This window comes from Sphingopyxis panaciterrulae, from assembly GCF_014199295.1.
GTDB lineage: Bacteria > Pseudomonadota > Alphaproteobacteria > Sphingomonadales > Sphingomonadaceae > Sphingopyxis > Sphingopyxis panaciterrulae.
This window is the reverse complement of record NZ_JACIJH010000005.1, coordinates 54,494-168,599: the sequence shown is the minus strand read 5'-3', so window position 1 is coordinate 168,599 and position 114,106 is coordinate 54,494. Positions and strand designations below refer to the sequence as shown.

Annotated in this window: 101 protein-coding genes, 1 tRNA gene and 1 riboswitch (2 of these 103 cut by a window edge); of the genes, 44 read left to right on the top strand and 58 right to left on the bottom strand. The window is 67.6% G+C overall.

What is annotated here, in order from left to right; translation table 11 throughout:
- Nucleotides 1–660: the 3' portion of an aldehyde dehydrogenase family protein gene (locus FHR21_RS10285; protein ID WP_184097892.1), read on the top strand. The gene continues 819 nt to the left of window position 1, outside the view; the window shows 660 of its 1,479 coding nt (coding positions 820–1,479); its start codon lies off the left edge, out of view; it ends in the stop codon at nt 658–660.
- Between the two features lie 2 nt (nt 661–662).
- Entirely contained in the window at nt 663–1,451 is a 789-nt protein-coding gene (locus tag FHR21_RS10280) for an SDR family oxidoreductase (protein WP_184097890.1), read from the top strand.
- Here the strand turns inward: FHR21_RS10280 and FHR21_RS10275 are convergent.
- The 5 genes from FHR21_RS10275 to FHR21_RS10255 all read right to left on the bottom strand — a co-directional run bounded on the left by FHR21_RS10275 (nt 1,448) and on the right by FHR21_RS10255 (nt 6,065).
- Nucleotides 1,448–2,959, bottom strand: a complete 1,512-nt coding sequence (locus tag FHR21_RS10275) for an AMP-binding protein (RefSeq protein WP_184097888.1) — start codon at nt 2,957–2,959, stop codon at nt 1,448–1,450. The two genes, FHR21_RS10280 and FHR21_RS10275, sit on opposite strands and share 4 nt — an antisense overlap.
- Nucleotides 2,956–3,726: a FadR/GntR family transcriptional regulator gene (locus FHR21_RS10270; RefSeq protein ID WP_184097886.1), complete on the bottom strand. Its 771-nt coding sequence runs from the start codon at nt 3,724–3,726 to the stop codon at nt 2,956–2,958. Before FHR21_RS10270 ends, FHR21_RS10275 begins: the two co-directional genes overlap by 4 nt.
- A gap of 104 nt (nt 3,727–3,830) precedes the next feature.
- On the bottom strand, nt 3,831–4,691 hold the full coding sequence (locus FHR21_RS10265; RefSeq protein ID WP_184097884.1) for an SDR family NAD(P)-dependent oxidoreductase: 861 nt from the start codon (nt 4,689–4,691) through the stop codon (nt 3,831–3,833).
- Nucleotides 4,684–5,187: an SDR family oxidoreductase gene (locus tag FHR21_RS10260; RefSeq protein WP_184097882.1), complete on the bottom strand. Its 504-nt coding sequence runs from the start codon at nt 5,185–5,187 to the stop codon at nt 4,684–4,686. The genes FHR21_RS10265 and FHR21_RS10260 overlap by 8 nt, the downstream gene beginning before the upstream one ends.
- Nucleotides 5,184–6,065, bottom strand: a complete 882-nt coding sequence (locus FHR21_RS10255; RefSeq protein WP_184097880.1) for an SDR family oxidoreductase — start codon at nt 6,063–6,065, stop codon at nt 5,184–5,186. The genes FHR21_RS10260 and FHR21_RS10255 overlap by 4 nt, the downstream gene beginning before the upstream one ends.
- A gap of 84 nt (nt 6,066–6,149) precedes the next feature.
- Here FHR21_RS10255 and FHR21_RS10250 point away from each other — a divergent pair, with 84 nt between their 5' ends.
- The 7 genes from FHR21_RS10250 to FHR21_RS10220 are packed head-to-tail and all read left to right on the top strand — an operon-like array spanning nt 6,150 to nt 12,053.
- Nucleotides 6,150–7,010 carry an SMP-30/gluconolactonase/LRE family protein gene (locus FHR21_RS10250; RefSeq protein WP_184097879.1) on the top strand — a complete coding sequence of 287 codons (861 nt, stop codon included), beginning with the start codon at nt 6,150–6,152 and terminating at the stop codon, nt 7,008–7,010.
- The gene (locus FHR21_RS10245; protein WP_184097877.1) at nt 7,003–7,437 is read left to right on the top strand and encodes a nuclear transport factor 2 family protein; all 435 of its coding nucleotides are present in this window, start codon (nt 7,003–7,005) and stop codon (nt 7,435–7,437) included. Before FHR21_RS10250 ends, FHR21_RS10245 begins: the two co-directional genes overlap by 8 nt.
- A 41-nt stretch (nt 7,438–7,478) precedes the next feature.
- Nucleotides 7,479–7,937 carry a MarR family winged helix-turn-helix transcriptional regulator gene (locus FHR21_RS10240; protein WP_184097875.1) on the top strand — a complete coding sequence of 153 codons (459 nt, stop codon included), beginning with the start codon at nt 7,479–7,481 and terminating at the stop codon, nt 7,935–7,937.
- A complete protein-coding gene (locus FHR21_RS10235) occupies nt 7,934–9,001 on the top strand; it encodes a phosphotransferase family protein (protein WP_184097873.1) in 1,068 nt (355 codons plus the stop codon). Before FHR21_RS10240 ends, FHR21_RS10235 begins: the two co-directional genes overlap by 4 nt.
- A gap of 51 nt (nt 9,002–9,052) precedes the next feature.
- Nucleotides 9,053–10,333 (top strand): acyl-CoA dehydrogenase family protein, encoded by a 1,281-nt coding sequence (locus tag FHR21_RS10230; protein ID WP_184097871.1) that lies wholly within the window; start codon nt 9,053–9,055, stop codon nt 10,331–10,333.
- Nucleotides 10,330–11,076, top strand: coding sequence for an SDR family NAD(P)-dependent oxidoreductase (locus tag FHR21_RS10225; RefSeq protein WP_184097869.1), 747 nt, complete (start codon nt 10,330–10,332; stop codon nt 11,074–11,076). Before FHR21_RS10230 ends, FHR21_RS10225 begins: the two co-directional genes overlap by 4 nt.
- On the top strand, nt 11,076–12,053 hold the full coding sequence (locus tag FHR21_RS10220; protein ID WP_184097867.1) for an NADPH:quinone oxidoreductase family protein: 978 nt from the start codon (nt 11,076–11,078) through the stop codon (nt 12,051–12,053). The genes FHR21_RS10225 and FHR21_RS10220 overlap by 1 nt, the downstream gene beginning before the upstream one ends.
- Here FHR21_RS10220 and FHR21_RS10215 read toward each other — a convergent pair.
- The 5 genes from FHR21_RS10215 to FHR21_RS10195 are packed head-to-tail and all read right to left on the bottom strand — an operon-like array spanning nt 12,050 to nt 17,622.
- Complete coding sequence (locus FHR21_RS10215; RefSeq protein WP_184097865.1) at nt 12,050–12,940, bottom strand: NAD(P)H-dependent flavin oxidoreductase; 891 nt, start codon at nt 12,938–12,940, stop codon at nt 12,050–12,052. The two genes, FHR21_RS10220 and FHR21_RS10215, sit on opposite strands and share 4 nt — an antisense overlap.
- Before the next feature lie 44 nt (nt 12,941–12,984).
- A complete protein-coding gene (locus FHR21_RS10210; protein ID WP_184097863.1) occupies nt 12,985–14,043 on the bottom strand; it encodes a DUF7065 domain-containing protein in 1,059 nt (352 codons plus the stop codon).
- Nucleotides 14,040–15,410, bottom strand: coding sequence for a wax ester/triacylglycerol synthase domain-containing protein (locus FHR21_RS10205; RefSeq protein WP_184097861.1), 1,371 nt, complete (start codon nt 15,408–15,410; stop codon nt 14,040–14,042). The genes FHR21_RS10210 and FHR21_RS10205 overlap by 4 nt, the downstream gene beginning before the upstream one ends.
- Before the next feature lie 3 nt (nt 15,411–15,413).
- A complete protein-coding gene (locus FHR21_RS10200) occupies nt 15,414–16,406 on the bottom strand; it encodes an acyl-CoA dehydrogenase family protein (RefSeq protein WP_184097859.1) in 993 nt (330 codons plus the stop codon).
- Between the two features lie 4 nt (nt 16,407–16,410).
- A complete protein-coding gene (locus FHR21_RS10195) occupies nt 16,411–17,622 on the bottom strand; it encodes an acyl-CoA dehydrogenase family protein (RefSeq protein WP_184097857.1) in 1,212 nt (403 codons plus the stop codon).
- Between the two features lie 96 nt (nt 17,623–17,718).
- On the opposite strand from FHR21_RS10195, the gene FHR21_RS10190 reads away from it, so the two are divergent.
- Nucleotides 17,719–18,510: an acyl-CoA thioesterase domain-containing protein gene (locus FHR21_RS10190; RefSeq protein WP_184097855.1), complete on the top strand. Its 792-nt coding sequence runs from the start codon at nt 17,719–17,721 to the stop codon at nt 18,508–18,510.
- A 6-nt stretch (nt 18,511–18,516) separates the two neighbouring features.
- On the opposite strand, the gene FHR21_RS10185 is transcribed toward FHR21_RS10190, so the two are convergent.
- The 3 genes from FHR21_RS10185 to FHR21_RS10175 are packed head-to-tail and all read right to left on the bottom strand — an operon-like array spanning nt 18,517 to nt 21,435.
- On the bottom strand, nt 18,517–19,314 hold the full coding sequence (locus FHR21_RS10185; protein WP_184097853.1) for an enoyl-CoA hydratase-related protein: 798 nt from the start codon (nt 19,312–19,314) through the stop codon (nt 18,517–18,519).
- Nucleotides 19,307–20,104, bottom strand: coding sequence for an enoyl-CoA hydratase-related protein (locus tag FHR21_RS20845; protein WP_184097851.1), 798 nt, complete (start codon nt 20,102–20,104; stop codon nt 19,307–19,309). The genes FHR21_RS10185 and FHR21_RS20845 overlap by 8 nt, the downstream gene beginning before the upstream one ends.
- A 44-nt stretch (nt 20,105–20,148) precedes the next feature.
- A complete protein-coding gene (locus tag FHR21_RS10175) occupies nt 20,149–21,435 on the bottom strand; it encodes an FAS1-like dehydratase domain-containing protein (protein WP_184097849.1) in 1,287 nt (428 codons plus the stop codon).
- Nucleotides 21,436–21,510: 75 nt separating this feature from the next.
- Between FHR21_RS10175 and FHR21_RS10170 the strand changes: the two genes are divergently transcribed.
- On the top strand, nt 21,511–22,995 hold the full coding sequence (locus FHR21_RS10170; RefSeq protein ID WP_184097847.1) for a class I adenylate-forming enzyme family protein: 1,485 nt from the start codon (nt 21,511–21,513) through the stop codon (nt 22,993–22,995).
- Nucleotides 22,996–23,047: 52 nt separating this feature from the next.
- Here the strand turns inward: FHR21_RS10170 and FHR21_RS10165 are convergent, their stop codons facing one another.
- A complete protein-coding gene (locus tag FHR21_RS10165; protein ID WP_184097845.1) occupies nt 23,048–24,271 on the bottom strand; it encodes an acyl-CoA dehydrogenase family protein in 1,224 nt (407 codons plus the stop codon).
- A 1-nt stretch (nt 24,272) separates the two neighbouring features.
- Nucleotides 24,273–25,364 (bottom strand): acyl-CoA dehydrogenase family protein, encoded by a 1,092-nt coding sequence (locus FHR21_RS10160; protein WP_184097843.1) that lies wholly within the window; start codon nt 25,362–25,364, stop codon nt 24,273–24,275.
- A gap of 91 nt (nt 25,365–25,455) precedes the next feature.
- On the opposite strand from FHR21_RS10160, the gene FHR21_RS10155 reads away from it, so the two are divergent.
- From FHR21_RS10155 to FHR21_RS10140, 4 genes are read left to right on the top strand one after another with little or no spacing between them, the layout of a single operon-like run.
- A complete protein-coding gene (locus FHR21_RS10155) occupies nt 25,456–26,256 on the top strand; it encodes an enoyl-CoA hydratase/isomerase family protein (protein ID WP_184097841.1) in 801 nt (266 codons plus the stop codon).
- Between the two features lie 13 nt (nt 26,257–26,269).
- A complete protein-coding gene (locus FHR21_RS10150; RefSeq protein WP_184097839.1) occupies nt 26,270–27,358 on the top strand; it encodes an acyl-CoA dehydrogenase family protein in 1,089 nt (362 codons plus the stop codon).
- Nucleotides 27,355–28,560 carry an acyl-CoA dehydrogenase family protein gene (locus FHR21_RS10145; protein WP_184097837.1) on the top strand — a complete coding sequence of 402 codons (1,206 nt, stop codon included), beginning with the start codon at nt 27,355–27,357 and terminating at the stop codon, nt 28,558–28,560. Before FHR21_RS10150 ends, FHR21_RS10145 begins: the two co-directional genes overlap by 4 nt.
- A 17-nt stretch (nt 28,561–28,577) precedes the next feature.
- Nucleotides 28,578–29,828 carry an acetyl-CoA C-acetyltransferase gene (locus FHR21_RS10140; RefSeq protein ID WP_184097835.1) on the top strand — a complete coding sequence of 417 codons (1,251 nt, stop codon included), beginning with the start codon at nt 28,578–28,580 and terminating at the stop codon, nt 29,826–29,828.
- On the opposite strand, the gene FHR21_RS10135 is transcribed toward FHR21_RS10140, so the two are convergent.
- Genes FHR21_RS10135 through FHR21_RS10125 form a run of 3 tightly spaced genes read right to left on the bottom strand, consistent with a single transcriptional unit; the run spans nt 29,762 to nt 32,299 of the window.
- Complete coding sequence (locus FHR21_RS10135; protein WP_184097833.1) at nt 29,762–30,061, bottom strand: hypothetical protein; 300 nt, start codon at nt 30,059–30,061, stop codon at nt 29,762–29,764. The genes FHR21_RS10140 and FHR21_RS10135 overlap by 67 nt on opposite strands.
- A 25-nt stretch (nt 30,062–30,086) precedes the next feature.
- Nucleotides 30,087–30,761, bottom strand: coding sequence for an alpha/beta fold hydrolase (locus FHR21_RS10130; protein ID WP_184097831.1), 675 nt, complete (start codon nt 30,759–30,761; stop codon nt 30,087–30,089).
- A gap of 32 nt (nt 30,762–30,793) precedes the next feature.
- Nucleotides 30,794–32,299 carry a 4-hydroxyphenylacetate 3-hydroxylase family protein gene (locus FHR21_RS10125; protein ID WP_184097829.1) on the bottom strand — a complete coding sequence of 502 codons (1,506 nt, stop codon included), beginning with the start codon at nt 32,297–32,299 and terminating at the stop codon, nt 30,794–30,796.
- Nucleotides 32,300–32,399: 100 nt separating this feature from the next.
- On the opposite strand from FHR21_RS10125, the gene FHR21_RS10120 reads away from it, so the two are divergent.
- Entirely contained in the window at nt 32,400–33,398 is a 999-nt protein-coding gene (locus tag FHR21_RS10120) for an AraC family transcriptional regulator (protein ID WP_184097827.1), read from the top strand.
- Here FHR21_RS10120 and FHR21_RS10115 read toward each other — a convergent pair.
- From FHR21_RS10115 to FHR21_RS10100, 4 genes are read right to left on the bottom strand one after another with little or no spacing between them, the layout of a single operon-like run.
- Complete coding sequence (locus FHR21_RS10115) at nt 33,388–34,185, bottom strand: phosphosulfolactate synthase (protein ID WP_184097825.1); 798 nt, start codon at nt 34,183–34,185, stop codon at nt 33,388–33,390. The genes FHR21_RS10120 and FHR21_RS10115 overlap by 11 nt on opposite strands.
- 32 nt (nt 34,186–34,217) lie before the next feature.
- The gene (locus FHR21_RS10110; protein WP_184097823.1) at nt 34,218–35,624 is read right to left on the bottom strand and encodes an MFS transporter; all 1,407 of its coding nucleotides are present in this window, start codon (nt 35,622–35,624) and stop codon (nt 34,218–34,220) included.
- Nucleotides 35,624–37,258, bottom strand: a complete 1,635-nt coding sequence (locus FHR21_RS10105) for a carboxylesterase/lipase family protein (protein ID WP_184097821.1) — start codon at nt 37,256–37,258, stop codon at nt 35,624–35,626. The genes FHR21_RS10110 and FHR21_RS10105 overlap by 1 nt, the downstream gene beginning before the upstream one ends.
- A 46-nt stretch (nt 37,259–37,304) precedes the next feature.
- Entirely contained in the window at nt 37,305–39,836 is a 2,532-nt protein-coding gene (locus tag FHR21_RS10100; RefSeq protein WP_184097819.1) for a TonB-dependent receptor, read from the bottom strand.
- 173 nt (nt 39,837–40,009) lie between these two features.
- Between FHR21_RS10100 and FHR21_RS10095 the strand changes: the two genes are divergently transcribed.
- Both FHR21_RS10095 and FHR21_RS10090 read left to right on the top strand, forming a co-directional pair.
- Nucleotides 40,010–40,603 carry a TetR family transcriptional regulator gene (locus FHR21_RS10095; RefSeq protein ID WP_184097818.1) on the top strand — a complete coding sequence of 198 codons (594 nt, stop codon included), beginning with the start codon at nt 40,010–40,012 and terminating at the stop codon, nt 40,601–40,603.
- Between the two features lie 158 nt (nt 40,604–40,761).
- Entirely contained in the window at nt 40,762–41,889 is a 1,128-nt protein-coding gene (locus FHR21_RS10090) for a GGDEF domain-containing protein (protein WP_184097815.1), read from the top strand.
- Nucleotides 41,890–41,990: 101 nt separating this feature from the next.
- Here FHR21_RS10090 and FHR21_RS10085 read toward each other — a convergent pair whose 3' ends face one another.
- Genes FHR21_RS10085 through FHR21_RS10075 form a run of 3 tightly spaced genes read right to left on the bottom strand, consistent with a single transcriptional unit; the run spans nt 41,991 to nt 47,778 of the window.
- A complete protein-coding gene (locus FHR21_RS10085; RefSeq protein WP_184097813.1) occupies nt 41,991–43,400 on the bottom strand; it encodes an efflux transporter outer membrane subunit in 1,410 nt (469 codons plus the stop codon).
- Nucleotides 43,400–46,600, bottom strand: a complete 3,201-nt coding sequence (locus FHR21_RS10080) for a multidrug efflux RND transporter permease subunit (protein WP_184097811.1) — start codon at nt 46,598–46,600, stop codon at nt 43,400–43,402. The genes FHR21_RS10085 and FHR21_RS10080 overlap by 1 nt, the downstream gene beginning before the upstream one ends.
- Entirely contained in the window at nt 46,597–47,778 is a 1,182-nt protein-coding gene (locus tag FHR21_RS10075) for an efflux RND transporter periplasmic adaptor subunit (RefSeq protein ID WP_184097809.1), read from the bottom strand. The genes FHR21_RS10080 and FHR21_RS10075 overlap by 4 nt, the downstream gene beginning before the upstream one ends.
- A 149-nt stretch (nt 47,779–47,927) precedes the next feature.
- Between FHR21_RS10075 and FHR21_RS10070 the strand changes: the two genes are divergently transcribed.
- Together FHR21_RS10070 and FHR21_RS10065 are read left to right on the top strand one after the other, a co-directional pair.
- A complete protein-coding gene (locus FHR21_RS10070) occupies nt 47,928–48,512 on the top strand; it encodes a TetR/AcrR family transcriptional regulator (protein ID WP_184097807.1) in 585 nt (194 codons plus the stop codon).
- 46 nt (nt 48,513–48,558) lie between these two features.
- On the top strand, nt 48,559–49,797 hold the full coding sequence (locus FHR21_RS10065; RefSeq protein ID WP_184097805.1) for an MFS transporter: 1,239 nt from the start codon (nt 48,559–48,561) through the stop codon (nt 49,795–49,797).
- A 15-nt stretch (nt 49,798–49,812) separates the two neighbouring features.
- Here the strand turns inward: FHR21_RS10065 and FHR21_RS10060 are convergent, their stop codons facing one another.
- Nucleotides 49,813–50,472, bottom strand: coding sequence for a helix-turn-helix domain-containing protein (locus tag FHR21_RS10060; protein WP_184097803.1), 660 nt, complete (start codon nt 50,470–50,472; stop codon nt 49,813–49,815).
- Between the two features lie 139 nt (nt 50,473–50,611).
- Here FHR21_RS10060 and FHR21_RS10055 point away from each other — a divergent pair, with 139 nt between their 5' ends.
- Nucleotides 50,612–51,463, top strand: a complete 852-nt coding sequence (locus FHR21_RS10055) for an FAS1-like dehydratase domain-containing protein (protein WP_184097801.1) — start codon at nt 50,612–50,614, stop codon at nt 51,461–51,463.
- A gap of 17 nt (nt 51,464–51,480) precedes the next feature.
- Complete coding sequence (gene fdhD, locus FHR21_RS10050; RefSeq protein ID WP_184097800.1) at nt 51,481–52,263, top strand: formate dehydrogenase accessory sulfurtransferase FdhD; 783 nt, start codon at nt 51,481–51,483, stop codon at nt 52,261–52,263.
- On the opposite strand, the gene FHR21_RS10045 is transcribed toward fdhD, so the two are convergent.
- Nucleotides 52,260–54,530: an FdhF/YdeP family oxidoreductase gene (locus tag FHR21_RS10045; RefSeq protein WP_184097798.1), complete on the bottom strand. Its 2,271-nt coding sequence runs from the start codon at nt 54,528–54,530 to the stop codon at nt 52,260–52,262. The two genes, fdhD and FHR21_RS10045, sit on opposite strands and share 4 nt — an antisense overlap.
- A gap of 44 nt (nt 54,531–54,574) precedes the next feature.
- Complete coding sequence (locus FHR21_RS10040) at nt 54,575–55,900, bottom strand: MFS transporter (RefSeq protein WP_184097796.1); 1,326 nt, start codon at nt 55,898–55,900, stop codon at nt 54,575–54,577.
- Between the two features lie 162 nt (nt 55,901–56,062).
- Between FHR21_RS10040 and cyoA the strand changes: the two genes are divergently transcribed.
- The 8 genes from cyoA to galE all read left to right on the top strand — a co-directional run bounded on the left by cyoA (nt 56,063) and on the right by galE (nt 63,944).
- The gene (gene cyoA, locus FHR21_RS10035) at nt 56,063–57,250 is read left to right on the top strand and encodes a ubiquinol oxidase subunit II (RefSeq protein WP_420825275.1); all 1,188 of its coding nucleotides are present in this window, start codon (nt 56,063–56,065) and stop codon (nt 57,248–57,250) included.
- A gap of 34 nt (nt 57,251–57,284) precedes the next feature.
- Entirely contained in the window at nt 57,285–59,294 is a 2,010-nt protein-coding gene (cyoB, locus tag FHR21_RS10030; RefSeq protein ID WP_184097795.1) for a cytochrome o ubiquinol oxidase subunit I, read from the top strand.
- 1 nt (nt 59,295) lies between these two features.
- A complete protein-coding gene (cyoC, locus tag FHR21_RS10025; RefSeq protein ID WP_184097793.1) occupies nt 59,296–59,925 on the top strand; it encodes a cytochrome o ubiquinol oxidase subunit III in 630 nt (209 codons plus the stop codon).
- The gene (gene cyoD, locus FHR21_RS10020; protein WP_184097791.1) at nt 59,922–60,299 is read left to right on the top strand and encodes a cytochrome o ubiquinol oxidase subunit IV; all 378 of its coding nucleotides are present in this window, start codon (nt 59,922–59,924) and stop codon (nt 60,297–60,299) included. Before cyoC ends, cyoD begins: the two co-directional genes overlap by 4 nt.
- Entirely contained in the window at nt 60,296–61,009 is a 714-nt protein-coding gene (locus FHR21_RS10015) for an SURF1 family cytochrome oxidase biogenesis protein (protein ID WP_184097789.1), read from the top strand. Before cyoD ends, FHR21_RS10015 begins: the two co-directional genes overlap by 4 nt.
- Nucleotides 61,009–62,310, top strand: a complete 1,302-nt coding sequence (locus tag FHR21_RS10010) for an ATP-binding protein (RefSeq protein ID WP_184097787.1) — start codon at nt 61,009–61,011, stop codon at nt 62,308–62,310. The genes FHR21_RS10015 and FHR21_RS10010 overlap by 1 nt, the downstream gene beginning before the upstream one ends.
- Nucleotides 62,310–62,843 carry a response regulator transcription factor gene (locus tag FHR21_RS10005; RefSeq protein WP_184097785.1) on the top strand — a complete coding sequence of 178 codons (534 nt, stop codon included), beginning with the start codon at nt 62,310–62,312 and terminating at the stop codon, nt 62,841–62,843. Before FHR21_RS10010 ends, FHR21_RS10005 begins: the two co-directional genes overlap by 1 nt.
- 69 nt (nt 62,844–62,912) lie before the next feature.
- Entirely contained in the window at nt 62,913–63,944 is a 1,032-nt protein-coding gene (gene galE / locus FHR21_RS10000) for a UDP-glucose 4-epimerase GalE (RefSeq protein WP_184097783.1), read from the top strand.
- 1 nt (nt 63,945) lies between these two features.
- Here galE and FHR21_RS09995 read toward each other — a convergent pair whose 3' ends face one another.
- From FHR21_RS09995 to FHR21_RS09970, 6 genes are all read right to left on the bottom strand, one after another.
- Nucleotides 63,946–64,518: a TMEM165/GDT1 family protein gene (locus tag FHR21_RS09995; protein ID WP_184097781.1), complete on the bottom strand. Its 573-nt coding sequence runs from the start codon at nt 64,516–64,518 to the stop codon at nt 63,946–63,948.
- A 501-nt stretch (nt 64,519–65,019) separates the two neighbouring features.
- Nucleotides 65,020–65,214 (bottom strand): hypothetical protein, encoded by a 195-nt coding sequence (locus tag FHR21_RS09990; protein WP_184097779.1) that lies wholly within the window; start codon nt 65,212–65,214, stop codon nt 65,020–65,022.
- The gene (locus FHR21_RS09985) at nt 65,214–69,446 is read right to left on the bottom strand and encodes a translocation/assembly module TamB domain-containing protein (RefSeq protein ID WP_184097777.1); all 4,233 of its coding nucleotides are present in this window, start codon (nt 69,444–69,446) and stop codon (nt 65,214–65,216) included. Before FHR21_RS09985 ends, FHR21_RS09990 begins: the two co-directional genes overlap by 1 nt.
- Entirely contained in the window at nt 69,446–71,788 is a 2,343-nt protein-coding gene (locus tag FHR21_RS09980) for an autotransporter assembly complex protein TamA (RefSeq protein ID WP_338113125.1), read from the bottom strand. Before FHR21_RS09980 ends, FHR21_RS09985 begins: the two co-directional genes overlap by 1 nt.
- 420 nt (nt 71,789–72,208) lie before the next feature.
- Nucleotides 72,209–73,414, bottom strand: coding sequence for a nucleotide sugar dehydrogenase (locus FHR21_RS09975; RefSeq protein ID WP_184097773.1), 1,206 nt, complete (start codon nt 73,412–73,414; stop codon nt 72,209–72,211).
- Between the two features lie 72 nt (nt 73,415–73,486).
- The gene (locus FHR21_RS09970; protein WP_184097771.1) at nt 73,487–74,950 is read right to left on the bottom strand and encodes a protein adenylyltransferase SelO; all 1,464 of its coding nucleotides are present in this window, start codon (nt 74,948–74,950) and stop codon (nt 73,487–73,489) included.
- A gap of 84 nt (nt 74,951–75,034) precedes the next feature.
- On the opposite strand from FHR21_RS09970, the gene FHR21_RS09965 reads away from it, so the two are divergent.
- From FHR21_RS09965 to FHR21_RS09945, 5 genes are all read left to right on the top strand, one after another.
- Complete coding sequence (locus FHR21_RS09965; RefSeq protein WP_184097977.1) at nt 75,035–75,787, top strand: 3'(2'),5'-bisphosphate nucleotidase CysQ; 753 nt, start codon at nt 75,035–75,037, stop codon at nt 75,785–75,787.
- 43 nt (nt 75,788–75,830) lie between these two features.
- Nucleotides 75,831–76,018, top strand: a riboswitch (cobalamin riboswitch).
- 76 nt (nt 76,019–76,094) lie between these two features.
- Nucleotides 76,095–78,059, top strand: a complete 1,965-nt coding sequence (locus tag FHR21_RS09960; RefSeq protein WP_184097769.1) for a TonB-dependent receptor plug domain-containing protein — start codon at nt 76,095–76,097, stop codon at nt 78,057–78,059.
- A complete protein-coding gene (locus FHR21_RS09955; protein ID WP_184097767.1) occupies nt 78,059–78,874 on the top strand; it encodes an ABC transporter substrate-binding protein in 816 nt (271 codons plus the stop codon). The genes FHR21_RS09960 and FHR21_RS09955 overlap by 1 nt, the downstream gene beginning before the upstream one ends.
- Nucleotides 78,871–79,857 (top strand): FecCD family ABC transporter permease, encoded by a 987-nt coding sequence (locus FHR21_RS09950; protein WP_184097765.1) that lies wholly within the window; start codon nt 78,871–78,873, stop codon nt 79,855–79,857. Before FHR21_RS09955 ends, FHR21_RS09950 begins: the two co-directional genes overlap by 4 nt.
- The gene (locus tag FHR21_RS09945; RefSeq protein ID WP_184097763.1) at nt 79,850–80,647 is read left to right on the top strand and encodes an ABC transporter ATP-binding protein; all 798 of its coding nucleotides are present in this window, start codon (nt 79,850–79,852) and stop codon (nt 80,645–80,647) included. The genes FHR21_RS09950 and FHR21_RS09945 overlap by 8 nt, the downstream gene beginning before the upstream one ends.
- Nucleotides 80,648–81,282: 635 nt before the next feature.
- On the opposite strand, the gene FHR21_RS09940 is transcribed toward FHR21_RS09945, so the two are convergent.
- From FHR21_RS09940 to FHR21_RS09920, 5 genes are all read right to left on the bottom strand, one after another.
- On the bottom strand, nt 81,283–81,924 hold the full coding sequence (locus FHR21_RS09940) for a heme-binding beta-barrel domain-containing protein (protein WP_246427157.1): 642 nt from the start codon (nt 81,922–81,924) through the stop codon (nt 81,283–81,285).
- A gap of 151 nt (nt 81,925–82,075) precedes the next feature.
- Nucleotides 82,076–82,152, bottom strand: a tRNA-Arg gene (locus FHR21_RS09935).
- Nucleotides 82,153–82,199: 47 nt separating this feature from the next.
- Entirely contained in the window at nt 82,200–82,676 is a 477-nt protein-coding gene (locus tag FHR21_RS09930; protein WP_184097761.1) for a DUF1178 family protein, read from the bottom strand.
- A 1-nt stretch (nt 82,677) separates the two neighbouring features.
- Entirely contained in the window at nt 82,678–82,938 is a 261-nt protein-coding gene (gene grxC / locus FHR21_RS09925) for a glutaredoxin 3 (protein ID WP_184097759.1), read from the bottom strand.
- A gap of 4 nt (nt 82,939–82,942) precedes the next feature.
- Nucleotides 82,943–83,785, bottom strand: coding sequence for a ComF family protein (locus FHR21_RS09920; protein ID WP_184097757.1), 843 nt, complete (start codon nt 83,783–83,785; stop codon nt 82,943–82,945).
- Between the two features lie 85 nt (nt 83,786–83,870).
- Here FHR21_RS09920 and FHR21_RS09915 point away from each other — a divergent pair, with 85 nt between their 5' ends.
- Nucleotides 83,871–84,722 carry a methyltransferase domain-containing protein gene (locus FHR21_RS09915; protein WP_246427156.1) on the top strand — a complete coding sequence of 284 codons (852 nt, stop codon included), beginning with the start codon at nt 83,871–83,873 and terminating at the stop codon, nt 84,720–84,722.
- A gap of 158 nt (nt 84,723–84,880) precedes the next feature.
- Here FHR21_RS09915 and FHR21_RS09910 read toward each other — a convergent pair whose 3' ends face one another.
- Entirely contained in the window at nt 84,881–85,309 is a 429-nt protein-coding gene (locus FHR21_RS09910) for a (deoxy)nucleoside triphosphate pyrophosphohydrolase (protein WP_184097755.1), read from the bottom strand.
- An 86-nt stretch (nt 85,310–85,395) separates the two neighbouring features.
- Here FHR21_RS09910 and FHR21_RS09905 point away from each other — a divergent pair, with 86 nt between their 5' ends.
- Complete coding sequence (locus FHR21_RS09905; protein ID WP_338113124.1) at nt 85,396–85,545, top strand: Flp family type IVb pilin; 150 nt, start codon at nt 85,396–85,398, stop codon at nt 85,543–85,545.
- Between the two features lie 145 nt (nt 85,546–85,690).
- Complete coding sequence (locus tag FHR21_RS09900) at nt 85,691–85,855, top strand: Flp family type IVb pilin (RefSeq protein ID WP_184097751.1); 165 nt, start codon at nt 85,691–85,693, stop codon at nt 85,853–85,855.
- A 78-nt stretch (nt 85,856–85,933) separates the two neighbouring features.
- Here the strand turns inward: FHR21_RS09900 and FHR21_RS09895 are convergent, their stop codons facing one another.
- From FHR21_RS09895 to FHR21_RS09880, 4 genes are all read right to left on the bottom strand, one after another.
- A complete protein-coding gene (locus FHR21_RS09895; protein WP_246427155.1) occupies nt 85,934–87,436 on the bottom strand; it encodes a M48 family metalloprotease in 1,503 nt (500 codons plus the stop codon).
- Nucleotides 87,437–87,538: 102 nt separating this feature from the next.
- Nucleotides 87,539–88,486, bottom strand: a complete 948-nt coding sequence (locus tag FHR21_RS09890) for an acetyl-CoA carboxylase carboxyltransferase subunit alpha (protein ID WP_184097747.1) — start codon at nt 88,484–88,486, stop codon at nt 87,539–87,541.
- A gap of 9 nt (nt 88,487–88,495) precedes the next feature.
- Entirely contained in the window at nt 88,496–89,419 is a 924-nt protein-coding gene (locus tag FHR21_RS09885; protein ID WP_184097745.1) for a tyrosine recombinase, read from the bottom strand.
- Nucleotides 89,420–89,608: 189 nt separating this feature from the next.
- Nucleotides 89,609–91,420: a hypothetical protein gene (locus FHR21_RS09880; protein WP_184097743.1), complete on the bottom strand. Its 1,812-nt coding sequence runs from the start codon at nt 91,418–91,420 to the stop codon at nt 89,609–89,611.
- A 246-nt stretch (nt 91,421–91,666) separates the two neighbouring features.
- Between FHR21_RS09880 and FHR21_RS09875 the strand changes: the two genes are divergently transcribed.
- Both FHR21_RS09875 and aroB read left to right on the top strand, forming a co-directional pair.
- Complete coding sequence (locus FHR21_RS09875) at nt 91,667–92,230, top strand: shikimate kinase (protein ID WP_184097741.1); 564 nt, start codon at nt 91,667–91,669, stop codon at nt 92,228–92,230.
- Entirely contained in the window at nt 92,218–93,315 is a 1,098-nt protein-coding gene (gene aroB / locus FHR21_RS09870; protein ID WP_184097739.1) for a 3-dehydroquinate synthase, read from the top strand. The genes FHR21_RS09875 and aroB overlap by 13 nt, the downstream gene beginning before the upstream one ends.
- Nucleotides 93,316–93,560: 245 nt before the next feature.
- On the opposite strand, the gene FHR21_RS09865 is transcribed toward aroB, so the two are convergent.
- The 4 genes from FHR21_RS09865 to radA form a co-directional block, all read right to left on the bottom strand.
- Nucleotides 93,561–95,456: a cation:proton antiporter domain-containing protein gene (locus FHR21_RS09865; protein WP_184097974.1), complete on the bottom strand. Its 1,896-nt coding sequence runs from the start codon at nt 95,454–95,456 to the stop codon at nt 93,561–93,563.
- Nucleotides 95,456–95,881 carry an iron-sulfur cluster assembly scaffold protein gene (locus FHR21_RS09860; RefSeq protein WP_184097737.1) on the bottom strand — a complete coding sequence of 142 codons (426 nt, stop codon included), beginning with the start codon at nt 95,879–95,881 and terminating at the stop codon, nt 95,456–95,458. Before FHR21_RS09860 ends, FHR21_RS09865 begins: the two co-directional genes overlap by 1 nt.
- Nucleotides 95,878–96,426: a CvpA family protein gene (locus FHR21_RS09855; protein WP_184097735.1), complete on the bottom strand. Its 549-nt coding sequence runs from the start codon at nt 96,424–96,426 to the stop codon at nt 95,878–95,880. Before FHR21_RS09855 ends, FHR21_RS09860 begins: the two co-directional genes overlap by 4 nt.
- Before the next feature lie 161 nt (nt 96,427–96,587).
- A complete protein-coding gene (gene radA, locus FHR21_RS09850) occupies nt 96,588–97,961 on the bottom strand; it encodes a DNA repair protein RadA (protein ID WP_184097733.1) in 1,374 nt (457 codons plus the stop codon).
- Nucleotides 97,962–98,175: 214 nt separating this feature from the next.
- Here radA and fsa point away from each other — a divergent pair, with 214 nt between their 5' ends.
- The 3 genes from fsa (at nt 98,176) to FHR21_RS09835 (ending at nt 101,272) form a co-directional block, all read left to right on the top strand.
- Nucleotides 98,176–98,826, top strand: a complete 651-nt coding sequence (fsa, locus tag FHR21_RS09845) for a fructose-6-phosphate aldolase (protein WP_184097731.1) — start codon at nt 98,176–98,178, stop codon at nt 98,824–98,826.
- Nucleotides 98,827–98,967: 141 nt separating this feature from the next.
- Nucleotides 98,968–99,762 carry a crotonase/enoyl-CoA hydratase family protein gene (locus FHR21_RS09840; protein WP_184097729.1) on the top strand — a complete coding sequence of 265 codons (795 nt, stop codon included), beginning with the start codon at nt 98,968–98,970 and terminating at the stop codon, nt 99,760–99,762.
- A gap of 1 nt (nt 99,763) precedes the next feature.
- On the top strand, nt 99,764–101,272 hold the full coding sequence (locus tag FHR21_RS09835; protein ID WP_184097727.1) for an acetyl-CoA acetyltransferase: 1,509 nt from the start codon (nt 99,764–99,766) through the stop codon (nt 101,270–101,272).
- A gap of 244 nt (nt 101,273–101,516) precedes the next feature.
- Here the strand turns inward: FHR21_RS09835 and FHR21_RS09830 are convergent, their stop codons facing one another.
- Both FHR21_RS09830 and FHR21_RS09825 read right to left on the bottom strand, forming a co-directional pair.
- Nucleotides 101,517–103,181, bottom strand: a complete 1,665-nt coding sequence (locus FHR21_RS09830; protein ID WP_184097725.1) for an MFS transporter — start codon at nt 103,179–103,181, stop codon at nt 101,517–101,519.
- Nucleotides 103,182–103,283: 102 nt separating this feature from the next.
- On the bottom strand, nt 103,284–104,663 hold the full coding sequence (locus FHR21_RS09825; protein ID WP_184097723.1) for a DEAD/DEAH box helicase: 1,380 nt from the start codon (nt 104,661–104,663) through the stop codon (nt 103,284–103,286).
- A gap of 351 nt (nt 104,664–105,014) precedes the next feature.
- Here FHR21_RS09825 and FHR21_RS09820 point away from each other — a divergent pair, with 351 nt between their 5' ends.
- Nucleotides 105,015–106,487 carry a glycerol kinase gene (locus FHR21_RS09820; RefSeq protein WP_184097721.1) on the top strand — a complete coding sequence of 491 codons (1,473 nt, stop codon included), beginning with the start codon at nt 105,015–105,017 and terminating at the stop codon, nt 106,485–106,487.
- 81 nt (nt 106,488–106,568) lie between these two features.
- Here the strand turns inward: FHR21_RS09820 and rpmE are convergent, their stop codons facing one another.
- The 8 genes from rpmE to uppS all read right to left on the bottom strand — a co-directional run.
- Nucleotides 106,569–106,796: a 50S ribosomal protein L31 gene (gene rpmE / locus FHR21_RS09815; RefSeq protein ID WP_184097719.1), complete on the bottom strand. Its 228-nt coding sequence runs from the start codon at nt 106,794–106,796 to the stop codon at nt 106,569–106,571.
- Between the two features lie 231 nt (nt 106,797–107,027).
- Nucleotides 107,028–107,507, bottom strand: coding sequence for a 3-hydroxyacyl-ACP dehydratase FabZ (fabZ, locus tag FHR21_RS09810; RefSeq protein ID WP_184097717.1), 480 nt, complete (start codon nt 107,505–107,507; stop codon nt 107,028–107,030).
- 4 nt (nt 107,508–107,511) lie between these two features.
- The gene (locus FHR21_RS09805) at nt 107,512–108,195 is read right to left on the bottom strand and encodes an OmpH family outer membrane protein (RefSeq protein ID WP_184097715.1); all 684 of its coding nucleotides are present in this window, start codon (nt 108,193–108,195) and stop codon (nt 107,512–107,514) included.
- Nucleotides 108,195–110,882: an outer membrane protein assembly factor BamA gene (gene bamA, locus FHR21_RS09800; protein WP_184097713.1), complete on the bottom strand. Its 2,688-nt coding sequence runs from the start codon at nt 110,880–110,882 to the stop codon at nt 108,195–108,197. Before bamA ends, FHR21_RS09805 begins: the two co-directional genes overlap by 1 nt.
- A gap of 69 nt (nt 110,883–110,951) precedes the next feature.
- Nucleotides 110,952–112,085: an RIP metalloprotease RseP gene (gene rseP / locus FHR21_RS09795; protein ID WP_184097711.1), complete on the bottom strand. Its 1,134-nt coding sequence runs from the start codon at nt 112,083–112,085 to the stop codon at nt 110,952–110,954.
- Nucleotides 112,078–113,238: a 1-deoxy-D-xylulose-5-phosphate reductoisomerase gene (locus FHR21_RS09790; protein WP_184097709.1), complete on the bottom strand. Its 1,161-nt coding sequence runs from the start codon at nt 113,236–113,238 to the stop codon at nt 112,078–112,080. Before FHR21_RS09790 ends, rseP begins: the two co-directional genes overlap by 8 nt.
- A 1-nt stretch (nt 113,239) precedes the next feature.
- Nucleotides 113,240–113,917 (bottom strand): phosphatidate cytidylyltransferase, encoded by a 678-nt coding sequence (locus FHR21_RS09785; RefSeq protein WP_184097707.1) that lies wholly within the window; start codon nt 113,915–113,917, stop codon nt 113,240–113,242.
- Nucleotides 113,918–113,919: 2 nt separating this feature from the next.
- Nucleotides 113,920–114,106 carry the 3' end of a polyprenyl diphosphate synthase gene (uppS, locus tag FHR21_RS09780; protein WP_221235123.1) on the bottom strand. 461 nt of this gene lie beyond the right edge of the window, so the window shows 187 of its 648 coding nt (coding positions 462–648); its start codon lies off the right edge, out of view — the gene reads right to left on this strand; the stop codon is at nt 113,920–113,922.

Sequence of the window (114,106 nt, the reverse complement as noted above, 5' to 3'; positions counted from 1 at the left end):
GTCTTCTGGACCGTCGGCTGCCTGTCCGGCCAGGGCTGCGCGCTGCCCACCCGCCAGCTCGTCCACGCCGACGTCTATGACGATTTCGTCGCGAGGCTCAGAGCGATCATCGGCCGGTTCAAGGTCGGCGACCCGATGGACCCGACGGTTGCGGTCGGCCCCGTCATCAACAAGGCCGCGGTCGACCGCATCCTGGGCATGTTCGAGCGCGCCAAGGCCGATGGCGCGGCGAAGTTCGAGCTGGGCGGCGGCCGCTGCGGCGGCGAGCTTGCCGACGGCAATTTCATCGAGCCGACGCTGATCGTCGACGCCGACCCCGATCACGAGATCAGCCAGGTCGAGATTTTCGGCCCCGCGGTCGTGGTGATGAAATTCCACAGCGAGGACGAGGCGGTCGCGATCGCCAACAATAGCGAATACGGCCTTGCCGCCTATATCCAGTCGAACGACCTGCAGCGCGTCCACCGCCTGTCGGAACGGCTGAACGCGGGCGGCGTCTATAATAATGGCGGATTCCAGATCAATCCGCACACGCCGTTCGGCGGCATCGGCATCTCCGGCTTCGGCAAGGAGGGCGGCCGCGCCGGGATCGACGAGTTCCTGCACTACAAGACCGTCACCATCGGCGTCGGCGCGCCCATCTTTCCGAAGGGGGCATGAGGATGGCCGATTTCACCAACGAGCAGTTCCGCCTCGACGGCAAGGTCGCGGTCGTCACCGGCGCGGGCGGACGCGGGAACAGCATCGGACGCGCCTATGCGATCGGGCTCGCCAACGCGGGCGCGAGCGTCGTCGTCGCGGATCTGAACAAGGAGGGCGCCGAGCGCGTCGCGGGCGAGATCGAGGAAGCGGGCGGCAAGGCGATCGCGGTACAGGTCGATATCGCCGACGAGGCACCGGTTTCGGCGATGATGGAGACCGCCGAGGCGGCGTTCGGCGGACTCGATATCCTGGTCAACAATGCCGCACTGATGGTCGAGGCGGTCGGCACCCCCGCGATCCAGACAAGCATCGCCGACTTCGACCGGCTGATGCGCATCAACCTGACCGGCGCGCTGATCTGTTCGAAGGCGGCGGTCCCGCTGTTCGAGGCGCGCGGCGGCGGCAAGATCGTCAACCAGCTTTCGGCCGGCGGCTTTCCGGCGCAGACGCCCTATGGGATCAGCAAGGTCGCGCTGCTCGGCCTGACGACGACGCTCGCGACCGAGCTCGGGCGAATGAACGTCAACGTGAACGCGATCGCGCCGGGAATGACGATGTCCGACGCGGGCAAGGCGCTGACGCCCGAGGAAAGCCCCTTCGTGCAGGCGGCGATGGCGCGGGTCGTCAAGCAGCCGCGGGGACAGCCGCAGGATCTGGTCGGCGCGCTGCTGCTGCTCTGTTCGCCCGCAGGCGACTGGATCACCGGTCAGGCGCTGAACGTCGACGGCGGGTTCATCATGCGAAACTAGGGGTTTCGCCGCAGTTCGTGCTTCAGCACCTTGCCCGACGCATTGCGCGGCAATTCGTTGAGGATGCTGAGCCGTTCGGGGGTTTTCTGCCTGGCAATTCCCGCTGCGGCGAAATGGTCGCGCAGTTCGTCGAGCGTCAGCGACGCGCCCGGCACCAGCACAATGCAGGCGCGCACGACCTCGCCCATCCGCTCGTCGGGAGCTGCGACCGCCGCGGCGTCGACAATCTTCGGATGCGCAAGCAGCAGCGCCTCGACTTCCTTCGACGAGATATTCTCGCCGCCGCGAATGATGATATCCTTCTTGCGGTCGGTGATGAGCAGATAGCCCTCGGCATCGAGCCGGCCGATGTCGCCGGTGCGGTACCAGCCGCCCGGCAGGAAGGCGCCCGCATTGAGCGCGGGGTCGAGATAACCGAGAAAAAGCTCCGGCCCGCGCGTGCAGATCTCGCCGTCGGCACCGGACGGCACGTCATGGCCGTCGTCGTCGACGAAGCGCATTTCGGACCCGGCGATCGCGCGTCCCTCGGTATGGAGCTGCTTGTCGAGCGGATCGTCGACGACGCCCGACGTCACGGTCGGATGTTCGCTCGACCCGTAGCAATGATAGACGGCGAGACCCTGGGCCTGGCAGCGCTCGATCAGCGATGCCGGAACGGGCGCCGCGCCGACCAGATACTGACGGAGCGACGAGAGGTCGTGGCCGTTCGCATCGGCCGCGGCGATCATGCCGGACAGATGAAAGGGCGTCCCCGATGAGGATGTGATGCGATGCCTGTCGATCAGTTCGGCGGCGCGCGCCGGGTCCCACTGATCCATCAGCACCAACGGCACGCCCTGCGTCAGGAAGCGATACATCGACAGCGCGCCCGCGACATGCCCCGGCGGCCACGGCGAGATGACCGCATCGTCGTCGCTGCCGCTGCGCAGCATATGCATCGTCTCCATATCGGCGAGAAAGCCGCGCGCCGAATGCATGACGCCCTTCGGGTCGGCGGTGGTACCCGACGTATAGACGAGGAGCGAAAGGTCGGCCGCCGACCGGAACGCGGGTTCGGCGATCGGCCCATCCGCCTCGAGCGCGTCGAATGCGGGGCCGGTCGCTATATGGCGTTCAAGGGCGGAAAGGGCCCCGCAGTCCGCGACGACCCGCACATAATCGACATTGCGGAAGCGATCGGGGGTGAACAGCCATTTCGCACCCGACTGGCGCAGGATGAAACCCAGTTCCTTCGCGCCATAGATGGTGACGACCGGCAGCATCACGGCGCCAGCCTGCGCCGCCGCAACCGCGACGACGAGCCATTCGCGCCAATTGGGGAGCATGCAGGCGACGATATCGCCCGGCTCGATCCCCGAGGCCGTCATCCGCGTCCCCATCCGCCGTCCCGCCGAAACCACCGCACCCAGTGTCGTCTCGCCGGGGCGGACGTCGGATGCGACGGTCAGCGAAGCCGCTGGCGCGCGCGCGACGGCCGCGATCATCGCCTCGATGAAATTGGAACTCATACGTGCAGGGAGTCGACGGTCCGTTCACCCTCACCGCGCGTCGCCCAGGTCTCGTTGGCGTTGCGCAGATGCAGGCGCCAGTGCGCAACCGCGCCCTCGACATCACCGTCCTCGATCATCGTCACCAGCTTCTCGAAGGATTTGAAGCCGGCCCGCAGGCTCTTCGACTTGTCCTCGCTCGTGCGCGGATGACGCCGCTGATAATCATTCTGGTGATGACGCCCGAGGTTGAGCAGCATGCGGTTCATGAAGCTCAGCGTCTTGTTGCCGGTCGCCTCCACCAGCGTCTGGTGAAAGTGCGAGACATTGTCGACGAAGGTCGCATATTCGCCGGTCTTCAGCATCTTGTCGAGATCGGCCAGCGTCTGCTTGAGGCGCGCGAAACCCGGCGTCTGCCCTTTCTCCATCGCCAGCCACCGCACCACGGTCGGTTCGATCGCAAGGCGCGCGGTGTAAAGGTCGGCAATCGTGGTTCCCTGCGATTCGAGCACATAGCCCGCATAGCGCGAGACGAGCTCTGTCGAGGGTTGATGGACGCGCGCGCCGCTGCGCGATCCGCGCACGACGCTGATCAGATTTTCGGCCTCGAGAATGCGGAAGGCTTCGCGCAGGGTCGGCCGCGAAATGCCGAGCGTCGTCATCAGAGCCCCCTCGGGCGGCAGCGAATCCCCCTCGGTCAACTCCCCGCGAACGATCTGGGCTCTGATCTGGTCGGCGACCAGTTCCGACGTCTTCGGTACCCGGATGCGCGAAGCCCCATTGTCCATCTGCAAATTCCTGCCCCTGCCCGGCTATGCTTCAAACCCGTTTCGCTCTTGCTGCCATTAGGGCTTTCGACGCAACCCCGCAACATCGGGGCAATTTCCTCTCTTCACGCACCGAAATTCAGCCCCTCGTTGAGCGTCCATTTGCCGTTCCGCCCGCGCACCCAGCCCGACGAGGCCCAGGTGCCGCCATCGACGGGCAGCAGGACGCCGGTGATGTAGCTCGCCATGGCGCTCGACAGGAAGACCGCGGCATCGCCGCATTCCCTATCGACACCCTCGCGCCCCAGCGGAATCAGCCGGTTCATCGCGTCGATCTCCTCCGCGCTGCGCCGCTTCCAGGTTCCCGGATCGACCGGGCCCGCACGATTGCCCTGATTGCCGGGCGTCACCGTATGGTCGGGGGCGATGCCATTGACGCGAATGCCATGTTCGGACAGTTCGACCGCCATCGACTTCGTGAAGCTGAGCATCCCCGCCTTGCACGCGGCATAGACGGCGAAATTGGGCGCGGCGCGGTTCGCCTCGATACTCGCGACATTGACGATGGCGCCGCCGCGTGCGCCGGCGACCATATGCCTTGCCGCCGCCTGCGTCGCGACCAGCATCGACATCAGGTTGATGTCGACATGCTTGCGCATGCTGCGCTCGCTCTGTTCGAGGAAGGGGCGCGCGGAAACCCCGCCGGCGTTATTGACCAGGATGTCGAGCCGCCCGAAGGCGTCCGCCGTCCGGTCGATCGCGGCCCGCAGCGCGTCCGAATCCATCACGTCGCCGGGAAGCGCCAGCGCGCGAACACCCCGTTCGGCAACGCGCGCCGCCGCCTCTTCGGCGCGTTCCGCAAAGATGTCGAAGATCGCGACGTCGGCGCCCGCTTCGGCAAGGCGCAGCGCGATCGCGCGGCCGATCCCGCCTCCGCCGCCGGTGACGAACGCCGCCTGTCCGTCGAGGCGCGCGCGGTCAGTCATCGAGCGCGATGCCCATGACCGCGCCGGTGACATAGGCGGCATAGTCGCTGACCAGATAGGCGGCGAGATGGCCGAGCGTGTCGCCGGTCTCGCGCGTCAATATGCTGTTCACCCGAATGCCGTCGCGCGCCCATTCGACGCCCAGCGTCTTGGTAAGGTTGCCGAGCGCGCCCGCCGCTGCCGCCTGGTCGGCGCCCAGCGCCTGTCCCGGCGCGCCGACGAACAGAATCGCGCCGCCCTGCCCGCGCGCCCGGCAGGCATCGGCGAAATCCCTGGCGCCGAGAAAGCGGCGGTCGAGCCCCGTGTCGAGGCTCGCGCGCCATTCGGCATGAGTCAGTTCGTGCGCGGGCTTGACCGCGGTCGGCGGCGCGACATGGACCCAGATGTCGCAATCGCCCCCGGCCACCAGCGCGGCGCCCGCCGCTTGGATGGCGGCGCGGATGGCCGGGCTGTCGCCCTCGATGCGCGCGCGCTTTCCGGTCAGCCAGCCCGTCATTGCCACCCCCACGGCCCTTCGGCGCGTTCGCGGGGCGGGACGAAATCGGGCATGATGAGCGAGCGGCGCAGGCTCTCGCCGCCGTCCTGCACGATGACCTGTCCGGTCATCGCGCCGAACAGCGGCGTGCAGGTCATCGCGGAGAGCCAGCCGAATTCCCAGATGCTGCCGGTGCGGCCGGCGGGGATCATGTTCTGCAAGGGCTCCACCCCTTCCTCGCGGCGTCCCGAGACCGATGCTTCGTGCGGAAAGAAGCCCGCCGCGACCGCATTGACGCGGATGCCATGGGGCGCCCAGTCGGCCGCCAGCTTCTTCGTCATCGTTGCCTGCGCGGTCTTGGCGGCGGCGCTGTGCGCATCACCCGGAAAGCCGGTCCAGATATATTGCGCGCTGTTGACGACGATCGCCCCGCCCTCTCCGCGCGCGATGCGACGGCGCGCGAACTCGGCCGAGCAGAGGAAAGTGCCGTCGATCGCGATCCGCGTCACCGCGCCCCAGGCGTTGGCCGAGATATTCTCTGCAAGCACCGGAAAATTGGCGCCGGCATTGTTGGCGAGCAGGCCGATCGGACCAAGCGCTTCCTCCGCCTCGTCGAACGCGGCGGCGACCGCTTCGGGAAGGCGCACGTCGCAGCTCATGGCATGGACGCGCACGCCCAGCGCCGCGATCTGCGCCGCCCCCTCCTGCGCGCGGTCGAGGCTGCGGCCCATCACCGCCACCTGCGCGCCGCCCTGCGCAAAGGCCTTCGCCATCGCCAGCCCCATGCCCGAGCCGCCCCCGGTGACGAGCACCGTCTGCCCCGCGAAAATATCCGCAGGATAGGGCGGCGCGCCGAAGGGCGGCGGCGTCGCCACGATGTGATGCGATGGAACCGGCAAATAATCTCTCCCGCGTGAAAGGGTTGCGCCCAACCCCAGTGCATGTCAAGACATGACTAACTAAGTTATATAGGAGAGGCGTCAATGGAGATTGTCGCGGAGGGCCTCGCCTTTCCCGAGGGGCCGGTGGCGATGGCGGACGGGTCGGTCATCGTCGTCGAGCTCGCCGGCGGGCGCATCACCCGCTGCTGGAGCGGCCGCACGGAGGTGGTCAGCGCCATCGGCGGCGGCCCGAACGGCGCTGCGATCGGTCCCGACGGCGCGCTCTATGTCTGCAACAACGGCGGGCTCGACCTCGAAAAATTCCAGAATGCGCGCGGTGCCGGGCATGAGGGGCGGATCGAGCGCGTCGACCTGGCCACCGGGCGGGTCGAGCGGCTTTACGACGCCTGCGACGGCATCGCGCTCGAAGCGCCGAACGACATCGTCTTCGATGCCGACGGCCGGATGTGGTTCACCGACCTCGGCAAGAGCCACGACGGCATCCGCACCGCGAGCGGGCTGTTCAGCGCCCTGCCCGACGGGTCGGCGATCGCGGCGATCAACCGTCATGCGGTGTCCTATAACGGCGTCGGCCTGTCGCCCGACGGCGCGCATGTCCACGTCGCCGACACCCATCAGGCGCGGCTGTGGCGCTATGAGCGGAAGGTCGAGGCGCAAAGGCCCGAATGGGTCGCGACCGCGCCGGGCCCCGTCGGGTTCGACAGCCTTGCGGTGACCGCGGCAGGGAATATCTGCGTCGCGACGCTCTATGAAGGCGGGATCACGACGATCACCCCCGACGGCCGGACGAGCAAGCGCGACATCCCCGGCGAACGCTACGTCACCAATATCGCCTTCGGCGGCGCGGACGGGCGCGACGCCTATGTCACCCTTTCGACCACCGGGCGGCTCGCCAAGCTGCGCTGGGACGAGCCCGGCCTGAAGCTGCACTATAATGGCTGACCCCAAGGCAGATCCGGCTACCGACCGTGACGCGATCCGCGACCTGCTCGCCTGCTATACCTATAATGGCGACCGCGGCCGCGTCGCCGACCTTGCCGCCTGCTTCGCGGCGGACGGCGTGCTCGAATATCCGGGCAACCGGCCCGTCGGTCCGGCGGCGATCGCGGCATCGCTGACCTCGGGACGCCGCGACCCGCGCCTGACCTTCGTGCGCCATCACATCACCAATCCGCTGATCCGCATCGATGGCGACAGCGCGACCGCGCGCAGCTATTTCACCGTTCACAGCAATTTCGGCCCCGATCACAGCGGCACCTATGACGACAAGCTCGTCCGGACGCTCGAGGGCTGGCGCTTCGCCCATCGCCGTGTGCGGATCGACTGGCAGGCGGAGGCCTCTCTTTTCGCGAAGATGGCGACGCGCTGAAGATCATTGACACTATAGTGTCAACTTGACATCAAAGTGCCATGTCAGAGCGTTTCACCGATTTCGAACGATTCGCCGACGAGGTCGCCCGACTTCGCGGGCGGATGCGCGCGCTCTATGCCGATACGCGGAGCGCGAGCGGGCTTGCCGAGATGGAGCTGACGGTGCTGACCGCGGTGGTGAACGCCGCCGCGCCGCCGACCGTCGCGCAGATCGGCCGCAGCCTCGGCCATCCGCGCCAGGTGGTGCAGCGCGCCGCGAACCGGCTCGGCGAGCTGGGCCTCATCGCCTTTGCGGACAATCCGGAGCACAAACGCGCCTCGCTGATCGTAGCGACCGAAGCCGGCCGTGCCCTGAAGGCGGCCGACCATGCCCGCGCGCAGGCGGTGACGAAAGCGGTGCTGGGCCGGATCGACAGCAAGGCCTTTGGCGACGCCGCCGACCGGCTCAACGCGATCCGCTGCGGGATCGAAACCTATCTGAAGGAAGGCAGCGCATGAGCGACGATGCAAGAGCGCTGGCCGATCCCGGGCGGCTGAGCGCGTGGCTCGACGCGTATATTCCCGCGCTTGGCGGCGGGCCGCTCGCGGTCGAGAAGATCCACGGCGGTACATCGAACGTCATCCTGGCATTGAACCGCGGCGCCCAGACGCTAATCCTGCGGCGCCCGCCGGCCGTGCCCCCGCCAGGCAGCGAGAAGAGCGTGCTGCGCGAGGCGCGCGTACTGACGGCCCTCAACGGCACCGACGTCCCCCACCCGGTCTGCCACGGGAGCTGCGCCGACCCCGGGGTTATCGGCGCGCCCTTCTATGTCATGGATCTTGTCGAAGGCTGGCCCGCCGATCTCACCGACGGAAAGATCCACGACCGCCCGCCCTTCGACAAGCCGCCGCACGCGCGCGAGGTGCCGTTCGCGATGATCGACGGACTGATCGCCCTCGCCAACGTCGATTATCGGGCGGTGGGTCTCGAAGATTTCGGGCGGCCCGACAATTTCCTCGAACGGCAGGTCGACCGCTGGGAAGGCCAGATCAGAAGCTATAAGCAACTCTATGATTTCGCGTGGCGCGAACTGCCCGGCTATGCGCTCGCACGCGACTGGCTGCGCGCCAATATTCCGGACGATTTCCGCCCCGGCATCATCCACGGCGACGTCGGCACACCCAACGCGCTCTTCGCCTTCGACCCGCCGTGCCGGCTGACCGCGCTGATCGACTGGGAGTTGTCCACGATCGCCGATCCGCTGCTCGACCTCGCCTGGTTCTGCAACGGCATATGCGACGAACGTTTCCCCGGCCATGTTCCCGAAAAAGCGCTCTACAATGTCGGCGACTGGCCGACGCGGCAGGAATTGATGGCGCATTATGCCGCGGGGACCGGGCGCAGCATGGACAGTTTCGACTATTATCTGATCCTCGCGATGTTCAAGGGCGGCTGCATCCTCGAATATAAGGTCGCGCAGGCGGCAAAGGGCATATTGAGCGCCGAGACCGGGCGCTTCTTCGACCGGCTGGTGCGCGGCAATTTCGCGGAGGCCGAGAAGCTGATTCGATTGGTGGGATGAACCGGGCCGAGACAATCCACCACCGTAGCTTTCAATTCAGAGGACGAGGACATGATCGATTTCCGCATCGAACCCGAATTGCAGGCGAAGCTCGACTGGATGGCGACCTTCGTCCGCGCGGAATGCGAGCCGATGGACATGCTCTTCCCCGGTCATGGCGCGCCCTATGACGTCGCGAACGCGGAAGCGCGGGCGCATTTGAAACCGCTGCAGGATCGGGTGAAGGCGCAGGGGCTATGGGCATGCCACCTCGGCGCCGAGCTGGGCGGGCCCGGATACGGCCAGCTCACGCTCGCCCTGATGAACGAGATATTGGGGCGCAGCTATTGGGCGCCGACCGTCTTCGGCACCGCCGCGCCCGACACCGGCAACAGCGAGATCCTCGCGATGTTCGGGACGAAGGAACAGAAGGAACGATATCTCCAGCCGCTGATGGACGGCGAGATCGTGTCCTGCTTTTCGATGACCGAGCCGCAGGCGGGCGCCGATCCCAAGGAATTCACCTGTCGCGCGTGGCGCGAGGGCGACGAATGGGTGATCGAGGGCGAGAAATGGTTCTCTTCGAACGCCCGCTTCGCGGCTTTCCTGATCGCGATGGTGGTGACCAACCCCGAAAATCCGCCCCATGAACGCATGTCGATGCTGATCGTGCCGACTGACACGCCGGGAGTCGAGTTCGTCCGCCATTCGCAGACGATGGGCGACAGCAAGGGACAGGACGACGGCACCCACGCCTATATCCGCTATGACAAGGTGCGCGTGCCGCTCGACGCGATGCTCGGCGGCCCCGGCGAAGGCTTCAAGGTCGCGCAGGCGCGCCTCGGCGGCGGACGCGTCCATCATGCGATGCGGACCGTCGGCAAGTGTCAGCGCGCCATCGACATGATGCTCGAACGCGCGGTGTCGCGGCGGACGCAGGGCAAGCCCCTCAGCGAGCACCAATTCGTGCAGGGCGCGATCGCCGACTCGATCATCGAGCTCGAACAGTTCCGCCTGCTCGTGCTGAAGACCGCGTGGATCATCGACAATGAGGAGCATGGCGCCGCACGCACGCATATCGCGATGTGCAAGGTGCAGATGGCGAAAGTCTATCACGATATCGTCCAGCGCGCGATCCAGCTTCACGGCAGCCTCGGCATGACGCTCGAAACGCCGCTGGCCGACATGTGGATGGGGCTGCCCGCGATGGCGCTGGCCGATGGCCCGACCGAGGTCCACAAGGTGCAGGTCGCCAACGCCCATCTCAGGACCGCAAGGCCCGCGCCGGGGCTGTTCCCCAGCGAGCATATCCCGACCCGCCTTGCCGCCATCCGCGAAAGGAGCGTCGCATGACCCCCGATCCGCTGTTCGATTTCACCGGCAAGGTCGCGCTCGTCACCGGCGGATCGCGCGGGCTCGGCTATCGCATGGTCAAGGCGCTCGCCGAGCGCGGCGCCGACGTCATCGTCGCGAGCCGCAAGCTCGACAAATGCGAGGAGGTCGCGGGCGAATGCCGCGCACTGGGACGCCGCGCGCTGGCGCATGGCGTCCATTGCGGGCGCTGGGACGAGATCGACGGCCTGATCGCCGCCGCCTATGCCCAGTTCGGCCGCGTCGACATCCTTATCAACAACGCCGGCATGTCGCCGCCCTGCCCCAGCCACGAGATGCCCGAAAACCTGTTCGATTCGGTGATGAACCTGAACTTCAAGGGACCGTTCCGCCTTGCAAGCCAGGTCGCGCACCGGATGAGCCAGGGCGACGGCGGCTGCATCATCAACATCAGTTCGACCGGCGCCCTGATGGCGCTGCCGATGGTCGTGCCCTATGGCTCCGCGAAGGCGGCGCTGAACGCGATGAGCGTTTCGCTGAGCCGCGAATATGCGCCGAAGGTACGGGTGAACACGATCAGCCCCGGCCCCTTCCTGACCGACATCGCCGAGGCGTGGGAACCCAGGAAACGCGAGGCGCAGCCCGTCGCGCTCGGGCGGCCCGGACGGCCGGAGGAAATCGTCACGGCGGCTCTGATGCTCGCGAGCCCCGCCTCCTCCTACACGACCGGCGCGCTCGTCCGCGTCGACGGGGGGCAGCGCTGATGCCGCGCGCGGTGCTGACCGATAGGCTCGGTCCGCCGTCGCTCTATCGGCTCGTCGAGCATGATCCGGGCCCGCCGTCGCCGACCCAGTTGCGCATCGCGATCCGCGCGGCCGGGATCAGCTTCGTCGACGTGCTGACCGCGGCCGGCGGCTATCAGGTGAAGCCGCCGCTGCCCTATATCCCCGGCAGCGAATGCGCGGGGGTGGTCGATGCGGTCGGCGCGGAGGCGACCGGTTTCGCAGTCGGCGACCGCGTCGTCGCGAGCGGGTGGGGCGGGCTGTTCGCCGAAGCCGCCAACCTCCCCGCGCGCACGGTGCGCCCGATGCCCGCGGCGCTGTCGTTCGAGGAAGCAGCGGTTTTTCCCGTCAGCTATGCGACCGCCTGGCACGCGCTGGTCGACCGCGCCCGGTTGCAGGCGCGCGAAAGCCTGCTCGTCCTCGGCGCGGGCGGCGCGACGGGTTATGCCGCGGTGCAGATCGGCAAGCATCTCGGCGCGCGCGTTCTGGCATCGGCGTCGAGCGAGGCGAAACGCGCGCTCGCGATCGCGGGTGGCGCCGATGCCGCGATCGACGCGCGCGGCGAAGACTGGCGCGCCGCCGTGAAGGCCGCGAACGGCGACAGGGGCGTCGACGTCGTCTTCGACCCCGTCGGCGGCGAGGCCACCGAAGCCGCCTTCCGCTCGCTCGCATGGAACGGCCGCCATCTGGTCGTCGGCTTTCCCGCCGGCATCGCCGCGCTGCGGTCCAACCTGCCGCTGCTCAAGGGCGGCGCGCTGATCGGCGTCGACATCCGCCAGTTCGGCCTGTTCGAGCCGGAAAAGAGCAACGCGAACCGCGACCGGATTTTCGCGCTGGCGGCCGCGGGGACGCTGCGTCCCGCCGTCGCCAAGAGCTATCCCTTGCCGGAGTTTCGCGCCGCGATGGAAGAAGCCGCGGCAGGCAAGAGCGCCGGGCGGATCGTGCTGACGATGGACTAGCCCCAGTTCGCCGTCCGTTCGGCCAGGCACGCGCGCCAGTCGGGGATCGCCGGCAACGCCTCGAACGCGCGGGCCAGCCGCGCGACGAGATCGGCCACGGGCTCAACCGCATCGATCAGCCCGGCACTCTGCCCCGCGCTCCAGATATCGCGCCATGGCATCACGCCCTCGGGCATGTCCGAGCGTATATTGGGCAGCGTTCGGGGGTCGAGGCCGACCGCCTCGATCGATTGCCGCATCCAGTGCGCGGGCACGCCGTTCATCGCGGCCGAGGCGACGATATCGTCGGCGCTCACCGTCGGGATCATCGCGCGGTGTCCCTCGACAACGCCGCTTTCGGGCGTCGCGATGAAGCGCGTGCCCATGCAGGCGATATCGCCGCCGAGCGCGAGCGCCGCGGCGATGCCATGGGCGTCGGCGATGCCGCCGGCGACGATCAGCAGCCCGTCGAACATCCTCCGCACTGCGGGGACGAAGGCCATCGGGGTCAGGAAGCCCGTATGCCCGCCCGCGCCCGCGCAGGTCAGCATCAGTCCGTCGGCGCCCGCGGCGATCGCCTTCTCGGCATGCTTCATCGTCGTGACATCGTGAATGACATGGCCGCCCCATCCATGCACCCGCTCAACCAGCGCGGACGGATCGCCGAGGCTCGAGAGCACGAGCGGCACGCGGTAGCGCTCGAGCAGCGCGATGCGGTCGGCCGCCGCCGGGTCGCGGCCCCAGCGCGCGGGCAGGTTGACGATCGGCGGCGCGCCGTCGGTTTCGGCCAGCGCCTTCAGATACGCCTCGAACCGGTCGGACGGCGTATAGGTCCCACCCTGCCAGCCGCCGATCACCCCCGCGCGGCAGCAGGCGACGGCGAGCGGCACAGCCGAGGCGAAGCTCATCGGCGCGCACATCAAGGGCAGCGACAGCTTCGCGAGCATGGCGGTCAGGCGGTCGCCTTCAGCGCATCGAGCATCCGCACGAAGTGAGCTGCGTTCCATACGTCCTGATCCTCGCCCCAGCCGATGCCGCCGTCGATGTCCCAGCGCATCAACTGGTTCACGCCATAGCCCGCCTCGCTCATCGTCGAAACCACGAACCCTTCGCTGACCATGTCGCGGCCATGCTCGTCGACGAGCTCGACCTGCATATGGGTGCTCCAGCCGGTCTTCGGGTTGCGAAAACTCCGCATCCGCGACCGTGCCGCATCGAGGCCGCCGAATTGGCCGTCGCGACGAATCCAGCCGGCGTTCATCGGCGCCCATCCGTCGGCGCCCCCATCGGCGACGCGTACGAAGCCGAGGAATCCGGTACCGTCGCGGCGGTGGCCGAAGATATATTGGATTCGCCCACGACCCCGCTCGCGCTCGATCTCGCGCCAGCGCGCGCCGCCGGGATGCTTTACCCGATCGAGATCGCTCGCATAGCTTTTCGGACTCGCGGCATAGGGTCCGCCGCGCGGTCCCCAGGTGCGGTCGCGCACCCCGATCCCGTCGATGCGGATGCGCTCGCCGCGCAACGTCATCCAGCCCTCGACATGGCCGAGCTGGTCGTAATGCGGCGTCGCCATGAAAGGCGGCTTGCCCGGCGGGAAGCGGTGCGGCGGATGGAGGCCGGTGTGCGTGAAATCGAGCGCGAAGCCCCGCGCCGGATCGTCATAGACCAGATGATATTTCATCCCCGGCTCGATCATCTTCAAGGAATAGCCGCCGCCATGTCTGTCGCCGGGGAAGACGATGTCGGTCAGGTCGGGCGCATCGGGCATCGGCGCCTCTTCGACCTTGCGGTAATAGGCCATGCGCGCCGGATCATAGCCCTCGTCGTCCCATGCGAAGATGCGCCAGGTCACGCTCTTGCGGTTGGGATAATAGGGCGCGTGAATCCAGCAGCCGATCTTGCGCTCGGGAATGTTGAACGACCACCAGTTGGTCTCGGTCTCATAGGGATCGTCGGACAGGGGATGATAGCGATCATCCTCCGGCTTGAACGCGAGATCGTCGGTCATGAAAGCCCCTCCAGTTCGTCGAGCGCGGCCACGAACAGCGCCGCAATGCGGCCGACGTCGGCAACCTTTTCGGCATCGGCGATCACGCCCATGTCGAGATTGCCGCCGCTGCGCCGCGAGGTGATGTTGAGAAAGCGGCCCGATCCGATGATCGGCACCGGATAATTGTGAAGCTGGCGAAACCCCGCATAGCTGCGCGCATCGGCGGGGCCGGGAACGTTCGATAGCGTCAGATTGCCGGGGAGCAGCCTTTTGCCGCCCGCCATGCGCTCGGCAAAGGCGGCGCGGCGGTCGCGCGCGCCATAGGGCTTCTCGGCAGCGTCGAGCAACGCCTCGTCATGCCCGGTGCGCCGCATCTCGGCCGCCATCGACGCCTGGATCGCGCGGAGCCGTTCGATCGGATCGGCCAGATGCGTCGCGAGGTGCGGGTGCAGCGCGACGATGCGGTTGCCGAACGGCCCATGTTCGTCACGGCGGTAGGAGCGCGCCGAATTGACGACGAGCGGCGTATCGGGAAGGTCGCCGATTGCGAGGAGATGCTTACGCAGCGCGGCGCTCGCAAGGGTCAGGAAGACGTCGTTGACCGTCGCCCCCTGCGCCTTACCCACCGCTTTCACGCGCGCGAGCGGCAGGCTGATGGTCGCATAGCGGCGCTCGCCCGAGGTCGGGCCCGACATTTTGAGCTGGGGGGTAGGCGCGCGCTCGTCCTTGAACGATTCGAGCGCCGCGAGCGCTTCCTTGCGCCGCGCCGACTGTTCGGTGCGCAATCCCTCTTCGGCGGCGAAGCGCGCCTCTGCCCGCTGGCGCCACTTTTCGGGCTCGGGCAAACGTGCATCGACGAAGCGCGCGGTTGCGGGCGGGGCCGCATCGCTGAGCAGGCCGAGAATGGTCTGGAAGCCGATGCCGTCGGCGACGCTGTGGTGCATCTTGAGATAGAGGGCGCTGCCACCACCCGCGAGCCGCTCGAAGAGGTGCGCGGCGAACGGCGGACCCGACAGGTCGAGCCGACGCATGTTGAGCCGCGCCACGGCAGCGTATAGTTCAGCCTCGCTCCACGCCCCGTCATGGGACTCGACGACGACGAGCGTTTCGAGGTCAGCACGAGCGATGTCGGCCCAGACATCGCTGTCATAGCCGTCGGGTGCCTGATGCAGGCGCGCCAGGAGCGGCGTCGCGGGCAATCGGTCGGCGAACTGGCGCCGGATCGCCGCCGCGAAGTCGGCCCATCGGTCGTCCGGAACGTCGAGCAGGATAAGCGCGCCGACATGCATCGGCGAGGCGTCGGTTTCCGACAGGATCATGAAATGGTCGTCGGGACGCAGCCGCCGTACGCCCGGGGCGAGTTGCAGGCTGTCGGCCGCGTTCACCGCCTACCAGCCCGCCTGCGCCGCGGCGCGCGCGCGATGTTCGGCCGGACTGCCGAGCCAGGCGCGGTCGAAGACGGCACGACGGAACCAGTAGCCCAGCCCATATTCCCACGTATAGCCGATGCCGCCATGCGCCGCGACCGCCGCACGCGTCGCGCGGACATAGACGTCGCAAAGATGCGCCTTCGCCATCGCCGCGGCGCGCGGGGCATCGGATAGCCCGGCATCCCAGGCATAGGCCGCATACCAGACAAGCGCGCGCGCCGGCTCGACATCGAGCGCCATGTGCGCAAGCTGGTGCTTCAGCCCCTGGAAGCGGCCGATCGGCTGACCGAACTGCTCGCGTTCCTTGGCATAGGCGACGCTCATGTCGGTGACCTTCTGCGCGCCGCCGAGCGCGTCGGCAGCGACGAGGACGAGCGCCGCATCGGCCAGCCGCGCAGTCATCGGGTCGGCCGCCTCGAAAAGTCGCTCCCCCGCACCGTCGGCGATTTCGACTTTCGATACCGGCCGGCTGCGGTCGGACGCCCTGACCGCCTCGATCGTCACGCCTTCGCTCGCGGGTACGAGGCGTACCCCGGCATCGCGGTCGACGATCAGGAAAAGATCGGCGGCGCGGGCGCAGGGGACGAAGGCGCTGCCGCCATGCACCAGCGTCGCGACACGCTCGCCGCTCGCCAGCGGATCGAGAAACTCTCCGCCCTTGCCGCTCGCCGCCGCCGCGGCCACCGCGAGCCATTGCCCGATCAGGGGGCCGGCCGCGGCCGCCTCGCCCGCCACCTCGCAGGCGAGCGCGGCTTCGAGAAGGCCCATGCCGCTGTCCGGCAACAGGATGCCGCCAAGCCCCAGCGCCATCAGCGCGCGCCAGCTCTCGCCGTCGAAATCCGCATCGCCATCGGCAAAGGCATGGATGCGCTCGATCGGCCATGCGTCGGCGAGCGTGCCGCGCACCGCATCCTGAATTGCCGTCTGCTCTTCGGTCAGGTGGAAATGCATGGGTTCAGCGCTCGCCGCTCATCGCGAGGTCGCGCGGCAGGCCGAGTCCCCTTTCGCCGATGATGTTGCGCTGGATGTTCGACGCCCCGCCCGCGATCGAATTGCCGAGGCTGCCCATGATCTGATCCATCCATTTTTCGGGGCCGCGCGGCCCGCGGTTGCCGCGGCCGCCCGCACCAGCGGGTTCGACGAAACCATGCTCTCCGATCAGATCCTGCGCGAGCAGCGCCATGTCGTGCCCGATCTCCGTCAGCAGCAACTTCATCATCAGCGGCACCGCGCCCGCATCCTCGCCCGCGGCGGCGCAACTGAAGATGCGATAGCTCGAATAGCGGTGCGAGAGGACGAAACCCTCGATCTGCGTCAGCCTGTCGCGCACGATCGGATCGTCGATCCGGCCGACCTCCTTCGCAAGCTCAACGAGCTTCGCGAACTGCTTGCCCAGCCCGTCGGCGCCGCCGATGCTGGCGCGCTCGTGCTTCAGCGTCGTGCGGCTGACATACCAGCCCTGTCCGCGCTCGCCGACCTGCCAAGTCACCGGGGTCTCGGCATTGTCGAAGAAGAATTCGCAGAAGGTATGGTCGCCCGCTTCGCCCGTCATCTGCCGGATCGGACGCCGCGTGACACCGGGCTGGTCCAGGTCGATGAGCAGATAGGTGATGCCGTCATGCTTGGGCGCATCGGGCTCGGTGCGCACGAGCATGAACATATGCGTCGCCTGCATCCCCTGCGAGGTCCAGATCTTCTGCCCGTTGATGATCCACTTGCCGCCGTCCGCCGACAATTCGCCCCGCGTCCGCACGCTTGCGAGGTCCGATCCCGCGCCGGGCTCGGAATAGCCCTGGCCCCAGATATAATCGCCTTCGAGCGTCTTGCGGATGAAGAGCTCCTTCTGCGCGTCGGTGCCCTTTTCGAGCAGGGTCGGCACGGTCATGTTCACGCCATTGCCGCCCACCTCCGTCGGCGCGTGCGCGCGCGCGAACTCCTCGCGGATCACCTGGGCGCGGATGACATCGACCGGTTGTTCGGACCCGCCATAACGCTTCGGGATCGCGCGATAGAGATAACCCTGATCTATCGCGAGTGCGCGGAAAGTGCGGATGAACTGCCGAAGGTCGGTTCCACGCATATCCGATGGCGGCGGCCAGTGGAGCGACAGGAAGGCCCGCACCTCGGCGCGGAAGGCCTCGGCGGCTTCGCCATAGCTCAGATCCATCGCACGCTCTCCCTCTTCTCCGTCGATTCTATGCCTGACTTATATAACTACGTCAAACATGTTGTGCGATGTTCATCCTATCGGTAGGAGGCTCGCATGACCGAGCACGAACGCCCGATCCCGCATTATTTCGTCCGCGACGGAGAGGCTTTCGTGCCGTCGGGGCTCGCGCGCAATCCATGGTTCGCCAACGCCGTGGCGGGCGGACCGATCGCCGCGCTGATCGGTCAGCTCATCGAGGAAGCGCGATTCGACGCCGGCCTCGAAATCTGCCGTTTGACGATCGACATATTGGGCGTCGTGCCGCACGCTCCGCTGACGGCGCGTTTCGTGCCGGTGCGCGAGGGACGGCAGGCACAGTTCCACCGCATCGAGCTGCTCGCGGGAGACCGGCCGGTAACGCAAGCCCATCTGGTCCTCGCACGCGGGCTCGACACCCCGCCCTGCCCTGCACCGCAACCGCACCCGGCGCCCGAGGAGGTGGAGGAACGCAACTTCCTTGCCGGCGCAACGATGGCGGGCGCGATCCGGACGCGGCCGATCATGGGCGAAGCGCGCGCGCCGGGACGCGGCGTCGTGTGGATGCGGATGGACGGCGAAGTCGTGCTCGGCACGCCGGCGTCGCCCTTTGCCAAGGCCTGCTTGTTCGCCGATTTCGGCAATGGAGTCGGCAGCGCGACGCACGCCGAGGCATGGAGCTACGCCAACCTCGATATCTCGATCCAGTTCTTTCGCCGTCCGCGCGGCGAATGGTTTCTGCTCGACGCCTTCACCGAAGGCGCGGGCAACGGGCACGCCGTGGCGCAGAATCTGTTTGCCGATATCGACGGCGTCTATGCCAAGGGCACGCAGACCATCTTCGTCGCACCGGGACGCAGCATATTCTGACGCCCGCTATTCGCCCTTGAACAGCGGCGCGCGCTTCCCGGTCACCGCCGCCAGCCCTTCGCGATGATCCTCGCTGCCGAGCAGCAGCGCCTGATTCGACAGGTTCGCCTGCCACTCGGCCTCCATGCTGCTTTCGAGCGCGCGCTGCATCGACTGCTTGACCGTCGCATAGGCGAGCGGAGCCGAAGCGGCGAGCTCGCGCGCAAGATCCAGGCCGCGACTTTCCAGATCGTCACGCGCGACCACTTCGCCCACCAGCCCGATCGCGAGCGCTTCATCGGCGCGGACCTGCTTGCCGCGCAGGCACATCTCCATCGCGCGGCCGAGCCCGACAAGGCGCGGCAAGAGAAAGATGCCGCCGAGCGGCGGCATGATGCCAAGGCGAATCCAGCTTTCCTGGAACATCGCATTGTCGGCGGCGACGCGAAAGTCGCAGGCGAGCGCAAGTTCGCATCCCACCGTCACCGCCGCCCCCTGGACCAGCGCAAGCGTCGGCTTGGGGCAGCGATAGATGGCGCGCGCGGCGCCCTGGAAATTGGCGTAGACGGTGTCCTTGATCTCGCTCGCGCCCATGCCGGTCAGCCGCTGCAGAAAGGCGAAATCAGCGCCGACCGAGAAGTGCTTGCCCTCGGCGGCGAACAGGATCGCGCGTGCATCGCGGTCGGCCGACAGCGCGGCGAAGGCATCGCGGATCTCGCCGAGCATTTCGGGCGACGACGCATTGCCGATATCGGCGCGCGCGACCACGACCGCGGCGATGCCGCCCTCGTGGCGGTCGATACGGATATGCGCGAAATCAGTCACCGCCCCGTTCCTCCTGCTTCTTCTTCTCGCGCCAGACCATCGCGGTCGCGCTGGTCGACAATCCCATATTGAGCGCTTCGGCGTCGAGCGCCGCCTCGAACGCCCAATCCTCGGCATTGTTGAGGTTCGCCTTCATGTAGCGATAGCCCATGCGCGGTCCGTCAGCGAGGCGGCGGGCGGCCTTCATCGTTTCGTCCGCGAGCACCCCATCGTCGAAGAGGCGGGTGTAGAGCCCCTTGGCGAACGCCTCTTCGGCCGACAATTTCTCACCCAGGAAAAAGAGCTCGCGCGCCACGCCAGTGCCGACGATCCGGGTCCAGAACCAGGTCGATCCGAAATCGCCGCTGGCCCCGATGCGGTCGAAGGCGGTGAGAAAAGTCGCGCTCCTTGCGGCAAAGCGCAGGTCGCACGCGCCGGCGATGCCGATTCCTGCGCCGGCGACCGGCCCGTTGACCATCGCGATGGTCGGCTTCGGCATCTCATGGAGCAGGCGCGAGGTTTCCATGAAGCCGCGCAGGCGCGAGAAGCCCTGTTCGGTACGGCTGCCCACCTCCGGGTTCGGCGGCACGACCGCCTTGTCGGCGCCACCCTCCTTCAGGTCGCCGCCGGCGCAGAAGCCGCGCCCCGCGCCGGTCACGATCACGCAGCCGACCGACGAGTCGCGCGCCGCGTCGGCGCATGCATCGGCGAGCGGCGTCATGATCGAACCGGTCAGCGCGTTCAGCCGGTCGGGCCGGTTGAGGGTGATGGTGCGAACGCCTTCCTCGTCGTCGATCAATATTTCGGACATCGCCAAGCCTCCCCGACCCGTTTTCGAAGCGAACGGCGAACGGGTCAATCCCCGCCCAATTCGCGGTGACGCGCGAGCATCCGCACCGCCTTTTCCGCGAGTTCCTCGGGCACCGAAGGATAAAGCGGCAGCGGCCTTTCCTTGTTCGGCAGCGCGATCGTCGCGGTCGCGCGCACCGTTTCCTCGTCGCGCTGGTTGGTGAACTTCACCGCGACGTCGACCAGGCTTTGCCCGCCGTCCTGCCGTTTCGCGAGCACCTCGCCGCTCACGCGCTGGACATCGCCCATATAGTTGAACTTGCGGATCTCGTCATGGACATGGGTGATGACCGCATCGTCGCCCGCCCAGTCGCTGAGATACTGCCACAGATAATTTTCGCGCATCACACCGTAATCATAGGCCATGGGATTGCCGATCGCCTGCGCCCAGACCGGGTCCCAGTGCAGCCGCTGCGCGACGTCGGGAACGCCATATTCATTCTTGATGTAGAAGGCCGGAATGCGCTGCCGGTTCTTGTGCGCGAGACGGTTCGCAGTCGGCGCATAGGGCACGAAGCCATAGCCGCCCGCATGGAAGCAGATCACGTCGGTGACCGTCAGCGGCCCCTTGGCCTGAAGGCCAAGCGAATCGCCCTTCTCGACCTCCTCGAACCAGCGCTTCGCGGCGCCCTGCACCGTCTCCTGCGCATAGATGTCCTCGATCGCCTGCATTTCCTCGTCGGTGTAGCGCGCAGGGTCGATTGCCGAATATTTGCCCTTCTTCGCCGCCGTCTTGCGCTCGGTAAGGACGCGAAGGATGCGATAGACCGCGACGACCTCGCCGCGCTGGTTGATCTTGACGTCGCGGCGGACGCCGATGACCGAACGGCCGGCGAATTCGGACTGCTTCACCTCGCAGCTTTCGTCGCCGTTGAAACTGTAGATGGTGTCCCCAGGGTAGATGGGGCGATAGAAATCCCATTGCGACCCCGACACGAAGACGTGAACGCCCTTGAACAGGCTTTTCCTCAGCGCCTTGATCTCGTCGGGCACCGGGTCGCCGAGCATCGGCTTGTTGATGACGCCCGCCATCATCCCCGGCGCGATCACGCTGCCCCAGCGGGTCTTCTTCGCATAATGGGGGTCGGTGTAGAGCGGCTTGTCGTCGCCCATGCCGTGCGCGAAATTGCGGATATTATCCTCAGTCGCGGTCTGGATATACTCGCGCGTCCTGGCCGCCTGATCGAAGCCGAGCAGCGCCCGTTGCCGATCGATATCCGCATCCGTAATCTCATAGGCGACGGCTTTCTGCCATTCGTCACTCTGCTTGATATCGGTTTTTGCGTCCGCCATGGCTTATCTCCCTTGTCACGAGTTATATAACTAGGTAATACATCCCTATCAGTGAAGCAAGGGGATAGTGCCGCAATGGAAGTTCGCCGCATCAGCGATGCATTGAAGGTGCGCGCGTCGCATCAGGCCAATGAGATCGCGCACGACGATACCAGGCGGCAGATCAGCTTCGCCGAGTGGGACCGCGAAGCCGACGAGGTCGGCGGCGGGCTAGCGGCGGCGGGGCTCGTCCCCGGCGACCGCGTCTTCCTGCCGATCAGCAACGCGCGCGCGGTCGAAATGGCGATCGCGGTGTTCGCGGTGTTCCGCGCCGGCGGCATCGCCTGTCCGATCAACACGCGCCTCAATCCCAGAGAAATCGCCGACTATGCCGCGCTGTGCGAACCACGCTTCTGCCTGACCGACGCACCCGATCTGGTGAAGACCCTCGATCTCGCCGGCTGTTGGCACGTCGACGCGATGCCGCGCGACCTGTCCGCGCTCCCCGATCAGGCCAGCCTCGACCCCGATGCCGACGCCGAAATCCTCGGCACGTCGGGAACGACCGGCAAGATCAAGGGCGTCGTGGTATCGCATCCCGACCTGATGACAGGTGTCACCGGCTATAATCAGGACCGCTCGCGCTCGACCCTGAACGCGCTGCCGCTCACCGGATCGGGCGGCAATATCGGCATCGTCATGCTGCCTGCACGCGGCGGGGCCAAGGCGATCACTCAGCCGAAGTTCGACCCCAAGGGCTTTCTCGAGCTGACGAGAGAAATGCGCCCGAACCTCATCTATCTGGTGCCCTCGATGCTGCGGCTCGTGCTCGATCATCCCGACGTCGGCGATTACGACCTCACGGGGGTCAAATATCTGATGACGGGCACCGCGCCGCTGCCGCACGATTCGGTGATGCGCGCCGCGAAGCTGTGGCCGCACCTGCGCATCCGCAACAGCTATGGCATGTCCGAAGGCGGCGTCGGGCTCGGCACGAACAGCCAGGAACAGGTGATGAAGCCCGGATGCGTCGGCAAGCTGCCCGCGCACATGCAGATCCGCGACGAAAACGGCCATATCGTCACCGAACCCGGCGTCGTCGGCGAAATCTATGGCTGGCAGAAACATCCGCGCCGATACTGGAACGATCCCGAAGCGACGGCGCAAAGCTTCAAGGGCGGCTGGACCAAGACCGGCGACCTCGGCTTCGTCGACGAGGATGGCGATCTGATCATGGCCGGGCGGTCGAAGGAACTGATCATCCGCGGCGGCTACAACATCACGCCGCTCGAGATCGAGACCGCGCTCCATCTCCATCCGGCGGTGCAGCAGGCGGCGGTGGTCGGCGTGCCGCACGAGGTTCTGGGCGAGGATATCGCCGCTGCGGTCACGCTGCGCCCCGGGCAGCGCACCGAGCCCGACGAGATCATCGCCTTCTGCCGCGAGCATCTGGCCGACAACAAGGTGCCGCGCACGCTCCTCATCATCGATGCGATGCCCCTCAACCCCAATGGCAAGATCCTGAAGAAGGAACTGGCGGAGCCACTGGCGAAGGCGGCTGAGGCGCGCCGGGCGGCCTGAACCCCGCCCCGCTTCGTTGGCGGACGCCAACGGGCGGAGCGGACGACGGGGCTCAGCCCTTCAGCGCCTCGAACGGCACATCCTTGTCCATGCGCATTTCGCCGGGCAGGCCGAGCACGCGCTCGGCGATCTGGTTGCGCAGCACCTCGTCTGCGCCGCCCGCGATACGCATCACGGTCGAATAGATATAGTCGTACTGGACGTCGCCCGTTGCGGTGTCGTCCATGTCGGGCGCAATCCCCGAAAGGCCGCGCAGTTCGAGCGCGAGGCCGTTGGTCCTTTGATAGCGGCCGGCATAGGCCAGCTTGACCATCCCCGCGAGCGCACCCGGATTCTCGCCCCTCGACACCATCGTGCGGAGCCGCGCCTGAAAGAAACGCTCGCCCTGCTCGTCGGCGAGCGCGTCGGCGAATTGCAGGCGAACCGCGCGATCGTCGAGCATCGTCCCGCCATGCCCGTCGGAGGTCGCGGCGGCATAGTCCAGCAAGGGTTCGATCCCGCTACGATGCGCGCCCGAGCCCAGCCGCTCGCCCATCAGCACCGTCATGCAGCACGCCCAGCCCTCGCCCTCGGCACCGAGGCGGTTGGCATCGGGGATGCGGACGTCGGTCAGGAAGGTCTCGTTGAACTCGCTCGCACCCGAAATCTGGCGGATCGGGCGGGTCTCGATTCCCGGCGTCTTCATATCGACGACGAAGAAAGTCAGCCCCTTGTGCTTGGGCACGGTCGGATCGGTGCGGACGACGAGGATACCCCAGTCGGTAAGATGCGCCCAGCTCGACCAGACCTTCTGCCCGTTGACGATCCAGTCGCCGCTGCCATCGTCGGCGCGCGACGCCTTGGTGCGCAGTCCCGCAAGGTCCGAGCCGGCGGCCGGTTCGGAGAAGAGCTGGCACCAGGTGATGTCGCCCTTCAGCGTCGCCTCGATGAAGCGCGCCTTTTGCTCGGCAGTGCCATGTTTCGCGATCACGGGCAGCGCCATGCCGGTGCCGATCGAGGTGAAGGGGCCCTTCGGAAGAGGATATTTGCCTTCTTCCTCGGCAAAGATCACCGCCTCGATCCCCGACGCGCCGCGGCCGCCGAGTTCCTTCGGGAAAGTCAGGCCCGACCAGCCCCCGGCATAGAGTTCCCGCATCCAGGCGCGGCCGCGGTCGGCCTCCTCGGTGTCGGGCATCTTCGCGCCCACTGGCAGCTCGTGCGCGGGAGCGTGAGCAGCGAGCCAGGCACGGGCCTCGGCACGGAAGGCGGCTTCCTCAGCGCTGTCGTTGAAATCCATCCTACGCCGCCTTTCCTTGCGCACCGGGCTGCGCGTTCAGCAGCCGGTCGGCCCAGAAGCCGCGATTGCCGAGATGCACCGCCAGCAGCCGCTCGCGCCGGTAATAGAAATGGCAGTTCGCCTCGAACGTATAGCCGATACCGCCATGCACCTGCAGATTCTCACGCGCCGCCATCTCGAAGCATTTGATCCCCGAAAGCCGGGCCGCCGCCGCCGCCGCGGGGAGGTCGTCGGGGGAGGATTCCGCTGCCCAGCCGCCATAATAGGCGTTCGACCGCGCGAGTTCGGTCGCGACCGCGATATCGGCGAGCTTGTGCTTGATCGCCTGGAACCCGCCGAGCGGCCGCCCGAAGATCTGCCGGTCCATCGCATAGTCGCGCGCCATGTGAAGGCAGGCTTCGGCAGCGCCCACGGCTTCGAAGGCCGCCTGCACCGCCGCCTGGTCGATCAGCCGGTCGAGCTTGCCGGCCCCCGGCATCGCCTCGGCCGCGGCATCGGCGAAATCGAGTCGATAATGCGGGCGAAGCTGATCGAAACCGTCGAGCCGCGTTCGCGTCACGCCGGGCTGGTTCAGTTCGACCAGCGCGAAACCGCCGCCGGCGACGAGCACGACCGCGATATCGGCGATTCCGCCGTCGGCAACCGGCAATTTGCTGCCGCTCAATTGTCCGCCGTCCAGCGTCGCCCCGGTAGCGAAGGCCGACCCCGGTCCCTCGGCATAGGCGAAGGTCGCGATCGCGTCGCCCGATGCGAGTTTCGGCAGCCACGCCGCTTTCTGGGCCTCGCTGCCCGCCAGCCGGATCGCTTCCGCGCCCAATATGATCGACGACATGAACGGCACCGCCGCATTGGCGCCGCCGAGCGCTTCCATGATGACGCCGAGGTCGAGCGCGCCGAGCCCCAGTCCCCCATGATCCTCGGGGATCGCGGCCCCCAGGAAGCCCATCTCGGCGAGCGCGCGCCACAGCGGTTCGTCCCACTCCGCGCCCGAATCGATCAGACCGCGAAGCCGGTCGAACGGCGACAGGTCGGCAAGCAGCGCGCGGGCTTGCTCGCCAAGCATTTTCTGTTCATCGCTAAGGTCGAAATTCATCGAAGGACTTGCCCAGTTGTTGCCGTCTGTGTCATAGCGAGTTGTATAACTAGGTCAACCATGAGAAATGCCGGGAGAGGATTCGCTGGCCATGCAATATGAAACCATCCTGGTCGACGTCGCCGACCATGTCGCAACGATCACCCTGAATCGGCCCGAGGCGATGAACAGCTTCACCCGGCAGATGATGACCGAATTCGAATATCTGTGGAAGTGGATTGCGCGCACCGACGACATCCACTGCTGCGTCCTGCGCGCCGCGCCGGGCAAGGCGTGGTGTACCGGCGTCGACGTCAAGGAATCGCAGAAGCCGGGACAGGCGGTCGTCGAACTCGACAACATCTGGCACTGCGAGGACCCCGGTAATACTCTTGGCCCCAAGTCGATGAACTGCTGGAAGCCCGTGATCGCCGCGGTTCACGGCATGGCGGCGGGCGGCGCCTTCTATTGGCTCAACGAGAGCGACATCATCATCTGCTCCGAAGACGCGACCTTCTTCGACCCGCACGTCACCTATGGGATGACGAGCGCGCTCGAACCGATCGGCATGACCTATCACATGCCGCTTCACGATGTGCTGCGCATGGTGCTGCTCGGCAACGACGAGCGGATCGGCGCGGGCACGGCGCTGCGCATCGGGCTGGTGAGCGAGATCACGACGCGCGACGAATTGTGGCCGCGCGCGGAGGAACTGGCGGCCGCCATCGCCGCCAAGCCACCGGCGGCCACCGCGGGTTCGCTGAAGGCCATCTGGCAGTCGCTCGACCTGCCGCGCAGCGTCGCGCTGCAGCAGGGGCTCAAATATTGCCAGATCGGCAACCCGGTCGGCGTTCCGCAGGTCGACCGGGCCGCGCTGATGGCCGACAAGGCCAAGAAATTCACGATCCGCTGAGAGGCCCCGCCGCATGTCGATCCTGTACGACGAGGGGCAGCAGGCGATCGCGAGCGAGTCGCGCCGCATCCTCGAAGCCCATGTCACGACCGAAGCGCTGCTCCCGCTGCTCGAAACCCGGGACGCGATCTTCGAGCCCTTCTGGACCATCGCGAAGGAACAGGGCTGGACCGCGGTCGCGTTGCCCGAAGCTTATGGCGGGCTCGGCCTGGGGCTCGTCGAGCTTGGGCTCGTCTCCCATCAGGCGGGCCGCAGCCTGTCGGGGGCGCCCTTCCTTACCGCAAGCTTCGGTGCCGCGCGCGCGATCCTCGATCATGGCGACGAAGCGCTGAAGCAGCGCTGGCTGCCCGTGCTGGCGGCGGGCGAGGCGATCGGGGCGGTCGCCTTTATCGAGGGGCAACGGGTCATCGGCGGCGGCCTCGCTTTCGAGGACGGCAAGCTGCGCGGGACCAAGTCTGCGGTGACCGGCGGCACCCGCGCGGGCGTCGCGATCGTGACCGCCCGAGACGGAGACGAAATGATCCTCGCGGTCGCCGAGCTTGCGGATGTCGAGCGCCGGCCAATCGAGAGCTTCGACAACAGTCGCTGCGCCGCCGACCTCGTCTTTGCGGAGACGCCGGCAATCGAATTGCTGCGGGGTTCCGTCGCCGAAGCGGCGGCGGTCCATATCCTCGCGCTGCAGGCAGTCGTCACCGCGCACGAACAGACCGGCGGGGCCGAAAAGCTGCTCGAAACCGCACGCGACTATGCACTGACCCGGCGCGCCTTCGGCCAGCCGATCGGCGCCTTCCAGTCGGTGAAACACCGCATCGCCGAAATCTACGCGCTCGTCGAGCTGGCGCGCGCGGGAGCAGTCCATGCCGCTTCGCGCGCGGGGCAGGACGACTTCATCGCCGCCGCCGCCGCGGCGCGTATCCAGGCCACCGACGGCTATGATACGGCGGCGCGCGATTGCGTCCAGATTCACGGCGGTATCGGGGTGACCTGGGAAGCGGGGCTTCATCTTCACATGCGCCGCGCGCGCAGCCTCGCGGTCGAACAGGGCAACCTCTTCTTCTGGGAGGATGTCCTCGTCGACCGCCTGCGGGAGAAAGCGGCATGAGCGACGTCGAAGCCTATCGCGAAAGAGCGCGCGCCTGGCTGGAATCGGTCGCGCCGCGCTTCGGCCGCGCCGCGCGCGCGGGCTTGAGCGAGGAAGAGGATCTCGCGCTCGGCCGCGCCTATCTCAAGGGGCGTTTCGCCGCGGGCTATTCGGGCATCAACTGGCCGGTCGAATATGGCGGCCAGGGCCTCAGCCCCATCGAGAAGGTCGCCTTCGATAGCGAAGAGATGGCGTTCGGCATGCCGACCGCCTATTTCAGCATCTCGCTCGGCATGCCGGTGCCGATCATCATGCGCTTCTGCGAGGACAAGGCGTGGGTCCGGGAGCGCGTGCACAAGGCGCTGACCGGCGAGGAAATCTGGTGCCAGCTCTTTTCCGAACCCGCCGGTGGATCGGACCTCGCCGGCCTGCGCACCCGCGCCGAGACCGACGGCAACGGCTGGAAGATCAACGGACAGAAACTGTGGACGAGCTGGGCGCAATATAGCGACTATGGCGTCATCGTCGTGCGGACCGATCCGACCGTGCCCAAGCACAAGGGGCTGACCTATTTTTGGGTCGACATGAAGGCGCCGGGCGTCACCGTGCGCCCGATCAAGCTCGCGGGCGGCGACAGCCATGTCAACGAAGTGTTCTTCGACGATGTGAAGATCGGCGACGACCATCGCATGTCGCCGGTGGGCGGCGGTTTCGCGGTCGCCATGGCGACCTTGATGATCGAGCGCTATGTCGCCACCGACAGCGCCGGCTTCGGGCCGCGCCTCGACCTGTTCGTCGCGCTCGCCGAAGCAGCCGAGATCAACGGCCGCCCGGCGATCGAGGACGGCCGCATCCGTCAGCAGATCGCGCGCAATTATGCGATGCGCAATTCGCTCGACGCGATCACCGCACGCGCCATGACGATGATGCAGGCCGGGATGGAGCCCGGCCCCGAAGGCTCGCTCAACAAGCTCGTCTCGGTGCGTTCGCGCCAGAAGCTGTCCGAACTGGCGATCGACCTGCAGGGCGCGACGGGGCTACATTTCGACGCCCACGCACCGGTCAAGCAGGATTGGGGCGCGAGCTGGATCAATGCACCGACGGGCCGCATCGCCGGCGGCGCCGACGAGATGCTGCTGAACACGATCGCCGAGAAGATCCTCGGCCTGCCGCAGGACCATCGCCCCGACAAGGGCGTCCCCTTCAACCGGATTCCCGCCTGACCACAAGGAACAAGACCATGGCCGAAGCCTATATCATCGACGCCGTCCGCACGCCGCGCGGGATCGGCAAGCCCGGCAAGGGTGCACTGTCGCACCTCCATCCGCAGCATCTTGCCGCGACCGTGCTCGCCGCGATCCGCGACCGCAACAACCTCGACACCAAAACCGTCGACGATGTGATCTGGTCGACCTCGACCCAGCGCGGCAAGCAGGGCACCGACCTCGGCCGCATGGCAGCGCTGTCGGCGGGTTATGAGATCACCGTGTCGGGCGTGACGCTCGACCGCTTCTGCGGCGGCGGCATCACCTCGGTGAACCTGGCCGCGGCGACGGTGATGAGCGGCATGGAGGATTGCGTCGTCGCCGGGGGCACCGAGATGATGAGCTATACCGCGCAGCTCGCCGCTCAGGAAGCGAACGCCGGGATCAAGCCGCTCGGCATGGGTGCCGGCCACGCCGCGCTCGATGCGCTCCATCCACAGTCGCACCAGGGCGTGTGCGGCGACGCCATCGCCGCCATCGAAGGCATCGACCGCGAAGCCGTCGACGCGCTCGCGCTGGTCAGCCAGCAGCGCGCCGACCGCGCGATCAAGGAAGGCCGTTTCGACAAGTCGCTGGTGCCGGTGCTCAACCCCGACGGCAGCGTCGCGCTCGACCATGAAGAGTTTCCGCGCCCCGAAACCACCGCCGAAGGCCTCGCCGCGCTCAAGCCCAGCTTCGATGCCATCGCCGATTTCGACCTTGGCGACGGGGTGACCTTCCGCAAGCAGATTCAGCGCCGCTACCCCGGCCTCGGGTTCAAGGGCGTCCATCACGCGGGCAACTCGTCGGGTGTCGTCGACGGCGCGGCCGCATTGCTCATCACCTCGAAGGATTATGCCGACAGGCACGGGCTCAAGCCGCGGGGACGCATCGTCGCCTATGCCAATATCGGCGACGATCCGACGCTGATGCTCAACGCCCCGGTTCCCGCGGCGAAGAAGGTGCTCGAAAAGGCCGGCCTGACCAAGGACGACATCGACGTCTGGGAAATCAACGAGGCCTTCTCGGTCGTCGCCGAGAAGTTCATCCGCGACCTCGATCTCGATCGCGAGAAGGTGAACATCAACGGCGGCGCGATGGCGCTCGGCCACCCGATCGGCGCCACAGGCTCAATCCTGATCGGCACCGCGCTCGACGAACTCGAACGCTCGGGCGGTCGCTACGGCCTCGTCACCATGTGCGCCGCGGGCGGCATGGCGCCCGCCATCGTCATCGAACGAATCTGACGTCGATCAACATCGATCATCAGCGATCGCAGATGCGCCCTGACCGCGGCAGGCAGTTCGCCGCGACCTTCGCCTGCAACGGCGACGATCACCGTGTCCGCGACCGAAATGCAGGCATCGCCCAGATGGCGGAACATGTCGATGTCCGCGAAACGGATCGGCACCGCCCTTGACCGCGGATAGGAGGCGACCGCCTTTCGCCATGCGTCGCCGAAGCGGATGTCGCCTGCCATTGCGTCTCTCCTTCGGGGTCGGGACCTAGCGGGCCTGCCCGGCCCATCGCCGCAGCGCCGCGGCGGTGAAATCGGGCGCCTCGCGCTGCGGCACATGGCCGCAGGCTGGAACGAGGCAGAGATCAGCATGCGCGATCGCGGCGGCAATCTCGCGCGAGCGGTCGGGCGCCACGATGCGGTCCTCTTCGCCGGCGAGGATCAGAGTCGGCGCCGAAACGGCGGCGAGCGAAGCGCGGTAGTCGGGCCGTCCCGCCGCCGCCGCTTGCTGTTCAGCGAACAGTGCGCCGTCGCAGCGCATCAGCATCGCGTGCGTCTCGTCGAGCAGACCCGGAACCGCGCGGCTCACGCGCGAGAGCATCGCGGGAGCGAGTTTTTGAGCCACTCCTTCGAAATCCTCCTTCGCCTGCGCGATCACGCGGTCGCGCGCCGCGCGCTGTTCGTCGCTGTCGGCGGCCGCCGACGTGCTGAGAAGCGCGAGCCCCGCCATGCGCTCGCCGGCCTGCCGCGCGATCTCGAGCGCGACATAGCCGCCCATCGAATGACCGCAGAGCGCGAAGCGTTCGGGAAGCTCTGACAGGATCGCCGCCGCCATCGCCGCGACCGTGCGTCCGCGCGGCACGAAAATACGCGTGACCGGCATGCCCCGCCAGCTCGCCGCGTCGGTCGCGATGCCGCAGATCGCAATCACCGGTATCGTCATCGGCCCTCTCCCGCCCGCCGGGCATCCCGACCCTAAGACTGCGTATCCTCCGCGATTCCGGCAAGGTCTCGCGCGAGGCCCTTCTTGGTCTCGACCTCCATGCCGCGCAGGATCTGGATGCGCTGCGCCTGCGGGGAGCCCGCGCCGTGGAGCGATTCGGTGAGATAGCCGACGGCGTTGCGGCCGAGCGTCATATTCTCGATCAGGCGCAGGATACGCTGGCGATATTCGACGGGAACATTGTGCTTGCCCTTCATATATTTCGCCAGGATCGGCCCGACCGTCTCGTGCCGGAAATCGGCATCCGACGGCATCGTCACCATGACCCCGCCGGCAAGATCCTGCGCGAGGCGCGAAATCTCGTAGGGGAAGCGCGTGACATTGTGCTTGCACACATTGGCGAGCATCGCGTCGTTCATATAGATGCCCGATGCCAGCGGCTTCGCCTCGTGGCTCGACGCGATCGCCGAGGAATAGATGGTCTCGTTGAGATGGGTCATCTCGACCAGCTTGTCCTTGATATGGCTCGCCGCCTCCGCGCCATTATAGTCGGCGACCTGCGCCGCGGCGCCGACCATCACGTCGCCGAGCCCGGTCTTGCAGACGTAGGAGGCACGGTGATAGGCGGTGAAGCGCGTCACCATCTCCTGCGCGAATTCATATTCGCCGTCCATCAGGACGTGCTCATAGGGGATGAAGACATTGTCGAAGACGACGAGCACTTCCTGCCCGCCGAAGCGCGCATTGCCCTGGTCGATATCGCCCTTCTCCAGCGCGCGCGTGTCGCACGACTGGCGGCCATAGATATAGGTGATGCCCGCCGCATCGCCCGGCACCAGCCCGACGATCGCGAAGTCGCGGTCGGCCTCGCCCATGTTCATCGTCGGCATGACGCAGATCCAGTGCGAGTTGAGCCCGCCGGTCATATGCGCCTTGGCGCCGGTGACGTAGACGCCCGCCTCGGTCCGCTTCGTCACATGCAGGAACATGTCGGGGTCGGCCTGTTCGTGCGGGCGCTTCGAGCGGTCGCCCTTGGGGTCGGTCATGCCCGCGCCGAGGATGATGTTGTTGCGCTGTGCGTGGCGCATGAACTCCAGGTAGCGCTGGTGATAGGGCGTGCCATGCTTCGCATCGATATCGAAGGTGATCGAATGGAGCACGCTGATCGTGTCGAGCCCGGCGCAGCGCTGGAAGCAGGTGCCGGTGAGCTGGCCCATGCGACGCTGCATGCGGTTCTTCATGACGAGGTCGTCCGGCGAGCCGACGATGTGGAGGAAGCGATTGACCGGTGCGTCGATCAGGTCGCTGTGCGCGGTCGCAAGGTCGGGGTCCTCGATCGCGAGATCATAGGTCATCTTCAGCGCATTGATCGACGGGCGGATGATCGGGTGGTCGACCGGCTCGTCGATCCGTTCGCCGAACAGCCAGACCTCGACGCCGCGGCCGCGGAGCGATTCGACATAATCGTCGCCGGTGACGATCGGCCGGAAGCGCGCCCAGCGATCGGCGGCGCTCTCTTCGCGGGGGTGATGGGTCATGTGCGGTCTCCCGATGTTGGTGAAAGTGCCGCGTAGCGTGAATCGGGAACACACAAACAGGGCATGACAGGCGAGGAAAACTCACCATAATGCGCAGAGCATGGCAACGATCGACGGCTATTATTTCGAAGTATGCACCAAGGGCGCCGAGCGGCAGGGCCGCAGCGTCGCCGCACTGGTCGCGGGAACAGGCCTCGACCCCGCCGATTTCGCGCGGCCGGGCTGGCGCGGGCCGGTCGAGGCGATGGCCGGCCTCGTGCGCAATATCTGGGCGAGCCTCGACGACGAATGGATGGGCTATACCGTGCGCCCGGCCGCACCGGGAAGCTTTGCCTTCGCCTGCGAACTGGCGCTCGAAGGTCGCGACGTCGCCGACGGGTTGCGCCGTGCCGCCCGCTTCTACAACCTTCTCGCCGCGGGGATCGAGACACGGATTACGGCGTCGGACGGCGGGCTTGCGGTCGAGGTGCGCTTTGCCGAGCCGGAGCGCGACCCCGACCATTATTTCAGCGAATTCTGGACGATCATCTGGCACCGCCTCGCCTGCTGGCTGGCGGGCGAGACGATCTCGCTGCTGTCGGCCGAATTCGACTATGCCCGCCCCGACGCCTATTTCGAGGAATTCAAATATCTGTTTCCGTGCCGGCACCGCTTCGACGGCGCGGCGCGACAGATCGTGATGGACGCGCACGCTCTGCACGCGCCGATCCGGCGCACGCCGGCCGAACTCGAAGCCATGGTCGCCGCGGCGCCGCTCGACATCATGACGATCCCCGCGAGCGACGCGAGCGTGGTGCGGCAGGTGCGCCAGCTTCTGACGCGCAGCCCAGACCTGGCACTGGGCGAACTGGCGGCCGCGACCGGCCTGTCGCCGCACAAGCTGCGCCGGCTGCTTCGTGCCGAGGGCGCGAACCTCGCGACGATCCGCGAGAATGTCCGCCGCGACAAGGCGGTGCGGCTGCTGACCGCGAGCCATGCGACGGTCGAGGCGATCGCCGAGGCGCTCGGCTATGCCGAGGCGCGCTCCTTCACCCGCGCCTTTCGCCACTGGACGGGGTGCTCGCCCTCCGAATGGCGCGCCGGCGGGGTCAGCCGTTGAAGGCGGCGATGTTCATCGCGAAGGTGCCGGCGCGAAAGGCGGCGATATAGCCCAGATCCTCGGCGCCCGCGAAAATGTTGACGTCGGAGCCGAAGCTGCTCAGCAGCCAGCGGATGATCGTCACCGAGCTCGCTTCCCAATAGAGCATCTCCTCGGGAATGCGCGAGGCGATGCGCCACACCGCGTCGCGGTTCCAGTCGCGCTCGTCGTTCGCGGTGTTGCCGCTCGAGAACAGCCCGTCTTCCTCGATCATGATCTTCCAGGCACCCGCCTCGACCATCGCCTCGGCCTCGCGGATCATCTTTTCGGGGCTGACCTTGCCGCGGTCGCCCGGACTCCAGCCCGTGATCTCGGGCTTCGCCTTCATCTCGAGCGCGTTCACCGCCTTGACCAGATTGACCTTGTCCTGGACCGACACCGAAACCAGCGCCGACGACAGCTCGACGATGTCGAAACCGAGTTCCTTCGACTGTTCGAGATAGCGGTGGACGGCAACCTCGCCGAGCGGCAGCACCGTCTCGATCAGCCCGCCGGTCGAGACCTCGATCCGGTTGGCGTGGAGATAGGCATTGATCTCCCTCACCCTGTCGCGGCTCACCAGCCGCTGGGTGCCGCAGGTCCATTTGACGCTGTCGACGAAGTCGCCGAGCCCGTCGACGATGCCCGCGAGCTGATGCAGCGAATAGGCGGGCGAGCGGATTTCGGTCAGCCCGATATTGCGCGGCTTGGGCCGGGGCTCGACGATCGGCACGATGTCGCTGAACGCCCGCTCCTTGGCGTCGGTCATGGCTTTCTGCTCCTGAAGGGGGCGTTCGATATTCATTCTTCTTCTTTCTCTGCGGTGGCCGACGGTTTCACCGTCGACAACAGCGCCAGCCCGACAGCCAGCAGGACGATCACCGGCACGAAGCCGGCTTGTTGGGATTCGGTCGCCTTGGTCGCCCAGCCGATCGCGAGCGGCGCGAGCCAGGCGGTGACGGTACCGGCCATCGCATAGAGGCCGAAATAGGCACCCGCCTCGCTCGCGGGGCTCAGGGATGCGAGCAGGGCGCGGCTCGACGCGGTGGTGCCGGATGTGAGGCCGGTCATGACGAGCAGCAGCGCCAGAAAGACGATGTCGGTGACGTGCCGGAACACCGGCCCGTCCCAGGCAAGCGACGCGCTGTCGAGCGGGATGAAGAAAATCCTGTCGGGCGCGGTGCCGACCACGACCAGCAAGGCGAGGATCATGCCGCCGAGCATGATCTGCAAGGCGCGTTTCGACCCGATGCGCATGTCGATGCGTGCCAGCAGCGCGGCGCCGATCGCCGACGCCGCAAGCTGGCCGATGCCAAGGAGCAGCAATTCGGTCGCGCTCCATCCCATCACCCCGCCCGCGAGGACGCCGGTGAAGATCGATATGGCGGTGAGGCCGTCGGCATAGATCATGCGCGCGAGCAGGAATTTGGCAGCGTTGGGCCGCGCCTTCAGATGGTTCGCAAGCCCGCCCAGATAAGCGAAGGCGCCCCGGAAGGATGCGTTCCAGCTCTTGTTCGTCGGTGGATAGTCGCGCGCATAGCGCAGCAGCGGCAGGCTCGCAGCGACGAGCAGCAGCGCGGCGAACACGGGCACGATGCGCAGATGCTGATAGCTGGCCGTATCGAGCCCGAAGAGCGGCGCCGCCGCGACGAACCGCACCCCGCCCTGCGCCGGCAGCGCGAGCGCGAGCAGCACGAAGATCAGGAACAGAAAGCCGCTCGACGCGCCGATGGTGATCGACAGGCCCGAAAGCCGCGCCATCGATCCGCCCGACGCCGCGACGGCGAGCAGCGAATTGTGCAGCATCTCGGTATAGGTATAGAAGAGCTTGCCGAGCACCAGCAGCGTCACGACCACCGCGACCGACAGCCCCGCCCCGCCCGGCTGCGCGAACCACAGCATCGCGACGACGCCCACGAGCACCGCCATGAAGGCGACGATCCACGGCTTGCGCGGTCCGCGCTGGTCGAGCAGCGCGCCGAGCAGGGGCGCGGTGCAGGCGGCGGCAAAGCCCGCATATTTGGCGAAATTCGCGACCTCGGCCTGTCCTGCGACCACGTCGCCGACGACCGTCTGCGCGAAATAGGGCATGAAGACCACGCCCAGCATGACGACATAGGGAATGCGCCCGCCCTCGAAGAGCGCCCAGCCAAGGCCGGCGCGATCGAGACGCGAAGGAGCGGATGCGGCAGCGGTCACGGTCGCCATCAGGCCGATCCGAACGCTTCGCGATCGCCGAAGGGATCGTTCACGAGCCGCGATTCGACGTCGAGCAGCATCGTCTCGCGCGTCTCCTTCGTATAAGCGGGCCAGCGCGGCAGCAGTGCGTTGTCCGGATCGCCGGTGCGCGCGAAGCTGGCCCAGGTGCGGCCCATCATCCGGCTCATCTCCACGACATGCGGCGAACCCGCGAACCAGGGGGTGCGGCTCATCTCGGTCAGATTGGCGTAATTGCCCATGACCAGCGGCACGTCGGTCGCGTGCCCCGCGCCGTGCGGACCGCCGGCCGTGCCGCCCGCGAAGGTCATCACATAGACCCAGGTCGGCGCCGCCCGCGCCGACGCCTTGGCATCGGCGAGCCGGTTCGAAAGATAGCGCCAGCTTCCCGCCGTTTCCACGCGCACCATCAGCGCGCCGGGCGAAAGATCGGGCCAGACCCGGCGATAATGCGCAAGGACCGCGTCGGTGCGATCGCCGAGCTGAACGAAGGGGCCGTCGGCGAGGCGCGCACGGACGTCGGCGGCGCTCATCGTTTCGAGCCGCCTGAGCCCCTCGGGACCCTGATAGCCCGCGATCGGCTCGTCGAGCGTGCTGCCGATCATCACCGGGATCGTGCGCGACGCCCCCGCGGCGACCGCGTCGCCGGGATGCCGGAGCAGGGTGACGCCGTCGACGAGCGGCTGCGGTCCGCCGCCGCCGCCATAGCCGCCCTCGGGGTCCTGCCCCGCCTTCGACAGCGCGGCGACGGCTGCGAGGATCGGTGCCGCAGGCATGGTCAGCAATTCGCGCGCCCGCGCGCGGTCGAGCCCGAGCCGGGCGAGCAGGCGCTCGCTATAGGCGGTCGAAGCCGCCCGCTCGAGGGCGGTCGACAGCGCGCCGCTCATCACGATCGCGCGGTGGAACAGCCCCTTCGCCGCCGGCATGGCGAGCAGGTGGCTGATCTTCTTGCCGCCGCCCGACACGCCGAAGACGGTGACGCAGGCGGGATCGCCGCCGAAGGCCGCGATATTGTCCCGCACCCATTGCAGCGCAAGGATCAGGTCGAGGTTGCCGACATTGCCGCTTTCATAGGCTCCGCCCAATATGTCGCCGAGATAGAGATAGCCGAGCGGCCCGAGGCGGTGATTGAGCGACACGACCACGACATCCTCGCTGCGCGCCAGATGCGTCCCGTCGCTCGACGGGGTCGATCCCGATCCGGTGCGAAAGCCGCCGCCGTGAAGATAGACCATCACCGGCCGCCCCGCGCCCGCACCGGCCGCGGGAGTCCAGATGTTGAGGACGAGGCAGTCTTCGTTCCCGGTCAGCCCGCGCGAGCCGAGCTGCGGGCATTTCGGCCCATAGCCGGTCGCCTCGATCACTGGCCCGCGCGACTTGAAGGGCTGAGGCGGCAAAAAGCGCGCCGCGCCGCCGGTCGGCTCGCCATAGGGAATGCCCTTGAAGATGCGGACGCCGCGGTCGCCGGTCCCGCGCACCGTCCCGGAAGTCGTTTCGACGAGGTTCATGTCCGCTCCCATGGCTCCGGCGCCTGTCGTCGCCACGGTCGCCGCGCCTGCCACCCCCGCGAGGAAACCGCGGCGATCGAGGGGAAGAGCCCATGGCAATATTGGCCTGATCGTCATGAACCCTTCCCCTTTCGCGGCGCCGCCAGGTCGCCGCTTTCCGTCGTCAGAATTTATAGCCGAGCTGGACGTAGAATTGGCGCGGCGGCGAGAACACGTCGATGTTGATGCCATTGGTGCCGCGCAGCTCGTTTCCGCCGATCTTGCCGTTGAAATCGAACAGGTTGGTCACGGCGAGCGCGGCGCTGAGGCCGCTGCCGCCGATGTTCGTCCAGTCGAGACGCACGTCGGTGGTCGTGAAGCCGTCGATCTGCCGCTGCGCCTCGACCCCGACATTCGGCTCGCTCGAAGAGAAGCTGCCGCGATGATAGATATTGCCAGACAGCGAAATATCGGGGGCCCCGTCGATCATCCGGCCGAAATCGATGCGGGGCCGGATGCCCCACAGCCATTTCGAGACATTGGCCGGGTGAAAGCTGGTCAGGTCGAACGGAATCGGAAAAGCATCGAATTGTCCGGTGTTCGGATATTCCAGATATTTCGCGTCGGTCAGGGTCACGAAGCCGCCGAGCGTGAACCAGTCGTAGCTGGCCGAGGCGTCGAGATCGAAGCCCTGGATGCGGATCCTGGCGACGTTGGCGACATAGGCGACGGGGTTGCCGTTGACCGGCTGGGTGACGTTGCGCTGGGCATTGTCGAAATTGTCGCGATACACGTCGAACGAAACCAGCCCGCGCAGCGGCCCGTTCCGCCAACTGTATTTGGCGCCGATTTCGTAATCGGTGACGATCTCCGCGTCATATTGCTCGAAGCCGGCCGGAGCGTTGGCGCCGTTGAAGCCGCCAGGGTTATAGCCGCGGCGGGTGGTCGCATAGACCATGAGATCGGGGTTGAAATGATATTGCGCCGCGAACGCCCATGTCCCCTTTTCGAAGGCGAGGGTCTGGAAGCTTTCGCCCGGAATGCTCTTTATGTCGCCGGCGATGACGAACGGCGCCGCGCCGTTGATCTGGACCCTTTGCGTCGGAAGCCCCGAGTCCAGGATCGAAAGCGACGAATAGCTCGCCTGCGCCGAGGACCGCTTGCTCCAGGTATAGCGATAGCCGGCGGTCAGCGAGAGCTTGTCGGTCACGTCGAAGGTGGCCTGCGTATAGACGGCGCGGTCCGTCGAGCGACTCTTGCCAAGGGTGATCCGTGCGCCCGAATAGCAATAGAAGCTGCCGTCGGCGCCTGGCTCGGCCACGGTGCCGGCCAGCGTGCAGGCGACGGCATTGCCCGCCTGGCCGAGATAGCCGCCGTACAGAAGAACGGCGCTCTGCTGATAATGGGGCGACCAGTTCTTTTCATAGAAGAAGCCGGCCGTGATATCGAGGCGGTCGTCCAGCAGGCTGGCCTGCGCCTGGACCTCCTCGGTCAGGGCGCGCGGGCCCTGCCCCGGCCCGTCGACGAGTTCCAGCATCGGCAGATAGAGGCTGTCGACATTCTGGGCGCTGTTGCCGCGACGGGAATTGCTCTGATAGCTGAAGATATTCTTCAGGGTCAGGAAATCCGCGACCTCGAACTCGGTCGTGTTGATGACCCCGATCTGCCGCTGGTTGACGCTGGGGAAGGCGACATTGTTCTCATTGACGTCATAGACCGAGCGACCTTCCTGATCGTCGACGGCCCCCTGCGCCAGATCGAGCCAGGTCGGACACACGCCGCCGGGGCAGTCTATGGCGTTGAGCTGTGCCAGCGAAGGTGCGATGCGCTGCGAATTGCCGCGCTGGATGGTGCCGAAGGGCCCGAGGTTGACGACCGCGCTGAACGGCCGTGCGATGGTCGGGACGCCCGACCGGACAGGATCCTCGATATAGTCGACGGCCCCGATCATGGTATTGGTGATGCCCTCGGTCGGCGTGAATTCGAGGATGGCGCGGAACGACCGGCCATCGCGACCGTCGAGGCGCCCCCCATCGTAGCGGTTGGAGGAAAAGCCGTCGCTCTTGAGTATCTGCCCCGAGACGCGAAGCCCGAGGACATTGTCGATAAGCGGACCGCCAACGGCAAATTCCACATCGCGGCGACCATGTTCGCCGACCTTGAGGTCGACGAACCCTTCGAACTCGTCGCCCGGTCCGGTCGGCGAGAACAGGACGGCACCGCCGGTCGTCACGCGACCGAACAGGGTGCCGACCGGGCCCTTGATGACCTGAACATTGTCGAGGTCGAAAAAGTTGGATTCCAGACCGAAGCTGGGAACGTCCGCGAAATAGGTGACGACGCCGGTGCCGCCGCCCTGGCCGCGAATAGCGAACCGCGAGGTACGGCGGGACAGGCCGAGCGCGCCCGAGGACCCCATCTGCGCGGTCAGGCCCGGGGTCAGCTTGACGAGATCCGGCGCGAGGGCGACATCGTTGCTGCGAAGCTCCTCCCCGCTTGCGACGCTGACCGCGATCGGCGTTTCGAGGATCGATTCGTCGCGGCGACGCGCGGTGACGATGATCGCGCCGTCATCGCCGGCGGCTTCGGCCGCAGGCGCCGCGCCCTCGGCCTGCGCCAGCGCGGCCGCGGGTAACAAGGTTGTCAGGCTCGCAGCCGCCAGCAGAGCCATGCGACGATTCTGCGCGCGACGCGCATGGTCGTAAATCCCGGTCATCCCTCTCCCTCCTCCGTTCTTTTTATGGAATTGAGCATGTGTCAATTTTCAACTCGCAAATTTACTGGCTGGTTGTCAAGCAAGTTTTTGCTGGCCAACCAGCCAGAGACTTGCCAGCCCCCGCCAATCCCCATAGGAGTGGCGGTCGAATGGACCGTCGATCAGGGGGTTATGTGCGCCGTACGCAAGAGGAACGTCGTCAGGAATCCGAAAGCCGGCTGCTCGCCGCCGCGGTCAAGCTGATCGCCGAAAAGGGCGCGAACGGCTTTACCCTGGCGGAAGTCGGCCATGAGGCGGGATATAGCCGCAGCCTTCCCGGCCATTATTTCGAGACCAAGGAAGCCCTGCTCGCCCGCGTCGTCGAACATATTACGCAGCAATCGCTCGCCGCCATCGTCGACCCCGATGTCGAGCCCGGCATCGAATCGATGCGCGCGCGCTGGACGCGGTCGCTGTCGGCCGAAGGACACGACAGCTATCGCACGCGCGCGCTTTACGCGCTGTTCCTCGGCGCGATGTTCGACAGCGAACTGGCGAAGATCATGGCGCGCTACAATCGCGCGACGGTGGCGCGTCTTGCCGAGAGCCTGCGCGAAGCGATCGACCGCGGCGAGATTCGCGCCGATGCCGATGTCGAGGCCGAAGCCCAGGCGCTGCTGCTGTTCCGGCGCGGGTCGGCGCTGATCCATTTCACCGACCCGGATCTCGACCTCGTCAGCATCCTCGACAAGCATATGACAGAGGTACGCGACCGGCTGAAACCCTAGGGTCAGGCCCAGCTTTTCCGCCGCGACGCGCTGGACAGGCGGTCACAGCAGGCACAATTTCCTCGGATATCAGTATCTTGCCTGACCGGGTAACCAAGGGTGCCGGGATCGCCGTCCATCGGGCTTAAACCGCCCCCGATCCACCCGTTAAGGATCGTATGACCACGAAAACGACATCATCGAGCGAGCCGGTCGGGCGGCTCCTTGACTGGCTGGGATTGCGCTATTCCCGAAGCGGCGCGCCCCGATCGGCGAGCGACGCCCCTGACCCCAGCGGCGCGCGCGATCTTTCCCGCCAGGCGCGCCGCGACCTGGTCGCCGCCATCGCCAATTTCCTGATCGAGCACGACCTCGATGTGTCGCCGGCCAATCTGCTGATCGCGCACAGCGCCTTTTCCGGCAGCAATCCGCAGCTCGCGCGCCGCATCGCGCTGCGCGCGCAGTCGGCCGAGGGGGTCGACCAGCCGTGGATGGACGAAATCGGCGGCGAGGACGAAGGGCGGCAGTCGAAGGCCGATCTCGACCGGCTGATGACCCGCCTCGAGACCAATCTCGAAACCTTCCAGACGCGCAGCAAGGCCGCGCACCAGATGACGCGCGATTACGGCAGCGAACTCGAGGATCATCTGACCGACCTCGAACAATTACAGAAGACGGGGCAGATCGTCTCGAACCTCGCCGACCTTGCCAAGACGATGCTCGAACGCACGCGCAAGGCCGAGGACGAGATGCGCCGCAGCGAGGACGAGGCGAAATCGCTGCGCCGCAGCCTCGCGCGCGCGAAACGCGATGCAGAGGTCGATTATCTGACCGGCCTTCCCAACCGCCGCGCCTTCGAGGCGCTGCTCGAACGCCATTATCGCGAAGCGCGCGAACAGCCGATCGCGCTCAGCGTCGCCTTTTGCGACATCGACAATTTCAAGGCGATCAACGACGCCCACGGCCATGACGCGGGCGACCGCGTGCTCAAGGTCATCGCCGACACACTGGCGCATATTTCGAACGACAATTGCCACGTCGCGCGCCACGGCGGCGAGGAATTCGTGATGCTGTTCCGCGGCCTGACGCCCGCCGAGGCGGCGCAGCGCCTGAACGACGCGCGCGAACGGCTCGCCGACCGCCGCCTCATCAACCGCAAGACCGACGAGCCTTTCGGCGTCGTCACCTTCTCGGGCGGGGTCGCCGACCTGTTCGGCTATTCCGATCCGCGCGCCGCGCTCAAAGCCGCCGACGAGGCGCTCTATCGCGCCAAGGAAAGCGGGCGGAACCGGATCGAGATCGCCTGAGGGCGCAAAGCCCCCGCCCGCATGGGCGGGGCGAGGGTGGAGCTGTGGGGGGCATGCTCCACCCTCATTTTTCTCAGCGATTCAACGCGGTGCCACGTATTTTACGCCGGTTCCTGCCAGCCCCCGCCGAGCGCGAGGAACAGCGCGACCAGATAGGTCGAACGCTGCTGCTCCGACTGGGCGATCGTCGCCTGAATCTGCGCGAGCGAGCGTTCGGCGTCGAGCACGACCTGGAAAGCCTCGCGCCCCGCCTGATAGCGCAGCCGCGCGATCCGCGCCGCCTCGCCCGCCTCGTCCGCCGCACGGCGTAGCGCCGCGAGCCGGTCGAGCTCGCCCGCATAGTTGGCGAGCGCGCTCTCGGTTTCCCGCAGCGCCGACAGCCAGCTCCCGTCGAAGGCCGCAAGCGCTGCGTCGGCGCCGGCCTCCGCCTGCTTCAGACGCGCGCGCGCGACCGCGATATTGGGAAAGCTCCACGAAATCAGCGGCCCGATCGAGAAGCGGAAATTGCTCGAATCGCCGATCCCCGACACCGATCCCGCGGTCGATCCGATCGAACCGCCCAGGCTGATGCTGGGATAAAGGTCCGCGGTCGCCACATTCACCCGCGCCGCGGCGGCGGCCAGCTCGCGCTCGGCGCGGCGGATGTCGGGGCGGCGCGCGAGCAGCGAGGCACCGTCGCCGACCGGGATCGGTCGATCGAGCCGGGGCGGGGCCTGGCATTGCAGCGCGACCTGCGGCGCTTCGGCGGGCGGCTTGCCGGTCAGCACCGCCAGCCGGTAAAGCGCCGCCGAACGCTGCGCCTCGAGCGCCGGGATGGAGGCGCGCGTCTGTTCGAGCAGCGCCCCCGCCTGCCCGGTGTCGAGCCGCGTCGCGCGCCCACCCTCGAACAGCCGGCGCGTCAGGTCGAAGGTCTGCTGCTGGATGCGCAGCGTCTCGTTCGCGACCGCGATCTGGCGGTTGAAGGCGCAGACGTCCGAATAGGCGCGGGTCGTTTCGGCCGCGACGGTGATGCGGGTCAGGTCGAACGCCGCCTGCACCGCATCGGCGTCGGCGCGGCTCGCGCGGATCGCGCTTTCGACGCGGCCGAACAGGTCGACCTGATAGCCGACGTCGAGCCCGACGTCATAGCTTTCGCCCTCGACCGGGCCGATGCCCGTCGTCGCACCCGACTGGCGCGCATAGGTCCCGCTCGCACCGACGCTGGTCGTCGGCAGGCGCCCGGCCTGTGCTTCCTTGAGCACCGCACGCGCCTGCGCGAGGTTGGCGGCGGCGACGCGCAGGTCGGTGTTGGCGGCGAGCGCCTGCCGGACCAGCGCGTCGAGCGTCGGATCGCCGAACAGGCTCCACCATTCGCCCGGCGGCTGGTCGCCGGTGAAGACGGGCGACTTGCCGCCTTCGACGAAGGGTGCCTGCGACGGCGCGGCGGGCGCCGGCGGGTGGTAGGCGGGGCCGACGGTGCAGGCCGACAGCGCGAGGGCGCCGGTCGCGGCGAGAAGGATCGAACGCGTCATCACTGGGCCTCCGCTGGCGTCTCGCCGCCCTTGCCGTCGCCCCGGCGCTTCGCCCACGCCTTCGCGCGGTCGCCGAGATGGCGGCAGACGACATAGAAGACAGGGGTGAAGATCAGGCCGAAGACGGTCACACCGAGCATGCCGAAGGTCACCGCGGTCCCAAGCGCCTGCCGCATCTCCTGCCCCGGCCCGCTCGCGATCGCGAGCGGGATGACGCCGAAGATGAAGGCGAAGCTGGTCATCAGGATCGGCCGCAGGCGCGAGCGGGCGGCATGGACCGCGGCGTCGAAGGTGTTCATCCCCTCTTCCTCTTCGCCCTGCTTGGCGAATTCGACGATCAGGATCGCATTCTTCGCGGCGAGCGCGATCAGCACGACGAGGCCGACCTGCGTCAGGATATTATTGTCCATCCCGCGCAGATTGACGCCGATCATTGCCGCGAGCAGGCACATCGGCACGATCAGGATCACCGCGAGCGGCAGCGGCAGCGATTCATATTGCGCCGCGAGCACGAGGAAGACGAACACCACCGCGAGCAGGAAGATCAGCACCGCGCCGCTGCCCGCCGCCTTTTCCTGATAGGCCAGACCCGTCCATTCATAGGCGAAGCCGCTGGGCAGCGTCGTGGCGGCCATGTCCTCCATAACCGTCAGCGCCTGCCCCGACGACACGCCCGGCGCCGCCTGTCCCTGCAATTCGACCGCGGGGAACAGGTTGTAGCGCACGACGCGCGCCGGCCCGCTGTCGTCGCGGAAGGTCGCGAGTGACGACAAAGGCACCATCTCGCCCGACGTCGACCGCACCTGCAGACGCCCGACATCCTCCAGCCGGCTGCGCGCCGACGGCTCGGCCTGCGCCGTCACGCGGAAGGTGCGGCCGAGGAAGTTGAAGTCGTTGACATAGGTCGAGGCGAGATAGGTGCCGAGCGCGGCATAGACCTGGCTGGGGTCGACGCCCAGTATCTGCGCCTTGTCGCGGTCGACATCGGCGAAGATGCGCGGGCTGCCGGTGTTGAACAGCGAGAAGACCTGCTGCACCTGCTTGTCCTGCGCCGCGGCGCCCATCATCGCGCCGGTCGCCTGCTCCAGCTCATGATAGCTCTGGCCGCCCGCCGCCTGGATCATCATCGTGAAGCCGTTGCCGGTGCCGAGGCCGGGAACCGCAGGCGGCGCGATGACGAAGGCGTTGGCTTCGGGCAGCGCCGCCGCCATTGCGCCCGAAAGCTGACCCGACAGCGCCGCCGCGCTCAATTCGCTGCCACGCTCTTCCCAGTCGTCGAGGCGGATGAACATCGTGCCCGCGTTCGACGATTGCGAGAAGCTGGCGCCGTCGAGTCCGGCGAAGGTCGCGATGCTCGCGACGCCGTCCATTCCCGACACGACCTGCTGCGCGCGCGCGAGCACTTCGCTCGTGCGGTCGAGCGAGGCCCCGGGCGGCAACTGCACGACGCCGATCAGCACGCCCTGGTCCTGATCGGGAATGAACCCCGTCGGCGTGTCGGTCAGGCGCCAGCCGGTCAGCGCGAGCAGCACCGCATAGATGACGAGCATCAGCCCGGTCTTGCGCACCAGCGACGAGGTCGTGCGGCCATAGCGGTCGGAGAGCTTGTCGAAGCCGGCGTTGAACTTGTCCGCCGCGCGGCGGCCGAAACGCAGGATCGGGTTCTTCGGCTCCTCGTGATGTCCTTCCCGATGCGGCTTCAGGAGCAGCGCGGCAAGCGCCGGCGACAGCGTCAGCGAGGTCAGCAGCGAAAAGACGGTCGCCGAGGCGATCGTCACCGCGAACTGGCGATAGAAGATGCCGGGGATGCCGGGGACGAACGCGGTCGGGATGAACACCGCGACGAGCACCAGGCCGATCGCGATCAGCGCGCCCGACACCTCGTCCATCGTCCGGTGCGCCGCCTCGCGCGGGCTCAGCCCTTCGCGCATATGCTTCTCGATCGCCTCGACGACGACGATCGCGTCGTCGACGACGATGCCGACCGCGAGCACGAGCGCGAACAGCGACAGCGAATTGATCGAAAAGCCGAGCGCGAGTTGTACCGCGAAGGTGCCGACGAGCGAGACCGGGATGGCGATGATCGGGATGATCGCGGCGCGCCAGGTCTGCAGAAAGACCATGACGACGAGCATGACGAGAACGACCGCTTCGATCAGCGTTTCCTGCACCGCGGTTACCGACGCCTGAACATATTCGGTCGGATTGAACGGGATCTGATATTCGAGTCCGGGCGGGAATTCGGCCGAGGCCGCCTCGATCTCGTCGAGCACGAGCTGCGCCGCGTCGAGCGCATTGGCACCCGGCTGCTGGATCACCGCCATGCCGACGCCGGGCTGGCCGTTGAACACGCCGCGCACGCCATAATCCTGACTGCCAAGCTCGACCCGCGCGACATCCCTGAGCCGCGTGATCGCGCCGTTCTGCGTGTCGGTCTTGATCACGACATTGGAGAATTCCTCAGGCGTGACGAGCCGGCCCTGCACGTCGACGGGCAGCTCGAAGGCCGGATTGCCCTTGCCATAGGGCGGCGCGCCGACCGAGCCGCCGGCGACCTGGACATTCTGCCTCTGGAGCGCGGCGACGATTTCGCTCGCGGTCAGATTGCGGGCCGCCGCCTTGTCGGGATCGATCCACACGCGCATCGAATAGAAGCCGCCGCCGAAGATCTGGACCCCGCCGACGCCCTGGAGCCGGAGCAGGCGGTCGCGCAGGTTCGAATTGGCGTAATTGCCGACATAGTCGATATCGATCGCGGGATCGGTCGACGTCAGCGCGACGATCATCAGGAAGCCGGTTTCCTGCTTGTTCACCTGCACGCCGATCTGGCGCACCTGCTCGGGCAGTCGCGGTTCGGCAAGCGCGACGCGATTCTGCACCAGAACCTGCGCGGCATCGAGGTCGGTGCCCGGCTCGAAGGTGACGGTGATCTGCGCCTGTCCCTGCGTCGAGCTGCTCTGGATATAGAGCATGTTCTCGACGCCGTTGATCTCCTGCTCCAGCGTCGCCGCGACCGTCTCGGCCATCGTTTCCGACGAGGCGCCGGGATAGGCGGCGCTGATCGAGATCGTCGGCGGCGCGATGTCCGGATATTGGGCGAGCGGAAGCTGCGGATAGGCAAAGGCGCCGATCAGCGTGATGAAGATCGCGATGACCGCCGCGAAGATCGGGCGGTCGACGAAGAAGCGGCTGAAATTCACTTGGCGGCGCCCTTGCTTTCAGCCCCGCCCTTCGCCGGTGCGGCGGCGGGTTTCGTCGTCACCACCTTGCCGTCCGCGCCGATGCGGCCTGCCTCCACCTTCGCCGGCTGGCCCGGCATCGCGCGCTGGATGCCGCCGACGACGACGCGATCCTTCGCGGTCAGCCCCTTGCGCACGACGCGCAGCCCGTCGATGACGGGGCCGAGCGTGACCGGGCGCGCCTGCACGACATCCTTCGCGCCGATGACATAGACGACCCGCCGTGCGCCGTCGGTGACGATCGCGGTGTCGGGCACCATCACCGCCGGCTGCGGCGCGGAGGCGGCGAGCTGGAGCTGGCCGAACATGCCCGGACGCAGCTTGCCGTCGGCATTGGGAACAATCGCGCGCACGCCGATCGTGCCCGAACCGGTGCTCAGCGCATTGTCGACGAAGTCGATCGTGCCGGTACGGCTGTAATCCTCTTCGCCCTGCAGGCGGATGCGCACCGGCGCGCCCTTCAGCGTGTCACCGCGCCGCTCATATTCGAGCAGGCTCGCCTCCGATCCCTGAAAGCTGAAATGCAGCGGGTTGGTCGAAACGATGGTGGTGAGCACGGTCTGGTCGGCGGTCACCGCATTGCCCGGATCGACGAGCCGCTGCGACACGCGGCCCGAGATCGGCGCGGTGACGCGCGTGAATCCGACGTTGAGTTCGGCGGCGCGCACCGCCGCGCGGCCTGCCGCGACATCGGCCTCGCCCGCACGGACCGTGGCGCGGCGCTGCTCGACCTCTTCCTGGCTCGCCGCCTGCGAGGCCGCCAGCGTCTCCGAGCGCGCGAGCTCGGTCCGCGCGTTGACGAGCGTCGCCTGCGACCGCGCGAGCTGCGCGCGCGCCTGATCGAGCGCCGCCTGCGCCGGGCGCGCGTCGATGGTGAACAGCAATTGCCCCGCCTTCACATATTGGCCGTCGGTGAAATGCGAGCGGGTCATATAGCCCGAGGCGCGCGGACGCACCTCGACGCTCTGGATCGCCTCGAACCGGCCGACATAATCGTCCCATTCGGTGACCTGCTTCACCAGCGGATTGGCGACGGTCACCGGCAGTTGCGGCGGCCCGCCGGCCCCCGGGTCGTCCGAGCAGGCGACGAGCAGCAGCGAAAGGAAAAGCGAAGGCGCAAGGAGGAAGCGCTTGGGCATGACGTTTGATCTTTTCTGTTCGGGCGGTTCGGTACCGCGCAGCAGGGAGGGGGGAGGGCGCCGCGCGATACCGCGGTGCGAACTAATCTGCCTCAGCCATCAAGTCAACAGTTGTTGATTTATTTCGCATACGAAGTATGGGGACGAACATGGCGAGGACCACGACCATCAGAAAGCGCGACGCCGCCGCGACGCGCGCAGCGATATTGGCAGCAGCCCGCGAGCGATTCCTTCGGGAAAGTTACGACAGCGTCGGCCTGCGCGACATCGCCGGCGGCGCGGGCGTCGACGTCGCGCTGGTGGGCCGCTATTTCGGCGGCAAGGAAGGGCTGTTCCGCGAGGTCGTGATGGACGACAAGCGGCCCAACCTGTTCCGCGAACCGGTCGACGCCGCCGATCTGCCCGCCTTTCTCGCCCAGCTCGTCATCGAGGACGAGGCGGACGACCGCGAGCATCGCATGGAAAGCTTTGTCATCATGCTGCGATCGGCCTCCTCGCCGAAGGCCGGCGAGATCATCCGCGACCTTGTCCATCAGGACGTGCTCGGCCCCTTGAGCGAACTCATCGGCAGCGACGACGCCGACCTGCGCGCGAACATGCTGCTCGCGATCCTGATGGGCAGCGGCGTCCTGCGCACGATCATGAAGGTCGACGCGTTCGACGGCAGCGAAGCCCAGCGCATCGTCTGCGGCGAGCGCTTCCGCTGCCTGTTCGAGGCGGCGCTAAGCTGCTGATCGCGCGCTATTGCCGTCCGGCACAACCACGGCTACGCGCTGGGGCGTGAGTATCGAACGTCCCCCTGCCCCGTCCGCTCTCGCCCCCTTCCGCTTCCCGGCGTTCCGCGCGATCTGGATCGCGAACCTCGCCTCGAACATGGGCTCGACGATCCAGGCGGTCGGCGCGGGCTGGCTGATGACCGAACTGACGCCGTCGCACCTGTTCATCGCGCTCGTGCAGGCGAGCGCGACGATCCCGATCATGCTGATCGGCATTTTCGCGGGCGCGATCGCCGACAATTTCGACCGGCGGCGCGTGATGCTCGCGGCGCAGACCGGCATGCTCATCGTCTCGGCACTGCTGGCGCTGACGACCTGGATGGGTGCGATGAACCCGCTGCTGCTGCTGTGCTTCACCCTCGCGGTCGGCTGCGGCACCGCGCTCAACGCGCCGGCGTGGCAGGCATCGGTGCGGCTGCAGGTCGGACACGAGCATCTGCCGCAGGCGATCGCGCTCAACACCATCGCCTTCAACCTCGCGCGCAGCGTCGGCCCGGCGCTCGGTGGGCTGCTGATATCGATCATGGGACCCGCGGCGGGCTTCGGGCTCAACGCGCTGAGCTATGTCGCGCTGATCGTCGTGCTGCTGCGCTGGCACCCCGAAATCACCCCGCCCAAGCGCAGCCCGATGCTGTCGGCGATCGCGACCGGCATCCGCTTCTGCGCCCAGTCGGACCCACTGCGCCGTATCCTCGTGCGCGGCTTCACCTTCGGCCTCGGCGCGGCGGGCTTTCAGGCGCTATTGCCGTCGGTGGTGCGCGACCAGCTCGCCGGCACCGCGATCGTCTATGGCCTCTGCCTCGGCGGATTCGGCGCGGGATCGATCTTCGCCGCCCTGTGGATCGGCAAGGCGCGCCACCGCTGGGGCAGCGACAAGCTAGTGGGCGCCTCGTCGCTGGTGTTCGCCGCCGCCATGGCCGCCATCGCGCCGGCGCACAGCCTGCCGCCCGTGATCGCAGCCGCCTTCGTCGCCGGCATCTGCTGGGTCTCGACGATGACGACGCTCAACGTCGCGATGCAGCTTCGCTCGCCCGAGGCGATCCTCGGCCGCTGCCTCTCCATCTATCAGGCGGTGACCTTCGGCGGCATGGCGCTCGGCGCGTGGCTGCTCGGCATCATCGCCGACCTGTGGTCGCTGCCCGCGGCGATCGCCGCCGCCGCGGTGTGGCTGGTGGCCTCGTCGCTGCTGCTGCGCTCCCTCGCGCCGATGCCGCGGCGCGACGAAGGGCGCGTGCTTCCCTGACAGGGACACGGCATCCTAATATTCGATGATGATCTTGACCTGATCGGGTCGGGCACCGGCCGCTTCGGCGATCCGCACCTTGGCGTCCGCAACCAGGTCCTGCAGCTTCGTCCGGTCTTCGTCGCCCAGCAGTTCGCGCGTCGACACGCCGAGCAACTGGGCCAGCGAATCGACCCGGCCCACCTTCGGCCGCGCCTTGTCGGTTTCCCAGGCGGAGATCGAGGGCTCGCTGACGCCCAGCTCGGTGGCCAGCTCGGCCTGGGTGATGCCGCGCTCGCTGCGCAGCCGCTGCAACCGCGCGCCGAAGCTCTCTTCGCCCGCCGGCGATTCAGCGGGCTCGGCCAGCTCGCTACCGATCGCGCCGCGAAGCTGCGCCGCGCTGAGCGTCGCCGGAGTGATCGGGCGACCGAAACGGCAGCCATAGAGCCGCCCGCTCGCCCAGATCACCTCGATCGCGGTGGCCCCGGCGTGCGGCAGGCCGATCTCGATGCGATCGCCGATGCCGAGTGCCAGATCGGTCTCGACCAGCAGGCCGGTCGCCGAAATATTGTGAATCATCACATTGGCATCGATATCGGCATCCTTCGCGTGGCTCGGCAGGCGGATGCGGCGGCGCGGAGGACCGCGCCGGCTTTCGGACGGGGGCGATGATTCGAGATGGGCGGGAATGGCCATGATGCCTTCCCTAGTCCGACCAAGGGGTTAACAGAGGGTTATCAGCGGCGGAGCGGGCCAGCTACGGCTTCTATCGCGACTTGCATCGCGGCGCCGTTCGGGGAAGAGCGGAAGCGGCATCAAAGAACGGGAGATGGATGTGAGCGCGTGGCAGGACTGGATCGGACGCACCGAAAGCCGCAGCGATTCCGTGGACCCGGCACCGCTCACGCGCTGGCTCGCGACGCTCGACCGCGACCCCACGGCGGACGGAACCGCGCCGCAGGGTTTTCACTGGTGCCTCGCCCTGCCCGACGCGCCGACCGCCGCGCTCGGCGCCGACGGCCATCCCCGCCGCGAGGCAAGCCCCGACAGCTTCCTGCCGCCGATCCCGCTGCCGCGCCGCATGTGGGCGTCGAGCAAGGTCGAATTCCTGTACCCCCTGCCTGTCGGTGCCGCGATCGAACGACGCTCGCGCATCGCGTCGATCGCCGAAAAGCAGGGCGGCACCGGCGCGCTCGTCTTCGTCGAGGTCGCGCACGAAACGCTGGCGGCCGGGGCGCTCGCGGTGCGCGAGACGCAGGCGATCGTCTTTCGCGAGGCCGCCGGCCCCGATGCGCCGCTCGCGCCGCCCCCGCCCGGCGAAGGGCGTTTCGACGCCGCGGGCTGGGATGCGCATCGCGAAATCTGCCCGTCGGAGGCCCTGCTGTTCCGCTATTCGGCGCTGACCTTCAACAGCCACCGCATCCATTACGACCGCCCCTATGCGCAGGAGGAGGAGCGCTATCGCGGCCTCGTCGTTCACGGGCCGCTCACCGCGACGCTGCTGCTCGACCTCGCGCGGCGGCATTTCGGCGACCAGCCGCTCGCCCGCTTCGCCTTTCGCGGCCTGTCGCCCGCGATCTGCGGCGAACCGCTCCATCTCGCGCTACGCGGCGATGACGATGCGATCGAGCTCGGCGCCTTCGCGAGTGACGGACGCGCGGTGATGAGCGCGACGGCCGGCCAGTGATGGAAGGCGGCGCCTCCATGCCGCTTCCGGTGCGCCGGATCGGCTTCGGCGGAGTCGCGGATGCCGACCTGCTGCGCGAGATCGCGGTCGAAATGCCGGTGTCGGTCGAGGTCGGCGGCATCGGCTACGCCGTAATGATGGCGACCCCCGCCGACCTCGATGATTATGCCGTCGGTTTCGCGCTGAGCGAAGGCCTGGTCGAACGCGCCGATCAGATCGAGCGGATCGACATCCAGCCGATCGAGGGCGGCGTCGCGCTGCGGCTCTGGTTGCCGAAGGCGCAGAACGACATCGCGCTCGACCGCGCCCGGCGACGGGTGAGCGAGAGCAGTTGCGGCCTGTGCGGGATCGAGAATATCGAAGAGGTGCTGCGCCCGTTGCCGCGCGTCGCGGCGCGGATCGCGACGGACCGCGCCGCAGTGGCAAGGGCGCTCGCCGCGCTCGCCGACCACCAGCCGCTCGGCCGCGCGACCGGCGCCGTCCACGCCGCCGCTTTCTGCTCGCCGGCGGGCGACATCCTCTGCGCGCGCGAGGATGTCGGGCGCCACAATGCGCTCGACAAGCTGATCGGCGCGCTCGCCCGCGCCGGCACCGACCCGGCCGGTGGCTTCATCCTGCTGTCGGCGCGCTGCAGCTATGAACTGGTCGAAAAGACCGTGCGCGCGGGCTGTCCGATGCTGGTCACCATCTCCGCCCCCACCAGCCTCGCCGCCGAGCGCGCCGCCGCGGCCGGACTGACCCTGCTCGCGCTGGCGCGCTCCGATTCGGCCTTGCTGATAAGCGGCGATCCGGCGCTTTAAGCGGCCGCGACGATCCGCACCGGGATCGACTTCGCCGCGGGCGTGCCGCTGATCCGGTCATAATAGTCGAGCGGCAGCAGCGGGTTGAGCTCGGGGTAATAGCCGGCGACCGAGCCCGGCGACATCGGATAATCGATCAGCGTCAGCCCCTCGACGCGCCGCGCAATGCCGTCGCCGCTGATCGTCTCCAGCGCGACCACCGCCCCTGCTTCCAGGTCGCGCGCCGCGCGATCCTCGGCGTTGACGAACAGCACCATCCGGTCGCCCTTCACGCCGCGATAACGGTCGTTGTAGCTGTAGATGGTGGTGTTGAACTGATCGTGCGAGCGCACCGTCGCGAGGCGCAGCATCGCGGGATCGCCGACCGGCGCATTGGCGGCGAGGCCCGGCAGCAGCAGGAAATTGGCCTTGCCGTTCGGCGTCGGCCAGACGCGGCGGCGCGGCGGAATGTCGAGGTGAAAGCCGCGCGGGTTCGCGATCCGCGCCCCGAAATCGGCATAGATCGTCGGATAGACCTCGGCGATCCGGTCGCGGATGCGGTTGTAATCGTCGATATAGCCCGCCCAGTCGACCTTGCTGCCCGACAGCGTCGCCATCGCCATGCGGCAGACGATCTCGACCTCGGGCAGCAGGTGCGGGCTCGCGGGGTCGAGCACCCCGCGCGAGGCGGTGACGTTCGACATCGAATCCTCGATCGTCACGAACTGCTCGCCCGCCGCGGTCTCGATGCGCTCGGAGCGTGCGACGACGGGCAGGATCAATGCCTCGCGGCCGTGGATCAGGTGGCCGCGGTTGAGCTTGGTCGCGATGCCGACGGTCAGGTCGAGGCCCTGCATCGCCGCATAGGCGCGCTCGGTGTCGGGCACCGCGCGGACGAAATTGCCGCCGAGCCCGATAAAGACCTTCGCCTCGCCAGCCAGCATCGCCTCGACCGATTCGACCGTGTGATGCCCGTGTTCGCGCGGCGGATCGAAGCCGAACACGTCGCGCACGCGGTCGAGATAGGCAGGCGAAGGCTTTTCGTCGATGCCGACGGTGCGGTCGCCCTGGACGTTCGAATGGCCGCGGATCGGCGAGATGCCAGCGCCGGGCTTGCCGAAATTGCCCCTGAGCAGCAGCAGGTTGGCGACCTGCTGCACGAGCTGCGAGCCCATCTGGTGCTGGGTGATCCCCATGCCGTAGCAGATGATCGTCGCCTTCGACCGGATATAGATGTCGGCGCAGCGGCGGATCTGCTCCTCCGAAATGCCCGAGGCGGCGACGATATCGGGCCAGCTTTCGCCCATCACATCGTCGCGCAGCGCGTCGACCCCGACCGTATGCCCGGCCAGGAATTCATGGTCGAGCACCGTCTCGCCCGCCGCCTCGCGCTCGAACAGCACGCGCATCATGCCCTTCAGCAGCGCGAGATCGCCGCCGATCTTGATATGGACGAACTCGCTCGCGATCGGGGTCGAGCCGAGCGTCGCCATCTGGACCATGTCCTGCGGCTCGGTGAAGCGGATCAGCGCGCGCTCGGGCATCGGGTTGACCGCGACGATCGGCACCCCGCGCCTGCGTGCCTCGACCAGCAGCGTCATCATCCGCGGGGCGTTGGTGCCGCTGTTCTGTCCGATGACGAAGATCGCCTCGGCATGTTCGAAATCCTCGAGCACCACCGTGCCCTTGCCGACGCCGATCGAATGCGGCAGCCCGCGGCTCGTCGGCTCGTGGCACATGTTCGAACAGTCGGGAAAATTGTTCGTCCCATATTCGCGCACGAAGATCGAGTAGAGGAAGGCCGCCTCGTTGGGCGTCCGGCCCGAGGTATAGAATTCGGCGCGGTGCGGGCTGTCGAGCGCGGAGAGATGCCGGCCGATCGTCGCGAACGCCTCGTCCCAGCTCACCGGCACATAATGGTCGCTCGCCGCGTCATAGCGCATCGGCTCGGTCAGCCGGCCCTGCATTTCCAGCCAGTAATCGGATTGCGCCATCAGGTCGGCGACGCTGTGCTGAGCGAAAAAATCGCGCGTCACGCGGAATTTCGTCGCCTCGTGCGCGAGCGCCTTGGCGCCATTCTCGCAGAATTCCAGCTTTTTGGTGCAGTCGGCGTCGGGAAAGGCGCAGCTCGGGCATTTGAAGCCGCCCGGCTGGTTCATCGACAAGAGCGCGCGCGACCCCTTGGTGACGACGCTCTGTTCCAGCAGCACCTTCGCCGTCGCCGCCGCCGCGCCCCAGCCTCCGGCGGGGCTGGTATAGGGGCGATAGCGGGGTTTGGTCTCGGCCATGACCCGCTTAAACCACGGCGCGGCCGAAAATTCCAGCGCGCCGATCAGCCGATGGTGCGCGCCAGCTCGCGGTTGAGCCACAGCGCGACGAGCGTGCCGATCGCGCCCGACAGCAGATAGGCGCCCGCCGCGATCAGGCCGAACTCGCTCGACAGCCACAACGCGACCATCGGCGCGAAACCGGCGCCGAACAGCCAGGCGAGGTCGGAGGTGAAAGCCGATCCGGTATAGCGGTGGCGCGGCTGGAATTCGGACGACAGCGCGCCCGACGACTGGCCGAACGACAGGCCGAGCAGCACGAAGCCGAGGATCATGAACGCCGCCTCGCCCGCCTCGCCCCCGGCAAGAAGCTGCGGCGCGAAACCGCTGAACACCGCGATGGCGGCGGCGGTGAAGCCCAGCATCGTGCGGCGCCCGACGCGGTCGGCGAGCCGACCCGAGGCAATGATCGCGAGCACGCCGACCACGGCCGCGACCGCCTCGATCGCCAGGAAGCGCGCCGGCGTCTCGTCGGTGAACAGGAACACCCACGACAGCGGGAACACCGTCACCATGTGGAACATGGCGAAGCTGGCGAGCGGGGCGAAGGCGCCCGCGGCGATGACCTTCCAGTTTGATCGCAGCGTTTCCAGCATCGGCGCGGGCTCGAGGTCGCGGTGCTGGAACGAGCGCTCATATTCGGGCGTCACCACGATGCGCAGCCGCGCGAACAGCGCGACGACGTTGATCGCGAAGGCGACGAAGAAGGGATAACGCCAGCCCCAGTCGAGGAAATCCTGCGCCGGCAGCGCCGCGATCAGGAACATGAACAACAGGCTGGCGACGATCAGGCCCAGCGGCGCGCCCAATTGCGGGATCATCGCATACCAGCCGCGCTTGCCCTCCGGCGCGTTGATCGCGAGCAGCGAGGCGAGCCCGTCCCACGATCCGCCGAGCGCGACGCCCTGCCCCATGCGCAGCAGCGCGAGCAGCAGCGCCGACCCGATGCCGATCGTCGCATAGCCGGGCAGGAAGGCGATGGCCGCGGTCGATCCGCCGAGCAGGAACAGCGCGATGGTCAGTTTCGCGCCGCGGCCATAGGCGCGGTCGATGGCGGTGAAGATCAGGGTGCCGACCGGGCGCGCGGCAAAGGCGAGCGCGAAGATGGCGAACGACCAGAGCGTTCCGTCGAGCGGGTCGAGATGCGGAAACACCAGCTTGGGAAACACCAGCACCGAGGCGATGGCATAGACGAAGAAATCGAAGAATTCCGACGTCCGGCCGATGATGACCCCGATCGCGATCTCGGCCGGCGAGATCGGATGGCCGTCCTCGTGGAGCGCGCGGGCGTCGCGCTCGGCCTGCTTCGTGGTCGCGGTTTCGACAGACATTGATCTTCGGGTCCTGCTGCTGGCACCCTAGCACATGGGCGCGCGAGTCGGAAACAGGGGCATCGGCCCCCGATAATGCTCCCCCTGCGCCAAGGCGCCTCGCAGCGGGATTGGACAAAATGTCCTATGTGCACTGCAACAAAGCGGGACTAGGCGCGCCATATGCCTGAGATGCTCCATCGTTCGACCGCCCGATTCCGGCTGCTGGCGCCGCTCGGCCTGCTTCCGCTGCTTGCCGGCTGCAACATGGTCGTTCTCGATCCGGCGGGCGACGTCGCGCGCCAGCAGGGCAATCTGATCCTGATCTCGACCGGGCTGATGCTGCTGATCATCGTGCCGGTGATGATCCTGACCGTCGTCTTCGCCTGGCGCTATCGCGCCGCGAACAGGCAGGCGACCTACAAGCCCGACTGGGACCATTCGACCCAGCTCGAACTGGTCATCTGGGCGGCGCCTTTGCTGATCATCATCTGCCTCGGCGCGCTGACCTGGGTCGCGACCCATCTGCTCGACCCCTATCGCCCGCTCGCGCGCACGGCGCCGGGACAGGCGATCGCGGCGGAGGTGCGCCCGGTCGAGGTCCAGGTCGTCGCGCTCGACTGGAAATGGCTGTTCATCTACCCCGACCAGGGCATCGCGACGGTCAACGAACTCGCGCTTCCCGCGCATCGCCCGGTGCGCTTTCGCATTTCGGCCTCGTCGGTGATGAACAGCTTCTACATCCCGGCGCTTGCGGGGCAGATTTACGCGATGCCCGGGATGGAGACCAAGCTTCACGGCGTGTTCAACCAGACCGGCCAATATACCGGATTCTCGGCAAATTATTCGGGTTGGGGCTTTTCGGACATGCGCTTCGCGGTGAAGAGCCTGTCGGACGCCGATTTCGCGAAATGGGTCGCGGCGACGAAGGCCGGCGGCGGCACGCTCGACCGCACGGCCTATCTCAAGCTCGAAAAGCCGAGCGAGAAAGTACCCGCGCAGCGCTTCGCCGCGGTCGAGCCGCAGCTCTTCGACGCCATCGTCAACATGTGCGTCGAGCCGGGCAAGATGTGCATGCACGACATGATGTCGATCGACGCGGCGGGCGGCGCCGGCATCGCCGGCATCCATAATGTCCGCCGCCTCAGCTATGACAAATATGCCGCGCGCGGCACCGAGCCCGGCTATTGGGGCCAGCGCTATGTCGGCGCGCTGTGCAGTTCGCCGCTGATGGCGAGCGCCGATATCCCCGACGCGGCGCCCGTCGACCTCGCGCCGCTGACCGGCGCCGGCCTTCCCAGTCCCGAAACGCCCGCTGCCGCCGTTACCGCCATGATCCGGCGCCCCGCGGCGGCATCGCCCCAGTCCTGATCGTGCCAGAGTCCTGATCGTGCAAGAGATCGCCATGACCCCGCAACCCGCCCCCGAAACCGGCCCCCTGCTCGGCAAGCTGTCGCTCGACGCGCTGCCGCTGCACGAACCGATTCTCGTCGTCACCTTCATCGTCGTCGCGCTCGGCGGCCTCGCGGTCCTGTGGGCGATCACCCGCTATCGCCTCTGGGGCTATCTGTGGAAGGAGTGGTTCACGACAGTCGACCACAAGCGGATCGGGATCATGTACATGATCCTGGGCCTCATCATGTTCCTGCGCGGCTTTTCCGACGCGATCATGATGCGGCTCCAGCAGGCGATGGCCTTCGGCGGGTCGGAAGGCTATCTGCCCGCGCATCACTATGACCAGGTGTTCACCGCGCACGGCGTCATCATGATCTTCTTCGTCGCGATGCCGTTCATCACCGGCCTGATGAACTATATCGTGCCGCTTCAGATCGGCGCGCGCGACGTCAGCTTTCCCTTCCTCAACAATTTCAGCTTCTGGATGACGACCGCGGGCGCGGCCCTGTGCATGATCTCGCTGTTCGTCGGCGAATTCGCGCAGACCGGCTGGCTCGCCTATCCGCCGCTGTCCGGCCTCGCCTACAGCCCCAATGTCGGGGTCGATTATTATATCTGGTCGCTCCAGATCGCAGGCGTCGGCACGACGTTATCGGGCATCAACATGGTGGTGACGATGCTCAAGCTGCGGGCGCCGGGCATGGGGCTGATGAAGATGCCGGTCTTCACCTGGACCAGCCTGTGCGCCAACATCCTGATCGTCGCGACCTTCCCCGTGCTGACCGCGACGCTCGCGCTGCTCAGCCTCGATCGTTATGTCGGGACCAATTTCTTCACCAACGACTTCGGCGGCTCGCCGATGATGTATGTGAACCTGATCTGGATATGGGGCCACCCGGAGGTCTATATCCTGATCCTGCCGCTGTTCGGTGTCTTCTCCGAAGTCACCTCGACCTTCTCGGGCAAGAAGCTCTTCGGCTATACCTCGATGGTCTATGCGACGATCTGCATCACCATCCTCAGCTATCTCGTCTGGCTGCACCATTTCTTCACCATGGGGTCGGGCGCCAGCGTCAACAGCTTCTTCGGCATCACGACGATGGTGATCTCGATCCCGACGGGTGCGAAGCTCTTCAACTGGCTGTTCACCATGTATCGCGGCCGCATCCGCTTCGAGCTGCCGATGATGTGGACGGTCGCCTTCATGCTGACCTTCGTCGTCGGCGGCATGACCGGGGTGCTGCTCGCGGTGCCGCCCGCCGACTTCGTGCTCCACAACTCGCTGTTCCTCGTCGCGCATTTCCACAACGTCATCATCGGCGGCGTGTTGTTCGGCCTGTTCGCGGCGATCAACTATTGGTGGCCCAAGGCGTTCGGCTTCCGCCTCGATCCCTTCTGGGGCAAGGTCAGCTTCTGGTGCTGGGTGCCGGGCTTCTGGCTTGCCTTCATGCCGCTCTATATCCTCGGCCTGATGGGCGTGACCCGCCGGATGCGCGTGTTCGACGACCCGAGCCTGCAGATATGGTTCGTCGTCGCCGGCTTCGGCGCCGCGGTGATCGCGGTCGGCATCGCCGCAATGCTGATCCAGTTCGCGGTCAGCATCTGGCGCCGCGACCAGCTTCGCGACGAGACCGGCGATCCATGGGAGGGGCGCACGCTCGAATGGGCGACCAGCTCGCCGCCGCCCGATTACAACTTCGCCTTCACGCCGGTGATCCACGATCTCGACGCGTGGCACGACATGAAGCGGCGCGGCCACGGCCGGCCGGTGACGGGGTTCCGCGACATCCACATGCCGAGCAACACCGGCGCGGGTGTCATCCTCGCGGGGATCAGCCTGGTCATGGGCTTCGCGCTCGTCTGGCATATCTGGTGGCTGGTAGGGGTCAGCTTCGCCGCACTGATCGGCGTCGCGATTGCCCATACGTTCAACTACAAGCGCGATTTCGACATCCCCGCGGCGACCGTCGCGGCGGTCGAGGACGCGCGCACCCGCCGGCTCGCGGCGACGGGAGCCTGACATGAGCACCTCCACTCTCGCCAAGCCGGACGAGGAGCTGTCCTTCTATCAGCTCGACGAGCACCCGCATCCGGAGGGGCACAGCACGATGCTGGGCTTCTGGATCTATCTGATGAGCGACTGCCTCATCTTCTCGATCCTTTTCGCCTGCTATGCGGTGCTCGGCGGCAATTATGCCGCAGGGCCGGCGCCGAAGGATCTGTTCGAACTGCCGCTGGTCGCGCTCAACACCGCGATGCTGCTGATCTCGTCGATCACCTTTGGTTTCGCGGTGCTCCAGATGCAGCAGGGCAAGGTGCGCGGCACACAGATATGGCTTGCGGTCACCGCGCTGTTCGGCGCCGCCTTCCTCGCGATCGAGCTCTACGAGTTCCAGCATCTGATCCACATCGGCGCGACGCCGCAGCGCAGCGCCTTCCTGTCCGCCTTCTTCACGCTGGTCGGGACGCACGGGCTGCATGTGACCTTCGGCATCGTCTGGCTGCTGACCCTGATGGTCCAGCTCGGCCGGCACGGGCTGATCCCCGCGAACAAGCGCCGCGTCATGTGCCTTTCGATGTTCTGGCACTTCCTCGACGTCGTGTGGATCGGCGTCTTCACGATCGTCTATCTGATGGGAATGCTGCAATGAGTCCCGAGTCCACTCCCGGCCATGCGGCCCATCCGCACGAGATCGAGATGCCGCACGCCTCGCTGCGCGATTATCTGATCGGCTTCGCGCTGTCGGTGGTGCTGACCGCCATCCCCTTCTGGCTGGTGATGACGATGCCGCTGTCGGCAGGCGCCACCGCGGCGATCATCATGGGCTTCGCGGTCGTGCAGATCGTCGTCCACATGATCTTCTTCCTCCACATGACGCCGAAGGCCGAGGGCGGCTGGTCGCTGACCTCGCTCGTCTTCACGATCATCGTGCTCGGCATCGCGCTCGCGGGATCGCTGTGGGTCATGCACCACCTCAACACCAACATGATGCCGATGCCGCACGACATGAACCAGTTGCCGTGAAGCGGCGGCTGCTGACGGCGCTGGCGCTGCTGTTCGCGGCGGGTTTCGTCGCGCTCGGCATCTGGCAGGTCGAGCGGCGGGCGTGGAAGCACGAGCTGATCGCCGCGGTCGACGCGCGCATCCATCGCCCGCCGGTCGCCGCACCGGGGCCGGCCGAGTGGCCGGGCATTTCGGCCAGGAACGACGCCTATCGCCGGATCAGCGCCACCGGTCGCTTCCGCCACGACCGCGAAACGCTGGTGCAGGCGGTCACCGAGCGCGGCGCCGGCTATTGGCTGCTCACCCCGCTCGAAACGCCGGGTTTCACCCTGCTCGTCAACCGCGGCTTCGTGCCGACGGACAAGCGCGAGGCGGCGACGCGCGCCGCGGGCAATCCGGGCGGCACCGTCACCGTGACCGGCCTGCTGCGTATCACCGAGCCGGGCGGCGCCTTTCTGCGCGCCAACGATCCCGCAGCGGACCGCTGGTATTCGCGCGACGTCGCGACCATTGCCCGCGCGCGCGGACTGGGGCGCGTCGCCCCCTATTTCCTCGATGCCGACGCCGTGCCCAATGCGGGCGGCTATCCGGTCGGCGGGCTGACCGTGGTGCGCTTTCGCGATCCCCACCTCGTCTATGCGCTGACCTGGTTCGCGCTCGCCGCGATCAGTTTCTTTTTTGCCTGGCGCCTGTGGCGTCCGGCGACGCTTCGGTCCAATAGTGATAGCTGATGACCGTTCCGTCCCCGACGACCGCGCTGCCGGAAGCCGACGCCGGCCGCCGCAACATGACGTTGCTGATCCAGCTCCGCTGGCTCGCGGTGGGCGGGCAGCTCGCGACGATCGCGGTGGCGCGCAGCCTGATGGACATCGCGCTGCCCCTCGCGCCGCTGCTCGCCGCGATTACGGTGCTGGTCGCCATCAACTTCGCCAGCCTCGCGCTGCTCGCCCGCGGGCGCGCGGTGACCAATGCCGAACTGACCGCCGCGCTGCTCTTCGACGTCGCGGCGCTCGCGTGGCAGCTTCACCACAGCGGCGGACTGACCAACCCCTTCGCCTCGCTCTTCCTGCTTCAGGTCGTGATCGGCGCGATCCTGCTGACGCCGCGCTCGTCCTGGGCGATCGTCGCGGCAACGCTCGCCGGCCTCGCGACGCTGCGGATCGACCCGACGCCACTGCTGCTCCCGCCGCGCTACGCCCACGATCCCTTTGCCCTCTATCTTCAGGGCAGCCTCGTCTGCTTCGTGCTGATCGCGGTGCTGCTCGTCGCCTTCGTGACGCGGATCAACCGCAATCTGCGCGACCGCGACGCGGCGCTCGCCGCAGCGCGGCAGCGCGCGGCGGAGGAGGATCATATCGTCCGCATGGGCCTGCTTGCGTCGGGCGCGGCGCACGAGCTCGGCACGCCGCTTTCGACGCTGTCGGTACTGATCGGCGACTGGAAGAAGGAGCCCGATATCGCGCGCCACGGCGAATTGCAGGCCGACCTTGCCGACATGGACGCCGCGGTCCAGCGCTGCAAGACGATCGTCAGCGGCATATTGATGTCAGCCGGCGAAGCGCGCGGAGAGGCGCCGCGCCTCACGACCATGCGCGCCTTCCTGACCGCGACCATCGAGGACAGCCGCGCGGTGCGGCTGCCGGGCTCGATCGAGTTCAACGACCTGTTCGGCGCCGACGTCCCCATCGTGTCCGATCCCGCCCTGCGCCAGGTTATCGGCAACGTCCTCGACAATGCGGCGGAAATATCCCCCGACTGGACCGGCGTGACGGCGTCGCGCGACGGCGACATGGCGGTGATCGAGATCGCCGACCGCGGCCCCGGCTTCAGCGAAGATATGCTCGAAAGCTTCGGCCGCCCCTATAGCTCGACCAAGGGGCGTCCCGGGGGTGGGCTGGGATTGTTCCTGCTCGTCAATGTGCTGCGCAAGCTGGGCGGCGGCGCCAGTGTCGCGAACCGCGATGCGGGCGGGGCGCTGGTGCGCATCACCCTGCCCCTCTCCGCCCTCGCGGCGCCCGAAGGAGAGTCGTGATGGACGCGAAACGACAGCTCGTGATCGTCGAGGACGACGAGGCGTTCGCCCGGACCCTGAAACGCTCGTTCGAGCGGCGCGATTATGAGGTGCGCGTCGCGCCCGGCCCCGACGCGCTCGAGGCGCTGCTCACCGGCTGGCGGCCCGGCTATGCGGTGGTCGACCTCAAGCTCGGCAATGCCTCTGGCCTCTCCTGCGTCCAGACGCTGCGCGCCGCCGACCCGGCGATGCGCATCGTCGTGCTGACCGGCTTCGCGAGCATCGCCACCGCGGTCGAGGCGATCAAGCTGGGCGCCTCCTATTATCTCGCCAAGCCGTCGAACACCGACGATATCGAGGCGGCGTTCGAACGCGCCGAGGGCGACGTCGACGCGCCGATCGGCGCGCGGCCCTCGTCGATCAAGACCGTCGAGTGGGAGCATATCCACCAGACGCTCGTCGAAACCGGCTTCAATATCTCGGAGACCGCGCGGCGGCTGGGAATGCACCGCCGCACGCTGGCGCGAAAGCTGGAGAAGCGCCAGATCCGCTGATCGCGCGCTTTGCAGGACGAAATGAAACGGCTAACCGGCTGACGGGCCGAACAAGACAAAGGTGCGGATTTGAAAACTCTTCTGACCGGCGGCGCCGGCTATATCGGCAGCCATGTCGCGGTCGCGCTCGTCGCGGCGGGGCACGAGGTCGTCTGCTTCGACAATCTGTCGAACAGTCGTTCGGAGGTCATCGAGCGGCTGGAGACGATCACCGGCCGGACGATCCCGCTCGTCGTCGGCGACATCCGCGACCGCGAGGCGGTTCGCGCGGCGATCGCCGACCATGACGTCCAGGCGGTCATCCACTTCGCAGGGCTGAAGGCAGTCGGCGAATCGGTGTCCGAACCGATCAAATATTACGACAACAACGTCCGCGGCACGCTGGCGATGATCGAGGCGATGATCGACTGCGACGTGAAGACGCTGGTCTTTTCGTCGAGCGCGACCGTCTATGGCCAGCCGCAATATCTGCCGCTCGACGAGGCGCATCCGACCTCCGCCACCAACCCCTATGGCCGCACCAAGCTGATGATCGAGGAGATGCTGGCCGACATCGCCGCCGCCGACCCCGCCTGGCGGATCGCGGTGCTGCGCTATTTCAACCCGGTCGGCGCGCATGACAGCGGACTGATCGGCGAAGACCCGAGCGGAATTCCGAACAATCTGATGCCCTTCATCAGCCGCGTCGCGGCGGGACGCCTGCCCGAACTGTCGGTATTCGGCAACGATTACGACACCCCCGACGGCACCGGGGTGCGCGACTATGTCCATGTCGTCGATCTTGCCGAAGGCCACGTCGCGGCCCTCGACGCCATCGCCGCGGGCGAGGCGCCGCTCGGCATCTGGAACCTGGGCACCGGCGAGGGCTATTCGGTGCTCGACATGGTGGCAAGTTTCGAGCGGGTGAACGGCGTCAACGTGCCCTATCGCATCGCGCCGCGCCGGCCGGGCGACGTCGCGAGCTGCTACGCAAGCCCCGACCGCGCCCGCGACGAACTCGGCTGGGCGGCGCAGCGCGGGCTCGACGCGATGTGCGGGTCGAGCTGGACCTTCGAGCGGACCCTCGCGATGCGCAATGCGAAGCAGGGGTCCGACGAATAGCCTAGCCGAACCAGCCGGCCGTCTGCGCGAGCACCCACAGGCCGATCGCCAGGAACAGCGCCGCGGCGACAAGGCGCACCTTGGCGAGATCGACGCGCTTCAACAGTTCGTGCCCCAGGAAGATCGCCGGCACATTCGCGATCATCATGCCGAGCGTCGTCCCCGCCGTCACCGCGATCACATCGTGGAAGCGCGCGCCGAGGGCGATCGTCGCGACCTGCGTCTTGTCACCCATCTCGACGAGGAAGAAGGCGACCAGCGTCGTCAGGAAAGCGCCGAAACGCGGAGCGGGAGCCTCTTCCTCATCGAGGTTGTCCGGAATCAGCGTCCACGCCGCCATCGCCACGAAGGAAGCACCGATGGCATAGCGGAAGATCGGGCTGTCGAAAAAGGCGGCCGCCTGCGCGCCAAGCAGCGCCGCGAGCGCATGGTTGGCAAGCGTCGCCACCAATATGCCGAGGATGATCGGCGTCGGCCGCCGGAACCGCGTCGCGAGCAGTATCGCGAGGAGCTGCGTCTTGTCGCCGATCTCGGCGAGCGCGACCACCGCGGTCGAGGTGAGCAGGACTTCCATGAAAAACTCCGGGGCCGGGCGGCTCGCGATTCCAACGGACATCATACCCGCCGCCCGGCCCGGACGAAGGTGCGATGCCATTGGTCTCGCCCAAGCGGTGCTCCCGCTTCCACCGCACCACGGCCTCTCGACCGAGTATGTTGACGCGGCGGCCCGCCGCGTGCGTGCGGCGGCTGGCTACTCCCCAGATGACCGGGCGGCGGTAGACGGCGAATTGCAATGTTGCAAGGATTTATACCAAGGTGCGGTGATCTTGACCGATGAGGACGGTTTCTGGCGGTTCTCGGCGAGGAGGCTGCGCCGGGACGATGTGGTTCATCGTCCCAAGCAGGCGACGCTGTCCGAGAGCCGCCAGAAACCGCCCGCCGGGTTGCCAGTCCCGCCCGCTGGACCGCGTCGGCGCGTCGCAGCGATGAACCACATCGCCGCTTCCGCTCCTCCTCGCCAGCAAGCGGGACTGGCAATCCTCATCGGTCAAGATCACCGCACCTTGGTATTAGATCAGGGTTTGCGGGCCTTTTCTTCGCCCTCGCCCGCCGTCCCCGCATCGGCATTCGCTTTCGCGATCTCCGCGTCCATCGCCTTCGCCCGCGCCTCGATCTCCTTCGCCGCCTTGTCGTAGCGGGTGTCGAAATCGGGTTCCTCCTTGCACGCGGCCAGAATCAGCAACGGCAGCAGGAACGCGGCGCGGCGCATCAGTAATCCTTGCGGTACCGGACCGACAGGTTCGACTGCCCCGATCCGCCCGCCTGGCTGAGGATCGACAGCGCGCGCGTCAGGCTGATCTCGAGCTGGGTGGCGGTATAGCCGCGCGCGTCGGTGATGACCTCGATATAGATGTCGTCCGAAATATATTGCCCGGCGGCGAGCGCGGTGCCGCGCCCCTGCGTGTCGTCGGGCCCCAGGATGCGCAGCCGGTCGATGCCGGTCGCCGACTGCAGCGTGCCGAGCGGGCTCAATCCGCCGCCACCACCGCCGCGCAGCGCATTGAGTGACGAGGCGAGCTGCACTGCCTGCAACGGCGAGAGCGAGGTGATCGAATCGCCGAACAGGATGCGCGAGACGATCTCGTCCTGCGGCAGGCCCGGAACGCTGGAGAAGGTGACCTGCGGATTCATCGCGCGGCCCGAGACATTAACGTTGACGGTCACCGTCTCGATCGTGTCGGTGGCGAGGAGCTGGATCGACGGGTCATAGGCATCGCCGGTCGGGAAGGTGACCTTCCCTTCCTCGAGGTCGAAGGATCGACCCGCGAAGCCCAGGGTGCCGCGCACCAGATCGATCTCGCCGGTCACGCGCGGTGCCGACGTCGTGCCGCCGAGCGTGATGTCGGCTTGCCATTCGGATTCCAGCCCCATGCCGGTGACATAGATCTGGTCGCCCGCGCGCAAGTGAACGTCGAGGCGGAGCAGGTCGAACAGCGTGCCGCGCGCTGCGGCGAAGCCGTCGCCCGAAATGCGCGGGCGGCCCGCAGGCGGCTTGCGGCGCACCCCGCGCAGCACCGGCACCTCGGCCGCGCCCTCGCGCACGATGCGATAGCGCGTCTCGGGCAGACGCAAATCCCCCGATAGCAGCGCCGCCTGTCCGGCGACCTTTTCGAGCTTCAGCGTGCCGGTCGCGCGCGCGCCGATATTGTCGCTGCGCGCGAGCCGCGCATTGTCCAATTTTGCGCTGATATTCATCGGATAGCCGTCGGCGGCGGCGAGGCTGACATAGCCGCTGGCCTGCAGGCTACCGTCGCCCGCCGTCGCGGTCAGCTTGTCGATTTCGAGCCGGTTGCCGGTGAAGCGGCCATCGACGACCATGTCGGTCAGCCGCGTGCCATAGGTCTGATTCTCGTAGGTCATGCCGCGCCCGCGGATCACGCCGTCGAGACAGGGGTCGAAAACGCGGCAACTGAAATCGGCGGCGACCGCGACCGGTCCGCCAACGCGCTGATCGGGCATGCCGGCGAAGGAGAAGAGCGTTTCAGCCGGGCCGTTGTAGCGGATGCCCCCGCTCAGCGGCGCCGCCTGCAATCGCTCGGTCCAGCTTCCCGCCCCCGGTCCCACCGGGCGCAGCGATGCCTGCAGCCGGCCGATGACGCTGCCGCGCTCGCGCATCACCGCGCGCACCTCGCCGCCATCGGGCAGCAGCTTGCCGGCGACATTGATGTCGACCGGTTCGCTGACAAGAGCGGCGGTGGTGCGGGTGAAATTGTTGATCGTCAGCCGTGCATCGGCGCGCGGGAAGGCGTCGGCGCTCGTCTGCTCGAAATCGAGGCTGCCGGTCGCGCGGCCACCGAGCCCCATGTCGGGATAGACCGCGTTGAGCAGCGCCATATTGACCCGTTCGAGCCGGCTCTGGAGGATGATGCCGTCGCCGAACTTGCCCGCCAGCCGCGCGCTGCTGCCGCGGCCGAGATCGACCGTCGTCGGCAGCAGTTCATAGCCGTCGGCGCCGGGGACGATGCGCGCGGGCGCTTCGGTCTTGAACGAAATACCGGTGGCGCGGCCCTGTACCGCCGCGCGCCAGAGGTCGGGCTGGAGCTGCGCGTTGACCGCGACGCGGAACGGTACGCCGCTCGTCCCCTCAACCAGCGCCTGCGCCTGACCGCTGCCGTTCCGATAGTCGATCTTCACCCGGCCGACCGCGATGTCGACGCTGCGGACGTGGGTTTGCGCGAGCTGGATGTCGGCGACGACGCGCGGCTGTTCGTAAAGCGTGACGTCGGCATCGACGACCGCCGACCCGACATTGAGCCCGGCCGCGCCGGGCAAGCTGACGTTGTTGGCGCGGATATTGATCGCCGCGGCCTGATAGGCGCCATCGGCGCTCAGGCGGATCAGGCCGCCCAGCCCCTGTCCCGCCGCGTCGAGGCGCCCGACGAACGGCCCCGCCTCGCTCTGCACGAGCCGGCCCTTCATGCCGATCCCCGACAGGTCGGCGCGCTCGACGTCGATCGTCAGCGGGCCGGCGGCGGTCAGCAGCACGACGTCGGCCGACAGCGGCCCGTAGTCGGTCCCGCCGGTCGCCGCGAGGCGATAACCATTGGGCGCTCCCGTCAGCCGCGCTTCGAGGTTTACGAGCCCGATGCCGAGGCCGGGGCGTTCGGCGCGCAGGATCGCGCGCGGATCGCTGATCGTCCCCGCCACCTCGACCCCGAGCGGACCGTAATCCTGCGAGGTCGCGCGCGCCGCGAGCTGAATGCGACCGTCGGGCGAATAACTCCCCTGCCCGCTGGTTACGCGCAGCCGCGGCGCGGTCAGCCGCAACTGGCTGAAGCGCACGATGCCATCGGTGCCGTAGCGGATGGCCGCGGTGGTCACCGCATTGCCTCCGAGCAGATCGCGCACGCCGGTGTTGAAGAGTTGCGTCGAACGCGCGCGGACGTTGCCGGCGATCTCGAAGCCGCCGCGCGGCGCGGTCTTCAGGTCCATGTTCGTGTCGATGTTGAACAGGCCGACGCTTTCGATGCGGTAATTATTGACCCGCCCGTCGATGGCGCCGGTGTAGAAGCCCTTGTTCAGGTCGGCGACGATGATCGCCTTCGCGTCGATGCGCGGCGAGCGCAGGCGCAGATTGTCGCTGAGGATGCGGCCGTCCGCATAGGCAAGGTCGCCGTCGAGGCGCACCGCAGTGAGCGTGCCACCGGCGACCGTGTCGAGCCCGCGGATGCGCGCCGCGCGCCCGGCGACCGGGACGAGGATCTGGTCGGCATCGACCCGCGCCTTGCCCGCGAGGCTCAGCGTCTCGACGACGATATCGTTGAAGGCGAGCGTCTTGGCATCGGCGCGATAATCGACCGTCGGCATCGCGAAGGCGCCGTCGAGCCGCGCGCTCGCGCGCACGCCATTGCCGCGCACCGCGGGCGCGATCGCGCCGGGACGCAGCAGGACGAAGGCGAGTTGGAGCCCGTCGTAGCGACTCTCTCCCAGATCGAGCCCGCCGCTGATCCCTAGGCGGAAGGCGTCGGACGACACGCGCCCGTCGAGATCGGCCTTGCGCTCGGCGAGCCGCGCGGTGAGATCGAGGTCGGTTTGCGGCCCGAGCAGCGACGCCGTCGATCCCCCGAACAGGCGCGAAGCCTGCGTCGTCCCTTTCGCAGTGAAGGTGCCGTCGCGCGCGGCAAGCGTAACGCGCGCGAGCGGCTGCGCGCCCAGGTCGGCGGTCAGGCGGCCATCCCATTTCGTCCAGTCACCGCGCCCGTCGAGTTTCGCGGCGAGCGGTTCGGTGAAGCCGCCCATCGCTGCGAGCACCCCGTCCTGCGGCGCCTTCAGGTCCAGCGTCATGGCGAGCCGGTTCCGCTCGGGCACCGCATCGAGCAACAGCTTCAACGTGTCGCCCTTCGCATCGGCGCCGATCGTGGCGGCGTCGGCGCTCACCTGCGCGCGGCGGTCGGCGATCGCGATCTTGCCCGAAAGCCGCGCCTCCTGCCGCTCGCCGGCAACGGCGGGGGCGAAGACGATCCGGTCGACCTGCAGCTTTGCGACGTCGATGTCGATATCGGGAAGCAGCGGCTCGCCGGTGTCGGGCACCGGCTTGAATTCGGGGAGCCGCAGGACATTGATCCGCTGCGCGGTCGCCGAGCGCACATCGACATGGTTCGACAGAAAGGCAAAGGGCCGCCAGTCGATCCGCAATTCGGGCGAGGTCAGGAAACGCCCCTTGGGATCGGCCAGCGAAAAGTCGCGCACGATCATCTTGCCATAGAGCGAGCCGTCGAGGCGGCCGATGCCGATCTTCATCCCGTTCTCGAATTCATATTTCTCGATCTGGGTGACCACGAAACGGCGCCCCGCGTCGCTGTTGAGGCCGATCAGGAATAGCGCGACGAGTGCGACGAGCCCAAGCAGCGCGATGCCGATCCAGCGCGCGAGGCGGCGCGGCCAGGGATTCGGGGCGGCCACCGCCTCGCCCTCGGCGTCGAAGGGCGTGTCCCCCGCCATCAGAAAGCCTGCCCGATCGACACATAGACGGCGATCTTCGCCTCACCCGGCCGGCGACCGAGCGGCGTCGCGACGTCGAAGCGCATCGGCCCGAAATTGGTGTAATAGCGCGCGCCGATCCCGGCGCCGAAGCGCAGGTCGGCAAAGGTCGGGGTCGAGCCGCGATAGACCTGGCCCGCATCAAGGAAGCCGACGACCCCGAAATTGCCGAAGCGATAGCGCGCCTCGACCGCCGCTTCGTTGACGCTGCGGCCGCCGATGGGATCGAGATTGGGGTCCTTCGGCCCCAGCTCCTGATAGCCGAAGCCGCGCACCGACCCGCCGCCGCCGGCGTAGAAGCGCCGCGACGGCGCGAGCCGCTCGCGCGAGGCGCCGAGGATCGATCCGACACGCACGCGCCCCGCAAGAACGAGGCTATCGGTCACCGGATAATAGCCGCTGACATCGAGCCGCGTGCGCGCATAGGGCGTGAACTTGCCGCTCAGCGACCCTTCGGGCTGGACCAGCGCGGTGATGCGGAAGCCCTTGGTGGGATCGAGCAGGCTGTCGGACCGGTCGATGCCGACCTGGCCAGTCAGGCCGAGAATGGTATAGAAATCGCGGACGCGCTCGCCGCGCGCGAAGTCGTAATCATCCTCGCTCGTCGCGATGAGTTCGGCGCCATAGGCATAGGTCAGCTTCTTCTGCCACAGCGGCGTCGAATCATAGCTCCAGCGCACGCCGACGCGGCCGGTCAGCGCCTCGAACGCATTATAGTTGCTGCGTTTCGCCTCCGACACCAGCTCGAAGGTGCGGTCGCGGCGCCCGGCGTTCGAGCGGCGAAGGGTGACCCCCAGCCCCTGCTCCTGCGTGCCCGCGACGCCGCGGACGATCAGCGCGCCTTCAGGCGGAAAGAGGTTGCGGTGCGTCCAGCTTCCCTCGAGGCGGATGCCCTCGCCGGTGCCGTAGCCCGCGGTCGCGGCGATGGTCCGCGGCGGGCCGGCATCCTGGGTGACCTTCATCGTCACATATTCGGTGCCGTCGCCGGCGCTCTCGCCGGTCTGCTGCGGTTCGACCGCGACGTTCGAAAAGAGTCCGGTCGCGACCATCGCCTGCCGCAGGTCGTCGGCCTTGCGACTGTCGTACAGGTCGCCGCGCTTGAAGCGCGACATGATCGCGACATGATCGACATCGAAGGCGAGGTCGCCGGTCGTCTCGAAGCCGCCGAAGCGCGCCCGCGGGCCGATCTCGACCGGCAGCATATAGTCGCCCATCCCCGTCGCGCCGTCGAGCAGGATGTCGCGCCGCCCGATCTTGGCGAAGGGATAGCCTTCCTCGGGCAGCTTGAGCGCGATCGCCGCCTCGGCCCCCTGAACACGCTGGGCAACGATTGGCTCGCCAACCGCCAGCGGGAAATTATCCTCGATCAGCGTCGGCGGAACGGTCGGGTCGGCCTGGATATCGATCGACGCGAAGCTGTAGCGCTGCCCCGGCGTCACGTCGATGACCGCGACCACCGGCCCGCGCCGGCCGCGGCGACGCCCTTCGGTATCACCGGCCTCCTTCGTCGCCTCGCTCGCGACCGGCGTGCGGTCGATCCGCGTGTCGACGCGCCCGTCGTAGAAACCCTCGGACGACAGGATTCGCTGCATCAGTTCGGCGTCGGCGGACAGGCGGGCGCGCACCATCGCGATATTGTCGGCCTTGCCGTCGCCATCGCGGAGCGCCGACAGATCGTCGAACAGGTCGGCGAGATCGACGTCGGTGGCAGTGTCCGCCGCGGCGAGGCCGTTGACCTGCAGGCTGTACTGGATCGTCCGGTTGCGGCCCTCGTCCTCGGGTTCCGCGAACTGGACCGGCTCGACGTTGAAACTGCCCAACGGCGGCAGTGGCGCGGCAAGCTCGCTGTCACCGATCGGCGCATCGCCGATCGCCTCGACCGCATCGCCATCGGCCAGCGCGGGAACCGGCGTGCCATCGACCTCCGGCGGTGCAGCGCCTTGCGCATCCGCGGCGGCGGTGCCGTCGGCGGCAGTGCCATTGCCGCGACCGCGCCGCGCCGCGGCTTCGGCCTGTCGCCGCTCGAAATCGGCGATCGATTCGAGCGGACGGTCGAGTTCGGGATCGTCCTCCGCGCTGATCGGCGGAATCGCGTCCCGGAATTCCTCGTCCTCGATGATCGGGGCCACGTCGGGCAACAGGACGTCGGGCGGCGGCGGGGTCGGGGCGGCGATATCGGTGCCGTCGGTCCCGATGGTCCGCACCACCGGCGGCGGCTCGACGGCAGCGGGAGGTCCCGCCGACTGCGCCTGCGCGGGTACGCCCAGACAGAGCGAGACCGAGGAAGCCGACAGAATCAGCAACGACCGCAAGGCAACGAGCGGCAGGCGGTCAAATTCGCGAGGCTTTTCAAGATATCGCATTGGAGCCTGACAACATGATTTTGACCCGTCGTGATCGCCCTGTGAAGGGTGCCGGCGAGGAGCGGGGCGCCGCGCGGGCCGGTGGCCCGTGCAAGACCCACGACGAAATCCGGCGCCCTTCACAGGACGACCCCTGCGGGGCGGGCCGATTTTGGCCCATTGCCGCGTTGCTCGTCGGTCACGATGCCTCAGCATCGCTCCCTCCTCGCGCCTCGCACTGGGCCAAAATCGGCTCCGTCACGGCGGGTCAAAATCATGTTATCAGGCTCTGAATCTCTGCCGATGCGCACTTGTGGCTTGCCGCGCTGTCCTGTGCAACCGCAATCTCGGCCAATTGCGATCAGCCGAGAGCGGTGCGCCTTAGCTATCGGCGCCGAAGAGGTCTCTGCTGTAGACCTTGTCCGCGACGTCGGTCAGTTCGTCGGTGATGCGGTTGGCGATGATGACATCGGCCTCGCGCTTGAACGCGGCGAGATCGCGCACGACGCGCGAGTTGAACAGCCGATCCTCTTCGAGCAGCGGTTCATAGACGATGACCTCGATCCCCTTCGCCTTCACCCGCTTCATCACGCCCAATATGCTGCTCGCCCGGAAATTATCCGACCCCGCCTTCATCGCGAGGCGGTGGATACCGACGACACGCGGGCCGCGCTTGATGATCTCGCCGGCGATGAAATCCTTGCGCGTCGTGTTCGAGGAGACGATCGCCTGGATCAGATTCTGCGGCACCTCCTTGTAATTGGCGAGCATCTGCTTGGTGTCCTTGGGCAGGCAATAGCCGCCGTAGCCGAAGGAAGGATTGTTGTAGAAGGAGCCGATGCGCGGATCGAGGCACACGCCCTCGATCACCTGGCGCGGGTCGATGCCATGCGCCGCGGCATAGGTGTCGAGTTCGTTGAAATAGGCGACGCGCATCGCAAGATAGGTGTTGGCGAACAGCTTGATCGCCTCGGCCTCGGTATTGCCCGTCTGCAGCACCGCGGTGTCGGGATCGAGCGACGCTTCGCGCAGCAGCGCCGCGAACTCGGCGGCGCGCGGGCTGGTGTTGCCGACGATGATCCGCGATGGATGGAGATTGTCGTAGAGCGCCTTGCCCTCGCGCAGGAACTCGGGCGAAAAGACGATCGCATCGCTGCCGGTCTCGGCGCGCATCCGCTCGGTGAAGCCGACCGGCACCGTCGACTTGACGACGATCAGCGCGCCCGGCGCCATCGCGAGCGCGTCGGCGATCACCGATTCGACGCTCTGCGTGTTGAAATAATTGCTCTCCGGATCATAGTCGGTGGGCGTCGCCACGACGACGAAATCGGCCCCGTCATAGGCGGCCGCTTTGTCGAGCGTCGCGGTCAGATCGAGCGGCCTGTTCGCCAGATATTCCTCGATCTCGGCGTCGGCGATCGGCGAAATCCGCGCGTTGAGTTGCTCGACCTTCTGCGCGTCGATGTCGAGCGCGATCACCCGGTTGCGCTGCGCGAGCAGCACGGCGTTCGAGATGCCGACATAGCCCGTGCCGACCACCGTGACTCTTTTCGCCGCGCCGGTCTTCGTCGAGGGGAGATCGGACATTATCGTTCCTGTCGCTGTTGGGGACAGCCGCCCCTAGCAGCCACCGGCGGACCGCTCAACTCGTCCTGCCGCTCAAGTCCCGCAGAAGGTCGTATAAGGACCGAAATCCTCCGGCGCGGGTCTTGCGAAATCCTGCCATTCGGGGCGCTCGGCATAGGGGTGCCGCACGACCTCGAGCAATTGCTCCCAGGGCGCCATATCGCCGCCTTCCGCGGCTTCGAGCGCCGCCTCGACCCGATGATTGCGCGGAATATAGAGCGGGTTCACCGCATCCATCGCCGCGGCGCGCGCGACGGGATCGGCCGCCTCGGCCTCGATCCGTTGCCACCAGTCCGCGACCCAGGGGGCCATCGCCTCGGATTCGGGAAGCAGCGCCGCGAGCGGAGCGCCGTCGCCGCGCAGCAGCGCGGCCAGCGCGCGGAAGAAGCCGGTGAAATCGACGCCATGCCGTTCCAGCGCCTCGAACAGCCCGTCGATCAGATCGCCTTCGCCGTCGAACGCCCCGGCGATCCCCAGCTTGCCGCGCATCCGTGCCAGCCAGGCCGACCGGAACCGGTCGGGAATGCCGTCCACGATCGTTTTCGCTTCCTCGACCCCTTCCGGATCGACGGCGTTGATCGCGGGCAGCAGCGCCTCGGCGAAACGCGCCATGTTCCAGTGCATCATCTGCGGCTGGCGGCCATAGCTGTAGCGTCCGGTCGCGTCGATCGAACTGAACACGGTGCCGGCGGCGAACCGGTCCATGAAGGCGCAGGGGCCGTAATCGATCGTCTCGCCGCTGATCGCGATATTGTCGGTGTTCATCACCCCGTGGATGAAGCCGATGCCGAGCCAGCGCGCGACGAGATCGCATTGCAGGCCGATAACACGGTCGAGCAGCGCGAGATGGGGATTGGGTGCTTCGCCCAGTTCGGGGAAATGGCGGCGAATGCTGTAATGTGAAAGCTGTGCGACATGGTCGGCGCCGAAGTGGGCGGCGAAGAACTGAAAGGTGCCGACGCGGATATGGCTGCTCGCGATTCGCGTGAGCACCGCGCCGGGATGTCCACGCTCGCGCTGCACCCGGTCGCCGGTCGCGACCGCGGCGAGCGAGCGCGTCGTCGGGACGCCCATCGCCGCCATCGCCTCCGACACCAGATATTCGCGCAGCACCGGGCCGATCGCCGCCTTGCCGTCGCCGTTGCGCGAAAAGGCGGTCGGCCCCGATCCCTTGAGCTGGACGTCGAAGCGCGCACCGTCCGGCGCGACCAGTTCGCCGAGGAGCAGCGCGCGGCCGTCGCCGAGCTGGGGCGAGAAATGGCCGAACTGGTGCCCGGCATAGGCGAACGCCAGCGGGTTTGCGCCGCCGGGCAGCTCCGCGCCCGAAAACAGCCGCGCCAACCCGGCATCGTCCGTTTCCGTCAGGTCGATGCCGAGCCGCTCGGCAAGCGGACGATTGAAGGCGAGCAGCTTCGGCGCCGGCGGCGGCGCGGCCTCGGCTGGGGCGTAAAAGCCTTCCATCATACGGTGGAAGCTGTTGTCGAAGGCAATCTTCATGGCATCGGTCCTGTCGCTGCCGCTATGGACAAAGCCAAGGCCAGCGACAATAGCGTCGGCGATACCGAAGGGGCCGATTGCGATATGAACGAAACGGACGAAGCGCTGGCCGTCAGGCTGGCGGAAGCGGCGGGTGTAATCCTCCTTGGCCTGCGCGAAGCCGGCGAACTGACCGGAAAGGCGCTGGGCGCCGCTGGCGACCGCGATGCCAATGCGATGTTGTGCCGCGAACTGCGCGCCGCCCGGCCCGATGACGCGATTCTGTCCGAAGAGGAAAAGGACAGCGCCGCCCGCCTGTCGCATTCGCGCGTGTGGATCGTCGATCCGCTCGACGGCACCCGCGAATATGGCGAGGGGCGCAGCGACTGGGCGGTCCATGTCGCGCTCGCGGTGGACGGCGTCGCGGCGGTCGGCGCGGTCGCGCTGCCGGGGCTCGGTCTCACGCTGACCTCGGGCACCCCCTTGCCGCTTGCCCCCGCCAGCCGGCCGCCGAAGATGCTCGTCAGCCGCACCCGCCCCGCCGCCGAGGCGGTGCATGTCGCCGAGCGCATGGGCGCCGAACTGGTCGCGATGGGGTCGGCGGGCGCGAAGGCGATGGCGGTCGTGCGCGGCGAGGCGGACATCTACCTCCACACCGGCGGCCAATATGAATGGGACAATTGCGCCCCCGCCGCGGTCGCCGCCGCCGCCGGGCTGCACGTCAGCCGCGCCGACGGATCGCCGATCCGCTACAACAATGCCAATCCCTATCTGCCCGACCTGCTGATCTGCCGCCGCGAACTGGCGGACGAGGTGCTGCGGCTCGCGGCATCCTATCGGACGGACGTCGCCGACTGACGCCGATTTGCCGATTGCGGCGCGCGCGCGCTTTTGCTAGCGGCCCGCCTCGTGACCTCGGGTTGCCCGGAAACGGGCATGAAAAGGGAAGGCCGGTGCAAATCCGGTGCTGCCCCCGCAACTGTAACCGGCGAGGCGGATGCGAACATGCCACTGGCGCGGCTGCGCCGGGAAGGCCGTATCCTCCAGCGACCCGGAAGCCAGGAGACCTGCCGGAGCGTCGCCGTTATCTGCGCGCGGGCGGGATGTACCGGGGGCAGGCGAGGATTCTCGCGTGACGGCAGGACCGTTACGAAGGGGAATCCACATGAAGACCGCCGCCTACCCAACCACCCTCTCGCTGCTGGCGCTCGCCGCGGCGTCGCCCGCGCTCGCGCAGCAGGCCGACGATAATTATTCGATCACCGTGATCGGCAACCGGCTGGCCGCCGAAGACACCAACGCGTCCTGGTCGGTGATCGACGAGGAGGCACTGACCCGCGCACAGAACGGCGCGGCGGCCGACCTGATCGCGCGGCTGCCGGGCGTCAACGTCACGCAGAACGGCACCCTCGGCGGCGTCACCAACCTGCGCATCCGCGGCGCCGAGGGCGAGCAGACGCTGGTCGTCATCGACGGGGTGCGCGTCGGCGACCCTTCCTCGCCCGGCGGCGGCTTCGACTTCGCCAATCTGATGATCGGCGGCATCGACCGCATCGAGCTGCTACGCGGCGCCAACAGCCTGCCCTGGGGCAGCCAGGCCATCGGCGGCGTGGTGTCGGTAACGACGACGCGCCCGTCCGCCGACGGCAGCGACCGCACGACCGGCCGCTTCGGCGCCGAAGTTGGCGCGCGCGATACGGTGCGGCTGAACGGCCAGCTCCGCACCGCGGCGCTCGGCCCGGCCGAGTTCGGCATCGGCGCCGGCTATGTCCGCACCGACGGTATCAGCAACGCCGCCGTCGGCACCGAGCGCGACGGCTATCGGCAAGTTTCGGTCAACCTTACCAACCGCACGCGGATCGGCGAGACGATCGAATTACGTGCCTTCGGCCTGTTCGCCGACAGCCGGGTCGAACTCGACGGCTTCCCGCCGCCGACCTACAGCAGTTTCGGCGATACCGACGAATATCAGAAGACGCGCGAACATTATGCCGCGGCGACCATCGAACACCGGCCGGGCGGCAGCGACACCAACGGCGGCTTTTCGCACAAGCTGCAGTTCGGTTTCGCCGACATCAACCGCGACAATTTCGATCCATCCATCGGCGACGACCCGAATTTTTCGGCGCGCGGGCGCAGCGAACGGCTGAGCTACAGCCTCGACTGGAGCGCGCTCGGCGGCGACCGGCTGCGACTGCTCGCCGGCGCCGAGCGCGAATGGACGCACGCGCTGACCTCCAGCGCCTTTTCGAGCGATCGGGGCAAGACCGCGATCACGTCCTTCTGGGGGATGCTAGTCGGGCGGCCGACCGAGAACCTATCGATCACCGCGGGGGTCCGCCACGACGATCACCGCGATTTCGGCGGCGCGACGACCTTCGCGGTCGATGCCGGGCAAAAGCTGGGCGATCTCGTCACGCTGCGCGCCAGCTATCGCGAAGGCTTCAAGGCGCCGACCCTCTACCAGCTTTCGGACACGGCGGGCGCTTACGGCAATCCCGACCTGCTGCCCGAACGCGCGCGCGCCTATGAGATCGGCCTGCGCTTCGGCACGACGCAGGGCTGGTTCCTCGACGTCGCCGCCTTCCGCCGCGACAGCAGCAACCTGATCGACTTCGTCTCCTGCCCCGCCGGGCCGGCCCCCCAGCCCCCGATCTGCGCGGGCGGCTATCGCCCCTTCGGCACCTACGACAATATCAACCGCGCCCGCGCCGAGGGGATCGAGGTCGAGGGCGGCGTGCGGCTGAACGAAAGTTTTTCGCTCAGCGGCAATTACAGCCTGCTGTCGGTCAAGGATCGCACCCCCGGCTCGGCGCTCGAGGGTAACCGCCTCGCGCGGCGGCCGCGGCACGTGGTCAACGCCGCACTCACCTGGACGCCGCAGGGCGCGCTCGCCGGCACCGATGTGTCGCTCGCGGTGCGCCATGCCGGCGCCAGCTTCGACGATCGCGCGAATCTCGTGCGCCTGGACGCTTACTGGCTCGTCGACCTGCGCGCCTCCTACCCGCTCACCGATGCCATCGACCTTTATGGCCGCGTCGAGAATCTGTTCGACGAGGATTATCAGACGGTCGCGACCTATGGCACGCCGGGCCGCTCGGCGACCGTCGGCGTGCGCTGGGCCTTCTGATGCGCATCGCGGCGGCGCTTGCGATGCTGGCGGCCCTTGCGGCCTGCCAGCCGCGCGCGCCGCTGCCCGCGCTGCGCGGCGTCGCAAGCATCGATTTCTGCGCCGACCAGATGCTGCTCGGATTGGTGCCGAAGGACCGGATTCGCGCCGTGTCGTTCGAGGCCGACAGCGACACGAGTTTCGCCGTGCCGCGCGCGCGAGGAATCGACCGGCTGCGCCCGCAGTTGGAGGATATCGTCGCCGCGCGGCCGGCGGTCGTCGTGCGCAGCTATGGCGGCGACGCGCGACTCGACGGGCAGTTGCGGGCGATGGGCATCCGGGTAGTCCAACTCGGCTTTCCGATGTCGTTCGACGACGCCCGGCGCGACATGCTGCGCGTCGGCGACGCGTTGGGGGCAGCGGCGCGGGCGCGGGCGCTGATAACAGGCTTCGACCGCGAAATCGCCGCCGCACGCACCACCGCCGACAAGGGCGCCGACAGGGGCACCGCGCTCTACGTCACCCCCGGCGACGTCACCACCGGTCCCGGCTCGCTCGTTGCCGAGGTCATGGGTGCGGCGGGCTATCGCCCCTATCGCGCTGCGCCCGGCTGGGGCAGCCTGCCGCTCGAAGCCATGGTGCGCCGCCCACCCGACCTCGTCTTCCGCGCCTTCTTCGACAGCCCGCGCTATCGGCAGGATCACTGGACCGCGTCGCGCCATCCGGTCGTCGCGCGGGCGACACGCCGCGCACGGCAGGTGGAGGTGCCCGGCGCGTGGCTGTCGTGCGGCAACTGGCTGATGGGTCATGCCGTGACCCGGCTGGCGGCGGCATGACGACGCGCGTCAATCTCGTCCTGCCGGCATTGCTGCTGCTCGCCGCGCTGCTCGCGCTGACGGTCGGTCCCGACGGCGTCTCGCCGCGCCTGCTCGCCGATGCGCTCGCCGGCACCGATCCCGCCGCTTCGATCATCCTTCTCGACATCCGCCTGCCGCGCATCCTCGCCGCCGCGCTGGTCGGCGCCGCGCTCGGGCTGTGCGGCGCGGCGCTGCAGGCGCTCACCCGCAATCCGCTCGCCGAACCCGGCATCCTCGGCGTCTCGGCGGCGGCGACGCTCGGCGCGACGCTGACCCTCTATTTCGGGCTTGCCGCCGTCTGGTCGTGGGCGCTGCCGCTCGGCGCGATCGGCGGCGCGCTGCTCGTCACCGCGCTGCTCGCCTCGGCGGCGGTGCGCACGCAGGGCATGGCGAGCCTGATCCTGATCGGCGTCGGCCTGTCGAGCCTCTGCGGCGCGGTGATGGCGCTGATCCTCAATTTCGCCCCGAACCCCTTTTCGCTGTCGGATCTCATCAACTGGACGCTGGGGTCGGTCGCCAACCGCTCGCTCGCCGACGTCGCGACGACCGCGCCGCTGATCCTGATCGGCTGCACCCTGCTCGCCAGCCAGCGCGCCAACCTGTCGCTGCTCTCGCTCGGCGAGGCAGCGGCGGTCGCGCACGGACTCGACGCGCGGCGCACCCGGATCGCGGTGATCGCCGGGACCGGCATCGCGACCGGCACAGCGGTCGCGCTCGCCGGCGCGGTCGGCTTCGTCGGCATCGTCGCGCCGCATCTGGTGCGGCCGTGGACCCGCCACGATCCGGGGCGCACCCTGCTGCCCTCGGCATGGCTCGGTGCGCTGCTTCTCGTTCTTGCCGACCTGCTGGTCCGGCTGCTGCCGACCCAGAACGAGTTGCGGCTCGGCGTCGTCGCGGCGCTCGCCGGCGCGCCGATCTTCACGATGATCGTGCTGCGACGCGGACGGACGGCCCATGGCTGACCCGCTGATCCTCGACGGCCTCACCGTCCATGCTGGCGGCAAGACGCTGATCGAGGGGGTGAGCACGACGCTCGCGCCCGGCCAGTTCACCGCGATCGTTGGCCCCAATGGCGCGGGCAAATCGACGCTGCTGCGTGCGCTGGCCGGGGTCGCCCACGCGGAGGGAAGCATGCGCCTCGGCGATACCGACCTGCGCGCGTTGCGACCCATCGAACGCGCGCGCCGCATCGCCTATCTGCCGCAAAGCCACGAACTCGCCTGGGACATGCGCGTCGCCGACATGGTCGCGCTCGGCCGCTTCGCCTATGGCGCGACGCCGGGCCGGCTGGGTGCCGCGGACCGCGCGGCCGTCGCGCAGGCGATGGCGACCGCCGGCTGCGCCGAGTTCGCCGACCGCATCGTCACCAGCCTGTCGGGCGGCGAGCAGGCGCTCGCCTGCTTCGCGCGCGTGCTGGCGGCCGACACGCCGGTGCTGCTCGCCGACGAACCCGCGGCGGCGCTCGACCCCGCCAACCAGTATCGGGTGCTCGAAACCCTCATCGGCCTCGCGCGCAGCGGGCGCACGGTCGTCGCGGTACTGCACGACCTGTCGCTCGTTGCGCAGTTTGCCGATGCGATCCTGTGGCTCGGCGGCGGGCGGCTCATCGCCCACGGCCCGGCGACCCGCGACGCCTTCGCGCGCCATGTCCCCGCCCTGTTCGGCCGCGAACCCGCCTTTGCCGAAGATGGATCGGACGCTCTCTATTTTCGCCGCGCGAGCTCGATACAAGAAAGGTCCGCACCATCGTGATGGGCGGCATGGTCGGGGGCCGCTGCAAAGGGCCACCGTTCCAACTGCGCCGCAAGCGCCAAATATCCGGTCGGTTACCTTAGGGCGGCTTGCCGTAAATCTGCATCACTCATCCCCGTTCGCCCTGAGCTTGTCGAAGGGCTGTTCTTTCTTTCAAGCGTAGCAAGAAAAAGGACGATGCTTCGACAAGCTCAGCACGAACGGAAGAAAGGGTGATGCAGATTTAACGCACGCCGCTTTAATACCAAGGTGCGCCATTGCCCGGACGACGCTTCGGCTGCGCGCAACGAGTGCGTCGAAGCCGGACTCCCTTTTGCCGGGAGAATGAAGGGCTCCGCCCCCTGACGGAGCCCTTCGACCTCGCCCCGGGGGGGGGGATTGGAGCGAGGCTATTCGTACCGCAGCGCGCGGCACATAAAATGCCCCGCCGATCGGCGGGGCATTTTACGTGATCACATTTGAAACCAGGGGGTTGTAATCGCTGGATGCAACGCATCAAAGGCGAGCCGGTTCCCCGTGCCGGGAGAGGTTTCGCACCAAGGCCGAATGCGCATCGTCCTCAGGCTCCGGTCGCGCCGCCCGAACCGGGTAGCGCGGCAAAGGATCGTGTCCGGCGGGATCACAGCTTTTCGCGGTCAGCCGCCTTCGGCGCTGGGATGATAGCGCTTGACGCGATGCAGGGTATTTCTGTCGGTGTGGTGCATTTCCGTGCCGGTGGCGGCAAGCTTCAGCGCCAGATCGGAAACATAGCTGAAGGTGCCGTCGTCATTGATCGTGAAGCTGCTCTTGAAATCGCGGATTTCGGCGCGCTCCAGCAGATATTTATTCTGCAATATGCCATAGCAGGGCTCTCCCGGTCTGGCATCGAAGGTCAGCACCTTATCGTGTGGCTCTGCGCTGCTGCCGGCAAGGATCGCGATGCCGCGTCCGAATACCACCGTGCGCATGACTTCGCCATGCGCCTTGTCCCACAGCAGGAAGCCGATTTCGTCGTGGAAGGGATCCATCGCTTCTTCGCCATGGCGCCACGCGGTCATGCTGTAATTCAGTCCCCACAAAGTCTGCTGGCCGTTTTCCTGTAAAGGAATGGGTTTGAACGAGGCCTTTTCAAAATAGGTGGTCTCGGTCGTCCAATCGTCCTTGTTATGATACGAAATATCGACTCCGACATCGCCTTCCCATTCGCCGACGAGCGGCGTCAGCGGACCCAGTTTACGCGAATAGGCAATATCATTCGGCATCGCGACTTTACTCCTCTCTCCTTGTTGCGCGGCCATGCTAACACCGCGAAGCGAGCAATGGCCAACAAAAGATCGCAGTTCCCCCAAGATCGAACCGCGCGCGAGCACATGGCGTTGCCAGAAGCCCGCCCCCCTCCATGGTGATCGGCCCCGTACCGCCGCACCAATGCCCAACGTCGAATGGAAATGGTGCGCCCGGCGGGATTCGAACCCACGGCCCCCAGATTAGGAATCTGATGCTCTATCCTGCTGAGCTACGGGCGCGTCGGCGCTCGTTTAGCGGCGCGGGGTGCGAAGCGTCAATCGGGGGATCAATTCGTCGCTTCGGGCGGCACGAAAGGAACGAGCAGCGGCATCGCGGCGATGCCGTCGTCGTGCAGCGCCCGCGCCTCGTCGGGCGAGGCCTGGCCGTGGATCAGATCCTCGGGCGCGCGTCCCTCGTGCATCGCACGCGCCGCATCCGCGAAATCGCGGCCCACCCAGCGCGATTGCGGCAGCATTTCGGCCTGTTTGCCGGCGATATGGGCAAGCAGCTTGCGGACCTGCTCGGGCGTCGGGTCGGCTGTCGCGATTTCGCTCGCCGGTTTTGCCGGCACCGGCGGCGCCACCTGCTGGTTCGACTTCGCCCCGACGCGGGGGGCCATCACCGCCTTGCGGACCTCCGCGTCGCCGCACACCGGGCAGGCGATCAGTCCGCGCGCCTGCTGGTCGGCGAAGCTGTCGCTGCTCGCGAACCACGCCTCGAAGCGGTGGTCGCCGGCGGTGCAGCAGAGGTCGAAGACGATCATGTCACGCCTTTCCGAGCAGCGGATCGAGCCCGCCCGCCGCGTCGAGCGCCGCAAGGTCGTCGCTGCCGCCGATATGCCGGCCGTCGATGAAGATCTGCGGCACGGTGCGCCGCCCGCCGGCGCGCCCGACCATCGCGTCGAAGCCGTCGCGATCCATCGTCACATCGATTTCGCGATAGGCCGCGCCCTTGCCGTCGAGCAACCTCTTCGCCCGCGTGCAATAGGGGCAGAGAAATTTCGTATAAACTTCGATCATTGCCATGCGGCTATCCCGTCATCCTTTCCTGCTGCATATCGGAATCGAGCGCCGCAAAGTCAAATGCCTTGCCGCCCTGCGCCTCGGGCACCACGCGCGCCCAGCACAGCGCCGATATCCGGGCTGCACCGCTGCGCCGCAAACTCCGCGCCGCCGCGCGCAATGTCGCGCCGCTCGCATGGACATCGTCGACCAGGATCAGATGCCGCCCCGCCGCGCGCGCCCTGGCATCGCCCGCCAGGGCAAAAGCACCCGCGACGATCCGTTCGCGCTCGCGCCGGCCCCGGCCGCGCAGCGACGGCGTCGCCTTCGCCCGCAGCAGCAGATGCGGATCGTGGGGAACGCCGCTCAGCCGCGCCAGTTCGCCCGCGACCAGCGCCGCCTGGTTGAAGCCGCGCGACCACAGCCGCCAGCGGTGCAACGGCACCGGCACCAGCAGCACCCCGCCCTCGCCCGCCCCCTCGCCCGCCAGCGCGCGTAGCGGCCGCAGCATCAGCGCCGCCATCAGCCGCGCATGGCCGAGCCGCCGCCCATATTTGAGGCGCAGCGCCACCGTGCGCGCGGCCGGACCATAGGCGACCGCGGCAGGCGCACCCTCGAACGGCGGCGGATCGGCGAGGCAGGCGCCGCATTGCAGATCGCCGTCCGGGATCGCGTTCGGCAACGGAATCGAACAGCGCGCGCAGGCAGGACCGTCGAGAAAATCGAGCGACGACCAGCAGGCGAGGCAGAATTGCCGATCGGCCCCGACGATCGTACCGCAGGCGGGGCAGCGCGGCGGGAGCGCATAATCAATCGCGGCGCGGCCGGCCGCGCGCAGGACGCGGACCAGATCTTGCCCCGTGGCGTGCATCGGTGTCGCCCCTCCCCCCCGGTCGCCCTTCCCCTATCGCTATGTCCTCTTGTGCCGAAAGCCGGGGGGCGGCACAAGCGCGCCCATGGCCGCCGACCCCGCCCCGCTCTTTTCCCCCGCCCGTCATCGCGCCCAGCGTGACCGGCTGGCACGCCTGCCGGCCGACGCGAACTTCCTCGCGCCGATCATCGCCGAAACCCTGCTCGACCGCCTGTCGATGGTGACGCGCACCTTTTCGCGCACTCTGCTGATCGGCGCCCACGATCCGGCGTTCGCCGACCGGCTGCGCGCGACGGGGACCGAACTCGCGCTGATCGAGGCGGGACCATGTCTTGCCGCGCGCAGTGGAGCAATGATCGGCGAGGCCGATGCGATCGACCTGCCCTTCGCCAGCTTCGACCTGATCGTCTGGCCGGGCGGCCTCGACAGCGTCAACGACGTGCCCGGCGCGCTCGTCCGGCTGCGCGCGCTGCTGGCGCCCGACGGCCTGCTGCTCGGCGCCTTCGTCGGCGACGGCAGCCTGCCGCGCCAGCGCCGTGCGGTGATGAGCGAGGACGTGCGCCCAATCGCGCGGCTGCACCCGCAGATCGACCTCGCCGCGATAGGCAATCTGCTCCAGCGCACCGGCTTCACCCTGCCGGTCGTCGACGTCGAGGCGCTGACCGTGCGTTATGGCGACTGGTTCGCGCTCGTCCGCGACCTGCGCGCCGCCGGACTCGCGAGCCGCCTCGCCCCCGCCCCGCCGCCGCTGACCCGCGAAGAGGCGGCGCGCATCGCCGCCGCCTTCGCCGCGCAGGCAGACCCCGACGGCCGCGTCGCGGAGAGCTTTCGCCTGATCCATTTCAGCGGCTGGGCGCCGCACCCCGACCAGCCGCGCCCCGCCCGGCGCGGCAGCGGCACCGCGTCGCTCGCGGAGGCGCTACGGCCGAAAACTTAGAGCGGCGCGCCGTAAATCTGCATCACCCTTTCTTCCGTTCGTGTCGAGCGAAGTCGAGACACCCATCAGCATGGCGCGAGGCCGATGGGTGTCTCGACTTCGCTCGACACGAACGGCATGATGGTTCGGATTTAAGGCTCGCTGCTCTAGGTCAGGACCTAAATCAACGCCTCCAGCAGCCCGATCAGCGGAAGATCGGCGGGCGGCATGTCGAGGGCGTAAAGCTCGACCGGACGCACCCAGCGCAGCGCGCTCGCATGGATCGCCTGCGGCGTGCCGCGCCATTTGCGGCAGACATAGAGCAGCAGCAACAGATGCTTGTCGCCCAGCGTATCGCTCGCGAAGCAGGCGGGGGCGAGGCAGGCGGCCTCGACGTCGATCGCCAGTTCCTCCGCCAGTTCGCGGACAAGCGCTTCCTCGGGCGTCTCGCCGGCTTCGATCTTGCCGCCGGGGAATTCCCACAAGCCCGCCATCGGCTTGCCTGCGGGACGCCGCTGCACGAGCAGGCGGCCGTCGCCGTCGACAAGCGCCGCGGCGGTGACGATGACGCAGTTTTTCGCGGGTTTTGCGGCGGGTTGACCGGTCAATTCCTTAACCTTCCTGTGCGACGATGGGCGGTCTCGGGAACTATAGCTTTGTCAGGGGGGGAACAATGCGCAACTTTTACAGGCTGATGCGGTCGACCAGGGCCGCAACGGCCGTCGAATATGGATTGATCCTCGCGCTCGTCTTTCTCGCTGCCGTCGGCGCGATGAGCCGGGTCGGTACCGCCACGATAAATATGTGGACCAAGGTTTCCAACGCTTCGACGGAGGCGATGTAAGGCACGGCTGTGCCATTACGGGACCAAGGTGACCCCGCCGAAATCCGCGCTTCATTAAGGGTTTCAAAACCAATTCGCCCTAAACCGATAGCGTTGACCACGACCAGACCGTCAACAGGGTAAGTGACTCATCAGGAGACCAGACATGAAGTTTCTCAAGAAGCTGATTCGCGACAACAAGGCCGCGACCGCCATCGAATACGGCCTGATCGCCGCGCTGATCGCCGTCGCCGCCATCGGTGCGATGGGCGCCGTGGGCACCGGCGTCACCAACACCTTCACGAAGGTCGGCAATTCGCTGAACAAGTGATAGGGCGGCCGGGTTTACCGGCACATCCATAGGAAAGGGGGCGGTGGCGACATCGCCCCCTTTTCCGTGCCCCGCGCATCAGCGGCTGGCATAGGTGACGATCTTCACCTTCTGCCCCGGCGTCAGGCGGCTGTTCGCCGCCAGCCGGTTGAGCACCTGAAACCGCTCGGCCTGATAATTGCTGTAGGCCATGCGCCGCGCGAGACTCGCCACCGTATCGCCCGATCTCACCGTCACCACATCGACGCGCCGCGGCCGGATCGCCGCTGCCTCGCTCGCGCTCAGCCGCCTGAGGCTGCCGAACATCGAATTGAAGGTCCCGGCTCCGCCCGCCTTGGTCAGCGCGACGAAATGAAAGGCGTTGTTCCGCGCGAATTCATAGGCGAAGACGGTCACATCGACCTGCCCCGACTGGCTGTTCGCGCGCACCGTCGTGTAAGAGGCGGGAATGCCGTTCACCGTCGTGCGCTGAATGGCGGATGGGGTCAGATTGGCGTCGCCGCCGATCGCCTTCAACACCGAGGCGATATAGGCGTTCATGTCGCCGCTATAGGGCGCGGTCGAGAATTGCGCCTGTCCGCCATTGCCGCTGACACTGACCGCGCTCGTGCCGTTCTGCATGCCGTAGCCGTTCGGGACGGTGAAGGCGAGGCGCAGATCGGGGTGCAGGAACTGCCGCCCCTCGACGATGCCCTGCGCCGGGTCGTCGCCATAGAGAACGCCATCGACGGCGGCCATGAAGGCGTCGGCGTTGCGGACCCCGCCGGTGCCGACGCGGCTCGCCAGCGTCTGCGCGTTGCGGACGCGCGAGGCGGGGTCGGGGTGGGTGCTCGCCCATTCGGGGATGGAGCGGGCGTCGCCGCCGGCGACCTTCGCTTCCAGATTGGTCTGGTTGGCGAGGCTTGCGAGCACGGTCGACAGCGCCATCGGGTCATAGCCCGCGCTCTTCAGATACCGGACGCCGAGCTGGTCGGCCTCCAGCTCCTGGCTGCGCGAGAAGCCGAGGGTCGCAAGCTGCGCGACCTGCATCGCATTATTCTGGAGCAGCCCGCCCAGCGAGCCGAGCAGGCCGCCATTGTCGCCGATCGCGCTGCCCAGCACCGCGCCGAGCACGCCGAGAATGCTGTTCCGCGTCGCCGCCTTCTGCCGCTTCTTGCTGTGCTGCGCCGCGACATGTCCGACCTCGTGCCCCAGCACGCCCGCCAGTTCGGCCTCGTCGTTCATCAGCGCCATGAGCTGGCGGGTGACATAGATATAGCCGCCGGGGATCGCGAAGGCGTTGTTGACCGGCGAGTTGAGCAGGGTGACGGTGAAATCGCCGCGCGCGTTGGACAGGCCCGACTGGACCGCGATAGTCTGTCCCACGCGTCCGACATAGGCGGCCTGCGGTCCCGCATAGGCGCCGCCGAATTCCTGCAACAATTGCGGATGCGCCTCGGCGCCCTGCTGGCGCTCGGCGGCGGTGATGCTCGACGCGGTGCGGATCGTCTTGGTCTTGGCGTCGGCGGGGCCGCTCAGCCCGCCGCCCGCGGCGGTCGCACAGCCGGCGACCAAAGCCGCCAGCGCTATCGTCGTCGTCATCCTGCGGGCCATAGGCACACCTCCCTTTTTGCCATTCCAACCCCTCCCCCGAAGCGGATGGGCTAATCCGGAGAACGCCAGCGCAGGAGATCGGGTTCCCCCTCAGCCCCTGCCCATGGCGAGGAATTTCTCCTCGCGGCCCGACAGCAGGCTCTCGCGGGGCAGGTCCGCCAAGGTGTCGAGCTCGGCGGCGATCGCGTCGCCGAGCGACTGGATCGCAACCTCGGGCGCGCGGTGGGCGCCGCCGACCGGCTCCGGAACGATGCGGTCGATGATCCCCAGCGCAAGCAGATCCTCGGCCGACATCTTCATCGCCGCCGCCGCCTCGGGCGCCTTGTCCGACGTGCGCCACAGGATCGAGGCGCAGCCCTCGGGCGAGATCACCGAATAGACGGCATGTTCGAACATCAGCACGCGGTTCGCGGCGGCCAGCGCGATCGCGCCGCCCGACCCGCCTTCGCCGACGATCGCCGCGACCATCGGCACGCCGAGCGCGAGGCATTGCTCGGTCGAGCGTGCGATCGCCTCGGCCTGCCCGCGTTCCTCGGCCTGGATGCCCGGAAACGCCCCCGACGTGTCGACCAGCGTGACCACCGGCAGGCCGAAGCGGTCGGCGAGCTGCATCAGGCGGATGGCTTTCCGATAGCCTTCGGGCTTCGCCATGCCGAAATTATGCTTCATGCGCGACGGGATATCGTCGCCCTTCTCGTGCCCGATCACCATGACGCGGCGGCCGCGAAAGCGCGCGAGACCGCCGAGGATTGCCTGATCGTCGCCGAAATTGCGGTCACCGGCGAGCGGCATCCAGTCGTCGAACAGCCCCGCGACATAATGTTTGAAATGCGGCCGGTCGGGATGGCGCGCGACCTGCGTTTTCTGCCACGGCGTCAGCCTGGCATAGATATCGCGCAGCATTTTCGAGGATTTGGCCTCGAGCCGGGCGATGTCGTTCTCGATGTTGAGCGAGGGGTCGTCCCCCATGTCGCGCAGTTCGGCGATCTGCCGATCGAGCGCGGCGACCTGTTTTTCGAAATCCAGAAAGGCTGTCATGCCGAATCGCTAGGCGGATGGCGCTTCGACGTCAACGCTCGCCGCACCGAGATCCATGTGCGCGAGCGGATGGCGGCGGTTGACCAGCTCGACCAGGCGGCGGCTGTCGACATGGGTGTAGATTTCGGTGGTCGCGATATCGGCGTGGCCGAGCATCAACTGCAGCGCGCGCAGGTCGGCGCCGCCTTCGAGCAGATGCGTCGCGAAGGCGTGGCGCAGCACATGCGGGCTGATCGCCTGCGGATCGATCCCCGCGCGCGCCGCGAGATCGCGCAGCAACTGGAACAATCGCACCCGCGACAGATGCGCCTTGCCCGACGGAAAGAGCCAGGGCGATCCGTCGCCGGCGAGCGGCAGCCAGCGGTCGAGCGCGTCCCGCGCACGAGCGGAGAGCGGCGCCAGCCGTTCCTTGTCCCCCTTGCCGCGCACGATCAGATAGTCGCGCGTGCCCGAAACCGCGCGGCGCGGCAGCGAGACGAGTTCGCTTGCCCGCAAGCCTGATCCATAGAGGAGTTCGAGCAGCAGCAGCCCGCGCACCGCGGCCGCGGGCGGCGCCTCGCCCGCCGCCTCCTCGCCGGCGCGCGCGAACAATCGCTCGACGTCGTCGTGGGTCAGGATGCGCGGCAGCGGCCGCCGCGTCGCCGGGCGCGCGATATCGAGCGTCGGATTGTCCGTCCGCTCGCCCTCATCGAGCAGAAAGGCGAAATACTGCCGCAACGCCGACAATTTGCGCGCCGCGCTGCTCGCGGCGAGCGAGCGATAATCGGCCATGATGGCCCGCAGCACCGCCGTATCGGCCTCCGCCAGCCGCCCCTTCGCAAGCCGCGCCGCCTGCTCCAGATCGCGGCGATAGGCGGCCAGCGTGTTGCGCGACGCCCCGCGCTCGGCCGCCATCATCTCGAGGAACCGGTCGATCAGCGCGCTGTCATTCATTGCCCCAGACTCGCGCGGTGAAATCTTTTCCGTTCGTGCTGAGCTTGTCGAAGCACCGTTCTTTCTTTTCGGCGTCGCAAGGAAAGAACAGCCCTTCGACAGGCTCGGAGCCTGCCCCCGCGAAGGCGGGGGGCGAACGGATGAGTTGTGACGCCCGGCGCGTGGGCCAGACCCCCGCTTGCCAGCGATTCAGACACGTACCAGCGCCTCGGCGGCGATCATCCGCGCCTCGGCCTCGAGCCCGACGTCGCGCAGCGCGCGCACGATATGATAAAGGTGATAGGGCGGCATCTTCGCCCAGTCGCCCTGCATCCCGGCCGCGGCGATCAACGCCACCATGCCCGGTTCGCGACGCTTCGCCGCCTCGTCGATCGCGCGCGTCCAGCGCGTCTGCCGACCCAGATCGACGCCCAGACTGTCGGCCGCCGACGACGCATCGCCCGCGTCGAGCCGCCCCAGCCCGGCCAGCCCGGCGAGCAGCAGCTTCGAACGCAACTGATCCGCGCTGTCATCGTCGTTCGCGAATGTGCCGATCCGGCCCGCGCCCATCCCGTCGAGCGCGCGAGGCGACCCGACCGCAAGGATCGCCCAGGCGCGCGTGCCGACGTCGACCTGCGGCACCCAGGCCAGCGCATTGCGGTCGTAACCGCCCGTCAGCATCGACCCGATGAGCTGCCACGGATCGTCGCCGACCTCGGTGCGCACCGGCAGCGCCGCCGCGGCGCGCGCGGTCGCGATCAGCACCGCGTAGCGCTGCGCCGGATTGGCGGCGGCGCCCCAGAGCGTCTGCATCGCCGCATAGCGGTCGGCCGCTGCGCCGGCGCCGAAAGCGCTGCGCAGCGTGTCGGTTTCGCTCGCCAGCTCGGCGGGGGGTTCCGCCTCGCTCGCCGCGGTGCTGAGCAGCGAGATATAGGCTTCGCTCGACAGCACGCCGCGCGCCGCAGCGGCCGGCGCCGCCGCGATGCGGTCGGCCATCTCGCCCATCGGCGCGAGCACCGTCCAGCCCTGCATATAGCCGGGCTGCGACGCGCGCAGCGCCGCCGGGATCGGGATTGCGGTCGCGGTCGCCATGCCAAAGCGCCAGTTGGTCAGCCGGTCGATATTGTCCCACTCGATCGTCGTCGAGCGCCGCCCGGCGCCGGTCGCGCCGAGTACGCGCTCGGCGAGCAAGATGTCGAAGTTGGCGATCTTGCCGCTCGACCGCACGCGACCGATCGCCCAGCCCGCCGGCCCCGCCTCGCCCGTCAGGCCCGAACAGATGGCGGCGGACAGGCGCCATGTCTGCTGATCCCCGTGCGCGAGCCCCGCGGGAACATAGGGGCACATGCCGGCCGGATCGGCGGTCGCGAGATAGGTCTGCTGCGCCGCCGAGACGAGGCGCCGGCTCGCGCGGTCATAGTCGACCGACTGGACGATCCAGCGCGCGCCGATCGATTCGCCCATCCGCAGCAGCAGCGCCGCGCGGTCGGCGGCGAGGTCGGCGCCGTTGATCGTCTTCGGCGTGTCGATCGCCGACAACAGCGCGCGGCGGAGCAGGATATGCCCCCAGCGCGATGCAAGGTTGCCGTTCGTCGCGCGCATGATCGCCGCGGCATATTGGCCGCGCACGCCAAAGGCGTCGGGCGCCATGCCGCCGGTTTCGGGCGTCAGCGGTCCGACGCGGGTGAGCAGCCGCCGCGCGCCGGGCGGCAGGTCGTATTTCAGCCGGCTCGATAACAGCCCGTCTTCCTCGCCCTCGTCCGTGTCGGTGGCGGCCGTTTCGGTGCCGGGCAGCGTCGGGGCGACCGAGGGGGTCAGCGGCGCCGGACCCTTCGGGGCAACCGGCCCCTTTGGCGCGGGGGTGGAGGACGGCGCGGGAGTCGGCGCGGGCGACGGCGACGGTGCCGGGGTGCCGAAGCCTTCGGGAAGCAGCGATTCCTGTGCAACGACCGGCAGCACCAGCGCCGCGGCGAGCGCGCTGCCCGACAGGCCGAGCGTCAGCGCAAGCAGCTTCTTCGTCATTGCGGCGCCCCTGCGGCAATCCTGTCTGTCACATCCACCTCAATCATTTTCGGCTCGGTCGGCCGCCCCAGGAACAGCAGCAGCAGGACGAAGGCGACCAGCAGCAACGCCAGCACGACCAGTCGCCCGACCCAGCGGCCTTTCCCCGATCTTCCGCTTGTGCGCAATATCCCAACGACCCTCGGTTCATCCCGCGCGCCGAAAACCATTGTCCCGCGCGCCTCGGGCGGTATAGCCGCGCGCACCATGGCGCGAAACCCGAAAAGCCCGGCGTCAGCCATTCCCGCGGCGATCCGCGCGCGCCCGATCGTGCTTGTCGGGCTGATGGGCGTGGGCAAGTCGACGATCGGCCGCCGCCTCGCGCAGCGGCTCGGCCTGCCCTTCGCCGACGCCGACACCGAGATCGAGCGCGCCGCGGGCATGACCATTTCCGACATCTTCGCGCGCTTCGGCGAAGCGCATTTCCGCGATGGCGAGCGCCGGGTGATCGCGCGGCTGCTCACGGGTCGGCCACTGGTCCTCGCGACCGGCGGCGGCGCCTTCATCAACGACGAGACGCGCGCACTGATCCTGAAGGACAGCCTGTCGCTGTGGCTCGACGCCGACATCCCGACCCTCGTCGAGCGCGTCGGCCGGCGCAGCCACCGCCCGCTGCTCAAGGATCGCGACCCGGGCGAGGTGCTCCGCGAACTCGCCGCGGTCCGCAACCCCATCTATGCCGAGGCGCATCTGCGCGTCAGTTCGGCGAGCGACCCGCACGAAAAGACCGTGCGCGCAATACTGGAGGCACTGGCGCAATGGAAAGGCTGACCGTCGAACTGGGTGCGCGAAGCTATGATATCGTCATCGGCGACGGACTGCTCGATGCGGTCGGCGCGCAGGTCGCGCCGCGCCTGAAGCGGCCGCGCACGATGATCGTCACCGACGCGCATGTCGCCGACCTCTATCTTGCCCGCGTCTCCGCCTCGCTGGCGGCTGAGGGCGTGGCGGCCTCCTCGCTCGTCCTGCCTGCGGGCGAAGGCACGAAAAGCTGGGAAGGGCTCGCGCGCCTGACCGAATGGCTGATCGGCGAGGGAATCGAGCGCAGCGACCATGTCATCGCGCTCGGCGGCGGGGTGATCGGCGATCTCGTCGGCTTCGCATGCAGCATCGTCAAGCGCGGCTGCGCCTTCGTCCAGGTGCCGACGACCTTGCTCGCGCAGGTCGACAGTAGCGTCGGCGGCAAGACCGCGATCAACGTCGCCGCGGGCAAGAATCTGATCGGCGCCTTCCACCAGCCCGCACTCGTCCTGATCGACCCCACCACCCTCGCGACGCTGCCCGCGCGCGAGCTCGGCGCAGGCTATGCCGAGGTGGTCAAATACGGCCTGATCGACGACGCCGATTTCTTCGCCTGGTGCGAGGCGAACGGCGCTGCGCTGCTCGCGGGCGACGGTGCGGCCCGCCACAAGGCGATCGCGCACAGCGTTTCGGCAAAGGCCCGCATCGTCGCCGCCGACGAGCGCGAGACGCAGGACGTCCGCGCTTTGCTCAATCTCGGCCACAGTTTCGGCCATGCGCTCGAGGCCGAGACCGGCTATTCGGACCGCCTGCTCCACGGCGAAGCGGTCGCCGCGGGCATGGTGCTCGCGCATCAATTCTCGGCCGCGAAGGGCCTGTGCCCCGCCGCGGACGCGGCGCGGGTGCGCGACCATCTCGCCGGCCTCGGCCTGCCACACAGCCTGGCCAGCGCCGGCATCAACAGCGGCGGCGCAGCGCTCGCGGCGCATATGGCGCACGACAAGAAGGTGCGCGGCGGCAAGCTGCCGCTGATCCTGACCCACGGCATCGGGCGGAGCTTCGTGACCGACGACTATGGCCTCGACACGGTGGCGGCGTTTCTGGACGGGGCGTAGCCCCTTCCCTTCAGGGGAGAGAAGAGTGCAGCTTGTTCCGCAGGAACTGGCGGAGCTTGAAAAGAGGAACATCCCTTTCCAACCCCTTGTTAGAGCAGCAAGCCATAAATCTGCATCACCCATCCCCGTTCACCCTGAGCTTGTCGAAGGGCCGCTCTTTCTTTCAGCGCCGCAAAATGAAGGACGGTGCTTCGACAAGCTCAGCACGAACGGAAGAAAGGTGATGCAGATTGCGGCACGCCGCTCTAAGCCGCCTCCGGGTCGGCCGCCTGCATCGATTCCGCTTCATCACGCGCCGCCTTTGCCGCCAGCCGGCGCTGGCGCAGCGTTTCGAGCACGCTGGCCGCCTCGCGCCCGCCACCGGGCTTGAAGCGGTGATCGCCGCCCGCCGACAGATCACCCTCGTCGATCTGCGCCGCCAGCCGCGCCTCGTCGAGTTGCCGCAGCGCCGCCTCGACATCCTCCATCGTGCGCGGGTCGACGTCGAGCCGTTCGAGCGCCATCAGCCCCAGCGCGATCGAGCTTTCGAACACCTCGCGCACCGCCCCGCTCGTCCCCGCCCCGTCGATCGCCATCAACTGGCGGCGGTCGAAGACGCGGGTCAGGACCTTCGCCTGCGGAAAGGCCTCGACGATCGGCCCCAGAACCGCGGCGTCGACCGACGCGTCGTCGATGCAATAGATGATCAGCCGCGCCTCGTCGGCCCCCGCGCGGCGCAGCAAATCGAGCCGTAGCCCGTCGCCATAATAGACCTTGGTGTCGAACCGCCCCGACAGCTCGATCTGGCTCGGCTTTCTGTCGATCAGCGTCACCGAGCAATCGACCGCGTGCAGCATCTGCGACACGATCTGCCCGAAGCGCCCGTATCCGATCACCAGCGCCGAACCGCGCGGCGCGTCGTCAGGCCCCTCGAGTTCGGTCCCGTCGCGGTCGGGCGCGAACTCCAGATTGCGCGCGAACAGCATCAGGAAGGGCGTCGACACCATCGACAGGGTGACGACCGCGCTGAACAGGCTGGCCGCTTCGGGCGCGATCAGCAGCGCGTCGGCGGCCTGGGCGAAGAGGACGAAGCCGAACTCGCCGCCCTGGCTCAGCAGCAGCGCGAGGCCGAGCGCGGTCTTCCACGATTTGCCGAACGCCCGCACCAGCAGGGTCAGCACGGCGATCTTGGTGACGACCAGACCGCCCGCGAGCGCGAGCACGCGCAGTGGGTCGGCGAGCACGACATTGATGTCGAGCACCATGCCCACCGCGAGGAAGAACAGCCCGAGCAGGATCAGGCGGAACGGCTCGACATCGGCCTCGATCTCGTGGCGATAGGGCGAATCGGCGAGCATCACGCCCGCGACGAAGGCGCCGAGCGCGGGCGAGACGTGCAGGCTGTGCATCAGCGCCGCGCTCGCCAGCACGACGAGCAGCCCAACGACGACGAACAGTTCGCGCTCGCCATAGCGGCCGACGAGCCGCAGCAGCGGGTTGACGAGGAAGCGCCCCGCCAGCACCAGCCCGATAATCGCGCCGACGGTGTAGAGCGCCAGCATCTCGCCCGGCGGTGCCGACGGATCGGCCGGCGCACGCGACAGCGCCGCGACGATGGTAATCATCGGGACGATCGCGAGGTCCTGGAACAGCAGGATCGAAAAGGCCTTTTCGCCGAAGGGCGAGTTGATCCGGCCCGAGCTCTTGAGGCTCGGCAGCACCTGCGCGGTCGAGGAGAGCGCGAGCGGCAGGCCGAGGACGAGCGCCGCCTGCCAGCTAAACCCCAGGGTCACGAGGATCAGCGCGGTGAGGATCAGCCCGGTGACGACCACCTGCGCGAGCCCGAGCCCGAAGATCGCCTTGCGCAGGGCCCAGAGCCGGCGCGGATGGAGCTCGAGCCCGACGAGGAAGAGCAGGAAGGCGATGCCGATCTCGGCGATCGCCAGCTTCGATTGGCCGCCGCCGACCAGCCCCAGCCCATAGGGGCCGACGAGCGCGCCGGCGATCAGATAGCCGAGCACCGCACCGAGGCCGAGGCGGCGGAAGAGCATCACGAACAGCGTCGCGACGCCGAGCAGGATCGCGCCTTCGAACAGCAGCGTGTCGGTCGGCGTCGCGGCGTGCCCGGCCGCCGCCGGGGCGGCCGCGAGGACCGCGAGCATCACGCCCGCGCCTCGGCGGTGTCGAGCGCCGCCACCGCCGCGTCGAAGGGCAGCAGGATCGCGCCGTGCCGCGCCGGATAGTCGCGCGCCGCGGCGAGCAGATCGAACCCCGGCCAGTCGGGCACCCCGCCCTCGCCCGCGAACCAGGCGGCGATCGCATCGCGCGCGGCGCGCAGTTCGGTAAGGCCGCGGCCCGGCGCGTGGCGCGCGAGCAGCGCCGCCGACGCCTGCCCCAGCGCGCACGCCTCGACATGCAGCCCGACCGCCTGCACGATTCCGTCTGCATCGGTATCGACATCGACGACGATCCGGCTGCCGCACAGCGGCGCGCGCAGCGAAGCGCGGCGCGCATTCTCCAGCAGCGGGAAATCGGCGGTCGCCACCGCCAGCGCCAATATATCGCGATTGTAGAGCGGCGCGCTCATCGCGCCTCGCCCGCGCCCTGTGCCGTCGACTCCGCTTCGCGCGCTTCGGCGCGGCGCTCGGCGATCACCTTGCTCAGCGCCGCGCTCGTCGCGTTCAGCGCCGGCCAGGTTCGGCTTTCGGTCATCCAGGCGGGGCGCGCCGCATTGCCATAGCCGATATCGTAGAGCAGCGTGGCGCCCATGAACAGCACGGTCGCGAGCGCCAGCCCCTTGACCGCACCGAACCCCGCGCCGAGCCCGCGGTCGAAGCCGCCGACGAGCGACGCGCGGCTGCGCTGCCCCATCGCGCGCGAGCCCCATTTGGCGAGCACGAACACGCCGCCGAACAGCAGCACGAAGGCGAGCATCGCCGCGCCGCCGGGCGCGCCCACATAGTCATCGAGCAGACCGGTCAGCGGCGCGTGAAGGAAGCGCACCGCGAGGATCGCGAGCAGCCAGGCGAGAAGCGACGTCACTTCCTGCACCAGCCCGCGCGAAAAACCGAGCACCGCGCCGCCGCCGACCAGCACGAGCACAACGATATCCAGAGCGGTCAGACTTCCCATAGTGCCGCGATCAAACCAAAGGTCATAACATCATCCGTTCGTGCTGAGCCTGTCGAAGCACCGTCCTTTTCTCCCTTCAAGGAAAAGAAAGGCCCTCGACAAGCTCGGAGCCCGCCCCCGCGAAGGCGGGGGACGAACGGAAAAAGATGGCGTTGGCCGATCTAGTCACGGCCCAGCATCAGGTCAACGAGTTCGCCGAGGCGCGCAAAGCCGGTGACCCCGATCCCGTTGACGGCCTTCAGGCCCTTCGGCCCCCAGCCCTTTGAAAAACCGAGCTTCGCCGCCTCGCGCAGCCGCAGCGCGTCATGCGCGACCGGGCGCACCTCGCCCGACAGCGACAATTCGCCGAAAACGATGGCGTCGGCGGGCACCGGCCGCTCGCTGAACGCCGAGATCAGCGCCGCCGCGACCGCGAGGTCGGCGGCCGGATCGGTCAGCCGATAGCCGCCGGCGATGTTCAGATAGACTTCGGCCGCCCCCATTTGCAGCCCGCAGCGCGCCTCCAGCACCGCGAGCACCATCGCCAGCCGCCCACTGTCCCAGCCGACGACGGCGCGGCGCGGCGTAGCCCCGCTCGCCAGCCTTACGGTCAGCGCCTGCACCTCGACCAGCACCGGCCGCGTGCCTTCCAGCGCGGGGAACACCACCGACCCCGGAACGTCGCGGCTGCGGTCGGTCAGGAACAGGCTCGACGGGTTGGCGACCTCGCCCAGCCCCTCTTCGCCCATCGCGAAGACGCCGATCTCGTCGGTGCCGCCGAAGCGGTTCTTGACCGCGCGCAGGATGCGATACTGATGACTGCGCTCGCCTTCGAAGGACAGCACCGTGTCGACCATATGTTCGAGCACGCGCGGTCCCGCGATCGTTCCGTCCTTCGTGACATGCCCAACGAGCACGATCGCCGCGCCGCTGTCCTTGGCATAGCGGATCAGTTCCTGCGCGCTCGCCCGCACCTGGCTCACCGTCCCCGGCGCGCTGTCGATCAGGTCGCTGTGCATCGTCTGGATCGAATCGATGACGACGAAATCGGCCCCGCGCCCCTCCCCAAACCCGTCGAGCGTCGCGAGGATGTCGCGCACCGAGGTCGCGCTGGCGAGCGCCACCGCCGCGTCGCCAAGCCCCAACCGCTGCGCGCGCAGCCGCACCTGCGCCGCCGCTTCCTCGCCGCTGATATAGACGACCGACCGGCCGCCCTTCGCGAGCCGGCCCGCCGCCTGGAGCAGGAGGGTCGACTTGCCGATCCCCGGATCGCCGCCGATCAGCGTCGCCGACCCCGCGACGAAGCCGCCGCCCAGCGCGCGGTCGAACTCGGCGATCCCGCACAGCATCCGCTCGGGCATGACGCTGTGCGCGTCCAGCGTCTCGAGCGCCAGCGCCCGCCCGCCGCGCGACAGGTCGTGCTTTGCCGAAAAGACCGTCTCGGCCGCCTCCTCGACCAGCGTGTTCCATTCGCCGCAATCGGTGCATTGCCCCTGCCAGCGATAGGTGGCGGAGCCGCAATTCTGACACACATATTGGCGTTTCGCTTTGGCCATGGCTGGCGCTTAAACGGAACAAACAAGGAACTCCAGCCCTTTCCACCATCGTCACCCCGGACTTGATCCGGGGTCCCGCTCAGCGACGCCCGAAAAGCGGGACCCCGGATCAAGTCCGGGGTGACGAAGAGGGACGGTGGCGGTTCAGTTTTCGCGCGTGTTGCTCTAGGGCGGACGCATCCCCGAATCACCATCCAGCAGGAACGCCCGCGCCATGAAATTCTTCGCCGACACCGCAGAAATCGATGCCATCCAGGAACTCGCCGCGACCGGCCTGCTCGACGGGGTCACCACCAACCCGTCGCTGATCGCCAAGTCGGGCCGCGACTTCAAGGAAGTGACGAAGGAAATCTGCGCCCTCGTCGATGGCCCCGTCTCGGCCGAGGTCGTCGCGCTCGACCACGCGACGATGATGAAGGAGGCCGAAATCCTCCGCAAGATCGCCGACAATGTCTGCATCAAGGTGCCGCTGACCATCGACGGGCTCAAGACGTGCAAGGCGCTGACCGGCGACGGCACGATGGTCAACGTCACCCTCTGCTTCTCGGCGACCCAGGCCCTGTTGGCGGCCAAGGCGGGCGCGACCTTCGTCTCGCCCTTCGTCGGCCGCCACGACGACAATGGCTTCGACGGCATGCAGCTCATCGCCGACATTCGGCTGATCTACGACAATTACGCCTTCGACACCGAAATCCTCGTCGCGAGCGTACGCCACGGCATCCATGTGCTCGAAGCCGCGAAGATCGGCGCCGACGTGATGACCGCGCCGCCATCGGTCATCAAGGGGCTGTTCAAGCATGTCCTGACCGAAAAGGGTATCGAAGGCTTTCTCGCCGACTGGGCGAAGACCGGGCAGTCGATCTAAGATGCGTCGCCCCAGCGAAAGCTGGGGCCGCCATCGGCCAAGCGCCACGCTGACAGCGGCCCCAGCTTTTGCTGGGGCGACGTTAGCAGTTGACGTAAACGTCAACCTGTCGCGATACTTGCCCGAAAGGGAGAGATTCGCATGACCGACACCGCCGTCCTCACCGAACGCCAGGGCCATATCCTGATCGTCACGATCAACCGGCCCGAGGCGCGCAACGCGGTCAACGCAGCGGTCCATGCTGGCATCGGCACCGCGCTGGAGCAGGCGGAGCACGATCCCGAAATCCGCGTGGTCATCGTCACCGGCGCGGGCGACAAGAGCTTCTGCGCCGGCGCTGACCTCGTTGCGCTGTCGCGCGGCGAAAGCCTCGCCCCCGACGATGCCGGGCAGCAGGCGTGGGGTTTCGGCGGTTTCGCCGCGCATCCGATCTCGAAGCCGGTCGTCGGCGCGGTCAACGGCTTCGCCTTCGGCGGCGGCTGCGAGCTCGCGCTGATGTGCGACCTGATCGTCGCCGCCGACACCGCGCAATTCGCGCTGCCGGAGGTCAAGGTCGGGCTGTTCGCCGCGGCGGGCGGCGCCTTTCGCCTCGCGCAGCAACTGCCGCGCAAGCTGGCGATGGAATATATGCTGACCGGCGACCCGATCCCCGCCCCGCGCGCTGCCCAGTTCGGGCTGGTCAACCATGTCGTCCCGCTCGCCGATCTGATGCCGACCGCGATCGCGCTGGCCGAAAAGATCGCGGCCAACGCCCCGCTGTCGGTGCAGGCGTCGAAGCGCGTCGCGCTCGGCATCGACGAGGGCCGCATCGCCGCAGACGCGCCTTTCTGGGAGCACAACACACGCGAGCGCGCCGCGCTGATGCGCAGCGAGGACGCGCGCGAAGGCCCCTTGGCCTTCGCGCAGAAGCGCAAGCCCGAATGGAAAGCGCGCTGACATGACCGACCCCGAACGCATCCCCGTCATCATCGGCGTCGGCCAGGTCAACGACCGCCCCGACGACCCCGACGAGGGCCTCGATTCGCTCGGCCTGATGGTCGCGGCGCTGGAGGTCGCGGCGAAAGACGCCGGCGTGCCGCTCGCCGAGATCGACAGCCTCGCCATCGTCGACCAGATCAGCTTCCACCATCTCGGCAAGCTGTGCGAGCCGCTCGCCGCCGCCATCGGCGCGAGTCCGGCGATCAATTATCAGTCGGCCGCGCCGCACGGCGACACGCCGGTGCGCCTGCTCAACGAGGCCGCGAACCGCATCGGCGCCGGCGAGGTGAAGCTGGCGGCGATCGTCGGCGGCGAGGCGCTGCGCACCGCCGCGGGCCGCGCCGCCAAGGCCGCGAGCGGCGAGGACAAGAGCTACAATGCGGTGCGCAAGGTCGCGACCCGCCGCGAGCCCGACTATGCCCAGCGCCACGGCCTGTCGGCGCCGGTCGACGTCTATCCGCTCTATGAAAATGCGACCCGCGCGGCATGGGGCGACAGCCTTGCCAAGGCGCAGTTCGAAAGCGCCGAAATCTGGTCGCGCTTCTCGGAGGTCGCCGCCGCGAATCCCGGCGCGTGGATTCGCAAACCCGCCTCGCCCGCCGAGATATTGGAGGTGAACGCGCGCAACCGCCCCATCGCCTTCCCCTATTCCAAGCTGATGGTCGCCAATTCGTCGGTGAACCAGGGCGCGGGCTTTATCGTCGCCAGCCTCGCCGAGGCGCGGCGGCGCGGCATCGCCGAGGATCGCCTGATCCATGTCGGCATGGGCGCCGCGGCCAGGGAGCCTGCGAGCATCCTGAAGCGCGACCGCTACGACCACAGCGTCAGCATGGAAACCGCCATCACCCGCACCCTCGCGCTCAACGCCATGACCGCCGAGGATTTCGACCATGTCGAACTCTATAGCTGCTTTCCCTGCGTGCCGAAGATGGCGCGGCGCATCCTCGGCTGGCCGTGGGATCGCCCCGCCACCGTGTTCGGCGGCCTGACCTTCGGCGGCGGCCCGATCGCCAATTATATGAGCCACGCCATCGTCTCGATGGTCGAAACATTGCGCCGCGAGGGCCGCTATGGCTTCCTCTTCGCCAATGGCGGCTTCGCGACCGACAATCACTGCATCGTGCTGGGCAGGGAACCGATCGCGGCGGCCAGCTTCCCGCAGGATTTCGACTATCAGGCCGAGGCCGAAGCGAAACGCGGCGCCGTGCCCGAACTGGTCGAGGATTATGCCGGCCCGGCGACGATCGAAAGCTACACCGTCTTCCACGGCCGCGACGGCCAGCCGAAGGCGGGCGTCGTCGTCGCGCGCACCCCCACGGACGCGCGCACCCTCGCCCATGTCGACGTCGCCGACGCCGCGATGCTGGCTTTCCTGACCGACGGAACGGCGGAACCGGTCGGCACGGCGGGCGAGATCGTGGCGCTGGACGAAGGGTTCGGCTGGCGCGCTCATACCAAGGTGCGGTGATCTTGACCGATGAGGACGGTTTCTGGCGGTTCTCGGCGAGGAGGCTGCGCCGGGACGATGGGTTCATCGTCCCAAGCAGGCGACGCTGTCCGAGAGCCGCCAGAAATCGCCCTTCGGATTGCCAGTCCCGCCCGCTGGACCGCGTCGGCGCGTCGCAGCGATGAACCACATCGCCGCTTCCGCTCCTCCTCGCCAGCAAGCGGGACTGGCAATCCTCATCGGTCAAGATCACCGCACCTTGGTATCAGTCGTGAATCGGGCGGCGGAAGGTCTCGGGCAGGAATAGCAGGCCGACCACCAGCGTCAGCAGCGCGACCGCGACCGGATACCAGAGGCCGTAATAGATATTCCCCGTCGCCGCGACCATCGCGAAGGCGGTCGTCGGCAGGAAGCCACCGAACCAGCCGTTGCCGATATGATAGGGTAGCGACATCGCCGAATAGCGGATGCGGCTGGGGAAAAGCTCGACGAGCAGCGCGGCGATCGGGCCGTAGACCATCGTCACCAGCAGCACGAGCCAGAAGAGGATCGCGACGACGCGCGGCTTGTCGATCGCATTGGGATCGGCTTTCTCGGGATAGCCGGCCGCCGCCGTCGCCGCGGCGAGATCGCGGCGGAAGGCCTCGGCCGCCCCCGCACGTGCCTCCTCGGCAAGGCGCCACGGCTCGGGCGCGATCAGTTCACGCTCGCCGATCCGGACATGCGCCGCCTCGCCGGCGATGCGGTCGCGCGTTTCGCTGGTATAGCTGACCCCGGCCTTGGCGAGCGCTGCCTTGGCGATGTCGCAACCGGTGCGCTCAAATTTATTGTTGCCCACGGGGTCGAACTGGAAGGCGCAGGCGCCGGGATCGGCGGTGACGGTCACCGCCGCGTTCGCCTGCGCCGCCGCCATCGCCGGATTGGCGGCGGCGGTCAGCATCTGGAAGGCCGGAAAATAGGTGAGCGCGGCGAGCGCACAGCCGGCGAGGATGATCGGCTTGCGCCCGATCCGGTCGCTGAGCCAGCCGAAGAGGATGAAGAAGGGCGTGCCGAGCGCAAGCGCGACGGCGATCAGGATGTTCGCGGTCGCGCCATCGACCTTCAGCGTCTTTTCGAGGAAGAAGAGCGCATAGAATTGCCCGGTATACCAGACGACCGCCTGCCCGGCGACCGCGCCGAGCAGCGCGACGAGCACCCATTTGAGGTTCGCCCAGCGGCCGAAGGCCTCGGTGAGCGGCGCCTTCGAGGTCGTGCCCTCTTCCTTCATCCGCCGGAACACCGGGCTTTCCTGAAGCTGAAGGCGAATCCACAGCGATACACCGAGCAGGATCACCGAGATCAGGAAGGGAATGCGCCAGCCCCAGTCGGCGAAGGCCTCCTCGCCGATCAGCGAGCGCGTCGCGATGACGACGAGCAGCGCCGCAAACAGGCCGAGCGTCGCGGTGGTCTGGATGAAGCTGGTGAAAAGGCCGCGCTTCCCCTCGGGCGCATGTTCGGCAACATAGGTCGCTGCGCCGCCATATTCGCCGCCGAGCGCAAGCCCCTGCACGAGCCGCAGGACAACGAGCAGGATCGGCGCCGCGACGCCTACCGCCGCGTAGCTGGGCAGGACGCCGACGAGGAAGGTCGACAGGCCCATCAGGCCCATCGTCACGAGAAACGTATATTTGCGCCCGACGAGGTCGCCGATCCGGCCGAAGACGAGCGCGCCGAACGGGCGCACCGCGAAGCCCGCGGCGAAGGCGGCGAGCGCGAAGATGAAGCCGGTGGTTTCGTTGACGCCCGAAAAGAATTGCGCCGAGATGATCGTCGCGAGCAGGCCGTAGAGATAGAAATCATACCATTCGAAGACGGTGCCGAGCGAGGAGGCGAGGATGACCTTGCGCTCGCTCTGCCGCATCTCCGCCGCACCCGCCGCGCTATCGGCCATTCGCCCTGCTCCCCCTCCGCACGCGTTCTTTGGTGGCGCGCGTGATAAGCCCCTCCGCTTCAGAGGAGGGGTTGGGGGAACCTAACGACCGATCGCCCGACGTCAACCGACGCGTGTAACCGCACCCTTGTGCGCCCCGACGCCGCCGCGGCGGGGACGAAAGCGGCGCTTGCGCTGCGGCTGGGCGCCCTCGCCCGCCTGCGGCTCGCGGCGCGGCCCGCGATGGGCGGCATCGCGCTGGCCTTCGCCGTTCCGGCGCTGCGCCTCCTCGCGCTGGCGCTGCGGATCGCGACCCTTGCCGCCGGTGTTGCGCGGCGGCTGAACCGGCTTGGGCAGGTTGCGGACCATCTCTGAAAAGCCCTCGGGTAGCTTGACCGGCTCGGCGCGGGTGCGCGTCACCTTTTCGATGTCGCGCAGATAGGCTTTTTCGTCGGGCGCGACGAAGCTGATCGCGACGCCCTCCGCTCCGGCGCGCGCGGTGCGGCCGATGCGGTGGACATATTGTTCGGGAACGTTCGGAATCTCGAAGTTGATGACATGGCTGACCCCCGACACGTCGATGCCGCGCGCCGCGATATCCGTCGCGACGAGCAGCCGCACCTGCCCCGAACGAAAGGCCTGGAGCGCCGTCGTCCGCTGCGCCTGGCTCTTGTTGCCGTGGATGGCATAGGCATCGATGCCCGCGCCCTTCAGGTGGCGGACGACGCGGTCGGCGCCATGCTTGGTGCGCGTGAAGATCAGCGCGCGGTCGATATCCTCGACCTTCAGCACATGATGGAGCAGCGCCTGCTTCTCCTTCTGTTCGACGAAGGTGACCTGCTGGCGCACCTTCTCGGCCGTCGTCGCCTGCGGCGCGACCGAGACGGTGACCGGATCGTGCAGGAACTGCTGCGCGAGCGCCGCGATCTCCTTGGGCATCGTCGCCGAGAAGAAGAGGTTCTGGCGCTCGTCCGGCAGCAGCTTGGCGACGCGGCGCAGCGAATGGATGAAGCCCATGTCCATCATCTGGTCGGCTTCGTCGAGGACGAAGATCTCGACGTCGCCCAGGCGCAGCGCGCGCTGGTCGATCAGGTCGAGCAGGCGGCCGGGCGTGGCGACGAGAATGTCGACGCCCTGCGACAGGTCGCGAATCTGGCGATTGATCGGCACGCCGCCGAAGACGGTCGTGACGCTGAACTTGGTGAAGCGGCCATAGTCGCGGCAGCTCTGCGCGATCTGCGCGGCGAGTTCGCGGGTCGGCGAAAGGACGAGCATGCGGCAACCGCGCGGCGCGGGCCGCTTGGGGTTGTTCAGCAGATAGTCGAGCGACGGCAGCGAAAAGGCCGCGGTCTTGCCGGTGCCGGTCTGCGCGATGCCGCACAGGTCGCGGCCCTCGAGCAGGACGGGAATCGCCTGCTGCTGGATCGGGGTCGGCTGGCTGTAGCGCTTGGCCGTCAGCGCACGCTCGATGTCGGCGTGGAGGCCGAAGTCTTTGAATTCCATTATGATATATACTCACGATAAGGCCGTGAACGCGCCGAAGGACGGCCGCGCACGGCGGGCGGGTTCGAAACGACCCGCGTGAAAGGGTGCCTCTGGGGACAAAGCGCGCTTCCGGCTCGTCCCGCGCCTGAGATGGGCGGGAAAATCACGCTGCCGGGGATTGCGGCGGATCGGTCCGCCATGCTGCGCTGCACAATCATATGGCAGATGTTGCACGGAATTGCAAGATGATTACCCGCCGCCTCATCCGTTCGCCCTGAGCTTGTCGAAGGGCCGTTCTTTCTGCATCGTGTGAGAAGAAAAGGGCGGTGCTTCGACAAGCTCAGGGCGAACGGATGAGGGGATAGGGCTTTGGCAGAGAAGATCATCGTCATCGACGAAGGCACCACCTCCACCCGCACCATGTTGTTCGCGGCCGACGGCACCCCGCTCGGCAGCGCGCAGCGCGAATTCCGGCAGCATTATCCGGCCCCTGGCCTCGTCGAGCATGACGCCGCTGAAATCTGGACCGCCACCCTCGCCTGCACCCGCGCGATGATCGACAAGGCGGGCGGCGCCGACCGCGTCGCGGCGATCGGCATCACCAACCAGCGCGAGACGGTCGTGTTCTGGGACCGCGCGACCGGCGAACCGCTTGCCCCCGCGATCGTCTGGCAGGACCGCCGCACCGCCGCCGACTGCGCCGCGCTGAAGGCGGCGGGCCACGAACCGATGGTGCAGGCGAAAAGCGGCCTGCTGCTCGACCCTTATTTTTCGGGAAGCAAGATGGGATGGGCGCTCAAGAACTGGCCGCAGCTTCGCGACGCGGGCGACCGGCTCGCGGTCGGGACGATCGAATCCTATCTCGTCTATCGCCTGACCGGCGGTGTCCACGTCACCGATGCGACCAACGCCTCGCGCACCTTGCTGATGGCGATCGATGGCGCGCACGGCTGGGACGAGGGGCTGTGCGACCTGCTTGGCGTACCGGGGACCTTGCTGCCCGAGATTACCGGCTGCACCACGACCGTCGGCACCACCGTCCCCGACCTGTTCGGGCGCGCGATCCCGATCTGCGGCATGGCGGGCGACCAGCAGGCGGCGACGATCGGGCAGGCGTGCCTCGCGTCGGGGCAGACCAAGGCGACCTTCGGCACCGGCGCCTTCATCCTCTCGGCGAGCGGTCCCGCCCGCCCCCATTCGGCCAACCGCCTGCTCGCGACGGTGCTGGTGCAGGAGGGCGACGCGCGGTCCTACGCGCTCGAAGGGTCGGTGTTCGTCGCGGGCAGCCTGATCCAGTGGTTGCGCGACGGGCTCGGCCTGCTTGCGAGCGCGGGCGAGAGCGAGGGACTGGCGCGCTCGGCCGCCGACAATGGCGGCGTCTATCTGGTGCCCGCGCTGTCGGGCCTCGGCGCGCCGCATTGGCGGCCCGACGCGCTCGCGGCGCTCTCGGGGCTCAGCTTCGCGAGCGGCAAGGCGCATGTCGCGCGCGCCGCGCTCGAGGCGCAGGCCTATCAGGCCCACGACCTGAAATCGGCCTTCGCCGCCGATGGGGTCGACTGGGCGGACCTGCGGATCGACGGCGGCATGGCCGCGAACGACTGGATGGCGCAGGACCTGGCCGACATGCTCGACCTGACCGTCGAGCGGCCCGACTTCGTCGAGAGCACCGCGCTCGGCGCCGCGATGCTCGCCGCGACCGGGGCCGGCCTCTATCCCCACCTCGCCGATGCCGCGGCGGCGATGCGCGGGCGCACGACGCGCTTCACCCCCGCGCTGGACGCGCAGAAACGCGAAGCGCGCCTCACCGGCTGGCGAAGCGCGCTTGCGAAGGTTCTGTCCTGACGTCGTCCCAGCGAAAGCTGGGGCCGCTCTCGTCCCGAGGGACCGCCGGAGATTCCAGCTTTTGCTGGAATGACGGACGGCTCAGCGCTTGAGGGTCAGCCCGCCGAAACGCTTGTTGAACTTCGCGACCTGGCCGCCCTGGTCGAGCAGACGTCCCTGGCCGCCGGTCCAGGCCGGATGCGCGGTGGGGTCGATTTCGAGCGTCATCACGTCGCCCTCGCTGCCCCAGGTCGAGCGCGTCTGATATTCGGTGCCATCGGTCATCTTGACCGTGATCATGTGGTAATCGGGGTGAATGTCTTTTTTCATCTTTATCGCTCCTGTGCCGCTGGTTTCCGACCAGCAGCGTGAGTCCGTGCGCCCGGGGACGCGAAGCCCGCGCCTTTAGGGGGCAATCGCGGGAAAAGCAACACCCGCATCCTCGTCATTGCGAGCGAAGCGAAGCAATCTCCAGCTATCGGCCTTGCGCAAGGCCGATAGCTGGAGATTGCTTCGTCGCTGCGCTCCTCGCAATGACGGCGAGAACGAAATGGATTGGGTTCAATCCCCCGGCGGGTCGGCGATCATCGCGGTGAACTGGCACTCCGTCGCCACCTGCCCGTCCAGCATCGCCTTGCCTTCGAACTTGCAGATGGTCCGCTTTGCCTGAAGGATGGTGACGTGAAGGTCGAGCAGATGGCCGGGCTCGACCGGTTTCCTGAACTTCACCCCGTCGATGCCCATGAAATAGACGAGCTTGCCGGTGCCGGCGAGGCCGAGCGATTCGATCGCCAGCACGCCGCCGGCCTGCGCCAGCGCCTCGACGATCAGGACGCCGGGCATGATCGGCCGGCCGGGGAAATGGCCCTGAAAGAAGGGCTCGTTCATCGTCACCGCCTTGACCGCGTGGATCGACTGGTCCTTGACCATCGATTCCACCCGGTCGACGAGCAGCATCGGATAACGATGCGGCAGCAGCGTCAGGATGCGCCGGATATCCATCGGCGCCAGCGACCCCGTGGCCGTTTCCCCGTCCGCCATCGGCTTAGCGGGTCTGCGGCTGGGTGCCCGCGGCCGGGGCCGCCGCGGCGCCCTGCTGCGCCCGCGCCGCGTTCATCGCTGCCTGATTCTTCTGCTGAACCAGTTGCCCCGGCTGATAGCCCGCCGGCGGCGTGATCGAGACGCTGGGCAGCAGGCGGTTGAGTTCGGTCACCACCGCGTCGGTGATGTCGACATTATTCTCGCGCGCCAGCACCGCCTCGGGGCTGAGCAGCAGGTCGATCTTCTTCGCGGTCATCGCGGCCTTGATCGCTTCGTTCATGCGAACGCTGATCTGGTCCTCGACATAGGCGACGGCGAGGTCGACGGGGCCGTTGATCTTCGACAGCTCTTCCGTCGCCGACTGGCGCTTGTCCTGCACCGCCTTTGCGGCGGCCTGAAGCGCGGTCTGGTTCTGCGGGGTCTTCTTCGCCTCTTCATTATATTTGGCGACGAGCACGTTGAGTTCGGCCTGCAGCGTCTGGCCGCGCGCTTCGGCCTGGTCGATCTGCGCCTTGTAGGTGGTCTGGATCTGCTGCGACGCGGTGGTGAAGGCGTTCGAACGGGCGGCGGCGACGCGCACATCGGCCACCGCGACCCCGCGCGCCTGCGCGGCGGCCGGGGCGGCGAGCATGGGCGAAACCGACAGGCTGGCGATCGCCAGTGCCGAAGCAACGAAAATTTTCTTCATCAGAATTGGGTTCCTACGTTGAATGAGAAGCGTTTGGTATCGTCACCCTCTTCTTTGCGGAGGGCATAGGCGAAGTCGATCCGGAAGGGACCGAAGGGAGAATTCCAGTTGACGCCGGCGCCGATCGAGACGCGCGGCTTCCAGCTATCGCCATAAAAGCGTTCCTCGAACGGAGCGAGCGACGAATAGCCTTCCGGACAGACATTGTAGCCGCCGACCGGATTGCCGTCGTCGTCGGTGCCCCGGGTCGCGAACTGCGTCGTGCCCTGCGCCGAATTGCGGCAGAGATATTTGGTGAGCCCGTCAGCCGGGTCGCGGAAATCGGCGAGCGTGGTGAGCGTCGGCCTGCGGACGCCGAACACCGAGCCGAAATCGAGGAAGACCGACGGGCGCAGCCCCATTTCCTTGGCGCCGGTGCCCAGCGGAATGTCGACCTCGAACCGCCCCTTGTAATAGGCTCGGCCGCCCAGCGCGTCGTCGATCAACTGGTTGCGGTTGATCGTCGTGTCGAGCACCGGATTAGCCGGATCGCTGATATCGACATTGGTGTAGCGGATCACGCGCGGGCCGACGCCGCGGATGTCGAAGCCGCGCAGGTCGGGTTCGCCGAGCTGGAAGCGGTCGGTCAGGCGGACCTTGTCGCTGGTCGGCGTCGGGCGGCCGCCAAGCGGGTAGATATAGCCGCCCTCGCCATAGATATTGAGGGTGAGTTTGCCGGTGAGCTTGAAATGCTTGCTCGCGGTCGCGCGGGTCCGCAGATATTTGACGCTACCGCCAAGGCCCGCGAAATCCTGGCTCAGCGTGAAGGACTGGCCGCGGGTCGGGCGGATGCGATTGTCGCGGTCGTCGTAAGCGAGTGTGAAGCCGACCAGCGAGGTCGTCCGCTTGCCGATCGCATCGCACAGATAACGGCCGGCGACCAGGGGGTCGCACTCGTCGCCGAAATAATAGAGGCGCTTGTCGAGCGACACATCGTCATAGTTGAGGCTGTAGCGGCCGAACACCGACATGAATTCGGTCAGCGGAACGCCGACGTTGACCTGGAAGCCGGTCGTCGTCTGCTCGAACGTCGTCTGGCGATCGTTGTTGATGAAGTTGAACGAATTGAGGTCGCGGCGATAGACGCTGCCGCCGATCGAGATATTATGGTCGAACAGATAGGGTTCGGTGAAGCCCAGTTCGACCGACTTCGAATAGCTCGAATAATTGACCGACGCCTGGAGCTGCTGCCCCATGCCGCGGAAGTTGCGCTGGCGCACCGACGCCTGGACGAGGAAGCTTTCGATCGACGAGAAACCGGCCGACAGCGACAATTCGCCGGTCGGCTTTTCCTGGACGTTGGTTTCCAGGATGATCCGGTCGGGGGCGCTGCCTTCCTTGCGCTCGACTTCCAGATTCTCCTGGAAATAGCCAAGGCTGTTGATGCGGCTCTCGGTGCGCTTGACCGCGAAGCTGTTGAACGCATCGCCTTCGTTCAGGCGGAATTCGCGGCGGACGACCTTGTCCTGGGTCAGCGTGTTGCCGTTGACGTCGATCCGCTCGACATAGGTGCGCGGGCTTTCGCCGACATCGAAAGTGATGTCCATCGTCCGCGTTTCGGGATTGCGGCGGAACTGCGGGTTGATGTCGGCAAAGGCATAGCCGAACAGACCGGCGGTCTCGCTCAGCTTTTCGACCGTATCCTCGACCAGCTTGGCGTCGTACCAGTCGCCGGTCTTCATCGGCAGCATCGTCTTCAGCGTCTCGGGCTTGAAGTCGCGCAGGCTGCTCTCGACGTCGACGTCGCCGAACTTGTAGCGCTCGCCCTCCTCGACGACATAGGTGATGATGAAGTCCTGCTTGTTGCTGGTCAGCTCGGCAACCGCAGAGATGACGCGGAAATCGGCATAGCCGTTCTGCAGATAGAAGAGGCGCAGCTTCTGCTGGTCATAGGCAAGGCGGTCGGGGTCGTAGGTCGTGTTCGACGACAGGAAGGACAGAAGCCCGCCCGTCGTGCGGGTCGCCATCTCGTCGATCAGGTCGCCGTCGTCGAACTTCTCGTTGCCGATGATGTTGATCTGGCGGACCTTCGACTTCGGCCCCTCGTTGATCTCGAACACCACGTCGACGCGGTTCTGGTCGAGCTGGACCATCTTGGGGTCGACGCTGGCGGCGAAGCGGCCCTGGCGCTTGTACAGCTCGATGATGCGCGCGACGTCGGCGCGGACCTTCGACCGGGTGAAGATCTGGCGCGGCGCGAGCTTGATCTCGGGCCGGATCTTGTCTTCCTTCAGTCGCTTGTTGCCCTCCAGGATCACGCGGTTGATGACCGGGTTCTCGGCGACCTGGATCGTCAGCGCGCCGTCGTTGTCGGTGATCTGATAATCCTTGAACAGTTCGGTCGCGGCGAGATCCTTGAGCGCCTGGTCGAGCGTCGCGCGGTCATAGCTCTGGCCGACGCGCAGACGCAGATAAGAGAGGATCGTCTGGGATTCGAGCCGCTGGTTGCCGGTGACGGTGATCGACTTGATCGTCGAGGCGACCGGAACCGCCTCGGGCGTCGGCGTCGGGACCGTCGATACGGTCGGCGGCGGCGCGACCTGCTGCGCCAGCGCCGGCGCTGCGGGCGACGCCAGCATCGTTCCCGTCAAAAGCAGCACCGACAGCCGCGTCCGCGCCTTGATCGTCTTTGAAGCCACGCTGTTCATCCCGCAAAATACCAAAAAGCGACAAGCCCGCTTCCCCGCGGGTTGGCGCGCACTCCTGCACCACTCCGCCTATCCAATCAAGCGCGCGATCCCGTCCCAGGCCCCGATTGAGCCCAAATCGTTGAAAGTCACGACCAACATCAGCAGGACGATCGCCACGAAACCGAAGCGGAAGGCCCATTCCTGAACCTGCATCGACGCCGGGCGCCGCCGAACGGCTTCATACGCATAGAAGGCCAGATGACCGCCATCGAGCATCGGCAATGGCAACAGATTTATGAACCCCAGATTGATGGAGATGAAGGCCGCGAAATAGATGAGCTGCTCGAAACCGACCGTCGCCGCCTCGCCCGAAGTCTTGGCGATGCGGATGGGGCCGCCCATGTCCTTGATCGACCGCGCGCCGCTGAGGAACTGCCCCAGCACCGCGCCCGTCATCCGCACGAAGCCCGCCGTCTGCTCGGCGCCGTGGCCCAGCGCCGCGATCGGCCCCAGACGGGTATAGACGGGCGACCCCGAGCGCACGCCGATGATCGCGACCTCCGCCTTGTTTCCGAAATCATCGGTGCGGGTGATGATCTGCGGCGTCAGCGTCAGCGACAGGGTTTCGCCGTCGCGCTCGACCGAAAGGCGCGCGGGCTGCGCAAGACCGAAGGCGATCGCCATCTGGACGTCTTCGAACACCTCGGTCGGCCGGCCGTTCACCGAAAGGATGCGGTCGCCGGGCTCGAGCCCCGCCGCTGCCGCCGGCCGGCCCGGATCGACCGCGCCGACGATCGCCGGGGTTTGCGACGCGCCATAGACCAGAGCGAACCCCGCGAGGATCAGGATCGCGAACAGGAAATTGGTCACCGGCCCCGCGGCGACGATCAGCGCGCGCTTCCACACCGGCTGCGCGGGAAAGCTGTGCGCGCGCTCGGCCGCCGGCAGGCTCTGCCATTCGGCGTCGGGCTGGCTGACCGCGTCGCGGTCGCCCGCGAACTGGACATAGCCCCCCAGCGGCAGCCAGCCGATCTTCCACAAGGTTCCGCGCTTGTCGGTCCAGCCCACTATCTTGCGCCCGAAGCCGATCGAGAAGGCATCGGCCTTCACCCCGCACCAGCGGCCGACGATATAATGCCCATATTCGTGGACGAAGACGAGCGGCCCCAGAACGAGCAGAAATGCAAAGACGGTGAAAGCTATGCCGGGCGATTCAAGCATGGATGAGTTGATCCACAAAATGCTGTGCAGTGCGGCGCGATGTCGCATCGACGCTGAATATGTCCTGAAGCGACGCGGGCGCCGCGGGCGCCTCGGCATCGATCACCCGGCGCACCGTATCGACGATCGCGGGAAAGGAAATGCGCCCCGCCAGGAAGGCCGCGACCGCCACCTCGTTCGCGGCGTTGAGCTGCGCCGGCCGGGCGCCGCCCTCGGCGATCGCGGCGCGGCACAGCGCGGTGGCGGGGAAGCGCGTCTCGTCGGGCGCCTCGAAATCGAGCCGGCCGATGGCCGCGAGGTCGAGCGGCGCGCAGGGCGTCGCCATGCGCTGCGGCCAGGCGAGCGCGCTCGCGATCGGAATGCGCATGTCGGGCGAGCCGAGCTGCGCAAGGGTCGAACAGTCGACATATTCGACCATCGAGTGGATCACCGACTGCGGATGGACGAGGATGCCGATGCGGTCGAGCCCGACCGGGAACAGGTGGTGCGCCTCGATCAGTTCGAGGCCCTTGTTCATCATCGTTGCCGAATCGACACTGATCTTCGCGCCCATCGACCAGTTGGGATGCGCGACCGCCTGCGCCGGGGTGACATGCGCCATCGCCTCGGCACCGAGAGTGCGGAACGGGCCGCCGCTCGCGGTCAGGGTGATCCGCCGCACCTGATCGACCCGCCCGCCCGCGAGGCACTGGAAGATCGCATTATGCTCGGAATCGACGGGCAGGATCGTCGATCCCGAACGCCGCGCCGCCGCCATCATCAGATCGCCGGCCGAAACCAGCGCTTCCTTGTTGGCGAGCGCGACGTCGCGCCCCGCCTCAAGCGCCGCCATCGTCGGCGCAAGCCCGGCGCTGCCGACGATCGCCGCCATAACCAGATCGGCCGGAAGCCGCGCCGCCGCGACCAGCGCCTCGGCACCCGCCGCGGTTTCGATGCCCGTTCCGGCGAGCGCCGCCTTCAGCTCCGCATGACGGGCCGCATCGGCGATCACCGCGAGATCCGGGCGGAATTCGCGCGCCAGCTTCGCCAGTTCGGCGACGTCGCTGTTCGCGGTCAGCACCGTGACCCGCCAGCCGTCGCCGTCGCGGCGGATCAGGTCGAGCGTCGAGCGCCCGACCGAGCCCGTGGCGCCGAACAGCGACAGGCGGCGCATGTCAGCCGACCGCCCGCACGGCGATGGTGCCGGCGACCGCGAGCGCGCCGAGGATCAGCGCGACCGGCAGCAACCCGTCGACGCGGTCGAAGATGCCGCCATGGCCGGGGATCAGCTTGCCCGAATCCTTGACGCCGGCGCGGCGTTTCATCCAGCTTTCGCCCAGGTCGCCGAGCTGGGCGATCAGCCCCATGAACAGCCCGATCCACAAGGGCACGCCGACGATGCCGGCGCGGTCGCCGATGGTCGCGCTGGCGATCAGCGCCGCGACCATCGCGCCGACCAGCCCCGACCAGGTCTTCGATGGGCTGATCTTCGGCGCGAGGCGCGCGCCGCCGAAGGCGCGACCGGCAAAATAGGCACCGATGTCGGCGGCCCACACCATGCCGAACACCCACAGCGCCGCGGTGACGCCCAGCCGGTCGCGGACGAACCACAGGCCGCCGATGGCGCCGAGCACGAGGATCGGTCCCGCGACCATCAGCGCGCCCTTCGCCGCGCTCCCGAGGGTCATCGCGCGAACGAGCGCGAACCATTCGACGAGCAGCAGCGCGCCGCCGACGAGCAGGAGCAGGCCGAACGCGATGCCCCCGAACCACAGCGCCGCGCCAGCGATCGCGAACAGCACGAGCGCCGATGCGATCCGCACCCACAGGTCCGATCTTGCCGCAGCCCCCATATCTACAATCCTCCGAAGCGGCGTTCGCGCCGCGCAAAATGGTCGAGCGCCGCCGACAGATCGGCGGGCGTGAAATCGGGCCACAGCCGGTCGGTGAAATACAGCTCGGCATAGGCGGCCTGCCACAGCAGGAAATTCGACAACCGCACCTCGCCCGAGGTGCGGATCAGCAGGTCGAGCGGCGGCAGG

Bases quoted from the DNA above. Each gene is read 5' to 3' on its own strand.
- rpmE (WP_184097719.1), bottom strand. From the start codon at position 106,796: ATGAAAAAAGACATTCACCCCGATTACCACATGATCACGGTCAAGATG.
- FHR21_RS10140 (WP_184097835.1), top strand. From the start codon at position 28,578: ATGGCCGAAGCCTATATCATCGACGCCGTCCGCACGCCGCGCGGGATC.
- FHR21_RS10090 (WP_184097815.1), top strand. From the start codon at position 40,762: ATGACCACGAAAACGACATCATCGAGCGAGCCGGTCGGGCGGCTCCTT.
- FHR21_RS10220 (WP_184097867.1), top strand. From the start codon at position 11,076: ATGCCGCGCGCGGTGCTGACCGATAGGCTCGGTCCGCCGTCGCTCTAT.
- FHR21_RS09985 (WP_184097777.1), bottom strand. From the start codon at position 69,446: ATGGCGGGGGACACGCCCTTCGACGCCGAGGGCGAGGCGGTGGCCGCC.
- FHR21_RS09890 (WP_184097747.1), bottom strand. From the start codon at position 88,486: ATGACAGCCTTTCTGGATTTCGAAAAACAGGTCGCCGCGCTCGATCGG.
- FHR21_RS10240 (WP_184097875.1), top strand. From the start codon at position 7,479: ATGTCAGAGCGTTTCACCGATTTCGAACGATTCGCCGACGAGGTCGCC.
- FHR21_RS10130 (WP_184097831.1), bottom strand. From the start codon at position 30,761: ATGACGATACCGGTGATTGCGATCTGCGGCATCGCGACCGACGCGGCG.
- FHR21_RS09855 (WP_184097735.1), bottom strand. From the start codon at position 96,426: ATGGGAAGTCTGACCGCTCTGGATATCGTTGTGCTCGTGCTGGTCGGC.
- FHR21_RS09835 (WP_184097727.1), top strand. From the start codon at position 99,764: ATGACCGACCCCGAACGCATCCCCGTCATCATCGGCGTCGGCCAGGTC.
- FHR21_RS09790 (WP_184097709.1), bottom strand. From the start codon at position 113,238: ATGCGCCGCCTGTCGCTGTTCGGCGCCACGGGCTCGGTCGGGCGCTCG.
- FHR21_RS10210 (WP_184097863.1), bottom strand. From the start codon at position 14,043: ATGACCGACGATCTCGCGTTCAAGCCGGAGGATGATCGCTATCATCCC.
- fabZ (WP_184097717.1), bottom strand. From the start codon at position 107,507: ATGGCGGACGGGGAAACGGCCACGGGGTCGCTGGCGCCGATGGATATC.
- FHR21_RS09920 (WP_184097757.1), bottom strand. From the start codon at position 83,785: ATGCACGCCACGGGGCAAGATCTGGTCCGCGTCCTGCGCGCGGCCGGC.
- FHR21_RS10190 (WP_184097855.1), top strand. From the start codon at position 17,719: ATGACCGAGCACGAACGCCCGATCCCGCATTATTTCGTCCGCGACGGA.
- FHR21_RS09900 (WP_184097751.1), top strand. From the start codon at position 85,691: ATGAAGTTTCTCAAGAAGCTGATTCGCGACAACAAGGCCGCGACCGCC.
- FHR21_RS09860 (WP_184097737.1), bottom strand. From the start codon at position 95,881: ATGAGCGCGCCGCTCTACAATCGCGATATATTGGCGCTGGCGGTGGCG.
- FHR21_RS10100 (WP_184097819.1), bottom strand. From the start codon at position 39,836: ATGACCGGGATTTACGACCATGCGCGTCGCGCGCAGAATCGTCGCATG.
- FHR21_RS10105 (WP_184097821.1), bottom strand. From the start codon at position 37,258: ATGACGATCAGGCCAATATTGCCATGGGCTCTTCCCCTCGATCGCCGC.
- FHR21_RS10215 (WP_184097865.1), bottom strand. From the start codon at position 12,940: ATGAGCTTCGCCTCGGCTGTGCCGCTCGCCGTCGCCTGCTGCCGCGCG.
- FHR21_RS10125 (WP_184097829.1), bottom strand. From the start codon at position 32,299: ATGACCCATCACCCCCGCGAAGAGAGCGCCGCCGATCGCTGGGCGCGC.
- fsa (WP_184097731.1), top strand. From the start codon at position 98,176: ATGAAATTCTTCGCCGACACCGCAGAAATCGATGCCATCCAGGAACTC.
- FHR21_RS10245 (WP_184097877.1), top strand. From the start codon at position 7,003: ATGGCTGACCCCAAGGCAGATCCGGCTACCGACCGTGACGCGATCCGC.
- FHR21_RS09805 (WP_184097715.1), bottom strand. From the start codon at position 108,195: ATGAAGAAAATTTTCGTTGCTTCGGCACTGGCGATCGCCAGCCTGTCG.
- fdhD (WP_184097800.1), top strand. From the start codon at position 51,481: ATGCCGCTTCCGGTGCGCCGGATCGGCTTCGGCGGAGTCGCGGATGCC.
- FHR21_RS10175 (WP_184097849.1), bottom strand. From the start codon at position 21,435: ATGGCGGACGCAAAAACCGATATCAAGCAGAGTGACGAATGGCAGAAA.
- FHR21_RS09840 (WP_184097729.1), top strand. From the start codon at position 98,968: ATGACCGACACCGCCGTCCTCACCGAACGCCAGGGCCATATCCTGATC.
- FHR21_RS09975 (WP_184097773.1), bottom strand. From the start codon at position 73,414: ATGTCCGATCTCCCCTCGACGAAGACCGGCGCGGCGAAAAGAGTCACG.
- FHR21_RS10195 (WP_184097857.1), bottom strand. From the start codon at position 17,622: ATGGATCTGAGCTATGGCGAAGCCGCCGAGGCCTTCCGCGCCGAGGTG.
- FHR21_RS09960 (WP_184097769.1), top strand. From the start codon at position 76,095: ATGAAGACCGCCGCCTACCCAACCACCCTCTCGCTGCTGGCGCTCGCC.
- cyoD (WP_184097791.1), top strand. From the start codon at position 59,922: ATGAGTCCCGAGTCCACTCCCGGCCATGCGGCCCATCCGCACGAGATC.
- FHR21_RS10235 (WP_184097873.1), top strand. From the start codon at position 7,934: ATGAGCGACGATGCAAGAGCGCTGGCCGATCCCGGGCGGCTGAGCGCG.
- FHR21_RS10230 (WP_184097871.1), top strand. From the start codon at position 9,053: ATGATCGATTTCCGCATCGAACCCGAATTGCAGGCGAAGCTCGACTGG.
- rseP (WP_184097711.1), bottom strand. From the start codon at position 112,085: ATGCTTGAATCGCCCGGCATAGCTTTCACCGTCTTTGCATTTCTGCTC.
- FHR21_RS10115 (WP_184097825.1), bottom strand. From the start codon at position 34,185: ATGACCGACGCCAAGGAGCGGGCGTTCAGCGACATCGTGCCGATCGTC.
- FHR21_RS09880 (WP_184097743.1), bottom strand. From the start codon at position 91,420: ATGACGAAGAAGCTGCTTGCGCTGACGCTCGGCCTGTCGGGCAGCGCG.
- FHR21_RS10110 (WP_184097823.1), bottom strand. From the start codon at position 35,624: ATGGCGACCGTGACCGCTGCCGCATCCGCTCCTTCGCGTCTCGATCGC.
- FHR21_RS10075 (WP_184097809.1), bottom strand. From the start codon at position 47,778: ATGCCCAAGCGCTTCCTCCTTGCGCCTTCGCTTTTCCTTTCGCTGCTG.
- FHR21_RS20845 (WP_184097851.1), bottom strand. From the start codon at position 20,104: ATGTCCGAAATATTGATCGACGACGAGGAAGGCGTTCGCACCATCACC.
- FHR21_RS10040 (WP_184097796.1), bottom strand. From the start codon at position 55,900: ATGTCTGTCGAAACCGCGACCACGAAGCAGGCCGAGCGCGACGCCCGC.
- FHR21_RS10170 (WP_184097847.1), top strand. From the start codon at position 21,511: ATGGAAGTTCGCCGCATCAGCGATGCATTGAAGGTGCGCGCGTCGCAT.
- FHR21_RS10270 (WP_184097886.1), bottom strand. From the start codon at position 3,726: ATGGACAATGGGGCTTCGCGCATCCGGGTACCGAAGACGTCGGAACTG.
- FHR21_RS09915 (WP_246427156.1), top strand. From the start codon at position 83,871: ATGGCCGCCGACCCCGCCCCGCTCTTTTCCCCCGCCCGTCATCGCGCC.
- FHR21_RS09950 (WP_184097765.1), top strand. From the start codon at position 78,871: ATGACGACGCGCGTCAATCTCGTCCTGCCGGCATTGCTGCTGCTCGCC.
- FHR21_RS10265 (WP_184097884.1), bottom strand. From the start codon at position 4,691: ATGACTGACCGCGCGCGCCTCGACGGACAGGCGGCGTTCGTCACCGGC.
- FHR21_RS09940 (WP_246427157.1), bottom strand. From the start codon at position 81,924: ATGGCCGCGCAACAAGGAGAGAGGAGTAAAGTCGCGATGCCGAATGAT.
- FHR21_RS10200 (WP_184097859.1), bottom strand. From the start codon at position 16,406: ATGCATTTCCACCTGACCGAAGAGCAGACGGCAATTCAGGATGCGGTG.
- FHR21_RS10275 (WP_184097888.1), bottom strand. From the start codon at position 2,959: ATGAGTTCCAATTTCATCGAGGCGATGATCGCGGCCGTCGCGCGCGCG.
- bamA (WP_184097713.1), bottom strand. From the start codon at position 110,882: ATGAACAGCGTGGCTTCAAAGACGATCAAGGCGCGGACGCGGCTGTCG.
- FHR21_RS10060 (WP_184097803.1), bottom strand. From the start codon at position 50,472: ATGGCCATTCCCGCCCATCTCGAATCATCGCCCCCGTCCGAAAGCCGG.
- cyoB (WP_184097795.1), top strand. From the start codon at position 57,285: ATGACCCCGCAACCCGCCCCCGAAACCGGCCCCCTGCTCGGCAAGCTG.
- FHR21_RS10145 (WP_184097837.1), top strand. From the start codon at position 27,355: ATGAGCGACGTCGAAGCCTATCGCGAAAGAGCGCGCGCCTGGCTGGAA.
- FHR21_RS10280 (WP_184097890.1), top strand. From the start codon at position 663: ATGGCCGATTTCACCAACGAGCAGTTCCGCCTCGACGGCAAGGTCGCG.
- FHR21_RS09825 (WP_184097723.1), bottom strand. From the start codon at position 104,663: ATGGAATTCAAAGACTTCGGCCTCCACGCCGACATCGAGCGTGCGCTG.
- FHR21_RS10260 (WP_184097882.1), bottom strand. From the start codon at position 5,187: ATGACGGGCTGGCTGACCGGAAAGCGCGCGCGCATCGAGGGCGACAGC.
- FHR21_RS10045 (WP_184097798.1), bottom strand. From the start codon at position 54,530: ATGGCCGAGACCAAACCCCGCTATCGCCCCTATACCAGCCCCGCCGGA.
- FHR21_RS09930 (WP_184097761.1), bottom strand. From the start codon at position 82,676: ATGATCGTCTTCGACCTCTGCTGCACCGCCGGCGACCACCGCTTCGAG.
- FHR21_RS09990 (WP_184097779.1), bottom strand. From the start codon at position 65,214: ATGCGCCGCGCCGCGTTCCTGCTGCCGTTGCTGATTCTGGCCGCGTGC.
- FHR21_RS10250 (WP_184097879.1), top strand. From the start codon at position 6,150: ATGGAGATTGTCGCGGAGGGCCTCGCCTTTCCCGAGGGGCCGGTGGCG.
- grxC (WP_184097759.1), bottom strand. From the start codon at position 82,938: ATGGCAATGATCGAAGTTTATACGAAATTTCTCTGCCCCTATTGCACG.
- FHR21_RS10160 (WP_184097843.1), bottom strand. From the start codon at position 25,364: ATGAATTTCGACCTTAGCGATGAACAGAAAATGCTTGGCGAGCAAGCC.
- FHR21_RS09875 (WP_184097741.1), top strand. From the start codon at position 91,667: ATGGCGCGAAACCCGAAAAGCCCGGCGTCAGCCATTCCCGCGGCGATC.
- FHR21_RS09830 (WP_184097725.1), bottom strand. From the start codon at position 103,181: ATGGCCGATAGCGCGGCGGGTGCGGCGGAGATGCGGCAGAGCGAGCGC.
- FHR21_RS09885 (WP_184097745.1), bottom strand. From the start codon at position 89,419: ATGAATGACAGCGCGCTGATCGACCGGTTCCTCGAGATGATGGCGGCC.
- FHR21_RS10155 (WP_184097841.1), top strand. From the start codon at position 25,456: ATGCAATATGAAACCATCCTGGTCGACGTCGCCGACCATGTCGCAACG.
- FHR21_RS09995 (WP_184097781.1), bottom strand. From the start codon at position 64,518: ATGGAAGTCCTGCTCACCTCGACCGCGGTGGTCGCGCTCGCCGAGATC.
- FHR21_RS10165 (WP_184097845.1), bottom strand. From the start codon at position 24,271: ATGGATTTCAACGACAGCGCTGAGGAAGCCGCCTTCCGTGCCGAGGCC.
- FHR21_RS09895 (WP_246427155.1), bottom strand. From the start codon at position 87,436: ATGACGACGACGATAGCGCTGGCGGCTTTGGTCGCCGGCTGTGCGACC.
- FHR21_RS09945 (WP_184097763.1), top strand. From the start codon at position 79,850: ATGGCTGACCCGCTGATCCTCGACGGCCTCACCGTCCATGCTGGCGGC.
- FHR21_RS10225 (WP_184097869.1), top strand. From the start codon at position 10,330: ATGACCCCCGATCCGCTGTTCGATTTCACCGGCAAGGTCGCGCTCGTC.
- FHR21_RS10085 (WP_184097813.1), bottom strand. From the start codon at position 43,400: ATGACGCGTTCGATCCTTCTCGCCGCGACCGGCGCCCTCGCGCTGTCG.
- radA (WP_184097733.1), bottom strand. From the start codon at position 97,961: ATGGCCAAAGCGAAACGCCAATATGTGTGTCAGAATTGCGGCTCCGCC.
- aroB (WP_184097739.1), top strand. From the start codon at position 92,218: ATGGAAAGGCTGACCGTCGAACTGGGTGCGCGAAGCTATGATATCGTC.
- FHR21_RS09970 (WP_184097771.1), bottom strand. From the start codon at position 74,950: ATGAAGATTGCCTTCGACAACAGCTTCCACCGTATGATGGAAGGCTTT.
- FHR21_RS09965 (WP_184097977.1), top strand. From the start codon at position 75,035: ATGAACGAAACGGACGAAGCGCTGGCCGTCAGGCTGGCGGAAGCGGCG.
- FHR21_RS09905 (WP_338113124.1), top strand. From the start codon at position 85,396: ATGCGGTCGACCAGGGCCGCAACGGCCGTCGAATATGGATTGATCCTC.
- cyoC (WP_184097793.1), top strand. From the start codon at position 59,296: ATGAGCACCTCCACTCTCGCCAAGCCGGACGAGGAGCTGTCCTTCTAT.
- FHR21_RS10070 (WP_184097807.1), top strand. From the start codon at position 47,928: ATGGCGAGGACCACGACCATCAGAAAGCGCGACGCCGCCGCGACGCGC.
- FHR21_RS09865 (WP_184097974.1), bottom strand. From the start codon at position 95,456: ATGCTCGCGGTCCTCGCGGCCGCCCCGGCGGCGGCCGGGCACGCCGCG.
- FHR21_RS10135 (WP_184097833.1), bottom strand. From the start codon at position 30,061: ATGGCAGGCGACATCCGCTTCGGCGACGCATGGCGAAAGGCGGTCGCC.
- FHR21_RS09785 (WP_184097707.1), bottom strand. From the start codon at position 113,917: ATGGGGGCTGCGGCAAGATCGGACCTGTGGGTGCGGATCGCATCGGCG.
- FHR21_RS10010 (WP_184097787.1), top strand. From the start codon at position 61,009: ATGACCGTTCCGTCCCCGACGACCGCGCTGCCGGAAGCCGACGCCGGC.
- FHR21_RS10150 (WP_184097839.1), top strand. From the start codon at position 26,270: ATGTCGATCCTGTACGACGAGGGGCAGCAGGCGATCGCGAGCGAGTCG.
- FHR21_RS10120 (WP_184097827.1), top strand. From the start codon at position 32,400: ATGGCAACGATCGACGGCTATTATTTCGAAGTATGCACCAAGGGCGCC.
- FHR21_RS10005 (WP_184097785.1), top strand. From the start codon at position 62,310: ATGGACGCGAAACGACAGCTCGTGATCGTCGAGGACGACGAGGCGTTC.
- cyoA (WP_420825275.1), top strand. From the start codon at position 56,063: ATGCCTGAGATGCTCCATCGTTCGACCGCCCGATTCCGGCTGCTGGCG.
- FHR21_RS09955 (WP_184097767.1), top strand. From the start codon at position 78,059: ATGCGCATCGCGGCGGCGCTTGCGATGCTGGCGGCCCTTGCGGCCTGC.